A 113499-nucleotide genomic window follows, 5' to 3' on the forward strand; every position below is an offset into this window, starting at 1 on the left:
CCCAGCGAGGCGTAGTTGAGGGACAGTCCCGCGTGCAGGCGCTCGATGCGCCCGAGGACGGCGAGCTGCGACGGCGGGAACCTCAGCTCCGCGCCGTGCCGGTCGATCGGCTCCAGCAGGCCGAGGGCGACCAGCCGGCGCACGAGGTCGGGATGCAGGCCCCCGGCCCGCGCGAACGCCTCCAGGCCGATGCCCGGGACGGTGATCAGCGCCGTCGCGCGGCCTCTCTGGCTCCTTGGCGAGGTCACGGCGTTCCCTTTCTCGGGTCGAAGCGGGAGGTCGCCGCCAGGCGTTCGAACGCGGCGCGCTCCTCGTCGCTGAGCGTCCGCGGCACCATGACGCGCGCCTCGGCGTACAGGTCGCCCGGCGCGCCTGCGGGGTTCGGCAGGCCGCGTCCGCGCAGCCGGAGCCGGCGGCCCGACGAGGTGCCCGGCGGCACCTTGACCTTCGCCTCCCCGCCCGGGGTGTCGATCGGCACGGTCGCGCCGAGCGCCGCCTCCCACGGGGCCAGGGGTAGCGGCACGTGGATGTCGCGGCCGTCGACCCGGTAGCGAGGGTCGGAGATGCGGACGATCAGGTACAGGTCCCCCGCCCGGCCGCCGTCCTCGCCGTGACCGCCCTGACCCGCCAGCCGGATGCGCCGGCCCTCCGTCACGCCCGGGGGGATCGTCACCTGGAGCGTGCGCGGCCCGCCCTCGCCCTGGATCGTGATCGTGTGGCGTCCGCCGTGGTAGACGTCGTCGACGGTGAGGGTGATCTCGGCCTCCTGGTCGGCCCCGGGGACGGCGCCCCAGCCACGCCGTCCGCCACGAGCTTTTCCAGTTCCCTGGGATGCGCGAGGTCCGCGGCCTCCGCCGAAAATGCCGCCCAGCAGGTCCTCCAGGTCGACGTCCACGCCCATCTGGTCGGAGGTGAACCGGAAGCCTCCGCCGCCGCCCGAGGCGCCCGCGCCGGCGGGCGTCCCCCACGGCGCTCCGGCGGCCCGGCCCGCGCCGGCGCCCGCGCGGGCCCTGCGCCAGGCGTCCGGGTCGACGTCCTCGGGCACCGACCGCCAGTCGGCCCCGAACGCGTCGTAGCGCCGCCGCTTGCCCGGGTCGGACAGCACGTCGTACGCCTCGGACACGTCCTTGAACCTCTCCTCGGCGCCGGGGTCCTTGTTCACGTCGGGGTGGTAGGCGCGGGCGAGCTTGCGATAGGCGCGCTGGATCTCGTCCTGGGTGGCCGTCCTCGGCACCCCGAGCACCTCGTAGAAGTCCCGCGCCGCCATCGCTCACCCGGCCGGCTCGGCCGGCTCGGGCCGATCCGGCGCCATGGAGACGATCACCGCGGCGGGACGGAGCTGACGCTCCCCGTCGCCGTATCCGGGCCGCACGACGCCCGCGACCGTCCCCGCGGGCATCCCGGGGTCGGCCACCGTGCCGACGGCCTCGTGGTGGACCGGGTCGAACGGCACGCCGAGCTCCTCGTGGCGCGGGAACCCCAGCCGGGCCAGCGTGGCCACGGCCTGGTCGCGCACCGCGCGCACTCCTTCGACGACCGCGCCCGCCTCGGCGTCGGCGTGCCGCAGGGCCAGGTCCAGGTTGTCCACGATGGGCAGCAACTCACGCACGGTTCGCACCCGCTCTTCGACGCGGACGCGCTCGGTCTCCCTGGCCGCGCGCTTGCGTAGATTGTCCAGATCGGCGACGGACCTCAGCCAGCGGTCCTCCAGCTCGGCGAGCTTGGCTTCCATGTCCTCGGCGGCCTCGACGTCCTCGACGTCCTCGACGGAGGACTCGACGAGCGCTTCGTCGAACGGCTCGGCGGGCGGCGGACGCCCTGTGCCCTGCGGCGGCTCGCCGCGTTCTCCGGTCATATGCCTTCCTCGATCCGACGTCCCGAACTAGATCCGACCCCGTGAACCGGGTCCGACCCGTAAAGCCGGTCCGGCGCCGCGAACTCGGCCCGGCGCCGTGAACCCGGTCCGGCGCCGCGAGCTCAGTCCGACGTCGTGAACTCGGCGTCGATGACGTCGTCGTCTCCTCCCTTGGACCCGCTCTGCGAGGCCGCGCCCGCGGGCCGCCCCTGTCCTCCCGGGGCGGACGCGGCGGCGAGGCCGTGGTAGACCTGCTGCAGCTCCGAGCCCAGATCGCGCAGCCGCTCGATCGGCGCCTCCTCCTTGATGGCCTGCCGCGCGTCGGCGACGAGCTGCTCGGCCCGCGCCTTCTCGTGCACGGGGACCGCCTCGCCCAGCTCGGCGAGCCGGCGTTCGACCTGGTAGGCGACCGAGTCCAGCTCGTTCCTCGCGTCGATCGCCTGCCGGATCCTCGCGTCCTCGCCGCGGTGCCGCTCGGCGTCCTGGACCATCCGCTCGATCTCGCTCTTGTCGAGGTTGGAGCTCTCGCTGATCGTGATGTGCTGCTCGGCGTGGGTGTCCTTGTCCTTGGCGGTGACGTTCAGGATGCCGTTGGCGTCCACATCGAAGGTCACCTCGATCTGCGGCACTCCGCGCGGCGCCGGGCGGATGTTCTCCAGCCGGAACCGGCCGAGGGCCCGGTTGTCCGCCGCGCGCTCGCGCTCCCCTTGCAGGATCAACACGTCCACGGCGCTCTGGTCGTCCTCCGCGGTGCTGAAGGTCTCCGTCCGGCGGGCGGGGATGGTCGTGTTCCGCTCCAGGACCTTGGTCATCACGCCGCCGAGCGTCTCGATCCCCAGCGAGAGCGGGGTGACGTCGAGCAGCAGCACGTCTTTGACCTCGCCCTTGAGCACGCCGGCCTGGACCGCCGCGCCGTCGGCCACCACCTCGTCGGGGTTGACCGTCATGTTGGGTTCCTTGCCGCCGGTGAGGCGGCGAACGAGGTTCTGCACGGCCGGGATGCGCGTCGAGCCGCCGACCAGGATGACCTCGTCCAGGTCGTCCGCGGACAGCTTGGCGTCCTCCATGGCCCGCTCGACCGGGCCCATGGTCCGCTCGACGAGGTCCCTGGTGATCTCGTCGAACGTGGAGCGCATCAGGGTGGTGTTCAGGTGCTTCGGACCGTTGGCGTCGGCGGTGATGAACGGCAGGCTGACGGTGGTCTGGGTCACCGACGACAGCTCCACCTTGGCCTTCTCCGCGGCCTCGAACAGCCGCTGGAGGGCCTGCGGGTCGCGCCGCAGGTCGATGCCGGTCTGGTTCTGGAACTCGTCGGCCAGGTGGTCCACCACCCGGCGGTCGAAGTCGTCGCCGCCCAGGTGGGTGTCGCCGGAGGTGGAGCGCACCTCGATGACGCCCTCGCCGATGTCCAGGACGCTCACGTCGAAGGTGCCGCCGCCCAGGTCGAACACCATGACGGTCTCGCTGCCCTTCTTGTCCAGCCCGTAGGCGAGGGCGGCCGCGGTCGGCTCGTTGATGATCCGCATGACCTCAAGGCCGGCGATCTTCCCGGCGTCCCTGGTGGCGTGCCGCTGCGCGTCGTTGAAGTACGCGGGCACCGTGATCACCGCCTCGGTGATCTTCTCGCCGAGGAACTTGGCGGCGTCGGCGACCAGCTTGCGCAGCACCAGCGCGGAGATCTCCTCCGGCGCGTACAGCTTGCCCTTGACCGTGAAGCGCACCGCGTCGTCCGGTCCCGGCACGACGTCGAACGACACGGCGTTGATCTCGCTCTGCACCTCGTCGTACCGGCGCCCGATGAAGCGCTTGACGGAGTAGATGGTGCCCTTGGGGTTGAGGATGGCCTGCCGCCGCGCGAGCTGCCCGACGAGCCGTTCACCGGTGTCGGTGAAGGCGACCACCGACGGCGTCGTCCGCTGCCCCTCGGCGTTGGGAATGACCACCGGCTGCCCGTCCTCCGTCGTGGCGATCACGGAGTTCGTCGTGCCGAGATCGATGCCGACTGCCTTGGCCATCGCTACCTCCGAGAGGAGTCCGGACCTGGCGGCGTGCACGCTGACGGCGACGGCGCGCAGCGTGCACGCCCACACCTTCGACACTGGTCAGCGGGAGGCGGGCCCACATCCTCAATACGGGTAGTCGTTGGCCGCCCAGACCGCTGTGTACTGTTGAAAGAGCAGGTGAGGCCGGGTGCCACCCGCCACAGGGGCGTTGGGCGGCGCGGCCGCGGCGGCTCCTGCCCGGCAGATCACGCCTGGAGAACGCAGACCCTGCCGCGGGGGAGAAATGCGTGGACGCGAGCCCGAGTGGCACATCGTCGGCCGGCTGCTGAGCGCGGCCGAGCAGGGCGGCGGCGGAACCCTGCTCATCGAGGGGGAGCCGGGCACGGGCAAGACCCTGCTGATCGCCGAGGCGGCGGGGCAGGCGTCCCGGCGGGGTTTCGCGCTCGCCACCGGCGCCGCCGAGCGGCCCTGGGCCGAGTGGCCGGGGACGCGCGTGCTGGACCACCTGCGCATGCGGCTGACCCGCGGCGCGGCGGGCCGTCCGGTGCTGGTGGGCCTGGACGACCTCCAGCGGGCCGACGCCGCCACGCTGGCCGCGCTGCGCGCCCTGCACCGCGATCTCGGATCCCGCAGGGTCGTGTGGCTGCTGTCCCGGTCGGTCACGACGGCCGGGCGCAGTTGGCCGGCGGCGCGGGCCGAGGAGGGCGCCGCGCGGCTGTTCCGCGTCCTTGAGAACCACGGGGCGACCCGCATGGGGCTGCGCCCGCTGGCGGACGACGTGGTCGCCGCGGTGGCCGCCGACGTGCTGGGCGCGGTGCCCGACACCGATCTGCTGGCGATGGCCGCCGGCGCGGGCGGCAACCCGTTCCTGCTGGTGGAGCTGCTGAGCGGGCTCCGCGAGGAGAACGCCGTCGAGATCCGTGGCGGCCGGGCCCGGCTGCTGCCGCCGGCGCCGCACGGTTCGGCCGGCGCGGGCCCGGAGGGCGGTGGACGCCACGAGAGGCGGCCCCCGTCCCCGGAGTCGCCCGCGCCGCCCGAGCGGGTGCGCGCCGTCGTGCGGTCGCGTCTCGCCGCGCTCAGCCGCGAGACCCGGCAGCTCGTCGAGGTGGCCGCGGTTCTCGGCCGGCGTTTCTGCCCCGAGGACGCCGGAGAGCTGGTCGGGACGACTCCCGCGGCGCTGCTCCCCGCCGTGGAGGAGGCGCTGGAGGCCGGGCTGCTGCTCGCCGACGACGACGCGATGGAGTTCCGGCACGAGCTGGTCTGGCGGGCCGTCGTCGCCGACCTGCCCGCGCCGATGCGGCACGCGCTGCACCACCAGATCGGCCGCGTCCTGCTCGACCGGGGCGGTTCCGCGGTGCGGGCCGCCGGGCACCTGATCGAGGGCGCCAGGCCGGGTGACGCTCGTGCCCTCGCCGACCTGGACCACGCGGTCACCGACGTCCTGGCCACCTCGCCGGACGCCGCCGCCGACCTCGCCGTCCAGGTCGTCGAGCTGAGCGACCCGTTTGACCCGTGCAGGCTCGCCCGCCTGCTCACCGCCGTCGAGGCGACCACGGAGGCCGGGCGGCTCGCCGAGGCCGAACGGCTGGCGCGCTCGGCGTGGTCGGCGCGGTCGGCGCGGTCGGCGCGGTCGCCGCGCGGGCCGGCCTCCGCCGCCGGGGCGTTGCGCTGTGCGCTGTGCGGCATCCTGTTCCTCGCCGGACGCCCCGCCGAGGCGGTGGCGGAGGCCGAGGCGGCGCTCGCCGAGGTCGCGCTGCCCGCCCACCAGCGCGACCGCGCGACGCTCGGCCTGCTCTACGGCCTCGCCTGCCTGCCCGGCGGCCAGAGAGCCGAGCGTGAGGCCGAAAGGGTGCTGGCGGACGCCGACCGGCACGGGGACGACGTCGTGGCGGGAGCCACGGCCGTGCTGGCGGCGGCCCAATGGGAGTCCGGACGGCTCGCGACCGGGCTGCGGGCGGCCGAGGAGGCCGTCCGGCGGGCGGAGGCCGCGACCACGCCGGCGGGGCGCATCTACCCGCGCCTGCTGCTCGCCTCGATGCTGATCAGCGTCCGCCGGCTGGACGAGGCCCGCGCCGCGCTCGCGGCGGCCGCCGAGGAGACCGAGGCGCTCGGCCACGCCGCGTGGGCGTCCGGCCCGGCGGTGCTGACCGCGCGCGCCGAACTGGTCGCCGGGCACCTGGACGAGGCCGCGGCGCAGGCGCGGCGGGGAGCGCGGCTCAGCGAGACCACGGGCGCTCGCCTGTTCGGCCCGGCCGCCGACTCCGTGCTCGCCACCGTCGCGCTGCGCCAGGGAGACCTGCGCGCGGCGGAGCGCGACGCCGACGCCTGCCGCGCTCCCCGGTCCTGCACGTCCTGCAGGTCCGGGTCCTTCGCCGGATGGTGCGCGATCACGGCGGCCCAGGTCGCCGAGGCGCGGGACGGCCCGGCCGCCGCGATGGAGCGGCTCGCCCCGCCGCACGACCAGGGGCGCGCACCTCCGATCCCAGCAGAGGAACCGCACCGCTCCCCGATGTCAGCGGAGGAACCGCACCGCGTCCGCGTGCTCGCGGCCGAACCGGCGGCGTCGCCGTGGCTGGTCCGGGTCGCCCTCGCGGCGGGCGACCGCTCCGGCGCCCGGCTCGCCGTCGCCGCGGCCGAGGCCCTGGCGGACGACGCCCCCGGGTTCCCCGCCGTGCGCACCGCCGCCACGCACGCCCGCGGCCTGCTGGAAGGCGACCCGGAAGCGCTGGGTCTGGCCGCCAAGGAGGCCGCCGATCCCTGGGCCCGCGCCTCGGCCGCCGAGGACCTCGGGGTGGCACTCGCGGCCGCCGGCGACCGGCAGGGGTGCGTGCGGAGCCTGGACCAGGCGCTGGCCGGTTACGAGGAGAGCGGATCGGCCCGGGACGCGGCCCGGCTGCGGCGCCGGCTGCGCAGGGTGGGCGTGCGGCACCGGCACTGGGCCACGACCGAACGGCCCGTCACCGGCTGGGCCAGCCTGACCGACACAGAACGCACGGTGTCACTGCTGGTCGCCCAGGGATGGACGAACCGGCGGGTCGCCGAGCAGATGTTCATCAGCGTCCACACGGTGGCCTTCCACCTCCGCCAGATCTTCCGCAAGCTGGACATCAGGTCCCGCGTGGAGCTGACCCGGCTCATCCTCGAGCAACACCGCGAGGCCACCCCACCGGACCCACCGGAGCGCCGGGAGTAAGCCCGCCACGAAAGGGCTGGAGCGGCGCGGGAAAGACCGCGCACGTGCATGCGCGGGTGCAGACGCAGGAGCCGATCGCAGGTGCAACTGCGGGTGCAGGCGCAGGAGTCGGCCGCAGGTGCAAACGTCGGGTGCATGCGCCGGGTGCAGAAGCGGCTCAGCCGGACAGGCGGGATGCGCAGACGTGAGCCTGACGGACGCGGGACGCTTCTGGCGGATGGGCAGAGAGCTTCGGGCAGAGGCGCGGGTCGGTTCTGAGGGACGCGCGGGGCGGCTCAGACGGATGGGCGACCGCTCTGGGCGGAGGTGCCGGTCGAACCTGGTGGACGCGCGGGGCGGCTCAGGCGGAGGCGCGGTTGGGGTGGTAGGTGTGGATCTGGTCGTAGGCGAAGGAGGAGGCGACGGCCGGGGCCTTGAAGGCCGCCCACACCAGCTTGCCGTGGCCTTCGGTCACCCTCCAGCCCCACGAGCAGCTCAAACTTTCAATCAGGTGCAGCCCGCGGCCGCTCTCGGCGAAGTAGTCGGCGGGGGCGATGACGGGCGGCCGGTCGTGCGGGTCGGACACGGCGCACACCAGGTGGGAGGCCCGGTGCAGCAGGCGCAGCCGGGTGGGTTCACCGGCGTGCCGCATGGCGTTGGTCACGAGCTCGGAGACCACCAGCCGCGTGTCATAGGCCAGCTCCTGCAGCCCCCAGTTGTTCAGCGTCGCCACGGTGAAGTCTCTGGCCATCTTGATGGTGGCACCCGTGCGGCCGAGCGCGCACAGTTCGGCGGCGACGGGTTCCCACGAGTCGCCCTCCATCGCGGGCAGCAGCCACCAGGGAGCCTCACCCCGTATGACGGACTGGCGGCGTGCCTGGTGTGCGGTCATCAAGGTCCTCACTATGTTGGGGCCGATCACGCGGCCCGGACATGACGTGGGCCAGTCAATCTTTCTTCACGGTTCGTTCCGATGCAAGTACGGATGCACGTGCAAATCGCACTTTTTCCCAGAGAAATCGGACATAAAGCTATTTGGGGCATTTTCTAGATAAATGAAGCTTCAACAACCGTCGGCGTCCCCGCGTGGTGTACGAGCACCGCCCGAGGATGAGACACTGTCGGCTGCTCATTCATCCGTGGCTCCAGGAGCTGCCATGATCACGGCCCTCGGACAAGACGACGAAGTACCTGACGGACATATCCTCGCCTATTCGCGGGGCGGCCCCACCGCACTGCGCATCCTGCTCGGGGCCAACCTGCGCCGATTGCGCATCGCGCGCAGCATCACCCGCGAGGCGGCGGGCGATGCCATCCGCGCCTCGCACGCCAAGATCAGCCGTCTGGAGCTCGGCCGGGTCGGCTTCAAGACGCGTGACATCACCGACCTGCTCACCCTCTACGGCGTGACCGATCCCGACGAGCGTGCCACGTTCCTCAAGCTCGCCCAGCAGGCCAACGCCCCGGGCTGGTGGCAGAAGTACAGCGACCTGCTGCCGACGTGGTTCGAGCTCTACGTCGGCCTGGAAGAGGCCGCCTCGGTCATCCGCACCTACGAGATCCAGTTCGTCCCCGGCCTCACCCAGACCGAGGACTACGCCCGTGCGGTCATCATGCTCGGCCACTCGGACGCCTCCGCGGAGGAGATCGACCGGCGGGTGGCCCTGCGCATGGCCCGCCAGCGCCAGGTGATCTCCCCCGACGGCCCGCGGCTGTGGGCCCTGGTGGACGAGGCCGCCCTGCGGCGTCCCCTCGGCGGGCGGAACGTCATGCGCGCCCAGGTCGACCGCCTGCTGGAGCTCACCGAGTCGCCGACCATCACGGTGCAGGTCGTGCCGTTCGGGCAGGGCGGCCACGCGGCTGCCGGCGGCCCGTTCACGATCCTGCGCTTCACCGAGTGCGACCTGCCCGACGTGGTGTACATGGAGCAGCTCACCAGCGCCCTCTACCTGGACAAGCGCGAAGAGACCGACCCGTACATGAAGGTCATGGACCGCCTTTGCGTGGAGGCCGCGAACGTCGCCGAGTCCCGCCGGTTCCTTGACGCGCTCCGCAAGGAGATGTGAGACCACTCCGCAGCATTTGCGGGTATATGTGGCCGTTTGTCGGGCACGGGATAGCGAGAAAGGAAGTAAACGCAGCTCAGAGGAGGCAACATGCTCCAGGGCAAGACGATCGCTTTTCTCGTGGCTCCCGAGGGCATCGAGCAGATCGAGCTGACCGAACCGTGGAAGGCCGTGGAACAGGCCGGGGGCACCCCGCGCCTGGTCTCCACGCAGCGCGGCCAGGCCCAGGCGTTCAATCACCTGGACAAGGCCGACACCTTCGACATCGACGCGACCGTCGATGAGGTGAGCGTCGACGACTTCGACGGCCTGGTGCTGCCCGGCGGCGTCGCCAACCCCGACTATCTGCGGACGCAGGAGAACGCCGTCCGGTTCGCCCGCGGCTTCTTCGACGCCGGCAAGCCGGTCGCGGCGATCTGCCACGCGCCGTGGACGCTGATCGAGGCGGGCGTGGTCGGCGACCGCGCGACGACGTCCTGGCCGAGCCTGAAGACCGATCTGGAGAACGCGGGCGCGTCCTGGGTCGACCAGGAGGTCATGGTCTGCGCCAACGGGCCGAACAAGCTCATCACCAGCCGCAGGCCCGACGACCTCAAGGCCTTCTGCCAGGCCGCGGTCGACGCCTTCGGCGGGCACTGACCCGGTCCGGTGGCGCGGCCCGCGCGGCGGCCGCGCCACCGGCGCCCGGCGCGCGGCGCGGGAACGAGGCGAGCCGAAACCCGTCATCTCGTTGTGGGGGATATCGGCGTCTGCCATGCTTTCCGCAATCAGCGGCAGATGGGCATGTCGCGTGGCATGAAAGATCCTGACATGACCGAGATATTCACTCTCGGCGAGGCGCTGGGCATCGTCTCCGCCGATCGCCTCCGGCACGACACCGACGTGCGGCTCGACGTCGCGGGCGCCGAGTTCACCGCCGCCGTGGGCCTGGCCCGCCTGGGCCACTCCGTCACCTGGCTCGGCCGGGTCGGCGCCGACGAGCTCGGCGCCCGCGTCCTCACCGTGCTGCGGGGCGAGGGGGTGGACGTCTCGCACGCGCAGACCGACCCCGTCGCGCCCACCGGCCTGGCCATCAGGCAGCGGCGCATCGGCCGGGTCGGGCATGTCGTTCACTACCGGGGCGGTTCGGCCGGCTCGCGGCTCGGCCCCGGCGACATCCCGGCGCGCGCTCTGCAGTCGGCCAAGGTGCTCCACGTCACCGGCATCACCCCGGCCCTGAGCGGCACCGCCTGGAGCGCCGCCCACCACGCGATCAAGCTCGCCAGGGAGGCCGGCGTCGCCGTGTCGGTCGACGTCAACCACCGGCCGCAGCTCTGGGTCGACCGCCAGGAGGCCGTCGAGGCGCTCAGCGAGCTGGCGGCGGGCGCCGACGTGCTGTTCGCGAACCAGGACGAGCTGCAGCTCATCGAACCGGCCATTGGAACGGTCCGCGAGCTGGTGGTCACCCGGGGCGGCAAGGGCGCGAGCGCCACCATCAACGGCATGCGCTACGACGCCCAGGCCGCGCCGGTGACCGTCGTCGACCCCGTCGGCGCGGGAGGCGCGTTCGCCGCCGGCTACCTCAGCGGCATGCTGGAGGAGCTCCATCCCACCGATCGGCTGCGCCGCGGCTCCGCCCTCGCCGCCTTCACCATCGCCAGCCACAGCCCCTGGCAGGGCCTGCCGACCCGCTCGGAGCTGCCCCCGCTCACCTTCTGACACCGGCGCCGGCCGTGCGCCGCCGCTACCAGGCCAGGCCGACGCTGAGCCCGTTCGGCCACACCACCGGCATCCCGCCCTGCGGGCCGACGCCGCCGATGATCTTCCCCACGCACCCGGTGGCGGAGAACACGGCCGCCACCGCGGGGATGCCGGGCGAGCCGAAGGTGTTCTTGATCGAGGCCAGCGGGAACGGGGTGTCCACGCACCCGCCGCCCGGCGGCAGGTAGATCATCTTGCCGGAGTAGTTGTAGCCGCTGTACGCGCAGATGGACCCGGGCTTGCAGTCCTCGGCGGCGGCCTGCGCGGCCTGTGGCGCGAGCGACAGCACCGCGGCTCCCGCGACGACGGCGAGCGAGACCAGACGCGCGCCTCGGCGTACGGACATCGAGTACCCCCTTGTCGGACGATCATTGACGGCTCCGGCACATCACCGGACCCGGTCGGGCACCCCGGCGTGCCGGCGCCACCCGGTGAGACGGCCGGACGAGATGCGCCACGGCCGTGCGTTCCGCCGCGCCCGCCCGCGGCCTGCTCGACCGCGCACCCCTGGCCGGTTCGCTCCTGAATCAAGCCGCCCACCTGCGGGACGGTCAACCCCCGGCCGGGCGTCCGGCGTGTCGGCCATGGCCGGGGCCCGGACCGGCGCCGTGCAGCGTGAAAGTTGCATCGTCAAAGTTTCGGCGTGGCCCCGCCCGGCCATGCCGGGAATCCTCCTCGCCGCCTCACCCCCTTCCCCTTATATGCCTTGCGTGGCATATAAGGCGTACGGCATAGTGGCCGGGTGACCGATGCCGTCTGGTCTGTACTGGCGGATCCGCATCGCCGGGCGATGCTCGATCTGCTACGCGAACGTCCCCGCACCGTGGGCGAGCTGGTCGGCGCGCTGCGCCTGTCGCAGCCCACCACGTCCAAGCACCTGCGCGTGCTGCGCGACGCGGGCTTCGTGCGGGTCGAACGCGACGCCCAGCGCCGGGTGTACACCATCGACCCCGCGCCGCTGGCCGAGCTGGACGCGTGGCTCGCCCCCTACAAGCGGCTGTGGAACGAACGCCTCGACGCGCTGGAGCGCCATCTCGACACCACAGGCCGGACGGATCTCGACACCACGAAGGAGAGCTGATGGACCTCGGAACCTACATCGAGCACCAGGGCCGCCCGGCCGTCCGCTTCGAGCGCGTCTACGACCATCCGGTGGAACGCGTCTGGGAGGCCGTCGCCACGCCGGAGGGGCTGGCGCACTGGTTCCCGTCGGCGGTCGAGCTCGAACCGCACGCCGGCGGGAAGATCACCTTCTCCGGCGACCCGAACATGGAACCGATGACGGGCACCGTCGTGGCGTTCGAGCCGCCGCGCCGCCTGGCGTTCACCTGGGGCGGCGACGAACTGCGCTTCGAGCTCGAACCGGCCGGCGACCACGGCTGCCGGCTCACGCTCGTCAACGTCCTTGAGCAGGACGACACGGCCGCGCGGAACGCGGCCGGCTGGAGCGTCTGCCTGGCCGAGCTGGACAAGCACCTGGCGGGCGGCCGCGCCGACGGACCGCACAGCGCCACCACCCTGTCGTGGCAGCCGTTGTACGAGGCGTACGTCGCCTCCGGCATGCCTTCCGGCGCCCCGGTCCCCGGCATGCCCGCCGACGACGCCGGCGCCACGAGCTGACCGCGGTCACCGTGACGTGCGGCTCACGCTGGGACGATGGCGTCCCGGTGGCGGAATGCAGGGTCGGGGCGGGCGCGAATGTCGTCCTTTCATAGGACGTATGCTCGGATGCGTGAGCGAACGAAGCGTACGTGCGCGGCCGCTGGCGCTGATCCAGGACGACCTCGTCGACTACGAGCAGGCCATGGACCGCATGAACGACATGGTCGCGGCGCGGCAGCGCGACGAGATCCCGGACACCCTGTGGCTGCTCAGCCACCCGTCGGTGTTCACCGCCACCAAGCGCACCGCCGCCGAGCACCTGCCCGACCCCTCGCACGGCATCCCGGTCGTGCTCACGGGCCGAGGGGGCCAGCTGACCTACCACGGGCCCGGCCAGCTCGTCGGCTACCTCATCGTCCAGCTCCGGCGGGACGAGGGCGTCGTCGACTACGTCCGAGAGGTGGAGCTGCGCATGGTGGAGGCGCTGGAGAAGCTCGGCCTGGCGGCCGAGCGCCGCGAGACGCCGCCGGGGTCCGAGCTGCTCACCGGCGTCTGGACGCGGGAGACCGGCCGCAAGATCGTCTCGATCGGCATGCGCGCGAGCAAGGGGGTCACCAGTCACGGCTTCGCGCTGAACGTCGACGGCGACCTCGAACCGTGGCACTACGCCATCCCGTGCGGCATGCCCGAGGTGGACATGACCTCGCTGGCCCGCGAACTGCCCGAGCCGCCGTCCCCCGAGCACGTCCGCCGGGCGGTCGCCGAGGCGTACGAGGCGTCCGCCTCCTGAGCCGCCCGGCGGCGCCGGGCCCGCGCCTCGCCGTACGAGGCGCGGGCGGCGTGCCGGGGTGCGCGAAGGTCAGCCGACGGACTCGTCCGCCGGGAGCTCGTCGACGTTACGGCGGGGGCCGGTGAACCAGCGCCGCGCCGACAACGCCCACCACAGGGCGATGCCGAGCAGCACGGCGCCGACGGCGATCGGCGCGTAGTTGACCGACGTCCAGGTGAAGTCGGCCGAGCCCGGCACGCCCGCGGGGCTGACCGGCATGATGAAGTACACCGAGATGACGGCGATCTCGATCACCGCGATCCAGCAGAACAGCCTGTACTTGCCGCCCAGCGTCCACGGCCCCGGCCGGAACGCGGCGCCCATGCGCAGCCGCAGCCAGATCGGGATGAGGAAGGCCAGATAGAGCCCGATCACCGCGATCGAGACCACGGCCAGGAAGGCCACCGGGGTGGTGGTCCCGGGAGGGGCGTACAGGGCGGGCAGCGTGATCAGCAGCGCGACGGCGCAGCCGGCGAGGATCGCGTTCACCGGCGTCCTGTTGCGGTCGACGCGCGACCACAGCCGCCATCCGGGCACGGCGCCGTCCCGGGAGAACGCGTAGGTCATACGGGACATCGAGGTCACGCAGCTCATGCCGCAGAAGAACTGGCCGATCGTCGAGATCCCGAAGATCACCGTGGCCAGGCTCGGCGTCAGCGACGAGGTGAAGATCGCGCCGACGAAGCCGGCCTCCTCGTTGACGGCGTCCACGTCGGTGGCCGCGAACAGGAAGGCCAGCAGCAGCACCCATCCGCCGATGGCCGAGTAGAAGATCGACTTCCACAGGCCCTTCGCGGCGGACATGGCGGCGCCGTGCGTCTCCTCCGAGACGTGGGCGCAGGCGTCGAAGCCGGTGATCGTGTACTGGGTGAGCAGGAAGCCGAGCGGCAGCACGTACAGCCAGAACGTCGACCCCGAGGCGCCGGAGCCGAAGCCGGAGTTGTTGAACTGCTCGAACAGGAAGCCGACGCTCTGGTGCTCGGACGGCCCGAAGATCAGGATCAGCACGACCGCGGCGGCGCCGAACACGTGCCACCACACCGAGATGTTCTGCAGCACCGAGATCAGCCGGTGGCTGAAGATGTTGATGAGCGCGTGCAGCACCAGGACGACCGCGAACAGCAGGAACGTCTGGCGCAGCGGGTCGCCGTTCGCCCAGCTCTCGCTGAACCGGCCGATGGTGATGTTCAGGAACGTCGCGCAGCCGTAGTCCACCGAGGCGGTGACCGCGATGAGGCCGATCAGGTTGAGCCAGCCGGTGAACCAGCCGTGCACGGGCCTGCCGAGCTTGGCGGCCCACCAGTAGATGCCGCCGGCCGTCGGGTAGGCCGAGACCAGCTCGGACATGCAGAGGCCGATGATGAGGATGAACGCCGAGATCAGCGGCCAGCCGACGGAGATGGCGATCGGCCCGCCGTTGTTCCAGGCCTGGCTGAACGTCGTGAAGCATCCGGCCAGGATGGAGATGATCGAGAAGGAGATCGCGAAGTTGGAGAATCCGCTCCAGGTTCGCGAGAGCTCCTGCTTGTATCCGAGCTCGGCCAGGCGTTTGGCGTCGTCGTCGAGGATGGGCTGGGCCATTCAGGCCTCCTTGCGTGGTGCGGGTGGCGCCGTGGTGCGTGCGGGGCTGTGCGGGCGGTGACCGGTGGCCGTGCGGGCGGTCACCGCTGCGGGAAGTGCCGGGGGGTTGCCGTACTGCGAGGTGGGTGCCGTGCTGCGAGGGGGCTGCGAGGGGGCTGCGAGGGGGCTGCTAGAAGGCTGCCGGGAGGCTGGGCTCGGGTGGGGTGAGCCGGGTTGGGCGGGACGGGTCAGTCGGCCGGCGGGTCCTGCGCGGAGGCGGAGGTTCCCGCGGACCGGTCGGAGGAGGCGGAAGGGGTCGGTGCGGAGGGCGCGGGCGGCCGCGGGGCGGGCGGCGGCGCCGCGCCTCCCACCGGGCGGCGCCCGCCTCGGACGTCGTCGATGAGCCGGCCGAACCCCGGATCGTCGAGATCGCGGGCGGCCTGGGCGAACTTGTCGGCGGCCTCGGCCTCGTAGTCGAAGTCGGCCGCCGCGGCATGCTCGGCGAGCAGGCCGTGGTGGACGCTGAACCACAGCGTCCAGGTGAAGTTGGACATGATCAGATAGAGCCGGACTCTTGCCGCGGGATCTTCGTCCCCGTAGTAGGCCCGCGTCAACCGTCCGACCATCTCGGGGTCGTAATCGGCCTCGGCGGCGATGTCGCCCAGCTCGAACGCCGGGTCGTTGTTGCCCGACAGCTGGTAGTCCACGATGCGGACCGCCGAGCCGTCGAAGATGAAGTTCTCCGGCAGCAGGTCGTTGTGGCAGGGGACGGCCCGCGCCGGCCGCGCGGCCAGCGCGGCCTCGATCTCGGCGACCACGGGCAGCCGGTCCTCGTACCCGGCCGGAACGCGCAGCCCGTGGGCGCGGCACAGCGTCAGCAGCTCGTCGAGCTTCCGGAAGATCGAGAAGTCGGTCGCGAAGAGCGGCCCGGCGTGCAGGCGGCGGCAGGCCAGGGCGATGCCCTCGGCCATCTTCGGGTCGCGCACCGCCGCGGCGTCGAGCGTGACGCCGTCGATGTACTCCAGCAGCACCGCGCCGGGCAGCCGCAGCAGCACCCTCGCCCCCACCCCCGCCTCGGCGGCCCGGACCGTGTTGACGATCTCCAGGTCGAGCGGGATGCCGAGCCCGGCGGCGGAGACGCGCGGGTCCAGGACCCTCAGCAGCCAGCGGTCACCGGCCTCGGTGTCGACGCGCACGATGTGGTGGCTCAGGCCGCCCTTGATCTGGGTAGGGACGACCGGCCGGCCCGCCCAGGCCGCCACGAGTTCGAGTGCCGAGCCGAGCTCTGGCACGCGGGCCTCCTTTTGGTCTACCTTCAGACCATTGATCCGATTCTGCGGGCCGGTTGTTACACGGGGGTACCAATGGTGAGACTTCCCGCCGAAGCGCAGGCCGTGGTCATCGGCGGCGGCGTCGCCGGATGCAGTGTCGCCTACCACCTGGCCCGACTCGGCTGGACCGATGTCATCCTGCTCGAACAACACGAGCTGACGGAAGGCACCACCTGGCACTCGGCCGGATTCGTCGGCCAGCTCAGGTCGACCGTCACCCAGACCCGCATGATCATGTATTCGGCCGGACTGTACCCCGAACTGCGCGAGCTGACCGGGCTCGACCCCGGCTGGCACGGCGTGGGCGGCCTGCGGCTGGCCACCACGGCCGAGCGGCACGAGGAACTGCTGCGCCAGGCCGGCGCCGCCGAGACCTACGGCCTGGACATGGATCTGGTCTCGGCGCACGAGGCCCAGGCCATGCTGCCGCTGCTTGAGGTCGGCGACGTGCGGGCGGCCCTGTGGCTGCCGGGAGACGGCTGGCTGGACCCCGCGAGCCTCGCCCGCGCCCTCGCCGCCGGCGCCGAGAAGCTCGGCGTGCGCATCGTCACCGGCGTCCAGGTGACCGGCTTCGACGTCCGGGACGGGCGGCTGCGCGGCGTCCGGGCCGGTGAGCAGGTCATCGCCACCGAGACCGTCGTCAACGCGGCGGGGGCGGCGGCCGGGCGGCTCGGCCGGCCGGCCGGCGCCGACATCCCGATCGTGCCGATCAAGCACCAGTACGTCGTCACCCGGCCGTTCGGCGTCCCCGCCTCGACGCCCACGGTGCGCGACCCGGACAACATCGTGTACTTCCGCGAGGAGGACGGCGGCATCCTCGTCGGCGGGTACATCCGCACGCCGCAGGTCTGGGAGGCGGCGGCGCCGCTCGCCGAGCCGCGCACGCTCTTCGAGCCCGACATGGACAAGTTCGCCGAGTCGTGGGAGTCGGCGCGGCGCAGGCTCCCCGGGCTGCCCGTCGCCGGCGGGCAGGACGCGGCGGCGTTCGCCAAGGTGGTGCACGGGCCGGAGGCCTTCACCCCCGACGGGGAGTTCCTGCTCGGCGAGACCTCGGTGGCGGGCCTGTGGGTCGCGGCCGGGTTCTGCGTGCACGGCCTCGCGGCGGCGGGCGGCGTCGGCAAGGTCATGGCCGAGTGGATCGTCGACGGCACGCCCGAGTACGACGTCTTCGGCATGGACGTCCGCCGGTTCGGCGCGCACGCCCGCGGCTCCCGCTGGGCGCGCGCCAAGGCGCTGGACTCCTACAGCAAGTACTACGACGTGGTCTACCCCGGCGAGGAGCGGACGGCGGCGCGCCCGCTGCGCCGGTCTCCGGCCTATCCGCGCCACGCCGAGCTGGGGGCCGAGTTCGGCGAGAAGGCCGGCTGGGAGCGGGTGAACTGGTTCGCCGGCCCGCCGCCCTCCCCCGAGGACGAGGAGTTCCGCCCGGCCGGGTGGGCCGGGCGGATCTGGTCGCCGGCCATCCGGGCCGAGTGCCTGGCCGCCCGCGACGCCGCCGCCCTGTTCGACCAGACGTCCTTCGCGAAACTGGAGATCACCGGGCTGGCCGGGTTGCAACGCCTGTGCGCCAACGACCTCGACCGGCCCGTCGGGACGGTGGTGTACACCCAGCTGCTGAACGAGCGCGGGGGCATCGAAGCCGACGTGACCGTCACCCGGCTGGCCGCCGACCGCTTCCGCATGGTCACCGGGACGGCGTTCGGCGTCCACGACGCGGGGTGGCTGCGCAGGAACGGGGTGGACGTGCGGGACGTCACCTCGGCGTACGCCTGCTACTGCCTGTGGGGGCCGAAGGCGCTGGACATCCTCGGCGAGCTCAGCGACGACGACCTGACCTTCGGCTACATGCGGGCGCGCGAGATCAGCGTCGGACACGTGCCGGTGCTGGCCCAGCGGGTGACCTTCGCCGGCGAGTTCGGCTGGGAGCTCTACTGTCCCTCCGAGTACGGCCTGACCCTGTGGGACGTGCTGGCCGAGGCCGGCGCGCCGCACGGCATGCGCCCGGCCGGGTACCGCGCGCTGGACTGCCTGCGGCTGGAGAAGGGCTACCGCGTCTGGGGGCTGGACATCACGCCGGAGACCACTCCCCTGGAGGCCGGCCTGGGCTTCGCCGTCGCCGCGGGCAAGGACTTCGTCGGGCGCGACGCGCTCGCCGCGCCGCGCCGCTCGCTGCGCTGCCTGGTGCTCGCCGACCCGCGGCAGGTCTGCCTCGGCGGCGAACCGGTGCGGGTCGGCGGCGTCCCCGCCTCACGGGTCACCAGCGGAGGGTACGGCCACCGCGTCGACCGCTCGATCGCCTACGCCTACCTGCCGGCGGGGGAAGAGCCGACGGCCGCCGGAACGGTCGAGGTGGGGGTCAACGGCCGCTGGGTGCCGGCCGAGATCGCGGCCGAGCCGCTCTACGACCCGGGCCACAGGCGGGTACGCCGCCTGCCCGGCTCATGAAAGGCCGGCGCACAGGCGGGTCCGCCGCCCGCCCGGCTCAGGGGCGGTGCACAACCGTCTTACAGCAGTCGTGCGGCAGGGTTGAACGGCGCTCCGAGCGCGCATAGACCTACGTAATCCTTCTGACCCGCGCGGCGTCCCGACACGGGGGGTGGCCGCACGCGCGGAGAGGTCGACGAGAAGGAGTCCACCGAGCGCGACGGCACCCGACGTCCGAGGAGGCGGCATGGGCACTACGTCCGGCACGTCTGGCATGTCCGGCACGTCCGGCACCAGCGCCACGGTCACGGCGGATCCCGCCGTGACGGGCACGTCCGGCACGGGCGAGGTGGTGAACCTCATGGACGCCGAGCTCATGCGCGACCCGTTCCGGGGCTTCGCCCGGCTGCGCGAGCAGGCGCCCCTGGTGCAGGGCACCATCTTCGGGCAGGGCACGCGGATCTGGCTGGTCACCCGGTACGACGAGGTCAAGACCGTCCTCGGCGACCCGCGCTTCGTGAACGACCCCGCCAGCGTCGCCGGTCTGGACGCCGGGAGCGTCCGCGAGCGGGCGATAAAAGCGCGCGGCATCCCCGAGGAGTACGCCCGGTACATCCTGGACAGCGTGCTGAACGCCGACGGTGAGGACCACCTGCGGCTGCGCAGGCTGGTGTCGCGCACGTTCACCGCGCGCCGGGTCCTGGAGCTGCGGCCGCGCGTCGAGCAGATCACCCAGGGGCTTCTCGACCGGCTGCCCGGCCTCGCGCGGGACGGCGTCGTCGACCTGATCGAGCACGTGGCCTACCCGCTGCCGATCACGGTCATCTGCGAGCTGGTGGGCATCCCGGAGGAGGACCGCCGGCAGTGGCGCCGATGGGGCAAGGCGCTCGGCACCCTGGAGGCGGACGACACGGCCACCGCCGTGCGCGAGATGGTCGACCACATCCACGAGCTGATCCGGCGGCGTCGCGCGGCGCCCGGCGGTGACCTGCTGACCGGGCTCATCCGCACCCACGACGAGGACGGGGACCGGCTCAGCGACACCGAGATGGTCACCCTCGTGCTCACACTCGTGCTCGCCGGACACGAGACCACCGCCCACCTGATCGGGAACGGCGTCGCCGCCCTGCTCACCCATCCCGACCAGCTCGCCCTGCTGCGCGAGGACCCCTCGCTGATGCCCCGCGCGGTGCACGAGCTGATGCGCTGGTGCGGGCCCGTCCAGGGCACCCAGCTGCGGTACGCCGCCGAGGACGTGGAGCTCGGCGGCATGCCGGTGCGCAAGGGCGAGGCCCTGATGGCCGTGCTGGTCGGCGCCAACCACGACCCCCGCGTGTTCCGCGAGCCCGAACGGCTCGACATCACCCGCGCGCCGGACGGCCGCAAGGAGACGCACGTGGGGTTCGGCAGCGGCCTGCACTACTGCCTCGGGGCCGCGCTCGCGCGCCAGGAAGCCGAGGTGGTCCTCGGCGCGCTGCTGCGGCGCTTCGCCGGCCTGCGCCTGGCCGTCGCCCCGGAGAAGCTGGAACGCCGGCTCATGCCGGCCTCCTGGCGGCTCGCGCGACTTCCCGTCCACCTGTGATCCCTGGATGCTTGGATCTCTGGACACTCGATCCTTCGATCCTTGGATTCGCTGGATCCCGGACCGGCGACCGGCACCTGGCGGCCGTTCTGACTCGGCGGCCGGCGGGCCGCCGAGCCCTCGGCCGCGTCAGCGGCGGTAAGAGCTTTCGTAGGACAAGGGCGCCTTCGGTACCAAGACCCACATGATGAGGTAGACGATGACCTGCGTGCCGGGCAGGATGCACGACAGGATGAAGAGCAGGCGCACCGTGGTGGGCCGCCAGCCCCAGCTCTCGGCGATGCCGCCGCAGACACCCGCGATCACCTTGTGCCTTCTTGACCTGTGCATGAGACTCCTCCCCCGTTCCGTTGTCTTGACCAACGAGTGACACTCCTGCCCGGTTCCGGGACGGACATTCGTCACCGCCGGGCCACGCACGCTTCACGAGGCGGGGAAGCCTTAGGGTGGCAATCCCCTGACTATGGAGAACGACGTGGACCTCCCGACCCTGCAGGCGCAGCGCCGCCTGATCGTCCGACAGAAGATCACCATGATGGTGAACCGTTATGTGGTCCACATCGAGCAGCCCGACGGCTCCGAGGGGCCGATGGTCGCCTTCGCCGAGCAGAAGCGCCTGGCCTTCAAGGAACAGGTCACCCTGTACACCGACGAGTCGCGCCAGTACGTGCTCGCCGGCTTCAAGGCCCGCAAGGTGATCGACCTGGGCAGCGGGTACGACGTCTTGGACCACGCGGGCCAGCCCATCGGCTTCTTCCGCAAGGAGTTCGGCGCGTCGCTGCTGCGCTCCACGTGGCACTTCCAGCAGCCGGGCCTGCCGACGGTCACCGGCCAGGAGCGCAACGTGCTGGTCAGCATTCTGCGCCGGTTCGTCGACTCGCTGTCGTGGCTGCCCTACCACTTCGACTTCGGCGCCGGAGCGCAGATCGCCTTCTCGGTGGACCGCAAGTACGGCCTGCGCGACCGTTACCTCGTGGACATCCAGGACCCGCGGCTGGACCGGCGGGTGATCATCGCGATGGCCGTCGCCCTCGACGCGCTCCAGTCCCGCTGATGGGAGTCACCGGGTCCGCTGATCGGGCGGATCCGGTGCCTCACCGCCCGTGCTCCGCCGGTTGCGGCAAGCTCGGTACATGACCGTGGACGAGTCACGCGCCGGAGACCTGCCCGTCCGTCACGTGCTGCCGGAGCTGCGCGCGGCGCTCGAGAAGGCCGGCGGCGCCGTGCTGGCGGCGCCGCCGGGCACCGGCAAGACCACCCTGGTGCCGCTGGACCTGGCCGGCCTGCGCTCCGGCGGCCCGCCGCGCCGGGTGATCGTGGCCGAGCCCAGGCGCATCGCGACCCGGGCGGCGGCCGCGCGCATGGCATGGCTGCTCGGCTCGCGGGTCGGCGAGGACGTCGGGTTCACCGTGCGCGGCGAGCACCGGCCCGGCAGGCGGGTCCAGGTCATGACGACCGGCGTGCTCCTCCAGCGGCTCCAGCGCGATCCGGAGCTCGAAGGGGTCGACGCCGTGCTGGTGGACGAGTGCCACGAGCGCCATCTGGACGCCGACACCGCGCTGGCGTTCCTGCTCGACGTCCGCGAGACTCTGCGGCCCGACCTGTGGCTGCTCGCCGCCTCGGCGACCGCCGACACCGCGCCGTGGTCCCGGCTGCTCGCGGACGCGCCCGTGGTGCGCGCGTCGGGCACGACCCACGCCGTGCGGGTGGTGTGGGCCCCGCCTCCGCGCCCGGTCGCCCCGCCGCACGGCATGCGCGTCGACCCCGCGCTGCTGGCCCACGTGGCCGCGGTGGTCAGGCGGGCCCTCGGCGAGCGGGACGGCGACGTGCTGTGCTTCCTGCCCGGCGTCGGGGAGATCGGCCGGGTGGCGGCGGCGCTCGCCGGCCTGCCCGGCGAGGTCGACGTCCTCCAGGCCCACGGCCGGGCCGAAGGGCTCGACGCCGTGCTGTCGCCCGGCCCGCGCAGGCGGGTGATCCTCGCCACGTCGGTGGCCGAGTCGAGCCTGACCGTCCCCGGGGTGCGGGTGGTGGTGGACGCGGGGCTCGCCCGCGAGCCGCGCACCGACCACGGCCGCGGCCTCGGCTCGCTGACCACCGTGCGGGTCTCCCGGGCGTCCGCCGAGCAGCGGGCCGGCCGGGCGGGACGGGAAGCGCCCGGCACGGTCTACCGGTGCTGGACCGAGGCCGAGCACGGACGGCTCCCCGACCAGGCCCAGCCCGAGATCGCCCTGGCCGACCTGACGGCGTTCGCGCTCCAGGCGGCCTGCTGGGGCACGCCGGACGCCTCCGGGCTCGCGCTGCTCGACCCGCCGCCCGCCGCGTCCATGGCCGTGGCCCTGCGCACGCTGCACGCGCTCGGCGCGCTGGCCGACGGGCGCGTCACCGAGCGCGGCCGCCGGATGGCCGGGGTCGGCGTCCATCCCCGGCTCGCCCGCGCCCTCCTCGACGGGCCGCCGCGGGCCGCCGAGGTGGTGGCGCTGCTGTCGGAGGAGCTTCCCCGTTCGGCCTCCGACGACCTGGTCGCGCTGTGGCGGGAGGCACGGCGCGGCGGGTCGCCCGCCTGGCGCAGAGAGACCCGCCGCCTCACCCAGGCCGCCCAGGCGGCCGGAGCGCGCGCCCCGGCGTCGGACGGCGGCGGCGACGACGCGGTGGCCGGGCTCGTGGTGGCGCTGGCCTACCCCGAGCGGGTGGCGCGCCGCCGCGGCGGCGGCCACCTCATGGTGTCCGGCACGGCCGCGGAGCTGCCCCGCGACTCCCGGCTAGCGTCGGCGGAGTGGCTGGCCGTCGCGGTCGCCGACCGGCCGGCCGGCTCGGCGTCCGCCCGCGTGCGGCAGGCCGTGGTCATAGACGAGGACGTCGCGAGACAGGCCGCCATGCCGTTCCACCAGGTGGAGGAGGAGATCCGCTGGGACGGCGACGTGGTGGCCCGCCGGGTCGAGCGCCTGGGTGCGATCGAGCTGTCGTCGGCCCCGCTGCGGGACGCCGACGTCAGCGAGGCGATCATGTCAGGGCTGCGCGCAGAAGGGCTCTCACTGCTGCGCTGGACGCCCGAGGCGGTGACGCTGCGCGACCGCATGGCGTTCTGCCACCGGGTGCTGGGCGAGCCCTGGCCGGACGTCTCCGACGCCGCCCTCGTCGAGGGGGCGGCCGGCTGGCTCGACCTTCCGCGTGCGCGCCGCCGCTCCGACCTGGAACGGGTGGACGTGGCGGCGGCGCTCCGGCGGCTGCTGCCGTGGCAGGCCCGGCTGGACGACGTCGCCCCCGAACGCATCACCGTGCCGAGCGGGTCGCGGGTCCGCGTCGACTACTCGGGCGACCAGCCGGTGCTGGCGGCCAAGCTGCAGGAGCTGTTCGGCTGGGACGCGGCGCCGCGCGTCGCCGGAGTCCCCCTGGTGGTCCACCTGCTCTCGCCCGCGGGCCGGCCCGCGGCCGTCACCGCCGACCTGGCGTCCTTCTGGCAGGAGGGCTACCGCGCCGTCCGCGCGGAACTGCGCGGACGGTATCCCCGGCACCCCTGGCCGGAGGATCCCCGCACCGCGGCCCCCACCCGTGGCGTCAACCGCCGGAGGCCGGGCTGATCGGCGTCCCGGTCGCGCACCACCGAACCGCAAAGCGGTAAATCAACGGGAAGACACCGACAAAGCCCGCGAGTTTCTCTAGAAAGCCTTTTTCCTGACTTAGCCATACGAACGTTGTTCCACGTATCTCGGTTCCATCAAGAAACCGGGTTCGACTACTCTCCGTGTCAACCTCCGGCGCAGGTCGCGCGATTTCCATGTGTCAGGTACGCCGTGGCCGCACCCACTGAGCCGGAGAGGTTCGGACCGCTCGATGAAATGGTCGAATATCTGCTTTATCGCACTGGGAGCCGTCAGCGCGGCGTGCGGGTGGCTGGCCTTCCTGCCGCTTCCGGGGGACGCCCGCATGCTCACCGCCAGTCCCGGCCTCGTCGTACACCTGCGGCCGTGGATGCTCGCCGCCTGCCTCGCCGCCGCGGTCGCGCTCGTGATCCTGCGTGACGGCGGGTACCGCGAGCGGGCGAAGGAGCCCGAGACCTCCCCCTTGGACGGCGTCACGGTGGCCACCATGCAGAGGGTGCTGGCGCTCCGGGACGAGGCCACCCGCTCCGACAAGCTCGCCTCGGCGCCGATCTTCCTGGCGATGATCCTCCAGCCGGAGAAGTCGCGGACGCGGACCGTGGAGACCCTCTCCCTGCAGGGCCGCGTCGTCGTCCAGGACGTGCGCATCGAGATGTCCCTGTCGGCACTGGAGGGCCCGTGGAACGCGCCGGCGGCCCCCGCCCCGGGCCCGCGTACCCGGCGGCGCCGCGCCGAGGAGGCCCCGCCGGAGCCGGCCGGGGAGGTCTACGTGCCCATCCTCACCTGCCTCAAGCGGGAGATGGTGGACAACTTCGAGGTCAGGGACCGCGAGGGGAACTCGCTCGACATCCTGTGCCACGACGAGACGATCCAGCTCGTCTCGTCGTCACTGCACTTTCTGATCAAGCTCGCGCTGAGCGACGCCGGCGGCGCCGCGCCCGTCTCCCCCGACCTCATCCAGAAGGCGGCGGTGTCGTTCCTCATGCCGATCTGCGGCCGCATGTCGCCGAAGGCCGCCGCGGCGGCCATCGACCGAGGGCTGGGGTACATCGGCATCCGGGCCGACAGCCCCTGCGAGAGGGTGCAGTGGCTGCGGGAGTTCGTCAACACGCTCGGCGAGGCGAGCCCGATCGTGGCGGTCGTCCCCGAGGCGTCCGGCTCTGGACGCCTGCAGGTGTCCTACCGCCGCACGATGGTGCCGCCGAACACCTCGCGCCAGCCCCGCCACCGCCTGCGCCTGGCCCTCGGGCTGCGGCCGGTGACCATGCAGATGGCCCCCGGCATGGCGCACAACTCCAAGTCCTACCACCTGCAGATCAACGCCCCCGAGTCGCAGTACCTCATGGAGCAGACCTTGCGCTGCGCCGACTGCGGCGCCCCGCTCAGCACCTCGGAGGTCGAGACGGACGGGTCGCAGACCTGCTCCCACCTCAAGCTGTCCCAGGACACCGAGCCCTACTTCCAGCTCCTCGGCAAGCGCGGCCAGAACTACGCGCACCTGTACATGCGCGGCTTCACCGGCATGAACTGGAAGAAGATCAGGTTCACGTCGTCGTTCGGCGAGGTGCCACCCGGCACGCTGGCCAGCGCGGTCGTCACGGCGGCCACCTCGCTCATCCTGATCGCCGCCGTGGCCCTGGCCGAGGCGAGAGGGCTGCCGCGCACCAGCGACGTGCCCGCCCTGCTGCTCGCGCTGCCGGCCGTCGCGGCGTCCTGGTTCGGATTCTCCTCCGACAACGAGGCCGTGCTCAGGTCCTCGCTGGCCGCCCGATGTTCCCTGATTTTGGGTGGTTTAACGTCATTGGCGGCATGCGCCCTTTTTATCGTGACGCGAACCGTCGAGGATACGCAAAAAGCAGATTCACTGGCCCTGATGGACAACGGGATGCGATGGTGGGGATGGGTCGGGCTGGCCTACCTCGCCGGCGCGAACTTCGGTTACGTGTTGATCCAGCTGATAATCCGCTCGAGCGCCTACCGGCGCCTCTTGCGAAAGGAGTCCGCTGTAAATGACAATACGGTTAACTGACGAGGTGGTGACGCCCATGACCGCTGATCAGCCCGACGGGGTCTATGTCGTCGAGCCCATCGAGTACATCCGGTCCCGCGCGCTCCCCGACATCCCCACCCTCCGCGACCGCGAGCAGGTCCGGACGCTGCTGCGCGACACCCGCGACTCCATGCGGTCGTGTTCCGCCGAGAACGTCGCCGAGCTGATCAGCGAGGTCTTCCAGGACCAGGCGGGGCCGGGCACGTCCGCCCCTGCTCCCCCGCCGCGGCGTCCCACGCCGCAGCCCTCCACACCACCGAGCGCGCGCCGCCGAGCCCACGCCGGCGAGCCCGCGCCACTGAGCCGCCACTGAGCCCAACTCACTGAGCGCACTCACTGAGCGCACTCACTGAGCTACGACGTCGTCTCCACGCCTGGCGGCGGATCATGGGGCCGGGGTGTACCCGCGGGCGTGGGCGAGATCATGTGCGAGCCGCGCGAAGGCCCGGCCGGCGGCGCCGTGGTAGGCGCCGTCGCGTCGCAGGAGGGCGACGGTGCGGGCGGGCAGGGGCGGGTCGAGGGGGATGGGACTGAGGTGGGGGTGGTCGTGGGTGATCGCGTCGGGCAGGACGGTGGTCAAGGAGGTGCGCTGGACGATCTCGGTGATGGCCTGGATGGAGTTGGCCTCGACCGCTATGCGAGGGCTGACGCGGTGGCGGGTGAAGTAGGCGTCGATGTGGGCTCGCGTGGCGAAGTCACTGCTGAGCAGGACGAGCTGTCGTTCGTCCAGCGCCCGGACCGGCACGGGCCCCTCGCGGGCCGTCTCGGCATGGCGGGCGCGGGCGACGAGGCTGAGCGTCTCGGTGAACAGCGGCGCGGCGGTGATGCCCGCCAGGTGGGGGCCGTCGAAGGCGATGCCGAGGTCGAGGTCGTCGGCGAGCAGGGCCGACTCGATGCGGTCCTGGGTCGTCTCCGCCACCGTCACGGTGATGCCCGGATGGCGGGTGTGGAACCGAGCGGTGAGCGGGCCGATGAGGTAGGCGGTGAAGGTCGGGGTGACGCCAAGGCGCAGGTGCCCCCTGGAGAGGTCCTGGACGTCGTGGACGGCGCGTTCGGCGGCGGCCAGCTCGCGTAGCGCGCGCCGGGCATGACCGAGGTAGACCTCGCCGGCGTCGGTGAGCCGTACGGCGCGTCCGGTGCGGTCCAGCAACTGCAGGCCGAGCGTGCGTTCGAGCTGTTTGATCTGCTGGGACAAAGTCGGCTGGGAGATGTGCAGGTCTTCCGCCGCGCGGGTGAAGTTGCCGTGCTCGGACACGGCGAGCAGGTAGCGCAGGTGTCGCAGCTCCAGGGACATGGAAAGAACTATAGATGGCAACAATTGCGATCATGACTAGCAAGTCTTGGACACTATAAGACCAGGTTGCGCATAGTGGAGTGCATCAGCCAGGTTAAGGAGTGCCCCATGAACGATCTCGCAGACGGCGTCGCGCGGTTCCAGCGGGACGTCTTCCCCGCCAAGGCGGAGCTGTTCGCCCGCCTGGCCACGCACCACGCGCCGCACACGCTGTTCATCGGCTGCTCCGACGCCCGCGTCGTGCCCGAGCTGATCACCGGCTCCGAGCCGGGGGAACTGTTCGTCATCCGCACCGCCGGCAACCTGGTCCCCGCCTGCGCTTCCGGCGCTGACGGGGTGGCGGCCAGCATCGAGTACGCCGTCGCCGCGCTCGGCGTGTCCGAGATCATCGTCTGCGGGCACTCCGCGTGCGGCGCGATGACCGCCCTGGCCCAGGGCCACGACCTCAGCGGCACTCCGTTGGTCGCCGGCTGGCTGCGGCACGCGAACGCCTCGCAGGCCCGCGCCGCCATCGCCTCCGGCGGCGTGGCGGCACTGGTACGCCACAACGTGCTCGCCCAGTTGGCGAACCTCGCCACTCACCCGTCGATCGCCCGTGCTCTCTCCGAGAACACGCTCACCCTGCGCGGCTGGGTCTACGACATCGGCACCGGTGGCGTCGAGGAACTCGGCGCCACCGGCTCCGAGACCGCGTCCGTGGCCTGACCCGAGCCACCGCTTGCCTCGATCCCGGTTCACCGCCCGCACCCGGGATCACCACAGGACCGCCGCCGCCACGTCCCGCGAATCGGCGCACGACGAAGAAAGAGGGAAGTAACGATCATGGTGCACGCCCAGTTCGACCCTGCCGCCCGTCAGGCGCTCGCCACGGCCGCGGTCGAGGCCAAGACCCGCAGGAACCTCACCTGGCAGCAGATCGCCGACGCCTCCGGCCTGTCGGTGGCCTTCACCACCGCCGCCGTCCTAGGCCAGCACCCCCTGCCGGAGAGGTCCGCCACGGCCGTCGCCGAACTGCTGGGCCTGGACGAAGACGCGGCGACGCTGCTGCGGACCGTCCCGATGCGCGGCTCCATTCCCGGCGACGTGCCGACCGACCCCACGATCTACCGCTTCTACGAGATGCTCCAGGTCTACGGCACCACTCTCAAGGCCCTGGTCCACGAGCAGTTCGGCGACGGCATCATCAGCGCGATCAACTTCAAACTGGACGTGAAGAAGGTCGCCGACCCCGAAGGCGGCGAGCGCGCCGTCATCACCTTGGACGGCAAGTACCTGCCCTACCGGCCTTACTGACAGCGATGACGCGGTCGAACACCTCGCGCCGCGCGAGGAGGCCGGCGACCGGGTCCACCGGCCCGAAGGAGGGCGGGACGCACTGGCGTCCCGCCCTCCCGCACAGGTCTCGGTCGGCCGGCGCCCGCTCAGGACGCGTGCCGGCCTGAGCGTCTCTCAGGCGTGACGGCCCCGATGTGCCGGGGCCGTCGACACCCCGTCGCCTGTCACACCCCGATCGGGTGCCAGACCGTCTTGGTCTCCAGGAAGGCCGTCATGCGGCCGGTGCCCGGGTCGGCGAGCCAGTCGGTCCTGCCCTGCGGGCGCAGCACCCGCTTGAGGTTCTCGGCCGCGGCCTGCTCGCAGGACACCGCCAGCTCCTCCGGGCAGCCGGTCAGGTCGACCGCGTTGACGTCCATGTGGGACGCCAGCCACGGCGCCAGCTCGGCGAGCCTGCCGGTCAGCAGGTTCACCACCCCGCCCGGCAGGTCGGAGGTGGCCAGCACCTCGGCCAGCGTGATCGCCGGCAGGGGCGCGCGCTCGGAGGCCACGACCACACAGGTGTTGCCGGTGACGATGACCGGCGCGATGACCGAGATCAGGCCGAGCAGCGGCCCCTCCGGCGGCGCCATGACCGCCACCACGCCGGTCGGCTCGGCGGACGACAGGTTGAAGTACGGCCCGGCCACCGGGTTCGCCGCCCCCTGGATCGCGCCGATCTTGTCGGACCAGCCCGCGTACCAGACCAGCCGGTCGACGGCGGCGTCGACGAGTTCGCCGGCCTTGCGCGCCGACACGCCGTCGGCCGCGGTGACCTCGTCGACGAACTGGGCCCGGCGTCCCTCCATCATCTCGGCGACGCGGTAGAGGATCTGGCCGCGGTTGTAGGGCGTGGCGCCGGACCAGCCGGGGAACGCCTTGCGAGCGGAGATCACCGCGTCACGGGCGTCCTTGCGCGAGGCCAGCGCGGCGTTGGCGAGGAAGTCGCCCTTGGAGGAGGTCACCACGTAGGACCTTCCGCTCTCCGAACGCGGGAACGCCCCGCCGATGTACAGCTTGTACGTCTTGCGCACGGCGAGCCTGCCCGGCTCAGTCATCGCCTCTCCAGGTGATCTCTTCCGGCGAGAGCCGCACCAGCAGGGGCACCTGGCGGCAGCGGCTCACCCCGCAGCGGTGGGCGAACCAGCCCTGACGGGCGGTCGTGGTGGAACGGCCGGCGCGGGCGTGCGCGTGTCCGCGGGTGATCTGCGCGCGCCTGGCACGGCGGGGCCCCCGGCGGTGCTCACAGGAGTCAGACATCGAGGTACGCCTCCAATCCGTGCCGTCCGCCCTCGCGGCCGTATCCGGACTCCTTGTAGCCGCCGAACGGCGACGCCGGGTCGAAGCGGTTGAAGGTGTTGGCCCACACGACTCCGGCGCGGAGCTTGTCGGCCATCCACAGGATGCGCGAGCCCTTCTCGGTCCACACGCCCGCGGACAGCCCGAAGGGGGTGTTGTTGGCCTTCTCGACCGCCTCGGCGGGGGTGCGGAAGGTGAGGACCGACAGCACCGGGCCGAAGATCTCTTCTCGGGCGATGCGGTGCGACTGGGCGACGCCGGTGAACAGCGTCGGCGGGAACCAGAAGCCCTTGTCGGGGATCTCGCAGGGCGGGGACCAGCGCTCGGCGCCCTCCTGCTCCCCCGCCTCGCTCAGCGACCTGATCTTGTGGAGCTGCGCCGCCGAGTTGATCGCGCCGATGTCGGTGTTCTTGTCCAGCGGGTCGCCGAGCCGCAGCAGGCCGAGGCGCCGCTTGAGGGCGTCCAGCAGCTCTTCCTGGATCGACTCCTGCACCAGCAGCCGGGAGCCCGCGCAGCACACGTGCCCCTGGTTGAAGAAGATGCCGTTGACGATGCCCTCGACGGCCTGGTCGAGCGCGGCGTCGTCGAAGACGATGTTGGCGGCCTTGCCGCCCAGCTCCAGCGTGACCTTCTTGCCGGTGCCGGCGACCCGCCGGGCGATCTGGCGGCCGACCTCGGTGGACCCGGTGAAGGCGACCTTGTTCACATCGGGGTGGCCGACCAGCGCCTTCCCGGTCGCCCCTGCCCCGGTCACGATGTTGACCACGCCGGGCGGCAGGTCGGCCTGGCGGCAGATCTCGGCGAACGCGAGCGCGGTGAGCGGGGTCGTCTCGGCCGGCTTGAGCACCACGGTGTTCCCGCAGGCCAGCGCGGGCGCGATCTTCCAGGCGAGCATGAGCAGCGGGAAGTTCCACGGGATGACCTGCGCGGCCACCCCGAGCGGACGCGGGTCGTCCCAGCCGCTCCCGTCGGCCGCCCTGCGGGCGAAGCCGGCGTAGGACAGCTTGTCGGCCCATCCGGCGTAGTAGAAGAAGTGCGCCGCGACCAGGGGAAGGTCGACGTCGCGCGACTCGCGGATCGGCTTGCCGTTGTCCAGGGACTCCAGCACCGCCAGCTCGCGGGCGCGTTCCTGGATGATCCGGGCGATGCGGAAGAGGTACTTGGCGCGCTCGCGGCCGGGGAGCCGCCCCCAGACCGACTCGTAGGCCTTGCGCGCCGCGGAGACCGCCCGGTCGACGTCGGCGTCGGTCGCAAGGACGAACTCCGAGAGCACCTCTTCACTGGCGGGGTTGACGGTCTTGTCCCGCTCGTCGCCGAGGGAGTCGACCCACTCTCCGTTGATGAACAGGCCGTAGGACGGCTGGATGTCGACGATGTCGCGCGACTCGGGTGCCGGTGCGTATTCGAACATGAGGCCGCCTCAGTCGAGGGTGAAGTAGTCGGGGCCGGCGTAGCGACCGGTGGCCATCTTCTGGCGCTGCATCAGCAGGTCGTTGAGCAGGCTGGAGGCGCCGAGCCTGAACAGGTCGGGGTCCAGCCAGTCGTCCCCGGCCGTCTCGTTGACCAGCACCAGGTACTTGATCGCGTCCTTGGTGGTGCGGATGCCGCCGGCGGGCTTGACGCCCACCACGCGCCCGGTGCCGGCGCGGAAGTCGCGCACGGCCTCCAGCATCACCAGCGTGACCGGGAGGGTCGCGGCCGGGGAGACCTTGCCGGTCGAGGTCTTGATGAAGTCGGCGCCGGCCAGCATCGCCAGCCAAGAGGCCCGTCGCACGTTGTCGTAGGTCGCGAGCTCCCCGGTCTCCAGGATGACCTTCAGGTGGGCGTCACCCCTGCCGGGCGCGCCGTCAGGGACGCCGCCCTCGTCGCGGGCGCAGGCGGCCTTGATCGCGACGATCTCGTCGTAGACCTTGCGGTAGTCGCCGGACAGGAACGCGCCGCGGTCGATCACCATGTCGATCTCGTCGGCGCCGGCCTGGACGGCCTGCCTGGTCTCCTCCACCTTGACGCCGAGGGAAGATCTGCCGCTGGGGAACGCGGTGGCCACGCTCGCCACCTTCACTCCGGACCGGCCGAGCGCGTCCACCGCCTGGGGGACCAGGTCGGGGTACACGCAGACGGCGGCGACCTTGGGGACGGAGGGGTCGGCGGGGTCGGGCCGCACGGCCTTGGCGCACATCGCGCGCACCTTGCCAGGCGTGTCCGCCCCTTCCAGGGTGGTCAGGTCGACCATGGAGATGGCCAGGTCGATGGCTCGGGCCTTGGCCGTCGTCTTGATGGAACGGGTGCTCAGCATCGCGGCGCGCTGGTCGGCGCCCACGCGGTCGACGCCGGGCAGGCCGTGCAGGAATGCCCGCAGGGACGCGTTCGACGACGCGATCTCCGTGGGCGAGGTCGTCAGTGTTGACACCTCACCAGCATCGCCGACCGGCCTGATTGTTCCAAACCGGGCCGCCGGCCGGAAGCGCCCGCCGCAGCCCGTGAAGTGCCCCCCAGCGGGGCCGCGCCGCCCAGGGCGCCTGCGCGGACCTCAGACGGCGCCGGGAGGGTGCCTCAGCCGAATCTGAGGGGCCTTAGGCGGGCCTGCGGGCCTTAGGCGGTCCTAGGGCCGAAGACCGCGAGGAGATAAGGCATCCGCCCGATGTGAGGGGGGCCGCCTTAGCCGGATTCTAGAGATGTCAGAGAAGACGACATCGAAGGAGAAGCCGAAATGGCTCCCGAGCTCCACTACCAGCTCATCATCAGCCGCGTGGCCGAACTGCAGGCCGAGGCCGGCGAGCACCGCCGCGCCCGCCAGGCGGCGGCCGGTCGCAAGGCGCGGTCGCAGGCGCAGTCGCAGGGCTCACAGCACCGCCTGCGCGCCGCCTTCGGCAAGCTGCGCACCTCGTGACCCGCCACCGTCGCCTCTCCCCCGGCGGCCCGCGGCGGGAGAAACGCACAAGGACGAAGCCCGGCCGGGGCCTCCCTCCCGGCCGGGCTTCGCGGCCCCCCTGATCCTGGGGGCCGTCCATTCCCCGCGGATCCCTGCGGACCGAAAAGCAGTACAAAAGACGATGTAGGTCATGAAATGCTGGCAGACATGGTGGGCCGGATGGTGAGTCCCGTCTTCGTAGGACGGGAAGCCGAGTTGCGAACACTGTCCGAGGCCTTCGAGCAAGCGCGCAAGCAGGCGCCGTCCCCCGTCCTCCTCGGGGGCGAGGCCGGCGGCGGGAAGACACGCCTGGTCACGCGCTTCACCGAAGAGGCCGCCCACAGCGGCGCGCACGTCCTGACCGGCGGGTGCGTGGAACTGTCCACCGAGGGCCTGGCGTACGCGCCGTTCACGGCCGCGCTGCGCCACCTCGTCAAGGAGATGGGCTCCGCCGAGGTGGCCGCCCTGCTCCCCGACGGCGCCACCCGCGACCTCGCCCGGCTGCTGCCGGAGTTCGGCGAGCCCAGCGGCGTGCACGAGACCGACACCGGCCGGGCCAGGCTCTTCGAGCAGATCCTCACCCTGCTCGAACGGCTGGCCGAGCGCCGGCCGGTCATCTTCGTCGTCGAGGACATCCACTGGGCCGACCGGTCCAGCCGCGACCTGATCGCCTTCCTCAGCCGCAACCTCAGGACCGCGCCGGTCCTGATGATCATGACGTACCGGTCGGACGAGCTGCACCGCCAGCATCCCCTGCGGCCGGTGCTCGCCGAACTCGGCCGCGTCGAGGGCGTGGTGCGGCTCGACCTGCCCCGTCTGAGCGAGACGGAGGTCGCCGCGCAGATCGCCGGCATCCGGGGCGGCACGGCGGCGCCGGCCATCGTGCGCAAGGTCTACCAGCGCAGCGAGGGCATCCCGCTGTTCGTCGAGGCGCTGATGGAGCGCGGCGACGACTCCAGCGTCCCCGAATCCCTCCACGACCTGATCATCGGCTCGGTCGAACGGCTGCCGGAGGAGACCCAGCGGGTGCTGCGCGTCGCGGCGGCCGGCGGCAACCGCGTCGGCCACGAACTCCTGGCCGCCGTCTCCGGCCTGTCGGACGTGGACCTCGAGAACGCCCTGCGTCCCGCGATCGCCGGCAACGTCATGCAGGTGGACGGGCGGGCGTACGTCTTCCGGCACTCCCTCATCCGCGAGGCCGTGCACGAAGAGATGCTTCCCGGCGAGCACAACCGCGTCCACGCGCGCTTCGCCGAAGAGATCGACCGCGACCGCAGGCTCGTACCCCACGGGCGGGCCGCCATCGAGATCGCCCACCACTGGTACTCCGCGCGCGACCACCTCTGGGCGCTCATCTCCGCCTGGGAGGCCGCCGAGAAGGCCGCCAACGCCTTCGCCTACACCGAGCAGATGCAACTGCTGGAGCGGGTGCTCTCGCTCTGGGACCGCGTCCCCGACGCCGCCGAGCGCATCGGGGCCGACCACACCAAGGTGCTGGAGAAGGCGTCAGGGGCCGCCCTCGTCAGCGGCGACCCCGAGTGGGGCATGAAGTTCGTCAAGGGCGCCCTCGCCGAGCTGGACGAGACGACCGAACCCGAACGCGTCGCCCACCTGCTCGCCCGCCGGGCGCAGTTCAAGATCGACCGCGGCCGGCGCGGCGCCCTCCCCGACCTGCGCTACGCCGAGCGGCTCGTCCCCGCCCCCACCGCCGCCCGCGCCCACATCCTGTCGCGGCTCGGCTCGTTCCTGATGTTCACCAACGAGACGGCCGAGGGCGCCGCCCTCGTCCAAGAGGCCCTCAAGATCGCCCGTGACATGGAGGACGAGGGCATGGAGGCCGAGCTGCTCACCACCCTCGCCCTCGGGCAGTCGCTGGACGGCGAGCTGGAGACGACCCTGCTCACCAACGAGCGGGTCATGCAGGTCGGCAAGAAGCTCGGCTCCGGCCACGTGGTGCTGCGCGCCCTGGCCAACAACGTGGACGCCCTGAACAACCTCGGCCGCTCCGAGGAGGCCGTCGCCCTCGCCCTGGAGGGCGAGGCGATGTCCAGGAAGTACGGCCGCTACCGCGTGAACGGCACGTTCCTGGCCAACAACCGCGCCGAGGCGCTGGAGGCGCTCGGCCGCTGGGACGAGGCCGTCAAGGTGGTCGAGCACACCCTGTCCATGGACCCCGTGCCGAAGGTCCGCGGGCATCTGCGCAGGGTGCGAGGAGAGATCGCGGCCGCCCGCGGCGAGACGGACCTGCTCGAATGCATCCTCACCGAGGTCGGCGCCCTGCAGAACGAACGAGAAGAGTACGCCCAGGAGTGGGTGACCAACCTGCGGCTCCTCATCGAGCTCCACATGCTTCGCGGCAGGCCTTCGCAGGCCCTCGAAGGCGTCGAAGAGCTGCTCAAGAGCGGCGCCGACAAGCCGCATTCGAACAAGGCCTTGCTCGGCTGGCGGGCAATGGCACAGGCCCGGCTGGTCTGCGACGCGGCCGCGGCCGCCGCTCCCGAGCGGGCGGCGGCGGTGCGGGCGCAGGCCGATGCCCTGGTCGCGACCATGCGGCCGGACGGCCCGGTCGCCCTCGCCTACGGGCTGGCGCTCGCCGGCGACCATGACGCGGCGGCCGCCGCCTGGGAGTCCCTCAAGCGCCCCTACCAGCGGGCCAGGTCGCTCCACGAGGCGGGCGCGGCATGGGCGAGGGCCGGGGACCGCGAGCAGGCGTCGGCACGGCTGTGCGCGGCGCACGCCATCGCGCTCGAACTGGGCGCCCGCCCGCTGCTCGGCGAGATCGAGACGCTCGCCCGCCGCGTCCGGGTGGCGCTGACCCCCGGGCCCGGGACCGGGTCCGGCGATGAGCGGCCGGACGGCGTCGCCGGCGGAGCCGACCTGACGCCGCGCGAGCTGGAGGTGCTCCGGCTGGTCGCGCTCGGCCGCTCCAACCGCGACATCGCCGGCGAGCTGTACATCTCGGCCAAGACGGTCAGCGTGCACGTGTCCAACATCCTGGCCAAGCTGTGCGTCTCCACCCGGGGCGAGGCCGCCGCCGCGGCCCACCGCCTCTCCCTGCTCATCTGACGTCCTCCACCTGACGTGCCTGTTCACCCGCCGTCCCTCTCCACCGGACGCCCGTGCCCGACCGGCCACCGCGAGCCGTCGGGTAGGGTGGGGCCGGAACACCGAAGGGGAGTAGTCCCGAACCGCGTGGTCGACATGCTGGCGTGAGCCCGGTCGCGCGGGCCCCGGCCGGTCACGGCCGAGGCGGACGAGACCTTCGGCCCGTTGTCGTGCACGAGCGCGGCCGGGCCGAGGCCGACTCCCCGCACTTCCGGTGGCGCCGCTTCCGCCCGGTCGCGAGATAGAAGGGCGACCCCCGTTGGAAGCGTTCTGGATCAGTCTCGGCGTCATCTTCGTGGCCGAGCTGGGTGACAAGAGCCAGCTCATGGCCATGACGTTCGCCACCCGTTTCAAACCGTGGCCGGTGCTGGCCGGCATCACCCTGGCGACCGCCGTGGTGCACCTGCTGAGCGTGGGCCTGGGCGGCCTCATCGGCGACGCCCTGCCCACGACGGCCATCGCCGTCGTGGCGGGCCTGGCGTTCCTCGGCTTCGCGCTGTGGACGCTGCGCGGCGACGAGCTGAGCGAGGACGAGTCGCGCAAGGCCGAGCGCGCGACCCGCAGCGCGCTGGTCGCCGTCACCGTGGCGTTCTTCCTCAGCGAGCTCGGCGACAAGACCATGCTCGCCACCATCACGCTGGCCACCCAGCACGGATGGTTCGGCACCTGGATCGGCTCGACGGTCGGCATGGTGGCCGCCGACGCGCTGGCCATCGTCGTCGGCCGGATGCTCGGCAAGCACCTGCCCGACAAGGTCATCCGCTACGGCGCCGCCGCCGCCTTCGCCCTCTTCGGCATCCTCCTACTAACCGAAGCCTTGATTCACTGACCCCCCGGGCGCCGCCGTACGGCGGGGCGTCTTCAGCGGGTCCGGCGCTCGGGATCAGAGGGTGAGGCCCACCAGCACCGGCTCGTTCACGAGGGTGACGCCGAACTTCGCCTCGACGCCCTCTTTGACCTCGCGGGCGAGGGCCAGCAGGTCGGCCGCCGTCGCGGGGTCGGCCGCCGCTCGAGCCGGGCCGCCCAGGGCCATCTCCTCCGGGTCGGAGGGGAAGCCGGTCACCGCGTGCCCGCCGGGGTTGGTCAGCGCGAGCGTGTGCTTGGTGGAGATGCGCGCCGGGCCGCGGCGGTGGCCCTTGGCGAAGCCCGCGTGCTCGATGAGCCAGGCGGCCGGCACCTTCACCGCGCCGCCGGGCATGTCCCACCGGGGATGGCCGGGGGCCCTGAGCTCCAGCTCGGCCGCCTCCCGCGCCGAAAGGACGGGGTTGGTGAAGAACGAACCGGCGCTGCAGGTGTCGGGGTCGGCGGCGTCGAGCACCATGCCCTTGCCCCGGCGCAGCTCCAGCACGGCGTGGCGGGCCTCGTGCAGAGTGACCCGGTCGCCGATCGCGACGCCGAGCTTCGCCGCGAGCTCCTTGTACGCGATCGGCCCGGACTTGTCCGACCTGTCCAGGGCGTACGTCACAGAGAGCACGACATAGCGCGACAGGTCGGCTTTGAAGGCGCTGTGCCGGTAGGCGAACCCGCACTGGGCGGCGTCGAGGTCGAGCAACTCGCCCGACCGCCGGTCGTACACCCGCACGCCGGTGACGGTCTGCGAGACGTCCTGCCCGTACGCGCCCACGTTCTGGATGGGGGTGGAGCCGACCAGCCCCGGGACGCCGGACAGGCACTCGACGCCCGACCAGTCCTCGGCGACGGCGCGGGTCACCAGCGCGTCCCAGTCTTCGCCGGCCTGCGCGGTCACCACGACACGGCCGCCCTCGTCGCGGACCTCGACCCCGCGCGAGCAGACCCGCACCACCAGCCCGTCGAAGCCCTCGTCGGAGACGACCAGGTTGCTGCCGCCGCCGAGGACCAGCACAGGCTCGCCGGCGCGGTCGGCCGAGGCCACCAGCTCGACGAGCTCCTCGGCGCTGGACGCCTCCGCGAAGGCGCGGGCGGGCCCGCCCACTCTCAACGTGGTGAACGGCGCGAGCCGCACCCCCGCCAAACGGTCAGCCATGCGTCTTCCCCAGGACATGCGAAGCGGCACGCGGGACGCGCACCGGGCATCAGCCTAGTGCCCGTCCAACTCCCTGGGCCCGGCTCAGGCGCCCGGCGGCCGGCCCGCGCCGGAGCGGAGACGGGCCAGCACCCGGTCATAGGTGCGGCGCGACTCGCGGTCGCGGTAGCCAGGGTCCACATCGTGGTAGCCGCGGTGCCGCTCCTGGTGGACCGGCAGCCGCTCGTCCGGCACGACCAGCGTGCCCGGCAGCGCCAGCGAGAACTCCAGGTCGGCGTTGCGGTAGTAGCGCGACTTCTCCGGGAAGCCGCCCGCCGCCACGGCCGTCTCGCGCCGGACGGCGAACAGGTAGCCGAGGAGACCGCGGACCTCGCCCGGACCCGCCTCGTGCCAGTCGAGGCCGCTCTCGTCGGGGTCGACGCCCTTCCACCCGGCGGCCACGACGTCGCCTTCCAGGGCCGCGGCCAGCGGGGTGATCGCGTCACCGTCGAGGACCGTGGAGGTCTCCATGACGACGTGCACGTCCCCGGAGTCGAGCGCGAGGAGCTTGTTACGGCTCGCGCCCCACCCGGCCTGGCCGTCGCGCCAGTGCGGGGTCTCGGCGACGTGCCACGCCTCGATGCGCTCGGGATGCCGCTCGGCCAGCTCATGCAACGCGACCCCGGCCCCCTCGACGTTCCCGAGGTCCAGGGCGAGGATCTTGGCCTCGGTGTGCTCGATGAGCGCGTCAACGCATTCACGCAGGTCGGAGGGGCTGCCGTCCACCAGCAGAGCCACGGTGACCGTACTCGGCGTGGCCTTCGCACGGTCCTGCGCGGCAGCATGCCCTTGTGTGGCGGCGTGGCCCTGCGCGCCCGGTGCGGCCTTGGCATGGCCCTGAGCGGCGGCGTGGTCCTGCGGGTCCGGCACGGCCTTGATCGCCTTGTCGAGCCGGGACGTCGCCAGTGTCGCGTCCCACAGCATCTGCGATTCGAGAATGTTCTCGGCGGGGGTCCCCGCCTCGTCATCGACGCGGGTCTCGGCCCCGTCCTCGCCGCCGTCGTCCACGCCGAGGGTCTTGGCGGCGTCGCCCGCCTCGCCCTCGCGCGTACCCACCTGCTTGGCCTCCGAGACCGTCCGCGCCGCGGGCTCCCCGCCGGCGATGGGAGGCTCGCCCTCGCGGGCACCGACAGGCTCATCGCCGCGGGCGGCGGCGTCCTCGCTCTGGCGGAGGTCGGCGCCCTCGCCCTGGCGGGCGGCGGCGTCCTCGCGCGGGCGGGTACCGGCGCCCTCGCCCTGGCCGGTGGCGGGGCTTTCGCTTCGGTGAGTGGCGGGGCTCGCGCCCTGGCCGGTGGCGGCGGCGGTGGGACCGCGCCGGCGCGTGTCGGCGGACTCGGCCTCCCGCGCGCCGGGCACGGGGACCGACGCGACCGTGGGCCATACCTTGAACGGCGGCCTGGGCGTCAGCTCGAAACCGTCGGCCGCGTCACGGACCAGCCAGCCCGCGTCCTCGATCTCCTGGCGCAGTGCGTCGGCCGTCGCGAAGTCGCGTTCCGCGCGGGCCTTCGCCCGCTGCTCGGCGAGTCCATACACGTGGTTCGGTGGCTCTGTCACGTTCGCCCCAGTACCCAGCTCGCACCGAAGCATTCAGCCCCGCCCCAGCTCGGCCGCCGCTTACGGACACGGCTTACGGACGCGGCACCCGCCGGACCGCCTTGGCGACGGGCGGCGGCGCGCTCAGGCGAGCCGCACCGTCGCGCGAGCCCTGGACAGGACGCGGGAGTCCCCTGACCTGGCCGTGAGCGCCACCACCACGAGGTTGTCGTCGAGCTTCTCCTCGACGACGCCGCTGACCGTGATCACGGCGCCCTCGTCGTTGTCGGGGACGACCACCATGGACGAGAAGCGGACGCCGTAGTCGACGACCGCGCCGGGGTCGCCGGCCCAGTCGGTGACGTAGCGGCCGGCCTGCGCCATCGTGTACATGCCGTGCGCGATGACGTCCGGCAGGCCGACGGCCTTGGCGTGACGCTCGTTCCAGTGGATGGGGTTGAAGTCGCCGGAGGCCCCGGCGTACATAACCAGGTTGACCCGGTGGACGGGGTAGTCGACGGCCGGGATCTCCTGGCCGGCCTCGATCTCGTCGTACTTCACGGTCGCCGTCATCGGTTACGCCGCCCCTCCGCGCTCGACCAGGATGTTGTAGGTCTTGCAGACCGGCTCGCCCTGGACGGTCGTCACCTCGCTGGTCACCGTGAGCAACTCGTTGCGGCCGACGCTGCGGATCTCGGAGATGGTGGAGGTGCACAGCAACTCGTCGCCCGCGTAGATCGGGCGGGTGTACTCGAAGCGCTGCTCGCCGTGGACCACCATGGCGAAGTTGAGGCCGAGCTCGGGGTCGGCGAGGGCCTCTCCGGCGCCCGAGAGGCTGAACACGATGGGGAAGGTCGGCGGCGCGACGACGTCGGGGTGGCCCGCGGCCTTCGCGGCCTCGGGGTCGCGGTAGATCGGGTTGTGGTCGCCGATGGCGGCCGCGAACTCTCTGATCTTGACGCGACCGACCTCGTAGGAGCTGGACGCCGGATATGTCCGTCCGACGAAATCTCGGTTCAAAGCCATCGTGCCGGTGCCCTTTCGACAAGCGCGCGGAGCGGACGAAGGCGGGGCCCACGGAGGTTCGCCGGACCGCCCGCCGGAGGATGTGGACACCACGCTAGCCCGACCGTAACAGAACAACCTTCGGCCGTCGCGAACCTGGGTGCCCGGCTCGGCGAGGGCGGCTCAGAGAGCCCCGCCACCCGGTCGCGGAGTGTTTCCGGACGCGAGAAACCGGCGTCCTCACCGAGGACGCCGGTCGCACGCGTGATGATGCCCGGGTGTCGCAGAAGGCGTCCCGCCTTCGCGCTCACCATGCCCTGCCGCCGGCCGCTTGACGGACGGCGCCACCCACCGCGGCCCAGAGGCGCGGCGGGCGGTCGCACCTAGCGGGTCTCGCGGTGCGGGCGGTGGGTCTTGCAGTTGGGGCAGTACTTCTTCAGCTCAAGCCGGTCCGGGTCGTTGCGCCGGTTCTTCCGCGTGATGTAGTTGCGGTGCTTGCACTCCTGGCAGGCCAGCGTGATCTTCGGCCTAACGTCGGTGGCAGCCACGTGGGAGTGCCTTTCTACGTTTGGGACACATGGACAACCCGAACCCGGTCACCCATGACAGGGACCCGGCAGGGTAGTAGCGGAGGCCGGACTTGAACCGGCGACACAGCGATTATGAGCCGCTTGCTCTGCCTGACTGAGCTACTCCGCCTCAGGACCGGCGAACTGGACCGGCCACGAAAGGATACCCGACCCGTATGACGATCGCGCACGCCCATCGCCTGCCCGATCTGGACCAAGTGCTCTCAGTATGCCTGATCACGGGACCCCCGCACTTCCCCATATTTCAGGCGACCGGCGAACACTGGTATCCACAAGCGAAAAGCCCCGCCCGGATATCCGGGAGAGGGCGTTTACGCTGTCGAGCCCCTTTACGGAATCGAACCGTAGACCTTCTCCTTACCATGGAGACGCTCTGCCGACTGAGCTAAAGGGGCCGGCCTCGCCGCGTTTCGCGTTACCGCTCCGCGCTGCGGACAGGTGTAACCATACACGGCCCCAGCGGCCGACGCGAATCAGAACGCCCGCCGGGAGGACCCGTACGGGGACCCTGTACGGGGACCCCAGGGAGCTATCGCAGGGCTTCGGTGCGGGTGCGCGCGGAGGCCGCTCCGACCGGCAAGGTGATCACTTCGCACAGATCGGCAAGGTCGAGGTATCGGCGCAGCTCATCGACGGCGAAGCAGTCGGCGACGAACTCACCGTGCCGCCGCAGGCGAAGCACCTGGCGCCCGCCGCGCGCCGCGGCGGTGATCTCGTACCCGTCCGGTCCGACCCAGCGCGTCTCCATAGCCGCACAGAGTATGCCTGATCACCATTGGTCGCGCGCAGTATCGGGAACCGCTCTGCCACCACCGTCACCGCCGGAAGCGCGGGCACCGGCGGATCGCTGCTCCACCAGGCACGACGCGGCCGGACGTCCGCTCAGGAACAGCCGGCCACGGAGGCCGACCGCCGGTCCCGTCCGACGGACCGCACCGAGCCTGGATCCACAAACAAGACTATAAGAGGCTTGTGGAGTTGTTCAACAATACTTACATTTAAGAGTACTCCGTACGAGCGCCACCCCCATTCGCAGCGACTCAACCTTGGAGGCCCTCATGTCCGTGCGTGCCGTACTGGCGTCCGTGGCGGCGGTGGTGGCCGTCGTCTTCGCCATCGTCAGCGTGATCGGCCTGTTCAGCGGCTACGAGAGCACCAACGGCGGCGAGGTCGCGGTCGTGCGCGACGGCGGTCCCTTCGACGACAACCGGGTGCGCGAGGTGATCGACCCGGCGTCGAGCCTCACCTGGACCGGCTGGTGGTCGGAGGTGCACAGATATCCGGCCCAGCAGCGCTTCTACACCATCACCGCCGACGCCAAGCGCAGCACCATGCTGGGCGTCGACGTCGTGACCGTGCCCAGCAGCGACGGCGTCAACATGGGCATCGAAGGCACGCTGTACTTCACCCTCAACATCGACCACCAGACGCTGAAGGTGTTCGACGACAAGTTCGGCACCCGCAAGTTCCGCGGTCAGGACAACGAGATGCGCTATGCCTACGACGGCGAGGAAGGCTGGTCCGGCTTCTTCGGCCAGGCCATCAGGCCCGTCGTTGACAACGCGCTGCGCAGCCAGATCGGGGTGTTCCGCTGCGCCGAGCTCGTCTCCTCCTGCGCCTTCGTGGAGAGCGGCGCGGCCCAGAAGACCGTCCAGCTCACCCCCCGCGACAACAACGCCGCGCTGGTCAAGGTGCAGAACGCCGTCAACAGCACCCTCGCCGACGACCTCCACCGGATGCTGGGGGCCGACTTCCTGGTCGACCTGCGGTTCAACCTGGTCAGGATCACCCTGCCGGCCCAGGTGCAGGCTTCGGTGGACCGCGCCCAGGCGGCCTTCGCCGGGGTGGCCGAGGCGCAGGCCGCCGTCGCCCAGGCACGCGCCCAGGCCGACGCGAACAAGGCCCGCCAGGACGGCTACAACCGCTGCCAGACGTGCGCCGAGATCGAGAAGCTCAAGGCCCTCCCCCAAGGCATAACCGTCTACGCCCCCGGCAAGGACACCGCCCTGACCCTCCCCTCCAAGTAAGGCCACCGCGACGCCGAGGAAGCCCTTCATCCATCACGGGCGACGCAGACCCTCCACCGCGCCCCGCCACACCACCGCCCCTTGGGGTTGTGTTCGGCGCCGCGGCGGCGGGGAGTGGCGCGGCGGGATCGGCGCCGTTGGGCGGTGGGGAACCGGGGGTGGTCGGCTGTCAGACGTGGCCGGCGTCGGTGGCGGTGAGGTCGTTGAAGCGGGTGAGCATGTCGGCCAGTTGCCGCACGTCCTCCTGCGGCCAGGCGCCGAGCAGGGCGTAGAACCGCCGCTGGCGGGCCACCCGCGCCCGGTGGAGCCTGGCCTGGCCCTCGTCGGTGAGAGCGAGCAGCTGGGCGCGGCCGTCCAGCGGGTCGGGCTGGCGTCCGACCAGGCCCAGCTCCTCCAGCACCTTGAGCTGGCGGCTGATGGTCGCCTTGCCGACGCCGAAGTAGGCGGCGAGGTCGCTCGGCCGGGCCGGAGCGGCCTCGTCGATGCGCACGAGGAGGCTGTAGGCGCCGGGCTCCAGCTCGGGGTGCACCTCGCGGCCCACCTCGGCGGACAGCGCCCTGGACCGCCGGAACAGGAGGCCGAGCTGGCGCTCCAGCGCGCAGTACGCCTCGTACTGTTCGACGGGCACCGCGGTCTGCGCGTCCATCGTGGTCACCTCGACCCGCCTCCTCTCGTCGTCCGCCGCTCGCCACCGGACGTAGCGTCCCTGCGCCCGTCCCACACGCCTGCCTGGACGTCGCGGCCGTGCCGCGCTCGCCCGGCATCCGTCCGTCTCACGCGCCCGCTCGGACGTTCGTCCGGCGTGCCGTCCGGATGTTCAGAGCGTCGTGCCGTCCGGGGTTTCATTGTCCCGTACCGCCTGGATGTCGAGCTCCACTTTCAGTGTCGCTCCTATCAGCGCGATGCCGGCCTGCACCACCTGGTTGTAGTTCATCGCGAAGTCCTCCCGGCGCAGTTCGGTGACCGCGTGGAAGGCGGCCCGCAGGCCGCCCCACAGGTCGGGGCTCGTGCCGAGGTAGGAGAGCGCGAGATCGACGTGACGGGTGACGCCCGCGAGCGTGAGCGCTCCGCGCAGCCTCCAGCGGTCCTGGCCGGCGGCCGACAGTCCGGTGCTGTGGAAGGAGATGGCCGGGTGGGCCGCCACGTACAGAAAGTCGGCCGAGCGCAGGTGGTCGTCGCGCGTCCGGTTGCCGGTGTCGATCGACGCCGCGTCGATCTCGGCGACGACCGAGGACTCCTCGGGCGTCGCGCCGATCTGGATGCGCCCGGCGAACTCCGAGAACCTGCCCTGAACGCTGGACAGTCCGAGGTGCTGCGCGGTCGCGGCGACCTTGGAGTGCGCCGGGTCGATCGTCCACATCCCGGGCGGCGGCAGTTCCACGCCTCCCTGGCGCGTGAGCACGATGAGGCCCAGGTCGGCCGTGCCGGACGCGGTCGCGATGGCCGTCACGGCGGCCGGGGTGTACCCGACCGCGGTGACCACGACGGTGTGCACGCCCGGGGGCAGCGGCGCCGTCGCCACCGCGCCGTCCTGGTCCACCTCAGAACGCACCACCTGATGACCCGACATGTCGGTCACGGTGACCACGGCGTGCCGTACCGCCCAGCCGTCCTTGCCCCGGACCACGGCGCGCAGGCCGTGCGCTCCCGCCGTCCCGGCGACGGCACCGGACCGGACGCCGTTCCGCTCGCCGCTCATTCGGGGTGACCGAGCCAGACGTCGTTCGCGTCCTCCCCCTGCCCGGTGAGGTTCACCGTGGCGGCCACGGGCGGGTACCCGGTGGCGATCACCGTGTACTGGCCGCCGGTCAGGTCGGCGAACGCGTACTCGCCGTCCTCCCCGGTGGTGGCCGTACCGACCACGTTGCCCGCCGCGTCGAGCAGGGTCACCCTGGCGTCGGCCAGCGGCCGCCCGTCGTTCTTGACGCGGACCGTTCCCCTGACCCGGGCGCCGTGCAGCAGCACGACGTCCTGCCTGGTCTGACCGGTACCGACCGCGACCGGTACCGCCGCCGGACGGTACCCCTCGGCGCTGACCGCGAGGGTGTAGTCGCCCGCGACGATCCCGGCGAAGCCGAAGTCGCCGTCCTGCCCGGTCATGCCGGTGGTGACGACCTCGCCGCGCACGTCGGCCACGACGACCATGGCCCGCGGGACGGGGACGCCCTCCAGGTCGCGGACCGTCCCGGTGAGACGTCCTGACCCGGCGAGCGCCAGGTCGAAGTCCAGCGGCCGGTCTCCGACGACCAGCGTCGCGACCTGCGGGTCGTGCTCGCCCGCGGAGGCGATCAGGACGTAGGTGCCGGGGCCGGGCGTCCACAGGTTGTACGCGCCGTCGGCCTGGGTGACCGCCCGGCCGAGCTGGTGGCCGCGCAGGTCGATCAGGGTGAGCGTCGCCTGGCCGGCCGGGGAGCCGTCGCCGCCGCGGATCACCCCGCGGATCCCGCTGCCCTCCCGCTCCCCGCCGCCGAGTCCCTCGCCCGGGAAGTCGGTGGCCGCCAGGGTGGTCGCCATGGGCGCCGCCATCGCGGCGGTCGCGGCGGTCGCCGGAGTCGCGGCGGTCCCCGCGGTCATGGGACTCGATGCGGCCGGCGCCTCGGCGGCCCGCTGGGCGTGGCGGCCGGGACCCGTACCCGCGGCCGGCGTACCGGCGGCGACCCGCGCGCCGGCGGCGGCCAGCAGTTCCTCGCCCCCGGCGCTGCGCAGCGGAATCTCCTTGATGAACAGGATGGCGATGAGCGCCAGCAGCGCGAACGGCGCGGCGTACAGGAACAGGTCGCCGACGCCGTGCCCGTACGCGTCCTCGACCACCGCCCGCACCGGGGCCTGCAGCTCCGACAGCCGGGGGACGGTGCCCTCGCCGACCGCGCCGCCGTGAATGCCCAGCTTGCCGAAGCCCTCGGCCATGTAGTCGAGGACGCGGTGGCCGAGCACCGCCCCGAGCGCACCGACGCCGATCGCGCCGCCGAGCGTGCGGAAGAAGGCGACGACCGAGCTGGCCGCGCCCAGTTCCTGCGGCCGGACCTGGTTCTGCACCGACAGCACGAGGTTCTGCATGGTCATGCCGAGGCCCACGCCGATGAGGAACATGTACAAGGCCATCAGGCGGTAGTCGGTGTCGAAGCGCAGCATGCCCATCAGCGCGAAACCGGCGGTGAGGAAGAGCCCGCCGGTGACCAGGAAGACCTTCCACCGGCCGGTGCGGGTGATGATCTGGCCGACGATGGTGGAGGCCACCGCCAAGCCGAGGATCATGGGCAGGGTCATGACGCCCGCCATCGTCGGCGTCTCGCCGCGCGCGAGCTGGAAGTACTGGCTGAGGAAGGTCGTCGCGCCGAACATGGCGACGCCGACCAGCAGGCTGGCGATCACGGCGAGGCTGATGGCGGCGTTGCGGAACAGCCGCAGCGGGACGACCGGCTCGGCGGCCCTGGACTCCACGAGCAGGAAGAGCAGGGCCAGCACCAGCGCGCCGCCCACCATCGCGCCGCTCTGCCAGGACACCCAGTCGTACTGGTGCCCGGCGAAGGAGATCCACACCAGCAGCAGCGAGACCGCGGCCGTGATCAGCACCGCGCCCGGCCAGTCGATCTTGACGGAGCGCCTGTGCACCGGGATGTGCAGTGTCTTCTGCAGCACGATCAGGGCGATGAGGGCGAAGGGCACGCCGACGTAGAAGCACCAGCGCCAGCCGAGCCAGGAGGTGTCCACGATCACGCCGCCGATGAGCGGGCCGCCGATGGTGGCCAGGGCGAAGACGGCGCCCAGGTAGCCGGAGTAGCGGCCGCGCTCGCGCGGCGCGATGATCGCGGCCATGATGACCTGCACCAGGGCGGTGAGGCCGCCGGCGCCGAGCCCCTGGATCACGCGGGCGCCGATCAGCATCCCCGGGTTCTGCGAGACGCCCGCGATCGCCGAGCCGATGATGTAGATCAGCAGGGAGACCTGGACCAGGACCTTCTTGCTCGTCAAGTCGGCGAGCTTGCCCCAGATGGGCGTGGAGACCGTGGTGGCGAGCAGCGTCGCGGTGATCACCCAGGTGTAGGTGTTCTCGTCGGCGTGCAGGTCGGCGATGATCGTGGGCAGCGCGTTCGACACAACAGTCGACGACAGGATCGCCACGAACAGGCCGAGCAGCAGTCCCGACAGCGCTTCCAAGATCTCTCTGTGGGACATGGGAGCGGCCGGATCTGCCGCCGCCTCCCGTGTCTCCGCCGGTACCGCGGTGGTCATCGATGTCCCTTCACTTGCTGAGCCGCCTGAAGCGTGCGATGCGGGTGGCCGGCCCGGACGCCGCCGACCGGGCCGGACGGGTATCCGAGCTGGACGCGGGGGTGTCCGAGCCGGACGGGGGTGTCCGAGCCGGACGGGGGTGTCCGAGCCGGACGGGGGGACCGGCCCTACGCGGGTGAGCAGGCCGGACGTCATGAACCGCCCGCATCTAGTTGCCTGAGGCAAATATATGTGATTGCCCTAGGCAACCTTCCGGCGGTGCCATGTATTCCACCAGCGCTTCTTCGTCCGCATACGTGACACCGTGGAACCCGGGAAGTCCGGCGGCCTCCTCGCCCGGACGCGAAACGGCGCCGCCCCCGCCCCAAGGGACGGAGACGGCGCCGTGTCAGCGCCCCGGCCGGACCGGTCGTCCTAGCCGGTCGACCAGCCGGTGATGGCGGCGATCAGGCGATCAGGCGGTCAGTGGTGGCCGCCGCCGTTGGAGGGACGACGCCAGGGGCCGGTGATGGCCAGCACGTAGCCCGGCGACTGGATGTTGGCGAACAGGATCTTCCCGTCCTGGCTGAAGGTCGGGCCGGTGAACTCGCTGTCGTTCAGCTCGTTGCGCGCCATCGGGTACGGCGTGCCCTGCTTGGTGACGCCCACCAAGTGGGAGACGCCCTCGCCGTCCTCGGCCAGGATGACGCCGCCGTACGGCGAGACGGTGATGTTGTCCGGCCCGTCGTAGTTCGTGTCCTTCTCGGGGTCGGGGTTCACGCCGAAGATGGTCTTCAGCGTGACCGTCTCGGTCTTGGGGTCGTAGAACCAGACCTGGCCGTCGTGCTCGTGGACGCTGCCGTCGTCGATGCGCGCGTAGCTGGCGACGAAGTAGGCGCCGCCGTCGCCCCACCAGGCGCCCTCAAGTTTGCGGCTGCGGGTGACCTGGTCGTTGGTGAACTGCTTGCGCACCGAGGTGGTGGCGGCGTCGCGATCGGGCACCTTGACCCACTTGACCTTGTACCGGGTGCCGGGCTGGGTCGCCTCGGACAGGTCGGCGATGTGCTTGCCGCCCTTGAAGCAGCTCATGGCCTCCAGCGTGCCGGCCTTGTCGCCGTTCGGGCCGAGGGCGAGCCTGCGCAGCGCGCCCTTGCCCGCGCGGAAGCCGCGCGGCGGGGTCCAGCGGAAGTACAGGCCGTTCGGGCCGCTCGCGTCCTCGGTCTCGTAGATGGCGGCCGTCTCGGGGTCGACGGCGACGGCCTCGTGCGAGAACCGGCCGAGGAACTTCAGCGCCACCGGGTCACGGTTGGCGGCGCGGTCGAACGGGTCGACCTCGAAGACGTACCCGTGGTCCTTCTGGAAGGCGCCGCCCTTGCGCTGCTCGGTCTCTTCGCAGGTGAGCCAGGTGCCCCACGGCGTGATGCCGCCGGCGCAGTTGTTGTGGGTGCCGGCCACGCTGACGTACTCGCGGACGCGGTCGCCGCTCTTGTCGACCTCGATGTTGGTCGTGCCGCCCCTGGCGCCCGGGTCGTAGGTCAGGCCGGGCAGGGCCGGAACCCCGTAGGGCTCGTCGCTGCCGATCTCGTGGTTGTTGACCAGCACGAACCCGTTGGGCGCGCGGAAGCAACCGGTGCCGTCGGCGTCGCTCGGGGTCGGCTCGCCGGTCTCCAGCAGCGTCTTGCCGGCCTGCGCGACGACCTTGTACGAGAAGCCGCGCGGGAGCGCGAGCAGGCCGGCGGGGTCGGCGACGACCGGGCCGTAACCGGCCGCACCCTGCGCGCCGGTCTGCGCCAGAGCGGCGGGGCCGGCGATCGTCTCGAGGCTGCCGGCGATGGCGATGCCCAGCCCGCCCACCGCTCCGGCACGGAACAGGTCACGGCGGGAGAGACCGCGGATCGACACGTCACCGTCGGACATGTCACCGCCGGGTACCTCGTGGCGAGACATCGAGGAGGTCATGAGAGCACCTTTTCCATTCGCACGGTGTGTAGACATAGTGGACCCAAGCCTCTAGATATGAACCCTTCCTCCACTGACGCGGACATCGCGGTTAAGACACCGCTAACGTCCTCTACGTCCTCTACGTCCTCTACATCCCGATGACCATGGCGGCGAGGACGCGCGGGCTCGGGACACCGCTTCGGTCCCTCACCGCCAATCAACCAGCAAGCCGGCCCGATCTTCAACCACCTCTCGGCGAGGCCGTCCGCCGAGTCGTACACGACCGCCGCCTCACAGGACTCGCGCTCGGACTCGGCGGAATGAGGGCGTCTGAGCTACTTGAGACAGGTGTAGGCGCCGTAGACCCGCGCACGGAAGGCGCTGCCCACGACCCGCAGCCCGGCCGCGGCGATCATGGGCTCCAGCAGCCAGCGGAAAGTGCTGAACTCCGTGCGCACGTGCTCGGCGTACTCCTCCGAGGTGTACCCCTCCGCGGGGTCCGCGGTCGCGCCCGCGAACCAGCGGCCGAAGACCTGCTCCGCCTCGGCCGGACGGAAGTCGTAGATCAGATCGTGCAGGCGCAGCACTCCGCCCGGCCGCAGCAGATTCGAGATGCGGTCCAGCGCGATCGCCTTGAAGAAGTCGGGCAGCTGGTGGAGGGCGTTCCTGGTGTAGACCGCGTCGACCGGCGGTCCGGCGTGCTCGTAGGTCAGGAAGCCGGCCCGGACGAACTCGATGTTGGTCAGCCCCGCGCCGGCCGCACGCGCGCGCAGGGCGTCCTGCATCGCGGGAGAGACGTCCACCGCCACCACGCGGCGGAACCGCCGCGCGGCGGCCAGCGTGAACTGGCCGGTGCCCGCCGCGAGATCGAGGACGGTGGCGTCCTCCCCCACGCCGTGCTCCTCCAGGAGGGCCAGGTCCTCGGCCGGGTCGGGATGGCCCTGCTTGCGGTCGTAACCGGCGATGAACTCCGGATCGAGGTGCTCGGGACCCGCGTAGGCCAGCTCGTCGATCATCCATGATTCAGGCATGAGCCGATCCTCCTGAGCGCGGCCCCGGTCCGGCACCTCATTTTCCCGAGGCCACGTGGCAGGTACAGCTCCGGAGTCCGCCGCTCAACGGCGTCTTCCACGTCTTCCACGTCAATCGCAGGCCCCCGGAGCCAACTGAACGGCGCGCGGGCGCGTCGAACACAGCACAGACGAGATGAGGACTCCATGAACCGTCATATGCCGCTCGGCGCCATCCTCGGCACCGCCCTGCTCACCCCCCTGACCCCCACCACCGCCAGCGCGCTGACCCCGTCCCACCACCCCGCCTCCGCCAGTGCGCTCACCTCGGCCCACCAACCCGCCTCCGCCGGTGTGCTCACGCCCGCCCAAACCTCCTCCGCCGCCTCGGCGGTGACCACCGCCGCCGTGCCCAAGCCCCTCACCGGTGTCGCGGTCTACTCCCGGTACGACCGCGGGTACGCCGTGACCCGGTATGAACCGGGCAAGGGGTTCACCCGGCTCGGAGTCGCGCCGGAACTCGGCCAGTTCTCCGCCTCCCCCGACGGCCGGAAGGTCACCTGGATCACCGCGCGCGGCGCGGTCCAGGTGAGCGCGGCGGGCAAGGTCACCACCATCGCCAAGCGGGCAAGGACCGGCGCCCCGTGCCTGACCCCGGTCTGGTCGCCCGATTCCGCCAAGGTGGCGTTCCTGTCCGGCGGTGAGGCCGAGGCTCTGCCGGTCGTCATCGCGAACGCCCGTGGCACCGGCACGCGGAAGGCCGGGACCACCACCGGCGTCTGCCACCTGGCCTGGTCGGGCGACGGACGCTACTTGGCCGGATACACCGGCACCACCGAGGGCGTCTTCCGCCTCGACCTGCGCACCCGCAGGTCCGTCAAGGTAAAGGGCGTCAACCTCGCCAACCATGTACAGAGCCTCTCCCCGCACGGCGAGAAAGTCGTGGTGCGCACGCTCTCCCCCGCCGACCCGGGCGGCGACGGCGCCTGGCCGGCCTGGTTCCGTCCGACGATCGTCGACACGGCCACCGGCGCGAAGGTCCCGATCCCGGTGCGCGGCCGTCTCATCGGCGCTCTCTACCTGCCCGACGGCCGCCTGGTGGTCCGAGTGGCCGGCTCGCGGCACAACACCCTGGTCGTCCTGGACGCCTCCGGCCGGCGACTCCAGCGCCTGTCCGAACCCCCCGCCGCCCGAACCCAGGCCCTCCTCCAGGTGGTGACCGGGAGTGCTTCCTCCCCGTCCCTCCGATGAGGTTTCCCTACGGCGAGGACCTGGCGAACCACTCCGGCCCTCGCGCTGACTGCCATCCCCCGGCGGACTGACTCGACCGCACGCGAGCGGAGGGGGCCGACCATGTTCGAGCCCCTTCGCCGCGCGGGTTCAGAAGATCCAGTCCAGCAGGCCGCCGTTCCCGTTCTTCGTCGGGCTCGGCGCCGGCGGCGGGGGCGCCTGCGTGGTAGGCGGAGGCGTCGGAGAGGGCTCGGGATCGTCCTGGACGCGAGGGTTCTCCGGCTGCTGCGGGTTACCGCTCGACCTCGGCGACGGCTTCGGCGACTGGACGCGGGTGCGTGTCGGTGTCGGCCGGGCCGTGGGCTGGCGAGGCTGCCGTCCCTGGGACGCCGTCGGCGTGGGCGTCTCGCTGGGAGGCGCCGTCTCGTCAGGCCCGGCGGAGGAGTCCGCGGCCGGGTCGGTGAGACTGGGACCGGGGGACGGGGTATCGATCAGCGCCGGGTCCTGCTCATCGGCCGAGGCGCACTTGGCGGGGGCCGAGCACGCCGCCTCCGACGTGGAGCCGACGGAGGTGGACACGATCCAGCCACCCGCGACCGCGAGCACGACGATCGCGGCCAAGGCGACGATGAACCCCTTGTTCTTGCTGCTCTTCTCCTCCTGCAGGTCCTTGTCGCCGGTCCACCCCGACCCGAGGAAGCCGCGCTCTCCCTCGTCGCCGGGTTCCCAGTTCTCGCCATCGGGCCGCTCGTTCTCGCGCGACCCCTCGATGTCCTCGGGGCGATAGAGATGCTCGAACCCTTCGAGGCTCTCTGGGCTGTCGTGATCCTCGGCCCATTCCTGGTCCGCCCAGACGAGGTCCGAGGAGCCATCCCTGTGAGCTTGAGCAGGTTCCTGCTGGGCGTGAGCGGATTCCTGTCCAGGCGTCCAGCCATCGGACAGCACGTCACCGCCCGGGCGCTCCGGTTCGTCGTCCCGATCGACGTCCAACGGATCGATGTGCTGGAGAGGGTCCTCTTCGTTGGATCTCGGGTGGCCGTCGCGGTCCATGCCGAACCTCTCTGCTGCGAATCCTTGCCCGACAACACTTAGCAGTTTCGACAGCGCTTTGTCGGGAAACTCCACATACTTCCTACAAGCCGCAATGTTCCCACCGGCCACACAGGTCACAGGCCACCGCTTGATGGCGAACCGGCAACGATCAAGCCACCACGGAGCCGAACGACAACGCCCCCGCCGACCGCCGGGCACTCCCCGCCATGAGCGGCACCACCGCACGCACCGGCCAGTACGTCCAAAGGCCACGGACGGCGCCACCGCACGGACGACCAGGACGCCCAAGGGCTAGTGTGATCGTCGTGAGCCCGCCCGAGATGGACGCCGGCCCGTTATCGCGCCTGGCCGCCCGTGCCCGGTCAGCCGTACTGGTCGGAAGAGTCGGCGGTCGTCCCGCCCCGCTCGTCGAAGTGGCCGGTCTGCTGCTCGTGATCCTGACCTTCTCGCGGCTGCACACCGCCGCCGGGAAAGGCGTGGCGGCGGCCGCCACCGCCCACGCGCATGCGCTGCAGTCCGTCGAGCGCACCCTGCACCTGGACATCGAGCTGGGGGCGAACCGGTGGCTGGCCGACCACCCGGCCCTGATCATGCCGGCGGTGTACTACTACCGCCTGTACTACATCGTGATCATCGGCGTGCTGGTGTGGGTCTTCGTCCGGCATCCAGAGTCCTACGCCAAGATCCGCTGGACCCTCGTCGTGATGCTCCTCCTCGTCCTTCCCGCGTTCTGGACACTTCCCATGGCGCCCCCACGGTTGGCCCTACCGGGCATCGTGGACATCATCGCCCAGTACGACCTCCTGGGCGACGGCCAGGCCACGCGAGACCTCAACAGCGGCCGGAACCTGTTCTCCGCGATGCCCAGCATGCACGTGGGATGGTCGTTGTGGTGCGGGTACAGCGGGTGGTCGGCTCTGCGGCGCTCACACCCGCGCCTGGCATTGCTGCCGTGGACCTTCCCGCTGGGCATGGCGGCGGTCGTACTCATCACGGGGAATCACTACGTACTCGACATCGCCGGAAGCGTCGCGCTGCTCGTCGTCTCCATCGCGGTCGTCTCAACCTTGAGCCACCTCGCCAAGCGCCGGCGCGCAACCGCGGGAAGGTCACACGACCCCACACCCACGCATCCCGCCGGCGACCAGGCCTTTCCCCCTGAATACGCGAACGAACACAGCGCCGCCCTACGCCGGGGACCCGGCGACCCTTCCATTCATCGCACTAAAGACGCGCGATGAGCGCATAGCGTTCATCGCTCACCGGGCCGCCCCACAGGTCAGGTTCATCGCTGAGTGGTTCGACGCGCACATCCGTCACGAGCGGCCGCACCGCGGAGGCCAGGTCGGCCGCGCTCACACCGCCGCTCCAGGGCAGCGCGTCCGCTCCCGCCACATAGTGCCCGCTCTCACCCCAGCGTCCCTCGACCAGCACCAGCCGGCCGTCCGGGCGAAGCCGGGCGACCCACTCGCGCAGCGCCGCATGGGGATCAGGCAGGGTCCACACCAGGTGCCGGCACAGCAGCATGTCGAACCGTTGGTCGCCGGTGGGCGGGACGGCGGCGTCGCCGACCAGGAAACGCCCGGCGAGCCCGGCGTCCGCCAGTTTGGACCGGGCCCGCTCGATCATCTGCGCTGCCAGGTCCACGCCGGTCACCCGATGTCCGCCCGCGGCTAGCAACAAGGACAGCGAGCCTGTGCCGCAACCGACGTCCAGAACGTCCGCCGGACCGGGAGGCGCCCACGCGCGCAACAGGCGGTCCCAGGCATTACGCGTGTGACCGGCCCGCAAGCCGTGGTCGGGCTCGTCATCGAACGCACCGGCGGCGGCATCCCAGTACTGGGTGATCTCGGACGTGAGGTTGGCCATGACAACGATCCTCACAGCCCCCACCGACAATACGTCGGCGTCCCCGCCGGCGAACGTCGACTGGACGACCGAGTTGGGTAAGCATCGCCCCCGGCGCCGCACGCTGATCGGGCTCACCGTTGTCGCATGCGCAACAAGCACGCCTCGGGGAACCACCGACGAACAATCGATCGGGATGCGCGTATCGGCCGGGCGGCCGAATCCCGACCAACGATGCCGCCGACGCGGTGAACACTCGGAACATGATCGAGCAGCGGACCGAAGCCTCGGAGGCTTCCAGCCTCCCCCGATACCCGTCCGACGCCTTGCCCAAATCGAGACCGCCAATTCGGCCTCCCCGCCGGTTATCGTCGATCATCCGGACGATGAGCCCGTCTGGGACTTGAGGAGGTTGTGTGCGCAATCCGGTACCGCCCCTGCATATGCGACGAGACGGATTCCATCCCGATCCAGAGCTGCTCGCCCTGCGTGACGACGAAGGGGTCGCCAAGATCCGAACGTCGTTCGGAACCGAGGCGTGGCTGGTCACCCGGTTCGAGGACGTCCGCACAGTGCTGAGCCACCCCGAGCTGTACAGCAACGCGCTGGTGCCCCCGCTCCGGCCGCCCGGCGCGCCGCCGCCGAGCGAGAAGGAGACCGCCGAGATGCGCGCCGGCAACCTGATCGGCTCCGACCCGCCCGAGCACACCCGCCTGCGCCGGATGCTCACGCCGGAGTTCACCGTCCGCCGGATGCGCCGGCTGGAGCCCAGGATCAGCCAGATCATCGACGACCACCTGGACGCCATGGAGCGCTCCGGGCCGCCCGCCGACCTGGTGACCGACTTCGCCCTGCCTGTGCCTTCCCTGGTGATCTGTGAGCTGCTGGGCGTGCCGTACGCCGATCGGACCGCCTTCCAGCGGACGTCCAATCAGATCTTGGACGCCTCTCTGCCCCCGGACCAGCGCGCGGCCGCGGCGTCGGAGGCCCGCGCCTACCTCACCGGCCTGATCACCGCGATGAGGGACAACCCCGGCGAGGACCTACTCGGGATGCTCGTGCGCGAGCATGGCGACGAGCTCAGCACCGCCGAGCTCGCCGGCATCGGCAGCCTGCTGCTGATCGCCGGGCATGAGACCACGGCCAACATGCTGACCCTGGGCACGCTGGCCCTGCTGCGACACCCCGATCAGCTCAAGCTGCTGCGCGACGAACCCGGCCACGTGGACGCCGCCGTCGAGGAGCTGCTGCGCTGGCTCAGCGTCGTGCACAGCGGAACGACGAAGATGACGACGACCGAGGTGCGGCTCGGCGACCGGACCATCGGCCCCGGCGAGATGGTGATCTGCTCGCTTCCCGCCGCCAACCGCGATCCGGCCTTCATCGACGACCCCGACGACCTGGACATCCGCCGCGACGCCCTGGGACATGTCGCCTTCGGCCACGGCATCCACCACTGCCTCGGCGCTCCCCTGGCCAGGATGGAACTCCGGCTCGCGCTCCCGGCCCTGCTGCGGCGCTTCCCCGAGCTGCGACCGGCGGGCGAACCCGTATACCGCTCCTTCACCGTCGTCCACGGCCTGACCACAATGCCGATCACCTGGTAGAACCACGTCAACGCCGTACCCGGCGCTGAAACACGCCGACCCTGGATGGGCGGGACCACCCCCCGGCCCCGCCCACCTTCCCCGAACGGTGTGAACGCGCACACCGACGAGCGAAAGCGCGAAAGCCCCCTCCCCCGCGCCCCACACACCCTCAGGGCAGCCTCATCGAGAACCCACGCGCCACCCAACGCCGCTGAACAGAATTTCGACCATGCGGTGAGATCCACGCCATTGTGTTGGGCGGTATTGGCGCATAACGCGAGCACCTCCACTTCGACACGGCCATTGCCGGGAAATGTTACGGACGTAACATGAGCGCGTGACGGACAATACGGGAGATCTGGGTTGGCTATTGGTCAGCGTGTCCACTGCGGGCGCCGCTCCGACGCTGCGTGTGCACGTGTGGCGCAAGCTGCGCTCGCTGGGCGCGTTGTACCTGCAACAGTCGGTGTGCCTGCTGCCGGAGCGTGAGCAGACCCTGCGGCAGGTGCGCCGTCTGCTGGACCGGGTGCACCAGCAGGGCGGTACAGCCCGGATGCTGCGTATGACGCTGACCGACTCGGCCGAACAGCGGCAGATCATCGGCGAGTTCAACACTGCCCGCGATGCCGAGTACGCCGAGGTGATGGAGCGCCTGCCCGCCTTCCGCGAGGAGCTGACGCGCGAGCGCGAGCGGAGCCGGGCCACCTACGCCGAGGTAGAGGAGTCCGAGGCCGACCTGGAGCGCTTCCGCTCCTGGCTGGCCAAGATCGCCGCCCGCGACTACTTCGCCGCCCCCGCCGGCGCGCTCGTACGCGTCGCGATCGCCGATGCCGAAGCCGACCTGGCCGACTTCGAGCAAGCCGCGCTGGCGGCTGAGGCACCCGCCACCGACATCGGCATCGCAGCACTCCGCGCGGGAGAAGGCGAGCGGGCATGACCGGGTCATGGGTGTGGGACCTGCTCATCGGCATCGCGATCGCCATGCTGGTCGCCTGGCTGATCCTGATCGGCACGCTGGCCCTCGCCCGGCCACGCGGCGGCCTGCTGCGCGAGGCGCTGCGGCTGCTACCTGACGTGCTGCGCTTGGTGCGCCGCCTGGCCGCCGATCCCGACCTGCCCCGTGGCGTACGCGTCCGGCTCGCGCTGCTGCTGGCCTACCTGGCCTTCCCCATAGACATCGTGCCCGACTTCATCCCCGTCCTCGGGTACGCCGACGACGCCATCATCGTCACCGCCGTACTGCGCTCGGTGGTGCGCCGCTCCGGACTGGAGGCCGTGCGCCGGCACTGGCCCGGCACCGACGACGGCTTCGCCGCCCTGGCCCGGCTGACCGGACTCGGCAAGCCGCCCGCCTCCCCTTGATGTCGCGTCAATAGGAGAACGGCGATGGCCCTGGATGACACGCCGGCTGGTTGGCGAAGCAAATCGAGTCGCAAAGCAAAAGAGGCCCCGGAGGGCCTCTGAGCTGGGAAAATCCCTGGTGGCAGGTCCAGGGTTCGAACCTGGGTAGGCTGAGCCGACGGTTTTACAGACCGCTCCCTTTGGCCACTCGGGCAACCTGCCGTGTCTTCGCTCTCGCGGCGACAGGTAGAAGAATAGCGGACTTCAGGGGTGTCCGTGACACCGGTTGCGCGCGCCCTGATCCACACGCGATCCGTCCAGGGTCGCTAGGGTCGGAGGGACGAGAGAGGACACCTATACCGATGGCCGACAGCAGTTTCGACGTGGTGAGCAAGATCGACCGGCAGGAGGTCGACAACGCGCTGAACCAGACGGTCAAGGAAGTCGGGCACCGCTTCGACTTCAAGGGCACGGGCGCGGGCATCGCCTGGTCGGGTCAGAACAACATCGAGATCAAGGCCAACAGCGAGGAACGCGCGAACGCCGTCCTTGACGTGTTCAAGGAGAAGATCATCAAGCGGGGCCTGTCCCTGAAGGTGCTGGACGCGGGCGAGCCGAAGCTGTCCGGCAAGGAGTACCACCTGGTGGTCGGCCTCAAAGAGGGCATCGACCAGGAGCACGCCAAGAAGATCTCGAAGATCATCCGGGACGAGGGCCCCAAGGGGGTCAAGGCGCAGATCCAGGGTGAAGAGCTGCGGGTCAGTTCGAAGAAGAAGGACGAGCTGCAAGATGTCATCGCCCTGCTGAAGGGCAAAGATCTGGACATCGCGCTGCAGTTCACGAACTACCGCTAGCCGGCAGGTTCCCGCGGCTCCGACCTGGTGGTCCATCAGGGCGGAATCTTCCGAGGGCACATCCGGGGCACACGGCCGAGGACGCCGTCCACCAGGGCACGCGTCTTCTCCTGTGCCTCGGGCCGCCCTCCCACGCACGTGTCGAGCCCACGACCATGGGGCATGGCGGCCGACAGGCTGAACGATGTCCAGGCCGCCCCACACTTTCATGGTTCGACGGTGGATCGTGGGCGGGCGGGAGACACTGGCTTCTGCGGGCCGAGGAGCGCGGCCGAGTTATTTGTTTGTGCGCTATCTCCGATGAGGGGCTGTCGTCAAAGCCGCTTTGCCGGTGTTCGGGGAGGTTCTGGGCGACGCCCAATCGTGACTCAACTTTCTGCCGGTCATCGGCATCTACTGGAGGGTGACGAAAGGAACGCGCATGAAGCGGACGCGCACACTGGCTCTTCTGGCGATGGCCGCCATGGCCACGGCCACCGCCCTCACGGGCCCGGCGGAGGCGTTCACGGGAGCCGCCTCCACCACGACCACGACGGCCGGCGCCGCCGCGAGCGGCAAGGCGGTCAGATACGCCTGGGTGCCGAGCTGCCCTCACGGCGACGACGCCGTCCCGTGCGGCGCATGGGCGCTCACCCTGCGGAACGGGAAGACCGTCAAGGTGCCCGAGGCCGCCGTCCACCCGCGCGGCGCCGACGGCAAGGTGGACAAGGAGTCCGCCGCGCCGTTCACGGTCAGCGGCGACGGCTCGCGGGTGGTGTACTTCCGCGAGTCCGACCGCAGGCTGGTGTGGCGGGACGCGGCCGGCGGACGCGGCCACAGCCTGCCCGGCTCCGCGGCCAAGCTCCCCAAGGGGTTCGGCATGAGCGACGTGGACACCACGCTGTCGCCCGACGGCGACACCGTGGTGGTCGACTACGGGGACGCCGGTGGCAGGCGGCCGACGCTCGTCGTCCACCTGGGGTCCGGGGAGATCGCCAAGCTGCCGGGGGTGGGCGCCGTCCAGGGCTTCAGCCCGGACGGCAGGCGCATCCTGGTGTCCCGCACCACCGAGGACAACACCACCGAGTTCACGGTGTACGACTCCGACGGCGGTGCGGGCGAGAGCCGGGAGGTGCCGCAGGTCGTGTCGAACAACTCGCCCGTCGCGCTCGCCGACGACGGGGTCACCGTGGCCGTCGTGATCGTCCCGACCTCCGGCAAGCCGCGCCTGCGGCAGTACGACCTGTCCACCGACGCGGTCTCTCCGGCCGTCGACCTCGACATTCCCGCCGCGGACACCCCTTACCGGCTCGACTGGGACGGGTCCGGGAAGCTGACGCTCTGGCGGCTGCGGTCCAATGACGAGGGGGCGCTCACGCGGGTGACGGCGAGCCGGGTCGACCCGTCCGACGGCGAACTGAAGAAGATCGACTCCTTCGCGGTGCGCGGTGACATTTACACCTGGTGGCTGCCCGGAGAATGACGGATTTGCCCTCCGGTAAAGTCGGATATATCGGCCTAAGGAGGGCAAATGGCGAAGGTTTATGAAAGCCTGGACGACCGGCTGCGCGAGTTCATCTCTCGGCAGCCGGTCTATTTCGTCGCGACGGCGCCCGAGCGCGGCGGTCACGTCAACGTCTCGCCCAAGGGGTACGCCGACACCTTCGCCGTGCTGGACGACACCACGGTGGCCTACCTGGACCTCGACGGCAGCGGGGTGGAGACCATCGCCCACCTCCGCGACAACGGCCGGATCACCGTCATGTTCGCCGCGTTCTCCGGCCCGCCGAACATCGTGCGCCTGTCCGGCCGGGGCCGCGTCGTCACCGCGGGCGACCCGGAGTTCGCCGGGCTCCTCGGCAATTTCGGCCCGCACCCGGGCGTGCGGTCGGTCATCGTCGTGGCCTGCGACCGCATCTCCGACTCCTGCGGCTTCGCCGTGCCGCGGATGACATACCAGGAGGACCGCACGCTGCTCGACGAATGGGGCGAGCGCAAGGACATCCAGCAGAAGCGCGCCTACCGCGCCAAGCACAACCGGGAGAGCGTCGACGGCCTGCCCGCGCTTCGGGCGGAGGAGACCGACCCCGCCCACGATCGCTCATGAGCGGCCCCGGGCCTACGTAGGGCTGTGCCTCGGGCCTACCTAGGGCTGCCGGGCACTACCTGGCCAGGGTTCACGCTCACGCCTCTATAGGGCTTGGCTCATGCCTTCGGAGGGTTCACGGCGGGGCGTCGGCTGACAAGCCGGTAGGCCGGTGTGTCGCGGTCAGCGGCGGTAGCCGGCCATGCGTTCCAGGCGGGCGACGCGGGCGGGTGTGGAGGGGTGGGTGGAGAAGAGCCTGCCCACCCCGGCCCCCCGGAACGGGTTGGCGATCATGAGGTGGGACGCGGAGGTCAGCCGGCTCTCCTCGGGGAGGGGCAGTTCGCGCGCGCCCATCTCGATCTTGCGCAGCGCCGAGGCCAGCCCGAGCGGGTCTCCGGTGAGCCGGGCGCCCGACTCGTCGGCCTGGAACTCCCTGGACCGGGAGATCGCCATCTGGATCATCCCGGCGGCGACCGGGCCGAGGATCATCATCAGCAGCGCGCCCAAGAAGCCCGGCCCGTCGTCGTCGTCCGCCGAGCCGCCGAAGAACACGGCGATGTAGCTGCAGTACGTGATGATCGTGGCCAGCGCCGCGGCCACGGAGGAGATGAGGATGTCGCGGTTGTACACGTGGGACAGCTCGTGCGCGATCACCCCTTTGAGCTCGCGCTCGTCCAGCAGCCGCATGATGCCGTAGGTGAGGCAGATGGAGGCGTTCCGGGGGTTCCTGCCGGTGGCGAAGGCGTTCGGGTGCGCGGTCGGCGACAGGTACAGGCGCGGCATGGGCTGGCGGGCGTCGGTCGACAGCTCGCGGACGATGCGGTAGAGGCCTGGCTGCTCCACCTCGCCGACGGGGCGGGCCCGCATGGCCGACAGGGCGATGCGGTCGGAGAAGAAGTACGCGACCGCGTTGGCCACCAGGGCGACGAGGACGGCGACCTGCACGCCCCGGCCGCCTCCCAGCCATGATCCGGCGATCAGGATCAGAGCGGACAGGGCGCCCATGAGGACCGCGGTACGCAGGCCGTTGTTGTGCACGCTTCCCCCTCTCGGAACGCTGCGCTCTTCAATGGCAACGTTCTCGACCTGCCCCATCGTTCCCATTCATGCTCGCGAGCGGGCCGCCGCCGCGCGTCGCGCGAGGCTCGGCACGCTGCGAGAAACCGGCGGCCCGCCACCGCCGTGAGCGCCGGGGGCCGGCGACGTTCCGTAGATCTCAGCCCGCTATGGAGAGCACCAACTGGGGGGCCACCGAGAACGCCACGGAGGCCGCCAGGCCGAGCGCGATCGCGACCGCGACCGCCGGGGACGGGGCGCGGCGGGCGGGCGGGCCGGCCGCCGCCGGGCCGGTGACCGCCGCGGGCAGGAACAGCCGGACCGTCCAGGTGATGTAGTAGTAGAGCCCGATCACCGTGTTGACCGCCATGACGACGGCCAGCCAGCCCGCGCCGCCCTGGACGATCTCACGGAACACCACGATCTTGGCGAACATCCCGGCGAGGCCCGGCGGCAGGCCGGCCAGGCAGATCAGGAAGAACCCGAGCGCGAGCGCCGGCACCGGGGCGCGGAAGGCCAGGCCGCGGTAGTCCTCCAGCTCGTTGCGCCCGGCCGTCCGGCTGACCGTCATCACCACCGCGAACGCGCCGATGTTCATGGCCGCGTAGATGGCCAGGTACGCGACGGACGCCGACACGGCGGACTTTCCCGCCACGCCCAGCGGGGCCAGGATGTACCCCGACTGGGCGACCGAGGACCACGCCAGCAGCCGCACGGCGTGGCGCTGCCGCAGGGCCAGCAGATTCCCGGCCGTCATGGTGAGCGCGGCGAGGATCGCCACGATCGGCGCCCACAGCCCCGCCTGCCCCGCCAGCGCGGTGGTGAGCACGAGGATCAGCCCGGCGAACCCGGCGGCCTTGGAGATCACCGAGAGCAGCGCGGCCACGGGCACCGGGGCGCCCTGGTACACGTCACCGGCCCAGAAGTGGAACGGCACCGCCGCGACCTTGAACGCGAACCCGGCGAGCACCATGACGATCGCCACGGTGAGCACCCCGGCCGGCGCCTGGCCCGGCATGCCCGCGATCGTGCCCGTCTGCGCGGCGGCGGCGTCGAACAGGTGGGGGAAGCCCGAGGGCGCGACGGGGAGCCGCGCGGCGATGCGGTCGAGGTGGACCGACCCGGTCAGGCCGTACAGCAGCGAAACGCCGAAGAGCATCACGGCCGTGGAGATCACCGAGACGAGGAACAGCTTCAGCGCGGCCTCCGAGCCGCGCGCGTCGTACCGCTTGAGCGCGGCCAGCGCGAAGACCGGCAGCGACACCAGTTCCAGCGCGACGACCAGCATGATGAGGTCGCGGGACGCCGGCAGCGTGACCGCTCCGGTGAAGGCGCACAGCAGCAGGAAGTACCACTCGCCCGGCGGGATCGCCCGGTCGGTGAGCTGGGCCATGGACAGCAGCACGACCACGACCGCGGCGGCGAGCACGACGCCGCCGAAGACGAGGGTGATGTCGTCGACCACGAACGAGCACAGGGCCTGGCCCGGCCCGCCCGCGCCGCCGATCCCACCTGCGCCACCCACCCCGCCCGCGCCGCTCGCGCCTCCGACTCCGCCGACTCCGGCGGCACCACCGCCACCGGCTCCGGCCGCGAGGTCCGCCGGTACGCAGAAGGTGCCGAGGCGCGTCCCCCGCACGGCCTGGGCGACGACCGTCCCGAGCGCGCCGAGCACGCCCGCCAGTGTGACGAAGCCGAGCGTCGCGCGCGTACGGCCGGTGCGGGGCAGGAACGCGTCGAGCAGCAGCACCGCTCCGGCGACCAGCGCCAGGATCAGCGGCGGCGCGATGGCCGCGTAGTCGATGGACTGGATCATCGTGCCCCCAGGAAGGCCTGGACCGCCGGGTCGGTGACGGCCAGCAACGCCTTGGGCCACAGCCCCAGCGCCACGGTGAGGACGACCAGCGGCGTCCAGGCGGCCAGCTCGTACGGGCTGACGTCCCGGAGCGGCGCCGGCATGCCGCCGCGGACGGTCGCGGGCGTGGACGGGCCGGGCGGCGCCTCCGGCGACGGCTCGGCGAGTGCGGGCGATGCGGGTACGAGTGCGGGTTCGGGTACGAGTGCGGGTTCTGCCGCGGCTGCGGGCGATATGGGTTCGGACGCGGGTGATACGGCTTCGGGTTCGGGTGGCACGGGTGCGGACGCCGATGCGGGTGCGGCGTCCGGTGGGCGGCCGTGGGTGACGCGGGAGAGCATGCGCAGGAAGTAGGCGGCCGTGAGCACGGTGCCGAGGCCGCCGACGGCCATGAAGGTCAGGAACAGCGGGCGCGACAGCCCCGGCGCCGGCTGGAAGGCGCCGAGCAGCGCGAGCATCTCCCCCCAGAACCCGGCCAGCCCCGGCAGCCCGAGCGAGGCCACGCAGGCGAAGGTCAGCAGCGAGCCCACATACGGCAGGCGTGCCAGCATGCCGCCGCCGAGCCGGGAGATCTCGGCCGTCCCGTACCGCTCCTTGATCCCTCCGGCGACGAAGAACAGCAGGCCGGTGATCAGGCCGTGCGCGACGTTGCCGAACAGGGCCGCGTTCATGCCGACGGGGGTCAGCGTGGCCAGGCCGAGCAGTACGAACCCCATGTGGCCGACGGACGAGTAGGCGATCATGCGTTTGAGGTCGCGCTGGGCGAGGCAGGCCAGCGAGCCGTACACGATGCCCACGACGGCGAACGCGCCGAGCCACGGGGCGAGGGCGGCGGCCCCCTCGGGCACGATGGGGATGGCGATGCGGGCGAAGCCGTACGTGCCCATCTTGAGCAGCACGCCCGCGAGCAGCACCGACCCGACGGTCGGCGCCTCGGTGTGCGCGGCGGGCAGCCAGGTGTGCAGCGGCCACATCGGCGCCTTGACCGCCAGGCCGAGGCCGATGGCGAGGAACGCCACGATCTGCACGGCCCGCGGCATGCCCGCGCCGTGCGCCGCGGCGAGCCTGACCATGTCGAGCGTGCCGGTGTGCGCCCAGACCAGCAGCAGGCCGAGGAGCAGCACGGCCGAGCCGAGCAGCGTGTACAGGATGAACTTCAGCGCCGCCGCCCTGCGTCCCGCGCCGCCCCACACGGCGATGACGAAGTACATGGGGACGAGCACGACCTCGAAGAACACGAAGAACAGCAGCAGGTCGAGCGCGAGGAACGTCCCGATCATCCCGACTTCGAGCACCAGCAGGGTGATGGTGAGCGCACGGAGACGGCCCTGTTCCGGCCGGTGGCGCACCAGGTACACGGAGCAGAGGAAGCTCAGCAGCGCGGTGAGCACGACGAGCGGCAGCGAGATGCCGTCGATCCCGAGGTGGAAGCGCAGGTCCAGGCCGGGGATCCAGGCGATGTCGATCTCGAACTGCGGCCGCGCCGCCCGCGCGTAGTCGAACCGGACCGCCGGCGCCAGAGCGAGCGCCAGCGTCGCGCCGGAGACCGCCGCGCCGTACCAGGGCCACCGCGCGGGGCCGGGGAACAGCACGAGGACCAGCGCCCCCAGCAGGGGGACGGCGAGGACTCCGATCAGGGCCGCGCTCATCCCGGCACCACCGCCGACGTCGCGTACGGGCGTCCGCCGCGGGCCGCCGCGGCGCCCGGCCGGTCCTGGTACGTCCGATTCGCGCTCATCCCAGCACCACCGCTCCGATGACGATGATCAGGACGCCGGCGAGGACGCCCGTCAGGTACAGCTGCGCGTTCCCGGTCTGCCCGCGCCGTAGCAGGCCGGCGAGCCCGACCGCGAGCCTTCCCGAGCCGCGGACCGCCCCGTCCACGACCGTGTCGTCCGCGCGCGCGACGGCCCCGGCCAGCCACAGGACGGGGGCGACGAACAGCCGGTGGTACACCGCGTCCACCGAGAACGCGCGCTCGCACGGGCCCCGCAGCGGCCCGAGCACGCGGGCCGGGTCGGCCGCCGGGTCGGCGCGCCAGGACGCGTACACGACGCCCGCGCCCAGCAGGGCCACGAGCGTGCTGACCACCGCGGAGGACCACTCGACCAGCGCCACCCCGGTGAGTCCGAGCAGCAGGGCGGGTACGGCGAGCAGGCCGATCGGCCACAGCATCGACGCCGGCGCCTCGCGGCCGTCCCAGACGTGCGCGACCCCCGGATCCGGCTCGGGCAGCGGGACGTGGCGCACGCGGCTCGCGCCGAAGAAGGTGCGAAGCCACGCGCGGGTCGCGTAGGCGCCGGTCACGCCGACGGTCAGCAACGCGCAGGCGTACAGCAGCCAGGCGGCGGCGTCGGTCAGCGGCGCGGCCTGGCCCGCCGCGTGCTCGACGGCGGCGAGCACGGCGTCCTTGCTGAAGAACCCGCTGGCGGGAGGCAGACCCATCAGGGCGGCGAAGCCGATGGTCATGGCGGGGAAAGTGACCGTCATGGACCGGCGGAGGCCGCCCATGTCGCTCATCAGGTTGGAGCCGACGGCGTGGATGACCGCGCCCGCCCCGAGGAACAGCAGCGCCTTGAACGCGCCGTGGGTGACCAGGTGGAAGATCGCGGCCTGGTCGGACCCGGCGGCGAGGGCGCCGGCCATGTACGCGAGCTGGCTGATCGTCGAGTAGGCGAGCACCCGTTTGAGGTCGTCCTGGGCCAGGGCGGCGAGCGCGGCGCCGAGCATGCCGAGGGCGGCCATCACGGCGAGCAGGTCGAGCGACGGCCGGGCGCCGAGGAACGCCGGGTACAGCCGGGCGACGACGAAGATGCCGGCCGCGACCATCGTGGCGGCGTGGATGAGCGCGCTTATCGGCGTGGGGCCCGCCATCGCGTCCGGCAGCCAGGTGTGCAGCGGCACCTGCGCGCTCTTGCCCGCGACGCCGAGCAGCAGGAGCAGCGTCGCGGCGACCAGTGTGCCGGTGGACAGCTGCGGCACGCGCTCCAGGACCGTGGAGACGCGGAAGCTTCCCGCGGCCAGGCCGAGGGTGAACAGGCCGAACAGGAAGCCGACGTCGCCGAGCCGGGTGACCAGGAACGCCTTCACGGCCGCCCGCGAGTTGGCGCGGTTCTCCCACCAGTGGCCGATGAGCAGGTAGGAGCACAGGCCCATGATCTCCCAGCCCACGTAGAGAACCAGCAGGTCCCCGGCGTAGACGACGAGCAGCATGGCGCTGGTGAACAGGCTGATGAACGCGCTGTAGGAGGGGTAGCGCGGCTCGTCGCGCATGTACCCGGCCGAGTAGACCTGCACGGCGAGCGCCACGCACCCGACCAGCACCGCGATGAGCGCGGCGAGCTCGTCGACGCGCACGCCGACGGTGATCGGGACGGCGCCGGTGTCGATCACCGACAGGGTGCTCTCGACGGCGCCGGGCGGCCGGACACCGGGCTCGGACGGCACGTAGCTCGTGAAGCCGCCCGGCAGGCCGCCGTGGTACGCCACCAGCACCCAGACCGCGAGCGCGGCGGCGACCGCCGTCGGGGTGACGGCGAACCACGCCGCCCTCCGGTACGCGGCCCGGTCCACCGTGCCCGGCGGCGCGGCGCGGCGCGTGAGGCGGGTGCCCAGCAGGCCGGCGACCGCCCCGAGGAAGGGCAGCAGCACGGCCAGGGCCGCGAGCGCGGGCAGGGTGTTCATGCCGCACCGCCTCGGGCTCGGACGACCTCGGCGCCGTGCGGGCGGTCGTGCTCCGGGACCGGTGGCAGGTCCCCATCCCGGCCGGCCGCGGGTCCGTCGCCCGGGTCGTCGCCGGGTCCGTCACCCGGACCGCCCGGCCCGGTCGCCGGGCCACCGCCCGGGCCGGCCGCCGGACCGGTTCCAGGGCCGGGTCCAGGGCCGGTACCTGGGCCGGTTTCAGGACCGGGGTCCGGTTCGGGGTCCGGTTCGGGGTCGGCGAGGTCGCTGACGCGGTCGATCTCGACCGTCCGACGGTTGCGGAACACCGCGAGGACGATCGCCAGCCCGACGCCCAGCTCGGCCGCGGCGATCACGATGACGAACAGGGTGAGCACCTGCCCGCCGTGCAGGGCGTCCCTGAGCCAGACGTCGAAGGCGACGAGGTTCAGGTTGACGGCGTTGAGCATGAGCTCCACCGACATGAGAACGAGGATCGTGTTGCGCCGGGCCAGCACGCCGTACACGCCGATGGAGAACAGAAGCGCGGCGAGCACGACGGGATAGACGACGTGCACGTCAGTCCTTTCCGCCGATGTCGGTACGGGAGAGAACGATCGCGCCGATCAGCGCGGCGAGCAGCAGCACCGACAGCGCCTCGAAGGGAAGCACCCACGTGCGGAAGATGCTCGCCCCGAGCGGTTCTGCCCCGCCAGCCCCCGGCGCCAGCGGAGCGTAGGCGGTGGCGAAACCGTCGATCACGGTGGTGACCAGGACGGCCGCCGTCGCCACGGCGACCACCGCGGCCACCGTCTTGTTCCCCGAGTCCAGGTCGGCGGACGGGCCGATCGGGGCGCGGGTGAGCATGATGCCGAACAGGAGCAGCACGACGACCGCTCCGACGTAGATCAGCACCTGCACCCAGGCCACGAACTCGGCGGTGAGCAGCAGGTAGCACCCGGCGAGCGCGCCGAACGAGACGACGAGCCACAGCGCGGCGTGCACGATCTGGCGCGTGGTGACGACGAGCAGCGCCGCCCCGGCGGCCACCACGCCCAGCAACAGGAAGACGATCTCCTGCCCGGTGGGCGGCCACAGCCCGGGCGACGCGAACGTCACGACTCCTCCACCGTCCCCGAATCCGGCCGCGTCCGTCCCTCCGGCGGCGGCTCCGACCCACCTGCACCGCTCGGCGGGTTCGCCTGCCCCTCCGGCGGCGGCTCCGACCCACCTGGACCACTCGGCGGGTTCGCCTGCCCCTCCGGCGGCGGCTCCGACCCACCTGGACCACTCGGCGGGTTCGCCTGCCCCTCCGGTGACGGATCCGGGCCACCTGGACCGGCTGGTGGAGACGCCTGTCCTGGGGCGGCGGGGGGCGGGGCGGGCTTCTTGGGCAGCGCGCCCGGGGGCCGGATGGCGCGGACGGCGGCGTGCGCGGTGCCGGGCTGGACGGCGCCAGGCTGGGCCGTCCCGGGTTGGGCCGTCTTGGGCTGGTCCGTCTCGGATTGAGGCGGCCCGGACTGGGCCGTACCAGGTTGGACCGCCCCCGATTGGGCCGCCCCGGATTGCGCCGCCTCAGGTTGGGTGGCCCCGGCGGCGGTCGCGGGGCGTGCGGCCGGGCGTTCGCGGACGGGACGGGTGGCGCCGCGCGAGGCGGCGGCGATCTCCTTGGGCGGCTCGGCGTTCGGGTCGTGCGCCGGGGGGATCGGGACCGTCTCCACCCACTCGCCGAGCCTGTCCTTCTCATGGAGGAGGTTGCGGATGTCGTACTCCGCGTACTCGAACTCGGGCGACCAGAACAGCGCGTCGAACGGGCAGACCTCGATGCAGATGCCGCAGTACATGCACAGCGAGAAGTCGATGGCGAAGCGGTCGAGAACGTTGTGGGCTCGCGGGCGTCCGCCCTCGGGGGCGGGCGCGGTCTCCTTGTGGGAGTCGATGTAGATGCACCAGTCGGGGCACTCCCTGGCGCACAGCATGCAGACCGTGCAGTTCTCCTCGACCAGGGCGATGACCCCGCGGCTGCGTGCGGGCAGATCAGGTTGCACCTCGGGGTACTGCCGCGTGTCCGCCCTGTTCAGCATGTGGCGGAAGGTGACGGCCAGACCCTTCGCCAGCCCTTCTCCTGGTATACGTGCCACGGTTCAACATCATGGCGCACATAGGGCCCGCCGTGAATGCACGGGCACCACCCATCTCCCGGTTTTCCACAATCATCACGATTTCGGGGGACTAATCGGCCGGGACACGTGGTCCTTGTGGCCGATGCGTGAGCCTGGGGAAGGCCGTATTGTTCGCGTTATGCACCCCACCAACGGCCACGGGGGCCCAGGATCGGGGCCACCGGGAGGCTCTTCCCCCCAGCCTGGTGATCAGAGTGGGCCGGCGGTGCCACGGCCGGACCAGATCGACCCGAACGGCCCCACGGCCCCCCGGCCGCGCATGGCGGGCAGGCCGTTGCCGCACCACGAACAGGGACAACCCCGCCCAGAGCAGGGCCGCCCGCAGCAACCTCGCCCAGAGCAGGGCCGTCCTTACCAGGAGCCACGCCGGCCCGGCCCCGAGCAGAGCCGGCCGCGGCACGCGCAGGGGCATCCCCGCCCCGATCAGGGACGCCCTCCGTACGCCCCGCCGAACCCTTTCCCGGGCGGCGCCCCGTACCTTCCGCCCCACCCTGACCAGCACGGTCTCGCGCCCTTCGCCCATCCGGCGCCTCCGGGCCCCTACGGCCCGCCCGGCCACCTCCCCCAGCCGCCCTTCCCTCCCCGCGTCCCACCGCCGCCGGCGCCGAACAACAGCGCGGCGAGCGTCCTGTGGGCCCTGGCGCCGCTGCTGACGTGCGGTTTCGCCACGCCGTTCACCATGGGATACGCGGCGGCCAAACTGCGCAGCGCGATGCTGGCGCTGTCGGCGGCGATCTACGCCCTCGGCATGTGCGTCTTCATGCTGGGCGCCACCAGCGACGCCAGCGACGACTTCGTCGTACTTCTGTCCATCCTCGGAGCGGGCGGAAGCTGGCTCGGCGGCACGATCCACTCGTTGATCATCCGCAGGAGGGTCTTCGAGCGCGCCGACAGCCCGAACGACCACGCCGTGGCCTTCGTCCAGCACCGGCGCGAGCTGCGGCAGCAGGCCCGCGAGCTGGTGGAGCGCGACCCGGCGCTGGCCCGCGAGCTGCGCATCGGGCGGCCCGACCTGCCCCGGCAGTACGACGACGGCGGGCTGGTCGACGTCAACCACGTGCCCGCGGCCGTGATCGCCGGCCTGCCGGGCATGACGCCGGCGCTGGCCGAACGGGTCGTCGAAGTGCGGACGAACGTCGGCGGCTTCGTCTCGGCCGAGGACATGTCCATCGCCGTCGACCTGCCGCCCCGCCTCACCGGCGAGCTGGTGGAAATGACGATCTACCTGCCGTGAGCCGTCCCTGACCGGGCGATCGGCGCCATGGCCGTGCCGCCAAAAGCATGCGTAAGCCCGCCTATCCCCGTAATCTTCGCGATATGCAACCAGCCAGGCCCTCTTCGTCCACCACCGCGATCAGCGTCGTGTGGGCACTGGCTCCGCTGTTCACCTGCGGTTTCGCGACGCCCTTCACCATCGGATACGCGGCCTACCGCAGGCGCGCCCCCATGATCGCCGCGGCGGCGCTGTTATACCTGATCAGCCTGTTCGTGATGTTCGTCCTCATCGTCGCCTTCGACGGCACCGACACCTACCCCGACTGGGCGGGGCTCCTCATCGTCGTGGGGCTGTTCAGCAACTGGATCGGCGGGCTCATCCACTCTCTGGCCATCCGTTCCGCGGTGTTCGCCCCGGGAGGCCCGAGGGGCGCCGGCGCCGCGCCGTACCCGCCGCGGGACTTCCGCCCGCCGTACCCGCCGGGTCCCTACCCGCAGCCCCCCGTTCCCGTGCCGTACGGGGCCCCGAACCTCTCGCGGAACCGGCCGCAAGGTCAGCACCGGCCCGAAGGTCCCTACCAGCCCGGCGCGGCCCCGCAGCGGCGCCCGCCGCACGACCCCCGGCAGCAGTGGCCGCAGGGTGGGCCGCCGCGGCAACAGCGGCCGCAGCCCGGAACACCGCCGCAGGCCCCGCACGCGCCGAGGCCGCAGCCGCACCCGTCCCAGGCCCGGCCCCAGGCGCCGTCCCAGACTCAGGGCAGGCCCCGGTACCCCGAGCAGGACCAGCCGCGGATCGCGCAGGACCAGGGGCGGCAGGCCCCACAGGACGGCCGCCCGGCCGCCCCGCCGTTGACCACGAACCCGCCCGCGCGCGCCCGCACCACCGACCCCGGCGCCGGCTCGCCCGCCACGCCCAGGACGCCGGCCGGCCCGACGACCCCGGCCACTCCCGCCGCCCCGGCGTCCTCGGTCCCGGGCGGCCGGCGCGACGCCTCGACGCTGCCCACGCAGTCGCCGGGACCGCTGCCCGCCGGAGAGCCCGACCACATCGGCCCGTACCGGCTGATCGGCAGCCTCGGGCAGGGCGGCCAGGGCGCGGTGTACCTCGGCGAGACGCCCGACGGCACCCGCGTCGCGATCAAGGTGCTGCACGCCCGGCTGGCGACGGAGACCGGCGCCCAGCAGCGCTTCCTCCGCGAGGTCGAGGCCGCCCGGCGCGTCGCGCCGTTCTCCACCGCCCGCGTGATCGACGCCGACATCGACGGCGACCGGCTGTTCATCGTGAGCGAGTACGTCGAGGGCGCGTCGCTGGAGCAGCTCGTACGCGAGCGGGGCCCGCGCGGCCACGACGGCCTGGTGCGGCTCGCGCTGGGCACGGCCGGCGCGCTCGCCGCGATCCACCGGGCCGGCATCGTGCACCGCGACTTCAAGCCGAGCAACGTCCTGATCGGCTCGGACGGGCCCCGTGTGGTCGACTTCGGCATCGCGCGGGTGCTGGACAACGCCACCGCCACCTCCAGCGGCGTGCTCGGCACCCCGGCGTACATGTCCCCTGAGCAGGTGTCGGGCGAGCGCGTCGGGCCGGAGTCCGACGTGTTCAGCTGGGCCGCGACGATGGTGTTCGCCGCGACCGGCCGCCCGGCCTTCGGGGAGGACAACATCGCGGCGGTGTTCAACCGCATCTTCACCAAGCAGCCCGACCTTTCCGCGCTGCCCGGTTCGCTGGCCCAGGTCGTCGGCAAGTGCCTGGAGAAGCGCCCGGAGAACCGGCCCTCCGCCTCCGACGTGATGCTCGCCATCGTGCACTGACCTGTGCTGGACGGGCGCCGGGAGGCGCCGCGGGCGGAGGCGGTAGATTCGCGTCCGCGCTGTTCGCCCTGTTCATCGCGTTCATCGTGTTCCGTTCGCCCCGCCGGAACGCGTTCCGCCCGCCTACCGGAAGAGGTGTGAGGGTCATCTCTCAGCAGCCCGCCGACGCCGCGCCCGACACCACGTCCGACGCCGCGCCCGACGCCGCGCCCGCCGCCGTGCCCGCCGTCATGCCCGGCACCACGCCCGACGCGGCCGCCCTGCACGAGATCGTCCCCGGCGTCCTGGCCTGGGTCCAGCCGGACAGCACCTGGTGGGTCAACAACGCCGGGGCAGTGACGGGGGACGACGGCGTCGTCCTGATCGACACCTGCGCCACCGAGTCGCGCACCCGGCGCTTCCTGGACGCCGTGCGCGCGGCCACCGGCGACGCCCCGGTGCGCGTCGCGGTCAACACCCACCAGCACGGCGACCACTCCTACGGCAACAGCCTGCTGCCCGCCTCCACCGTCATCGTCGGGCACGAGGCGATGCGCGAAGGGCTGCTGACCGACCCCATCATCGACGGGTGCCCGCCGATCTGGGCGCCGGTGCCCGACTGGGGCGGGGTGACCCGCCGGGTGCCGTCCATCACGCTGCGGTCGGAGCTGACGGTGTTCACCGGCGGGCGCCGGGTGGAGCTGCGCCATCCCGGACACCCCGCGCACACCACCGGCGACGTGGTCGCCTGGCTGCCGGAAGAGCGGGTGCTGTTCTCCGGCGACCTGGTCTTCCACGGGCTCACCCCGCTGGTCTTCATGGGCTCGGTGGAGGGGGCGCTGCGCTCGCTCGACTGGATGGCGGCCTTCCAGCCCGACCACCTCGTCCCCGGGCACGGCCCCGTGGTGGACGCGCGGGCGCTACCCGGCGTGCTGGCGGCGCACGAGCGGTACTACCGGCTGGTCCTCGCGACCGCCGAGAGCGGGCGCAGGGACGGGCTGACGCCGCTGGAGGCGGCCCGGCGGTGCGACCTCGGCGAGTTCGCCGGCTGGGCGGACGCCGAACGCCTCGTGCTCAACCTGCACCGCGCCTACCTGGACGCGGCGGGCGGCGGCGAGCTCGACCTGCTCCAGGCGTTCGGCGACGCCGTCGCCTACCACGGCGGCCCGCTGCCCACCTCGGTCTGACCCTGAGGTCATGCGTGGGCCGGCCGGTCAGCCGGCGGTCTCCGAGGGCGGGCGCAGGCCGGAGGTGAGCAGGGTCAGGACCTCGACCAGGTCAGGGCCGGACGGGATCGATCGCGGGTCCACCAGCCATTGCGCGGCCAGGCCGCTGAGCAGCACCTGGTAGAAGGCGCCGATCTTCTCGGCGGTCTTGTCGTCCGCGCCGGCGCCGAGGTCGCCGATCAGCTCGACCAAACCGAGGCGGGCCTGCCGCCCGGCCTCGGCGAAGGCCTCGCGCAGCTCCGGCGTCCTTTCGATGTGGGCGACCAGCTCGAACTGGACGGCCCACAGCGGGCGGTTCTCCTCGAAGGACCGGATCGCCGCCGACCAGGCCGCCTCGAACCGCTGCTTCGGGTCGGCCGCCGGGTCGACCCGCGCGGCCAGCGCGCGGCCGAGATCGGCCCCCCATTCTTCGAGGGCCTGGAGCAGGGCCGCGTTCAGCAGCGCCTCCTTCGACCCGTAGTGGTAGCCGATCGCCGCGAGGCTCACCACGCCGGACGCCGCGGCGATGTCGCGCGCCGTCGTGCGGGCGTACCCCTTTTCGTACAGGCAGCGCTTGGCGCCGGCCAGCAGGTCTTCACGATTACCCATGCCCAGAGTCTACACACGTCTGAGACATACGTATCGTACAGATGTATTGCACAGTCGACTGATACATATGTATCGTTCGGTGCGGACGACGCGCCGGACCGCCGACAAGGGGTCCGGCGGCCGACACCGCCGGGAGCCTCCGGCGGGCACGACCGAACGAGGAGCCCCCCATGAGAAACCGCACGATCCTGATCTCCGGCGCCGGCATCGCGGGCACCGCGCTCGCCTACTGGCTGCGCCGCCACGGCTTCACGCCCACGGTCGTGGAGCACGCCTCCGCCATCAGGGCCGGCGGCTACAAGGTCGACATCCGCGGCGCCGCGCTGGAGGTCGTGCGGCGGATGGGTGTCCTCGACGAGATCCGCCGCGAGCGCACCGACGTCCGGCGCGGGTCGGTCGTGAACGCCGCCGGCCGGCGGGTGGCGAGCATGGACGGCGACGCCTTCGGCGGCCGGTCGGACGAGGACGCCGAGATCCTCCGCGGCGACCTCCACCGCATCCTGTACGACCTGACCAAGGACGACACCGAGTACCTCTTCGGCACCTCCATCGCCGCCGTCGCCGAGACCGCCGACGGGGTGTCGGTCACCTTCGACACCGGCGAGACCCGCGTCTTCGACCTGGTCGTGGGCGCCGACGGCCTGCACTCCGTCACCCGCCGCCTCGCCTTCGGGCCCGAGGAGGACTACGTCCGCGACCTCGGCTACCACGTGTCGATCTTCAGCGTGCCGAACCACCTCGACCTCGACCGCGAGGAGATGACCTACGTCTCCCCCGGCCGCACCACGCTGATGTACAGCACCGCCAAGGACTCCGGCGCCAAGGCCATGTTCCTGTTCGCCGGGGCGCCGCGGAAGCACGACCACCGCGACCGCGCCGCGCAGCAGAGCATCCTGGCCGACGCCTACGCCGAGGACGCCTGGGAGGTCCCCCGGCTGCTCTCCGAGATGCGGTCCGCGCCCGACTTCTACTTCGACACGCTGAGCCAGGTCCACATGGACCGCTGGTCCAAGGGCCGCGTGGCGCTGCTCGGCGACGCCGGCTACTGCGCCTCCCCCGCCTCCGGCCAGGGCACGAGCCTCGCCCTCGTCGGCGCGTACGTCCTGGCGGGCGAGCTGGCCGCCGCGGACGGCGGCCACGAGGCCGGGTTCGACCGCTACGAGAAGGAGATGCGGCACTTCGCCGAGGAGAACCAGAAGCTCGGGCCGCAGAACGTCAAGCACATGGTGCTCGGCAGCAGGTGGCTGATCGGGTTCCAGATGACGATGCTGCGCGTCATGCCGTACATGCCGGGCAAGGACCGCGTCATCACGAAGATCCTTGAGCCGATCCACCAGGCCGCGAACGCCATCACGCTCAAGGACTACTGAGACCGGGGGCACGGACATGCCGCGAAAGGTGATCTAATAACGCGACGAAGGGGGTGCGACATGGAACAACGACGCGTGGTGGTCTCCGGGGGAGGCACCGGCATAGGCCTGGCCACGGCGGACGCCTTCGCCGCCGAGGGCGCCCAGGTCGTCATTCTGGGACGCCGGGAAGAGGTGCTGAAGGAGGCGGCCGCCAGGCTGAACACCGCCTACGACGCCCACCTGGTGACCTGGAAGGCCGCCGACCTGTCCGACCCCCGGCAGACGCAGGAGGCCGTCGAGGCCATCGCCGTGCAGGGCCCGGTGGACGTGGTCGTCACCAACGCGGGCGGGAACGTCGCCTCCGCCGACGACGGCACGCTGGCTGGCATCGCCGAGGGCTACCGGGCCAACTTCGACGCCAACGTGCTCACGGCGGTCCTGCTCACCGAGGGCCTGCTGCCCTACCTCCGGCGGCCGGGCGCGCGCGTCGTCCACCTGTCCTCGATCGCCGCGGTGCGCGGGCCGGGGTCCTACGGGGGCGCCAAGGCGGCCCTGCACGCCTACACCTTCGAACTGGCGCAGCGCCTCGGGCCCGACGGGGTCACGGTGAACGCGGTCGCCCCCGGGTACGTCGCCGACACCGAGTTCTTCGGCGGCCGGGCGACGCCCGAGTTCGTGCGGTCGCGCGTCGGGCAGACCCTGGTCGGCAAGGCCGGCACGCCGGCCGAGGTGGCGGCGGCCATCAGGTACCTCGCCTCCCCGGAGGCCGGGTACGTCACCGGTCAGGTGCTGCACATCAACGGCGGCGCGATGCTCGGGCGGTAGGCCGCCGAGCCTCCGTATGCCCTTCCCGCCGATCCCGGGTGCCTCATCCGGCGATGCTTCCCGCCCGGGGTGGTTCAGCCGGCGATGAGGACCTTGACGACCCCGGTGAGCGCGAGCTGTACCAGGGCCAGGGGCACCAGGCCGATCCAGGCGAGCTTCTGCAACTGGTCGGCACGGAACCGCGGGAAGCTGACGCGCACCCAGATCACCACGAACGCCAGCGCGAAGATCTTGATCAGCGTCCAGACGGGGCCGGGCAGCAGCGGCCCCTGCCAGCCGCCGAGGAACAGCACGGCGGTCAGCGCCGACAGCACCACGATGCCGACGTACTCCGACAGCAGGAACAGCGCGAACCGGATGCCGGTGTACTCGGTCATCGGGCCCATGATGATCTCGGAGTCGGCGATCGGCATGTCGAACGGCGGCCTGCGCAGCTCGGCGAGGCCCGCGACGAAGAACACCACCGCGCCGATGGCCTGCCACGGCAGCCACCACCACTGCCAGGCCTCCACGATGCCGGGCAGCGACAGCGTGCCCGCCGCCATGGCGACCGAGGACGCCGCGAGCACCAGCGGCAGCTCGTACGACATGAGCTGGGCCGCCGCCCGCATGCCGCCGAGCGCGGAGTACTTGTTGGCCGACGACCAGCCCGCCATGATCGAGCCCAGCACGCCGACGCCCATCACGGCCAGCACGAAGAACAGCCCGACGTCGAGGTCGACGCCGAACATGCCCGGCGCGATCGGGATGACGGCCATCACCACCAGGTAGGGCACCAGCGCCACCGCGGGGGCGATGGAGAAGACCCGCCGGTCGGCCGCCGCGGGGATGATGTCCTCTTTCTGGACGAACTTCACCCCATCGGCGATGAGCTGCGCCCAGCCGTGGAAGCCTCCGGCGTACATGGGGCCGAGGCGCGACTGCATGTGGGCCATGGCCTTGTGCTCGGTCTGCCCCACGATCAGCGGCAGGGTCAGGAACGCGATGACGATCACCGCGAGGCGCAGCACGACGTCGAGCACCTCAGCCATCGCCGTCCTCCCCTCGTTCGGCGCCCGCCGCCGGCGGCCCGGGCGGCGCGGATGCCTCCCCGAGCGGCGCGGAAGCTTCCCGGGATGACGCGGATGCCTCCCCGGACGGTGCGGGGGCCTCGCGGGCCGGGGCCGGGCGGACGGCGCGGGGGCCCCGCACCGGGGGCGGCGCGGCCGCGTTCGGACCCCAGTCGGCGGGGACGCCGGGCGGCGCCATCTTGCGGCGGCTGGGCGAGCCGGAGCCCGACTCGCCGGGCTCCTTGGCGCCCGGCCACGACTTGGCGACCCGGGCGGCCAGCACGAAGTCCTTGCGGAGCGGGTGTCCCTCGAAGCCGTCCGGCAGCAGGAGGGGGACCAGGTAAGGGTGGCCCTCGAAGACCACCCCGAACATCTCGAAGGTCTCACGCTCGTGCCACTCGGCGCCGCGGAAGACGCCCGTGGCGGTGGGCAGCCGCGGGTCTTCGCGGGGCACCCGCGTCCTGGCCAGCAGGTGGGCGTGCTCGACGGGGTCGAAGAGGTGGGCGACCACCGAGAAGCCGTCCGGCGGGTCGTCCACACCGGTCAGCCAGTCGAAATACGCGCAGCCGAGGACGTCGCGGGCGAAGGTCAGCAGATCGACCCAGTCGCCTGGGGCGACGTCCACGGTGACCTGGCCGAAGGAGTCGGAGACCTCGGCGCGCGCGCCGTACCGCTCGGCGAGCGCGGCCTTCACGCCGTGCCCCCGGCACCCGGGCCGAGGGCGCCCGTACCGCCGGTGCCCGAGCGGACCGCGTCCGCACCGCCGGCACCGCTCGCGCCCGAGCGGGCCGGGGCGTAGCGGTCGCCCAGCGACTCGGCGGCGATCTTCTCCTGGAGCTTCATGATGCCGTGCAGCAGGGCCTCCGGGCGCGGCGGGCAGCCGGGGACGTAGACGTCGACCGGAATGATCTGGTCGACGCCCTTGGTCACGCAGTAGGAGTCCCAGTAGGGGCCGCCGGAGTTGGAGCAGGCTCCGAAGGAGATGACGTACTTGGGGTCGGGCATCTGCTCGTAGAGCCGCTTGACCGCCGGGGCCATCTTGTCGGTGACGGTGCCCGAGACGATCATGAGGTCCGCCTGCCTGGGCCCGTTGGCGAACGGGATCACGCCGAACCGGATGAAGTCGTGGCGGCTCATCGAGGTGGCGATGAACTCGATCGCGCAGCACGCCAGCCCGAAATTGAACACCCACAGGGAATAGCGCCTGCCCCAGTTGAGGATGAAGCGCATCGGTTTGGGAGCGAGCCGGGACACCGGCCCGACGGTCGGCATCGGAAGATCGCTGGCGGCCATAAGGGCATTGTCTCCTTTCCGTCACCAACAGGCGAGTGCCGCCCCCTCCACCTCCGGCCGAACGCCCGCCGTCACGTCCCGGCGCGGCCCGCCGCTCCCGTCACGTCCAGGCGAGCACGCGCTTGCGCCAGGCGTACAGGATGCCGATGCCGATGAAGGCGAGGAAGACGAACATCTCGACCAGCGTGGTCATGCCGAAGCCGGGTGCGGCGAAGACGGTCGCCCAGGGGAACAGGAAGACGGCGTCCACGGCGAACACGACGTACAGGTAGGTGAAGACGTAGTACCTGACCTGCGACTGCGCCCAGCCCTCGCCGACGGGGTCGACGCCGCATTCGTAGGTGGTCAGCTTCTCGGGCGTGGGGCGGTCGGGCCGCAGCAGCCGGTTGACGAACAGCCCGCCGGCGAACACGGCGACGCCGATCGCCATCAGCAGGGCCACGACGGCGTAGGAACCGAAATATCCGCTCACACAGCCTCCCCCTTGCCCGCCCGCTGGAGCGCGGACCCACGGCGCGAGCTCACGGGACCTCCAGCACGGGATGGAAAGTCGCTTTCCGTTACCCGTCCACTACCCATAGCGGGCAAAACCCAGTCTTTCATCACTTAAATATCTAGTAAATGGGTACGTAGGGGTGCTTAGTGTGGCAGTCATGTCCCGTCCGCTCCGGTCCGGAGGCGTCGCGGCGCTCATCGCGATCACCACCGGATGCGGGATCACGATTCCCCTCCCCTCACAAGATCCGCCGGGAACCCTGCCCGCGCAACCCACGACGATCAACTTCGTCGACCCCGCCTCGATCCCCGGCCTCGCCGTGCGCACGACCTCCGACGACTCCTCCGGCCTGCGCGTCTTCGCCGGCTACCCGGCGCCGCCGTCCGCCCCCGCCCTCGGCCGGCGGCTGGAGCAGGTGACCTCGGCGGCCGTCCGGCGGTTCACCGAGGACTCGCGCCGCCGCAAGGGCGGCCAGGCGGGCCCCGCGGCCTCCGAGCTGAACATCGGCTGGCAGGTGGCGGCGGCCTCCGGCGGGGTGTTCGGCGTGCGGCTGCGCACCGGGACGCTCACCGGCTCGGCCTGGCGCAACTCGCTGGCCACCTACTGGTACGACGAGACCGACCGGCGCGTCCACGACTCGGCCGACCTGGTCAAGGACGCCAAGGCGCTGGACACGCTGGCCGCGGTCGTACGCGCCCGCCTCGGCGGGCTCGGCCCGGAGATCACCCCGGGCGCGGTCAGGCCCGACCGGACGCTGTTCGACTCGCTGAACTTCAACCCGCACGGCGACCTGGTGATCGAGTTCGACGACGGCCTGGTGGCTCCCGCGCGGATGGGGCGCATCGCCGTCGCCGTGCCGAAGCGGGAGGCCGCGTCCCTGCTGTCCGACCTCGGCCGCCGGGTCATGAACGCCGTGGACTCCGCCACCCCGCCGACCCTGGAGGCCTCGCCGCCTCCGGAGTTCAGCCCGGCCCCCGAGGACGCCGACGCCGGCGGCGTCAGCGGAGGCGGCGTCAGCGGAGGCGGCGGCTCGGCGGAGGGCGGGCCGGACTGCTCGGTCACCAAGTGCGTGGCGCTGACCTTCGACGACGGCCCAGGACCGCAGACCGCCCGGCTGCTGTCCATCCTGGCCAAGTATGGCGCGCGCGCCACGTTCTTCACCCTGGGCTCCAGCGCCGAGGCACGGCCCGACCTGCTGCGCGGCATCGCCGCCGCCGGGGACCTGGTCGCCAACCACACCTGGACGCACCGCGACCTGACCGCCATGGACGTCAACCGGATCAGCGCCGAGCTCGACCGCACGCAGATCGCGGCCGGCGTCGCGACCGGCCGGGCGCCGACGCTGATGCGGGCGCCGTACGGCGACACCGACGCCAAGGTGGTCGTCGCGGCCCGCGCGCTGAACCTTTCAATCGTCGGATGGAACGTGGACGCGGGGGACGCCAGGGACGCCGGATCGGACGCCGTCGCCCGCCGCACGGTCAGGCGGACCAGGCCGGGCTCGATCGTCCTCATGCACGAGACGGGCACGGCGACCGCGGCGGCGTTGCGGAAGGTGCTGGCGCGACTGGCGATGAAGGGGTACGCCTTCGTGACGGTCCCCGAGCTGTACGGCTCGCGCCGCATGGCGCCGGGCGAGGTGTACGACGGGGCCGGCCCGACGCCGCGGCGCACGCGGGCGCGGCGCCACGACGGCGCCATGACCGCCCCCGCCGCCGCGGCCCGGCCGGGCCCGCGGAGCGGGTACTGAGGCGAGGCGCTCGGAGTCATCGGGTGAAGGGACATATAGTTGGTCAGCGTGACCGCATACGTGCTCTACTCCCGCTTGCACGTTGATCTATGCAGGCTTGCCGCGGGGCTGTGTACCAGGAGCCGTCTCCGGTCGTGACCGCGCTTCCCGCAGTGGTCACCACCCCCGAATCGATCTGAGCCATCCGGCCGCACAGCGTGCGGGCGCCTGGACATCGCCCCCGGTGTCAGGCGTGTCCCGCACCACGAAGAGATCGACGCCGTCGCCAGGGAACCACGGTCACACCCTGATCGACGCGCATGCGTAAAGAAGCCCGCGCAGCCCCAAGGGATCTAGCATGGAAATGAATACGTGCCACGAGCGACGGCGCCCAGGCGCGTCGAGGAGGACCGAGCTGTGACCAAGCAGGTTCAGCAACTCGACCGCGTGATCATTCGCTTCGCGGGCGACTCCGGCGACGGCATGCAGCTGACCGGTGATCGTTTCACGGCGGAGACCGCGCAGTTCGGAAACGACCTTTCGACCCTGCCCAACTTCCCCGCCGAGATCCGCGCACCCGCAGGCACGCTCCCCGGCGTGTCGAGCTTCCAGCTCCACTTCGCCGACCACGACATCCTCACCCCCGGTGACGCCCCCAACGTCCTGGTCGCCATGAACCCCGCCGCGCTGAAGGCCAACATCGGCGACCTGCCGCGCGGCGCCGACGTCATCGTCAACACCGACGAGTTCACCAAGCGCAACCTGCAGAAGGTCGGCTACGCCGAGAGCCCGGTGGACAACGGCTCGCTCGGCGAGTGGCGCGTGCACGCCGTCCCGCTGACCTCGCTGACCGTCAAGGCGCTCGAAGGCTTCGAGATCTCCAAGAAGGACGCCGAGCGGGCCAAGAACATGTTCGCCCTCGGGCTGCTGTCCTGGCTGTACAACCGGCCCACCGAGGGAACGGTCAAGTTCCTGCAGACCAAGTTCGCCAAGAAGCCCGACATCGCCAAGGCCAACGTCGCGGCCTTCCAGGCGGGGTGGAACTACGGCGAGACCACCGAGTCGTTCTCGGTGTCCTACGAGATCAAGCCGGCCACGCTGACTCCGGGCCTCTATCGCAACATCTCGGGCAACCAGGCGCTGGCCTACGGCCTGATCGCGGCCTCGGTGCAGTCCAAGCTGCCGCTGTTCCTCGGCTCCTACCCGATCACCCCGGCCTCCGACATCCTGCACGAGCTGTCCAAGCACAAGCGGTTCGGCATCCGCACCTTCCAGGCGGAGGACGAGATCGCGGGCGTCGGCGCGGCGCTCGGCGCGGCCTTCGGCGGCGCGCTCGGCGTCACGACGACCTCCGGCCCCGGCGTGGCGCTCAAGGCCGAGACCGTGGGCCTGGCCGTCGCCACCGAGCTGCCGCTGATCGTGGTGGACGTCCAGCGGGCCGGCCCCTCGACCGGCATGCCGACCAAGACCGAGCAGACCGACCTGCTCATGGCGATGTACGGCCGCAACGGCGAGTCGCCGTTGCCCATCGTGGCGCCCGCGACCCCGTCCGACTGCTTCGACGCGGCTCTGGAGGCCGCGCGCCTCGCCGTGAAGTACCGCACGCCGGTCATGCTGCTGTCCGACGGCTACCTGGCCAACGGCTCCGAGCCGTGGCGGCTGCCCGAGGTGGACGAGCTGCCCGACCTGTCGGTCTCGTTCACGGTGGAGCCGAACGGCGAGGACGGCGAGACGTATCTGCCGTTCAAGCGCGACCCGCAGACCCTGGCGCGGCCCTGGGCCGTGCCCGGCACCCCGGGGCTGGAGCACCGCATCGGCGGCATCGAGAAGGCCGACGGCACCGGCAACATCTCCTACGACCCGCACAACCACGACCTGATGGTCCGGGTCCGCCAGGCCAAGATCGACGGCATCGCGCAGGACATCCCGCCGCTTGAGGTCGACGACCCCGACGGCGACGCCCGGGTGCTGGTCATCGGCTGGGGCTCGACGTACGGGCCCATCGCGGCGGCCGTGCGGCGGGCGCGCAAGTCCGGCGCGAAGATCGCCCAGGCGCACTTCCGTCACCTGAACCCGCTGCCCGCCAACACCGGCGAGGTGCTGCGCTCCTACGACAAGGTGCTGCTGCCCGAGATCAACCTCGGCCAGCTCGCCCTGCTGCTGCGGGCGCGGTTCCTGGTCGACATCATCAGTTACAACCGCGTGCGCGGTCTTCCCTTCAAGGCCGAGGAGCTGGCCGGAGTGATCCAGGACGTGATCGACAGTGAGTGACATCGCGACGAACGGGCACACCGCCGAGCCGATCGGCCGTGGCAGCGGGCTCACGCTGATCCCCCGGGCCACCGAGAAGCAGACCCTGAAGGACTTCAAGAGCGACCAGGAGGTGCGCTGGTGCCCCGGGTGCGGTGACTACGCCATCCTGGCCGCGGTCCAGAGCTTCCTGCCCGAGCTCGGGCTCAAGCGCGAGAACATCGTCTTCGTCTCGGGCATCGGCTGCTCGTCCCGCTTCCCGTACTACCTGAACACCTACGGGTTCCACTCGATCCACGGCCGGGCGCCGGCGATCGCGACCGGCCTGGCCGCCTCCCGCCCCGACCTGTCGGTGTGGGTGATCACCGGTGACGGCGACGCGCTGTCGATCGGCGGCAACCACCTGATCCACGCGCTGCGCCGCAACGTCAACCTGAACATCCTGCTGTTCAACAACCGCATCTACGGGTTGACCAAGGGGCAGTACTCCCCGACCTCCGAGGTCGGCAAGATCACCAAGTCGACGCCGATGGGCTCGCTGGACAAGCCGTTCAACCCGATCTCGCTCGCGCTCGGCGCGGAGGCCGGGTTCGTCGCCCGCACCCTCGACTCCGACCGCAAGCACCTGCAGTCGGTGCTGCGCGAAGCGGCGGCGCACCGGGGCACGAGCCTGGTCGAGATCTACCAGAACTGCAACATCTTCAACGACGGCGCGTTCGACGCGCTCAAGGACCCGGCGCTGCGCGACGACGTCACGCTGCGCCTGGAGCACGGGCAGCCGATCGTGTCGGCCTCGAAGGCCGTGCGCCGCGGCCCGGACGGGCGCGTCCAGGTCGTCGACCGCGCGGGCGTCCCCGAGTCCGAGATCATGGTGCACGACGCCCACGACCCCGACCCCTCGACCGCCTTCGCGCTGTCGCGGCTGGACGAGCCGGCGTTCGAGCACGTGCCGATCGGCATCTTCCGGTCGGTCGACCGCCCGGCGTACGACACGCTGATGAGCAGGCAGCTGCACGAGGCGGTCTCCGACCAGGGCGCCGGCGACCTCGGCCAGTTGCTGCGCGGCGGCGACACCTGGCGCGTCGGCTGACCCGGGGTCTTCGCCCGAAGGCCCGGTGAGCGAGGAAGCCCTCCACGGACTCCGTGGGGGGCTTCTTGGCCGAAGTCGGCCGTCCGCGCAATCCAGATGCGCTGCTCACCCGTCCTATTGCCGGCGGTGTCGACGTCTGCGGCGTCGACACCGCGCCGCACGGCGGTGCGCCGGGGCGGAAACGTGCCGATCTTCGCGAAGGGGCCAGCCTTGCATCTGTACCGCGACGGTTCCACGACCGCCCTGCGCTATCTGGGCCACGCCGGTTTCATCGCCGAGCACCAGGGTGTGCGGCTGCTCATGGATCCCTGGTTCTATCCCGCGTTCCTGCGATCGTGGTTCCCCTATCCCGACAACCGCGATCTTCTCGACACCGTCCGCGGCGAGCGTTTCGACTACTTGTACGTCTCGCACGCCCACGAGGACCACTTCGACGAACGCCTGCTCCGCACGCTGGACAGGTCCATCACCGTGATCGTGCCCAGATACCGGTCCAAGATCATGGTGAGGCGCTTCAAGGCGCTCGGATACGAGAAGGTCGTGGCGCTCGGCCACAAGGAGTCCCACGAGCCGGCGCCGGGCTTCACCGTGACCATGTATCTCGACACCAGCCACAAGGAGGACAGTGGTCTGCTGGTCGAACTCGACGGCTTCCGCTTCCTCGACCTCAACGACTGCAACACCCCGATGTCGGAGCTGCCCGGCCAGGTGGACCTGCTCGCCGCGCAGTTCTCCGGGGCGATGTGGTACCCGAACTGCTACGACTATCCGCCCGACGTCATGCGCAAGAAGGTCGACGCCGTCCGCGGGGACCTGCTGGACACGCTGTACCGCAAGGTGCGCATCACCGAGGCGTCGGCCTATCTGCCCTCCGCGGGCCCCGCGTGTTTCCTGGACCCGGTGCTGGAGCCGTACAACGACCGCGACGCGACCATATTCCCGCACTGGGAGGACGTCGCCGACCAGTTCGCGCAGGCCTGCCCCGGGGTGGAGGTGCTACGGCTGTTCCCCGGCGACGCCGTCCGCGTCGGCGACCGTCCGGTGGTGGAGCGCGATCCCCGCGCGAGGAGGTCGGAGGACCTCGCCGCCTACCGGGAGCGGCGGCGCGAGGAGTGGAGCGCCTTCTACGACGAGCCCGCCGAGCCGGTGACCACCGAGGAGATCGAGGCGTACTTCGCCAAGCTGCAGAGCTGGAACAAACGCTTCCTCAGCGACTTCTCCAAGGACATCCGCCTGGTGGCCGACGGCCGCATGTGGGACGTGCGGCTCGGCCGCCTGGCCGAACGGTTCGTCATCGAAGGGGAGGAACCGTACGACCCGGACTACACCCTGCTGCTCTGCCCCCGCACGATGAGAGCCGTCATCGAGGAGCGCACCGGCTGGGAGGAGGCCCTGCTGTCGATGCGGGTGGGGCTGCACCGCGAACCCGACGTCTTCGACCTGACGTTCATGAGCCTGCTGCGGTACGGCAACCAGCCGGTGCAGACGATGCAGATGCTCAGGGAGCGGCAGAACACCGAGACGATCGAGCGCGACGGGCTGCGCATGCAGCGGTTCTGCCCGCACGCGGGCGAGGACCTCACGCACGCGACCGTCTGCGAGGGCGTCATCGAATGCCCCCGGCACCACTGGAAGTGGAAGGCGGCCACCGGCGAGTGCATCGACGGCGGAACCCTGCCGCTGCGGGTCGAGCCGCTCGGCTGACCACGCGGCCGCGCGGTCACCGTCACCGGTCCCGCCGGGCCACAACGGGTACGAGCCCCCGGCCGCGAGGCGCGGGGGCTCGTCACCGGGCCGTCAGGGGGTGACGGGCTTGCCGGTGTCCTGCCAGACGTTGTTCTGCCACACGTTCCCCGAGGCCTTCTCGTCATAGTGGGCGACGGCTCCGAACTCACCGCACTTGGCGTTGACGGAGCGGCTGAACACGTTGTCGCGGACCACCACGTTGCTCGTCGGGTACTGCCGTCCCGATCCGCCGTACAGGCAGTAGCCTCCGCCGCTGAGCAGGTTCTCCTCGACGGTCACGTTGTTGATCGGACCGAGGTCTGCGTCGATCATGATGGCGCTGGTCTGCTCCTCGGGGTTGCTCACCGTGTTGTGCCGGATGATGAGCTTCCCTGTCGTCTGGTCGGTCTGGATGCCGTCCACGTGGTCGCCGGGGAACGACTTCAGGTCGTGGACCCAGTTGTCCTCCAGCAGGCCCTCACCGGTGACGATGCCGTCGGTGACGTCGTGGATGTCGTTGCCCCGCACCGTCATCGTGCCGTTGCCGATGTTCTTGACGCCGACGTGTAGCTGGCTCGACCCCTTGCCGGCGATCTCGCAGTTCTCGACCGTCAGGTTCGTGTAGCCGTTGCGGAGCTGGATGCCCCAGTAGCCCCCGGTGATGACCTTGCAGTTGCGGATGGTCACGTTGCTGGCGTACACGTCCACGCCGTCGGTGAACTCCACCCCGTCGAGGACCAGGCCGCTCTCCCGGATCTCGCCGCCCTTGCGACTCTTGAGAGTGCCGCTCGGGCCGGTGTTGGCGGCTCCGGGCCAGGCGCCGCTCGGCGTCGTCGGCTTGGACGTGGGCACCACGGTCGGCTGGCTGGTCGGGTCCGCGGTCAGCGACGGCCTGGGCGTCGCCGGCCTCTCGGTCGGCGTCGGCGTGGGCGTCGGCCTCGTCGTGCGCGTGGGGGTCGGCGTCGGGGTGCGCGTCGGCGTGAGGGTCGGCGTCGGGGTGCGGGTGGGCGTCCGGCTCGCCGTCGGGGTGACGCTCGGCCGCGGGCTCGACGTCGGCGTCGCCGTGGCGGAGGTGGGCGGCGTCGGCGACACCTCGACACCGCCGGACGGGCCGGAGACGGTCGGGGTGGGCACGGGAGTGGTCGTCCGCGGCGTTCCCGGCTCGGAAGTGGCAGGACCCGCCGTGGGCGCGCCGTTCGTCGGCCTGCCCTGCGGGGGGCGGACGACGCGGCGTTCGCGGTGGCGGAAGATGACGTCGACCCAGTAGTTCACCTTCGCCGGATGCCGGCGGGACGGGAAGGCGGCCTTCGCGGAGGAGGTGAACACCCCCGCCTGAGCGGTCAGCGGGCCCACGGTGACGGGGGCGCGGAAGCCTCCTGGCTGGGCGACGTACCCGCCGTTTCTCGTGTGGTACGACACCGTGTAGACACGGCCGGCGACGATCGGCACCGGCTCGGAGAACAGCGCCTGCTGCCAGCCGCTGCGCGTCTCATCGGTGAAGGTCACCTTGGCGAGCAGCTTCCTGTCGGAGTCCCAGAGGCTGCCGCGGTGCGGGCCGACCTCGCCGCCGGGCTTGTAGAACCGCACACCGGCCACCTCGCCGTCACGGCTGGCCTTGAAGCGGGTGCCCAGCTCCAGAGGAGTGCGCTCGGACTGCGTCCTGCCCTTGACGGCCGGCTTGGACTTCCAGAGGCTGGACTCCAGCGTCACCTCGGCCGAGACCGGCGCGGCGTTCGCGGCCGGCGGCCGCGCCACCTCGTCGCGGTCGAGCACCACCACCGTGACCGTCGCTCCCAGCACCACGGCGCCGGCGACCACCATCACCCGCCCCATGGCCGGCATTCCGGACGACCGCGTGGACGGAGACCTGCGGGGGGATGACCGACGGCGTGCTCGTCGCCCGTTCGCCTGCTGGGAATCGCTCACCGTACGAGCCTCCACCTCCGGCACCCACGGATGCCGGGCTCTCCGAACTTGTTCAGCGCGAGGCCATTGTTGCGGTTGGGAAACGGTGAGACAACCAGAATGCCGGTTTTTATCGGTTAATCAGCTGTATTAGGCATAGAAACGCGAAGTGCAGCGACGAAATCCCGCATTAGACGACATCCCTAATTGCCGGTTCGCGGCATCGCCCCCCGCGCGCCCTCGCGCAGCCGGCGGTAGTAGGCGCGGCAATCATCGTATCGAGGGAGCAGCCCCTTCCTTTCGGCGTCCGCCAGAGCGGGGGCCGCGGCGTCCTTGGGCGACAGCAACGGCTCTATGTCCGCCGGCCAGGCGATGCCGAGTTCGGGATCGAGCGGATCGATGCCGTGCTCCCGTCCCGGGGCGTAGGTCTCAGAGCACAGGTACACCACCGTGGCCTGGTCGCTCAGGGCCATGAACGCGTGCCCGAGCCCTTCCGCCACGTAGACGCCCCTGCGCGTGTGCTCGTCGAGGACGACCGGCTCCCACCGGCCGAAACCCGGTGACCCGGTCCTGATGTCCACCACCACGTCAAGGACGGCGCCGCTCACACACGTCACGTACTTCGCCTGCCCGGGCGGCACGTCCGCGAAGTGCACTCCCCGCAGGGTGCCCTTGCGGGAGACCGAGCAGTTGGCCTGCGCGAGCCGCAGCGGATGCCCCACCGCCGCGGCCAGGACGTCCTCCCGGTACCACTCCAGGAACGTTCCGCGGTCGTCACCGTGCACTGCGGGGGTGAAGACGTACGCGCCTTCGATGCCTACGGATTCCATCGTCACCGGCCGCCACCGGAACGGTCGGTGAGCGCGCCGTCACGTTCAGGGAACAAGACCCACTCTGCCCTTCGTCACCCGCTCGAAAGCGGCGTCTCTGATCGCGATCACGTGCCGGGCGAAAGAAGGCCGTGCCCCGAGGAAACCCGCCTCGTCGAAGCCGCTCACCTCGTGCAACATGTTCGTCCGCGGCTCGTGGAAGAAGAAGCGGTAGCCCATCTCGCGCAGCTTGGCGTACCACCGGAGCGAGGCGAGCCCGACCAGCAGGACCATGACGTCCACCCGGCCCTCCGCCAGGTACGGCTCGGCCCCGGCGAGCACCTCGGGCTCGTGACCGGCGACGTTCACCTTGAGCACGTCCACGTGGTCCAGGCCGAGCTCACGGCACATGCCGGGCAGCGTCTCCACCCGCACCCGCTCGCCCGCCGGGGCGTCCGCCACCGGCGCGGCGAGTCCGCTGACGTAGGTGACGTCGGCCGTCGCGAAGACGGCCTCGCCGGCCTCGTCGGACAGCGCCACGGCGTGCACGCCGACCCGGTCGGCGACCCCGTTGAGCTCGGCGTTCGCGGTGAGCGCGGCGACATTGCCCGCACTGGGCTCCAAGGCGTGCACGCGCACGTCGGCCGTCCGCGCGCAGAAGATCGAGAACTGCCCGATGGCCGCCCCGACGTCGACGACCGTCCAGCCGGGCCTCAGCACCCTGTTGAGAAAGTCGTACTCGGGGTCGATGACGTCGCCGAACACCACCAGCAGCGGGACGGTCTGACCGGGATGCCGGTAGCGGAGGCGGACCCCGGAACGGCGCAGCGTCACCTCCGCCAGGTGCGGCCCCCGCGCGCGCAGCCGGCCGTAGCGGACGAGCCCGCGCAGCGCCCGCGGCACCCCGACGACTCTGGCGCCCGATCGGAGCTTGACGATCGCGTTGCGCAGCCGATCAGCGGCCATCACGCCTCTCCTCTTCGCGGGCCGGCCGGCCGGTCGTGCCGGTTCCCCGTGCTCCGGGGCCGATCTCCCTGCGCGCCGGCCGCGTCCGCCCCGGGGGCCGGCCCGCGCGAGCTCTCGTCGCGCAGCCACGTCGAGTAGTCGCCTCGCCGTACGGCACGGCGCGCGCCCGCCTTGGCCAGCACGGCCACGCCCGCGAACAGGGCGATCTTGTGCGCCGCGGAGGGACGGGAACGCGCCAGCCGCAGCAGGTCACGCAGGCCGGTGCGCGGCGGGGACGGCATGTCGGGCCGCCTTTCCACCTCGGTGACGCTGGTCGCCGCGCGCACCCGCCGCCGCAGCAGGTCGCCCAGGGTGCGGGGCGGGCGGATCACCACCCGGGCCTCCGGCGCGACGACCCGCTCGGCGGCGGAGAACGCGATGGAGGCGGCCAGGTCGTCGGCCATCACCGAGGGCAGCGCGGCGATCCGCCGATGCCCCTCGGCGTCCACCGCGATGACGCCCCGGCCGTACAGCTCGTCACGCACCGACGGGAGGCGGGTCCAGATGTCGTAGTACCAGCGGATCGCACGTGAGACGCCCGTCATGTCCAGAACGCGTTCGGGCGCGGCGGCGTGCGTGCCGGAGCGTTCCAACACGGCCGCGAGAGCTCTCACGCTCGACGCCGTCATCTCGACGTCGGCGTCGACGTAGAGGCGGGGGAAGCCCGGCGCGGCGCCGTCACCGAGGCGCAGCGCGGCGGCCTTGGACGGCACGGGCGTCTCGAGCACCGTGACGTCGGGGCCGAACTCCGAGGCGGCCGAGGCGGTGGCGTCGGAGCATCCGTTGGCGACGACGACGATGGAGAACTCGCCGGGAGCGGCGCCGTCGAGAAGCCCGCGCAGAAGGCGGCCGATGACCGCGGCCTCATTGTGGGCGGGCACGACGAGCGTCGCCTTCGGGACTGGCATGTGGCCGATTATGAGGCCTCGGACCGCTCATCACCACCAGAAGGCACAAGGTGTGGATTTCCGTGGTGCAGGTTGACAAATGGTGGCGATTAACAGTCATCATAGAACGCAGCGCTTAATCGGTTGTTCGCACTTTAAAGGCAGCTGTCCCGATCGATGGCCGACCAGGTGGATGAACGCGTTGGCAACCCCCCTTTCCTCCGGCACGGCGGCGCCGGTCACCCCGCTCCAATCGCCGAGCGGTACGCGACGGACGGAGGCCCTCGCCGGCCGTGCCGCCCCCGCCGGCCCGGCGGCGTCCTCTGACATCGCGAACCCGATTCCCCCACGATCCGCGGTCACGTAAACCGCAGCGGACACAGCGGCGTCTTTTGCATGGTTCCACGCTTCAGCGTGCAGCTCACCGGGGGTCAAAATTCGTACCATCCACGTTGGAGCGTCATGATTTGGCACAAAGCCGCGCGCTCATCCAAGCTTCTCGTCGCGGTCACCGCGGTGACTCTCGCCGCACTGTTGCCCACGTCCGCCGCCCCCGCTGCCGCCGCCGGGCCGTGCGACGCGGGGGGAAACGCCATCACCTGTGAGAACAGCCTGCCCGGCAACCCCTCCAGCGAATGGGAGACCGACTCCAGGGGCACGGTCGAGGGTTACGCCGACCAGATGAGCGTCAACCTCGGCCAGACGGTCGGCTTCAAGGTCCGTTCGTCGGCCCTGAGCCTGACCGTCGACATCTACCGGATGGGCTACTACCAGGGGAACGGCGCCCGCAAGATCACCTCGGTCCCCGCGAACGCCTCGGCCGCCCGGACGCAGCCGAGCTGCCCGGTGAACGCGACGACCGGCATGGTCGAGTGCGGCTGGGCCACGGTCGCGACATGGACCGTTCCTACCAATATGGTGTCCGGGCTGTACTTCGCGCATGTCGTGCGCCCGGACACCAATGACGACACCCATGTCGTCTTCGTGGTCCGCGACGACGCGCGCCACTCGGACCTGCTGTTCAGGACCTCCGACTCGACCTGGCAGGCGTACAACACCTGGGGCGACGTGCCCGCCACCGAGGACAACCCCACCAAGTCCCTGAACAGCTTCTACCGGGGAGACAGCGTGGCCGCCCCCGGGCGCGCGGTGAAGCTCAGCTACAACCGGCCGTTCAACACCCGGGACTCCACTCCATGGGGACGCGACTTCGTGTGGGCGAACGAGTACCCGATGGTGCGCTTCCTGGAGGCGAACGGGTACGACGTCGGGTACATGGCGAGCCTCGACGCGGCGAGGACGCCCAGCTCGCTGCTCGACCACAAGGCCGTGCTGTCGGTCGGGCACGACGAATACTGGTCGGGCGAAGAGCGCGCCGCCTTCGAGAACGCCCGTGACCACGGGGTCGGTCTCGCGTTCTTCAGCGGCAACGAGGTCTACTGGAAGACCCGCTGGGAGAACGGCTACCGCACGCTGGTGACCTACAAGGAGACCCACGCCAACGCCAAGACCGACCCGGCGACCAACGTGTGGACGGGCACCTGGCGTGACCCGAGGTTCAGCCCGCCCGCCGACGGCGGCCGCCCCGAGAACGCCCTGACCGGCACGCTCTTCACGGTGAACTGCACCAGCTCCGACAACGGCTGCGAGGCGATCCCGCTCACCGTTCCCGCCGCGGACGGCAAGATGCGCTTCTGGCGCGGCACCTCGGTCGCCGGCCAGTCCTCCGGGTCGATCAGCTTCCCAGGCCTGGTCGGCTACGAGTGGGACGAGGACATCGACAACGGCTTCCGCCCCAAGGGCCTGGTGCCGCTGTCCACGACCACGGCGACCGCCGAGCAGGTGCTCATGGACTACGGCACCAACGTCGCCGAGCGGAGCGGCACCCATCGGCTGACGATGTACCGCGCGGCGAGCGGCGCCCTGGTGTTCGGCGCCGGCACGGTGCAGTGGACGTGGGGGCTCGACGACGAGCACGACAGCTACGACGACAACGACTACAGCGACGACCGGATCAAGCAGGCGACCGTGAACCTGTTCGCCGACATGGGGGTGCAGCCGAAGTCCCTCAAGAGCGGGCTGAGCGCGGCCGCCAAGTCGACCGACGTCACCGCCCCCACGGCCGCGTTCAGCGCTCCGGCGGCGAACGCCCACGTGAACAACGGCTCCACCGCCACCATCAGCGGCACGGCCGCGGACCTCGGCGGTCAGGTCGGCGCGGTGGAGGTCTCCACCGACGGCGGCACGACCTGGCACCCGGCGACCGGGCGGACGAGCTGGACGTACTCGTGGAAGGTCACCGGAGTCGGGGCGACGTCCCTGAAGGTCCGCGCCACCGACGACAGCGGCAACGTGGGCGCCGAGGCGACCCGCAGCGTCACCGTCGACTGCCCGTGCAGCATCTTCGGCTCGTCCGTCGTTCCCGCCAACCCCTCGGAGAACGACAGCAGTGCGGTCGAACTCGGCGTGCGGTTCCGCTCGTCGGTCAACGGCTACGTCACCGGCGTCAAGTTCTACAAGGGGACCGGGAACACCGGCACGCACACCGGCACCCTGTGGTCGTCGTCCGGCCAGCAGCTCGCCACCGGCACCTTCTCCGGCGAGTCCTCCACCGGCTGGCAGAAGCTGGACTTCGCCTCACCGGTGCGCGTCACCGCGAACACCGACTACATCGCCTCGTACTACGCGCCGAACGGCCACTACGCCGGCGACGGGAACTACTTCCGCTACCAGGGGCTGACCAACGCGCCGCTGACCGCGCCGCAGGCCACCGACACGGCGGGCAACGGCGTCTACCGGCTGGGCCAGGGCTTCCCCGACCAGACCTACAACGGCGGCAACTACTACGTCGACGTCACCTTCACGGTCAACGACATCTACCCGCCGGCCGTGACCTCGGCGGCGCCGCTGCCCGGTTCGTCCAGCGTGCCGACCACGGTGCAGCCCGCGGTGACCTTCGGCGAGCCCGTGCAGGCCGGCACCGCGACGTTCACCGTCAAGGACGCCACGCAGGCGAACGTCGCCGGCACGGTGTCGCTCGACGCGTCGCGCACATCGCTCGTCTTCGCTCCCGCCGCGCCGCTGGCGCCGGGTGAGCGGTTCACGGTGTCGGTGTCGGCGGTCAAGGACGACGCCGGCAACACCATGTCGACCCCGTACACCTTCTCGTTCACGACGGCCAAGACGTGGACGCCCGGCGTGTGCCCGTGCACCCTGTGGTCCGACAGCACCGTGCCCGCGCTGCCCAGCGTCGCGGACAGCGGCAACCTGGAGGTGGGCGTCAAGTTCCAGGCCGACGCGGACGGCTTCGTCGAGGGCATCCGCTTCTACAAGGGGACCGGCAACACCGGCACGCACACCGGCACCCTGTGGGCGTCCACGGGCCAGGAGCTCGCCACGGCGACCTTCACCGACGAGTCCACCCTCGGCTGGCAGGAGGTCTACTTCAGCACGCCGGTGCCGGTGACGAAGAACACCACCTACATCGCCTCCTACCACGCCCCGAACGGCCACTACTCCTCGACGCCCAACGGGCTGGACTCCGCCGTGACCGTGTCGCCGCTCCGCACCCTGGCCAGCGGCGCGAGCGGCGGCAACGGCGTCTACAAGTACGGCGCGCGGGCGTTCCCCACCGACACGTGGGGGGCGACGAACTACTGGGTGGACGTGGTGTTCAGCCGGCTCGCCGACACCGCGGCGCCGTTCATCACGCTCAAGTCGCCCGACCACGGCGGCACGGGAGTCGCGACCGGCACCGCGGTCACGGCAACCTTCAGCGAGCCGATCGCCGAAGGCACCGCGGTCATCACGCTGAAGAACGCCGGCGGCCAGACGGTGGCGGGCACCCGTACGCTCAACGAGGCGCGCACGCTGCTCACCTTCACCCCCGCCGACCCGCTGCCGCAGAGCACCACGTACACGGTGACGGTCTCGGGGGCGAAGGACGACGCCGGCAACACCATGACGACGACGTCGTGGTCGTTCACCACCGGCGGCCCGGCGAGCTGCCCGTGCTCCATATTCGCCAGCAACGCCACTCCGGCGAACCCGTCCAACAACGACCCGAGCTCGGTCGAGGTCGGCGTGAAGTTCACGGCCGAGATGGACGGCACCGTCACCGGCGTCCGGTTCTACAAGGGCGCCGGCAACACCGGCACCCACACGGGCAACCTGTGGAGCGGCACCGGCACCCTGCTCGCGACCGGCACGTTCATCAACGAGACGGCCTCCGGGTGGCAGACGCTGATCTTCGCCTCGCCGGTCACGATCACCGCCGGCCAGGTGTACGTCGCGTCCTACCACGCCCCGCAGGGGCACTACGCGGGGGACACCGGCTACTTCAACTCCGGGCCCTACGACAACTCCCCGCTGCGCGCCCTGGTCAACAACGGATCCGCGGGCGGCAACGGCGTCTACGGCTACGGGTCCACGGGCTTCCCGACCTACAGCTACAACGGCGACAACTACTGGGTGGACGTGCTGTTCACCCCAGCCGGCTGACCCGTCCGCGTCCGAAGGACGGGTCAGCCCCGAACGAAAGGAGTCCCGGTGACATCGATCGGCCTCGCCGTGATCGGCGCAGGCTACTGGGGACCGAACCTGGTGCGGAACGCGATGGCCACACCAGAGCTCGATCTCAGGTGGTTGTGCGACCTCGACGAGCAACGCGCGAAGGCGGTGCTCGGCCGCTACACGACGGTGAGGCCGACCGGTTCGGTAGAGGACGTGCTCGCCGACCCGGCTGTGCAGGCGGTGGCGATCGCCACCCCGGCGCGGACCCATTTCGACCTGGTCCGCGCCGCCCTGGACGCCGGCAAGCACGTCCTGGTCGAAAAGCCCCTCACTCCGACCTACGAGGAGGGCGCCAAGCTGGTCGCCCTCGCGGAGGAGAAGGGCCGGGTGCTCATGCTCGACCACACCTTCTGCTACACACCGGTGGTGCGCCGGATCAGAGACCTGATCCGGTGCGGCGACCTGGGCGAGATCCAGTTCGTCGACTCGGTGCGCATCAACCTCGGCCTGGTGCAGCCGGACGTGAACGTGCTGTGGGACCTCGCGCCGCACGACCTGTCGATCCTCGACTTCGTGCTGCCCAAGGGCGTCGAGCCCGTCGCCGTGGCCGCCCACGCCTCCGACCCCATCGGGGCGGGGCGGCCGTGCCTTGCGTACCTGACGCTCTGGTTGTCGTCGGGGGCCATGGCGCACGTCCACGTCAACTGGCTCAGCCCGACCAAGATCCGCACGACGGTGATCGGCGGTTCCCAGCGCACCGTCGTGTGGGACGACGTCAACCCCGCCCAGCGGCTCGCGGTGTACGACCGGGGGGTCGATCTGGCCACCGCCGGCGCGGACGAGCGCCGCGAGGCGCTCATCTCCTACCGGACGGGCGACCTCGTCGTACCGGCGCTCCCGGAGCGCGAGGCGCTGCGCGGCGTGATGGAGGAGTTCGCGGCCGCGATCGACGAAGGCCGGGCTCCGCTCACCGACGGCCACTCCGGCCTGCGCGTGCTGGCTCTACTGGAAGCCGCCGGGCGCAGCATCGACAATGACGGCAAGAGAATCGACCTGGGGAGTTCGACCACATGATCCAGAACAGTCGCTGCCTGATCACGGGCGGCGCCGGCACGATCGGCTCCACCATCGCCGACCAGCTTCTGGACGCGGGAGCGGCCGAGGTCGTGGTGCTGGACAACTTCGTGCGCGGGCGCAGGGCCAACCTCGCCGCCGCGGCCGCCGCGCACGGCGACCGGTTGAAGATCGTGGAAGGCGACATCCGCGACCGCGGCCTGGTCCGGTCCACCGTCGAGGGCATCGATCTGGTCTTCCACCAGGCGGCCATCCGCATCACCCAGTGCGCCGAAGAGCCTCGCCTCGCCCTGGAGGTGCTGGTGGACGGCACCTACGAGGTCGTGGAGGCCGCGGCCGACGCGGGCGTGCGCAAGGTGGTGGCCGCGTCCTCGGCGTCGGTGTACGGGCTCGCGACGCGGTTCCCCACCAGGGAGGACCACCACCCCTACGACAACGACACCCTGTACGGTGCGGCGAAGACGTTCAACGAGGGCCTGCTGCGCAGCTTCCACGCCATGCGGGGGCTCGACTACGTCGCTCTGCGGTACTTCAACGTCTACGGGCCTCGCATGGACATCCACGGCCTCTACACCGAGGTGCTGATCCGGTGGATGGAGCGCATCGAGGCCGGTCAGCCCCCGCTGATCCTCGGCGACGGGCTGCAGACCATGGACTTCGTCTACACCGAGGACATCGCGCGCGCCAACCTGCTCGCGGCCGGAAGCGACGCGACCGACGCGGTCTTCAACATCGCGAGCGCGCGGGAGACCAGCCTCAAGGAACTGGCCGAGACGCTCATGGCGGTCATGGGGGCCGACGGCCTCGGCGTGGAGCACGGCCCGGCCCGCGCGGTCAAGAGCGTGACACGCCGCCTGGCCGACGTCGGCGCCGCGGCGGAACGGCTCGGGTGGAAGGCGGAGGTCGGGCTCGAAGAGGGCCTGCGCCGTCTGGTGGCCTGGTGGCGGGCCGAGCGCGAGGCGTCGAGCGCCACGTGAACGCGCTGCTCGTCTACGCGGGCGGCACGGCCTACGACGGGGTCAAAGGGACCGACCAGCAGATGGCGGACCGCCTCAGCGGGCTGGTCGACGTGCTCTACGTCGACCCGCCCGTCTCCGTGCTCCGGCGTCCGCGCGGCGGTCACCGGCAGGGCGAGCCCGCGCGGGTGCGGCCCGGACTGTGGCGGCTCACCCCCGTCGCCCCGCCTGCCGCGCACCGTCCGGGCGTCGACCGGGTGACGGCGGCGCTGGCCCGCAGGGCCGTCCGCCGCTCGGCCCGCAGGCTCGGACGCCGGATCACCGCCGTGGTCGCGTCGGGCACCACTGACCTCCTCGGCGCGGCCCCCGGCGCGCGGACGCTGCGCTACATCACCGACGACCTGGTGGCGGGCGCGTCACTGCTCGGCATGGCCACAGAGCAGCTCTCCCGCATCGAGACGCGGATGGCCCGGAGGGCCGACCGCGTCGCGGTGGTCTCCCCCGGCCTGCTGGAACGCGCCACATCCCTGGGCCGCGACGCCGTGCTCGTGCCGAACGGCTGCGACAGCGAGGCGTGCGCCGACGTGGACGCCGCCCCGTGGCCGGACGACCTGCCCGCCGAGCTGGCCGGGACGCCGGTCGCGGGATTCGTCGGGCACATCAACGGGCGCATCGACATCTCGCTGCTGGAGTCCGTCGCCGACGCCGGCCACCCTCTGGTGCTGGTGGGGCCGCGCTCCCCCGGGTACGAGCCCGAGCGTTTCCCGGCGCTGGTGGACCGTCCCGGCGTGCACTGGGTCGGCCGCAAGCCGTACGAGAGCCTGCGGTCGTACCTGCGGGCGATCGACGTGGGGCTCACCCCGTACGCCGACAGCCCGTTCAACCGGGCGAGCTTCCCGCTGAAGACGCTGGAGTACCTCGCCGCCGGACGCGGCGTGGTGTCCACGGACCTGCCGGCGACCCGCTGGCTGGCCGCCGGCGACCTGATCCGGACGACACGGCCGGACGCGGGACGGGAAGCGCCCGCCGCGTTCGCCAAGGCGGTCGCCACCGAGCTGGCCGTGACCCGCACCACCGCGCTGGCGGACCGCCGCCAGGCGTTCGCGGCACTGCACGACTGGAATGAGCGGGTCCGCGTGCTCGCGGAGCTGCTCGACATCGATGCGACGTCACAGGCGTCAAGGAAGGTGACCGAACGATGATCCCGGTGATGCGCCCGTGGTTCGGGCCCGAAGAGGCGACGGCGGTGGCCGAGGTGATCGCCTCGGGCTGGGTCGCGCAGGGCCCGCGCGTGACGGAGTTCGAGCGCGGCTTCGCCGAGTCGGTCCAGGCGGGGCACGGCGTGGCCGTCACCTCCTGCACGACGGCGCTGCACCTGTCCCTCGTCCTGGCCGGCATCGGCGCGGGCGACGAGGTGGTCGTGCCCTCGCTGTCGTTCATCGCGACCGCCAACGTCGTGCGGCACGCGGGCGCGGAGCCGGTGTTCGCCGACATCGACCCGGTGACCGCCAACCTGACCGCCAAGACCATCGAGGCGGTCCGCACCCCGCGCACCCGGGCCGTCATCCTGGTCCACCAGGCGGGGATGCCCGCCGACGTGGACGAGGTGCGCGCCGCGTTCCCCGACCTGGTCATCATCGAGGACGCCGCGTGCGCCGCGGGAGCCACGTACAAGGACCGGCCCGTGGGCGCCGGCGCGCCGCTGGCCGCCTGGTCGTTCCACCCGCGCAAGCTCCTCACCGCCGGCGAGGGCGGGATGATCACGCTGATGGACGGCGAGCAGGCGGCACGGGCGCGGCGGCTGCGCGAGCACGGCATGAGCGTCAGCGCGGCCGATCGGCACGCCCAGGGCATCACCGCGCCCGAGCAGTACCTCGAAGTCGGCTACAACTACCGGATGACCGACCTGCAGGCGGCGGTCGGGCTGGTCCAGCTCGGCAGGCTCGGCCGGATGGTCGAACGGCGCCGCGCCCTCGCCGCCCGCTACCACGAACTGCTCGCCGGCATCCCCGGGCTGCGCATGGTGACCGACCCCGCGTACGGCACGACCAACTACCAGTCGTTCTGGGTCGCGCTGCCGGGCGACTTCCCGATGGGCCGCGACGCGCTGATGGCCTTCCTGTCCACCAAGGGGATCTCCGCGCGGCGAGGCATCATGGCCGCCCACCTGGAGCCCGCCTATGCCGGCATGTCCAACGCCGACCTGACGGCCACCGAATGGCTGACGGCCAACTCGCTCATCCTCCCGCTGTTCCACACGATGACCGAGAACGAGCAGGACCAGGTGGCGGAGGCGATGCACGCGGCGGCGGCCGGCCAGGGCAGGCCGGCATGACCCGTCGCATCCTCGTCTACCCGCACTCCATGGAGGTGGGCGGCAGCCAGCTCAACGCCGTGGAACTGGCCGCCGCCGTGCAGCGGCTCGGCCACGAGGTGACCGTCATCAGCGAGCCGGGCCCGCTGGTGCGCAACGTGACCGACGCGGGTCTCGAGCACATCGAGCTCGACCTGTACCGGCGCCGCCCGTCGCGGACGACCATCCGCCGGCTGCGGTCTCTGGTGGACTCCCGGGGCATCGACGTCGTCCACGGGTACGAGTGGCCGCCCGGCGTGGAGGCCTACTACACGGCGGTGGGCGGGATGGGGTCCGGCGCGAAAGGGCCGGGGCGCGCCACGGCCGTCTGCACGGTCATGTCACTGGTGGTCGCTCCTTTCCTGCCGTCGTCGCTTCCGCTGGTGGTCGGCACGCGGGAGATCCAGGAACGCGCCGCGCCGCACTACCGCCGGGTACACCTCATCGAGCCGCCCGTGGACGTCACCGCCAACGCCCCCGGCCACCCCGCGGACGACTTCCGGGAGAAGTACGGCCTGACCCCGGGGCCGATGGACATCGTGGTGGTCTGCCGGCTGGTGCCCGAGCTGAAGCTCGAAGGCATACTCACCGCCGTCGACACGGTGGGCCGCCTGGCCGCCGAGCTCGACCTGCGGCTGATCGTGGTCGGGGACGGCACGTCCCGCGCGGAGGTCGAGGAGCACGCCGCGGCCGCCAACGCGGCGGCGGGCCGCCGGGTGGTGGTGCTGACCGGCGAGCTCACCGACCCGCGCCCCGCCTACGCCGCCGCCTCGGTCTGCCTGGGCATGGGCGGCTCCGCGCTGCGCTCGCTGGCCTTCGCCAAACCGCTCATCGTCCAGGGCGAACGCGGCTTCTTCGAGTTGCTCACCCCTGAAAGCGAGCCGCTGTTCCTCAGCCGGGGCTGGTACGACCTGGGCGCCGGGCGCGAGGAGGGCCCCGCCCGGTTCGAGGCGGCGGTGCGGAAGCTCTACGGCGACCCCGCGCTCCGCGACCGGCTCGGCGAGTACGGCAGGCGGCTGGTGACCGGCCGGTTCAGCCTGGAGAGCGCCGCCCGGGTGCAGCTGGACATCTACGAGCAGGCCATCGCCGAACGCCCCTCCACGCGCGAGGCCATCAGCACCGCGCACGGCGTGGCGGCGCACAAGCTGCGCCGCCGCTACCAGCGGCTGCGGGGCACGCAGGCGCGCGACGACTTCAACGCGGTCGCCAAGGAGCCCGGGTGACGGGCACTCCGCCCGCCTCCCCCGGCGCGGCGGCGGAGGAGGCAGGAGAGTCGGTGGCCTCGCTCACGGCGAGGGCGCGGCGCGCCCTCGGCTGGAGCCTGGTCAGCACCATGGGCGCCAGATTCGGCACACTGGCCATCGGCATCGTGCTGGCCCGCGTGCTCGGCCCTCTGGAGTTCGGCACGTTCGCCGTGGCCCTGGTGGCGTTGCTCGCCATGCTCAGCGTCAACGAACTGGGGGTCAGCCTCGCGATCGTCCGCTGGCCGGACGACCCCCGGCGGATCGCCCCGACGGTCACGACCCTGGCCACGGCCTCCAGCGCGGTCATCTGCCTGGCGGTGCTGGCCGTGGCGCCCGCGTTCACCGAGGCCATGGGCAACCCCGCCGCCACCGGCCCGGTGCGCGTGCTCGCGCTGAGCGTCCTGATCAACGGGGTCGTCTCCACCTCGGCCGCCCTCATGCAACGGGAGTTCATGCAGGGCCGCAAGGCGATCGTCGACCAGGTGGACAGCTGGCTCGGCGCCGCGGTGTCGCTGGTGCTGGCCCTGCTCGGCTGGGGGGCGATGAGCCTGGCGGTGGGCCGGGTCTGCGGCTCGCTGGCGGGCGGCACGTTGTGCGTGGTGTTCGCCCCGCATCGCCTGCGGTTCGGCTTCGACCGGGACGTCGTCCGGCGGCTCCTGCGGTTCGGGCTGCCGCTCGCGGGCTCGTCCCTGGTGGTCTTCGCCGCGGGGTACGTCGACCAGATCCTCGTCGGGCATCTGCTCGGCCCGGTCGCCCTCGGCTTCTACGTGCTGGCCTTCAACCTGTCCGGCTGGCCGATCACGGTCTTCTCGCAGCCCGTGCGCGCCGTGGCGCCCGCGGCCTTCGCGCGGCTCCAGCACGACCGGCCGACGCTGAACCGGGCGTTCCTCACCACCGCGGGCCTGCTCGTGGGACTCACCGCGCCGGTGTGCCTGCTGCTCAGCGGCAGCGCGCCCGCGCTGATCCGGTTCGTGTACGGCGAGGCGTGGCAGCCCGCGGCGGACGTGCTGGCCTGGCTCGGCGTGTTCGCCGCGCTGCGCATCCTGTCCGAGCTGATGTACGACTATCTCGTCGTGCTGGAGCGTTCGCGCGCGGTCATGGCCATCCAGGTGCTGTGGCTGTGCGCCCTGGCCCCGGCCGTCTACGTCGGCATCCAGGCGGGCGGGCTGCGGGGGGCGCCCATCGCGCTGGTCGCGGTGTCCACGGCGGTCGTGCTCCCCGCGTACCTGGTGCAGCTGGGCCGCACCGGCGTGAACGCGGGGCGGTTGCTCGGCGGGTTCCTCCCCGGGATGCTCACCGCCGCCGCGGTGTACGCCGTGACGGTGACGGCCGTGCGCCTGATCCCCGTCGACCTGCTCGCCCTGGCCGTCGCCGGTCTGGCGGGCGCCGGAGCGGCGGCGCTGTACGCCTACCGCAACCGGCGGGTCCTGCGCGACATCAGAGAGGCGACGTGACCTGGACCGGCAGGCCCATCGACGGCGAAAGGCCCATGGCATGACCCCTCTGCTCATCGTGGGCGCGGGCGGCTTCGCCCGGGAGACCGCCCAGCTCGTCCTCGACCTCAACGAGGCGGCCCCGGCCTGGGAGCTGCTCGGGCATCTGGACGACGACCCGGCGCGGCACGGCGCGACGGTCGACGGGGTGCCCGTGCTCGGCGGGACCGAGGAGATCGCCCGTCATCCCGGCGCGAAGCTCGTCGTGTGCACCGGAAGCCCGCGCGACTACGGCAGCCGCGCCCGCATCGTCCGCCGCCTCGGGCTGCCCGGCGACCGGTACGCCACGCTGATCCACCCGAGCGTCTGCGTGTCCCGGTCCTCGACGGTCGGCCCCGGGACGGTGATCATGGCGCATACCGTGCTCACGGCGGCCGTGAGCGTCGGCGCGCACGTCACCGTCATGCCGCACGTGACGCTCACGCACGACGACGTGCTCGGCGACTTCACCACGCTCGCCGCCGGCGTGCGGCTGGCCGGGGCCGTCCGCGTCGGCGCCGGGGCCTACCTCGGCTCCGGGGCGCTGGTCCGCGAGAACCGTACGATCGGCTCCTACGCCCTGGTCGGCATGGGATCGGTCGTCACCCGCGACATCCCCGACCGCGAGGTCTGGGCCGGCGTGCCCGCCCGTTTCCTGCGTCCCGCCACCGTCACCGTCCCCTCCCCCATGGAGCACTGACATGATCCCGTTCGTCGATCTGCGCGCCGCGCACGCCGAGGTGGCGGAGGAGGTGGCCGAGGGCTTCGACCGGGTGCTCCGCGACACCGCGTTCGTGCAGGGCCCGGACGTCGCGGCCTTCGAGGAGGAGTACGCCGCCTTCTCCGGCGTGCCGCACTGCGTGGGCGTGGGCAACGGCACCGACGCCATCGAGCTGGCGCTGCGCGCGCTGGACCTGCCCGCAGGGAGCGGCGCGGTGCTGCCCGCCAACACCTTCGTCGCCACCGCCGAGGCCGTCGTCCGCGCCGGGCTGCGCCCCGTACTGGCCGACTGCGACGACGACCACCTGCTGCTCGACCCGGAGTCCGCGGCCGCCGCCGCCGGGCCGGACGTCTCGGCGATCATCCCGGTGCACCTGTACGGGCAGCTCGCGCCCATGGCGGCCGTCCACGAGGTCGCCCGGGCGCGCGGCCTGGCCATCGTGGAGGACGCCGCGCAGTCGCAGGGCGCCGAGCAGGCAGGGCGTCCCCCGGCCGGCCTGGCCGCCACCAGCTTCTACCCCGGCAAGAACCTCGGCGCGTACGGCGAGGCGGGGGCGGTGCTGGCCTCCTCGGCCGGGGTGGCGCGGGCCGTCCGGCTGCTCACCAGCCACGGCAGCGAGGTGAAGTACCGGCACGAGACGCTCGGGTTCAACTCCCGTCTGGACACTTTGCAGGCGGTCGTGCTGCGGGCGAAGCTGCGGCGGCTGGCCCGGTGGAACGAGCTGCGCCGCGCGGCGGCCGACCGGTACGACGCCCTGCTGTCGGGCATCGAGGGCGTGCGTCCGCCGCGCGTCGCGCCGGGCAACACCCACGTGTGGCACCTGTACGTGATCAGGGTGCCCGAGCGCGACCGGGTGCTGACCGGGCTCCAGGAGGCCGGGGTACAGGCGCAGATCCACTACCCGGTGCCGGTGCACCTGCAGCCGGCGTTCCGCGGCCTCGGCCACGGCCCCGGCGACTTCCCGGTGGCCGAGAGGGCCGCGGGCGAGATCCTCTCGCTGCCCATGCACCCCCACCTCACCGCGGACCAGCAGGAGCGGGTGGCCGAAGCCCTGGACAAGGTCCTGCGCCAGCTGTAGCGGCCGTCGCGCCTCGCCCGCGCGCGCTCCAACGCTCCTCCCGTTTGAGGAGTGATCACAAAAGCCCCTCCGCATGCACCCCCTTGTGGTGGGATATGCCGATATGGAGCGCGCGCGGCAGCTGGTGGGCGAGATACTGCTCTACTGTTTCGTGGCCGTCCTGCTCACCGGCGCCTGGCTCGCCTACTACTTCGAGCCGAGCGGCCAGTTGGTGGCCTACGACGGCTCCTACGCCCCGCTGCGCGGCACCCCCCTGAGCAGCGCCTACCAGTCCACCCTGAAGCTCAGCTGGGACGTGCCCGGCGGCCTGGGCGTACGTCAGCTGCACCACGGCTCCTTGGCCGTACTGCTCGCGGGGACCGTGCTGTGGACCCTGCTCGGCCGCTGGCGGTACGGGCTCGCCGCGCTGGGCCTGTGCGTACTCAGCGCGCTCGCCGGCTATGGGTCCGCCGACGACCTGCTGAGCGGCACCTTCCTGGCGAACGTCCCCATCCCCGTGTGGTTCGGGCTGCACCTGTCGGCGGCGGCGGCCCTCGGCGCCGTCCTGGTCGTCTCCTCCCGGAAGGAGGCCGCGGAGCACCCGAGAGGCGTCCGGTTCGTCGTGCTGAGCATCTGCCTCGCCGCACTGGCCATCTACGTCCTCTGACCCGCGGCGCCCCTCGGACGCGGGCGGGTTCCGCCGCCTCGCGGCGGCGTGCGAGGCCGGGAGGCGCGGCGGCGGGGTCAGGAGGCCCTGGTGGACTCCATGATCCAGTTGGTCTCCCAGGTCCGCCCGCCGTCGTAGGAGAACGCCTGCTCCCACCGGCACGACTCCCGGGTGATGTCCGACCAGGTGTAGCGCACCTTGATCGGCACGCCGTCATCGAGGTCGTCGGCGTAGAACCGGCCCACTCCGTCGACGAACCGGCCGACGACCGGAACCGGATCCAGGCCGCGCGTGCTGTTGGCCCAGTGAAGCGACCACTCGCCGCTTTCCGGGTTGTACACGCGGACCGTCGCGCCGTCGAACCCCCTGTCCGGGAAGGTGATCTCGTCGAAGTTGCCGGCCCCGTCCCAGAAGCGGTGCGCCACCGAGCGGCCGGGGAACTCCTCCCACTCCGTGCATCCGGCGTTCCGCTTCACGAGCCGGCGGTTGGCGACGTCCCACGTGCCGACGTAGAAGTCGAAGTCGTTCACAGTCCCACCATTCCTTCCGGACGCACGTCGGCGAGGTAGCCGTCGAGGTCGGGGGTCTCCTTGACGAACATGTGCCGCACCCACGACGACCGCTCGTGCTCCAGGACGGGCAGCTCCCACACGCACCCGGCCCAGCGCCGCGTCTCGGGCACGAAGTGCGCCGGGTCCTCGTCGGGACAGTCCACGGCCGGCTGGCCGGCCGCGGCGGTGCGCACCTCGACCACGTTGTCCCAGGCCCAGGTGTAGGCGAGCAGGTAGGCGCCGGTGTCCCCGCCCCTGTGGAGGACCACCCAGCCGGCCGGGGAGTCGGCGGCGGGCGCGGGTACGAGCCGTGGCAGGAACTCGTAGGCCGCCTTCTCGACCTCCGGCTCGATCGGGCGCTCGGGCCGGTCGACGTGGTAACGCTTGTACGGACGGCCGCCCACGACGATGGGGGCGAGCGGCCGCATGTTCTTCTCGATGAACGCCATGAACGGACCGTACGGCCCGTCCACTGACACGTAATGTCAGTGGATATGCGCGCTTCTCGGCTTCTGTCCATCCTGCTGATGCTCCAGTCGCGCGGGCGGATGACCGCCGGGGAACTGGCCGGCGAACTGGAGGTCAGCGTCCGCACCATCTACCGCGACGTGGAGTCGCTCCATGCCGCCGGCATCCCGCTGTACGGCGAGGCCGGCCACCAGGGCGGGTACCGGCTGCTGGACGGCTTCCGCACGCGGCTGACCGGGCTGACCGGCCAGGAGGCGCAGGCGCTGTTCCTGGCCGGGATGCCGGGACCGGCCGCCGAGCTGGGCCTCGGCGCGCTGGCCGCCGCGGCCGAACGCAAGATCGAGGCCGCGCTGCCGCCCGACCTGCGGGCGGGCGCCCGGCGGATCCGCGAGCACTTCCACCTGGACGCGCCCGGCTGGTACCACGACGGCGACGAGGTGCCCCACCTGCCGGAGGTGGCGGGCGCCGTCTGGGACAGGCGGGTCATCACCGTGCTCTACCGCCGCTGGGCCGAGCCGTCGGAGGTGGAACGGACGCTGGAGCCGTACGGGCTCGTGCTCAAGGCCGGGAAGTGGTACCTCGTGGCCCGAAGCGGCGGCGCGATGCGGACCTACCGCGTCAACCAGATCCTCCGCCTCCAGGTGACGGACGAGACGTTCGCCCGCCCGGAGACCTTCGACCTCGCCGGCCACTGGCGCGCGCACCTCACGGACTTCCGGTCGCGGCTGTTCCAGGGCCACGCCGTCATCCGGCTGTCACCGGCGGGGCGCGAGCGGCTCAGGGACGTGATGAGCTCCGCCGTGATCGGCGCCGTGGACGAGACGGCCGGCCCGCCCGACGACCGGGGCTGGATCACCGCCACCGTGCCGATCGAGTCGCTCACCCACGCCCACGGCGAGTTCCTCAAGCTCGGCGCCGAGGTCGCCGTCCTGGAACCCGCCGAACTCCGCCGGCGGATGACCGACACCGCTCACGCCCTCGCCGCCCTCTATCCGCGCGGCCACGACGCGACACGACCGACGACGGGGCCGACGACACGGCCGACGAAGGAGCCGGCGACGTGACCGCCGCGGGCGCCGCCGGCCGCGCCGGGGCCGGCGAGCGGTCTAGAACGCCGGTTCGCGCGGCGGCTGGGTCTTGAGACGCCAGAGGGCGCCGCAGAAGCCGAGGATGAGGAACATCACGTAGGTGATCATCGGGAAGCCGAACGCGTCGAAGGTGCCGAAGCCGAAGATGGCGACCGCGGACGAGGCGGCGAGACACTGCGCGAGGTGCCGGGTCTCCTCGTCGGCGGCGGCCCGCCGGGCGCGCCGGGCGAGCGACCATCCGGCCAGCAGGAAGACGACGAGCGCGGCCACGCCGAACAGTCCCATGTCGAGCGCGGACATCAGGTACTGGTTGTCGATGACGCGGTACATGCGCGGCAGATAGGTGTTGAACCCCTGCCCGAAGATCGGCCGTTCCGAGACCGCCTGGATCACGGCCTGGTAGTCACCGGTGCGGGTGGTGGAACTCTCGTCCGACCCGATGACCGAGACCAGGTTCAGCACGGTGCCGATCAGACCGGGGATCATGAGCCGCATCACGATCGCCCCGGCGCCGAAGATCAGCACCGCCCTCAGCCGCCACTCCGCCGGCCAGGTCGGGAGCAGCACCAGCATGACGATGAACAGACCGAGGATGGCCGAGCGCGAGACGCTCATCGGCAGCACGCCCGCGATCAGCGCGACCATCAGCCAGCGGTTCCTGCGGCGTTCCGGCTCGCGGCAGTAGAGCGCTCCATGCAGCGCGAGCGGCAGGACGGCGGCGAGCGTCACGCCCAGCTCGATGGGGTGGGTGGCGGTGCCGGACGGCCGGAAGAAGCCGTCCCGCTCGAACAGCACCGACGAGCTGTTCTCCACGAAACCGGGCAGGGCCAGGTACTGGGTGATCTCGATGCCGCTGAAGAACTGGATCATGGCGACCAGCGCGGCGAACGACGCCCCCATCACCAGACGGTGCCGCAGGGTCTCCAGCCGGTCCATGCTGTTGATCCCGTCGGCCGTGACCAGGGCGACCCCGGCCCACCCCGCGACGAGCACGAGGCCGAGATCGGCCACGTTCAGCTCCTCCGGTGACAACGGCCTTGTCATGCCCGCCACGTAGCTCGCGAGAACGGCCATGCAGAACAGGCCGATGACCAGCCGCACGGGCTGCTTGCCGCGGACCGGGGTCCACCTGGGGGACAGGGTGGACATCAGATACCAGACGAGCAGGAGCACGGCCACCAGCGAGGCCGGCATCCCCGCCGCGCCCAACGGGCCGATGACGTACCGCGCCGGCATGACGAACAGGACGATCAGGAAGAACGTCATGATCGTCACGGGATCCACGCGCGCCTTGGGCGGCCTGACCGCGAGACCATGCCCACGGGGATGGGAGGCCGACGAGTGGACCCGTTGGAAGGTGCTGGTCACCGACTCGGCCTGGTGGGGTCGAACACGACGTACGGCTCGTCGTCGGAGTCGCCGTCGGGCTGGGGACGCCTCCCGGCGCGCCCGGCGCCGGAGACCGGGCCGCCCTGCCCCGGCCTGGCGGTGTCCGCGGGGGCGGACCTCGCGCCGGAGGAGGAGCCCTGAGAGGCGGCGTTGTCGTCCGGGCGGCCGTAGCGATCGTCGTTCGCCCGCACGACGGACATCGGGGCCGTGTAACCGTCCTCGACGGAGTCGGCCCAGGGGTCACGCGGCTCGGCGGCCGGCGTGTGCTTCGCCGGCGACGGCGGGGCGGCCACCCTGCGGTCGTACAGCCGGGGCTCGGGCGGCTCGACCGACCTCGGGGCCCGCGCGGGCGGCCGGCTGCGCGGCACGGCGCCGGACACGGGACGGGAGACGGCGCCACCGGCGGAACGCGGGACGCGCGACGCGGGACGGGCGGGGCCGGCCGGGGGCTGCCCCACCCGCGACATGACCGACGGATCGGGCTCGGTGAGCCTCCTGCGCTTCTGCGCCAGCGACTCCAGGAACAGCGGCACGCCAAGGGTGAGCAACATGCCGGCGGCGAAGATGATGACCAGAAGCCTGATCTTCTTCTCGGGGGTCAGCTCGGCCTTGTCGGAGGAGGTGACCAGCTCGGCCCGGATGGTGGCGTCGGGCAGGATCGCGGACTTCTGCTGCATCTCGGTCAGCCGCTGCTGGCTGAGCGTCGCGAGCGTCTCCATCGTGGCCTGGGCGATCTTCGGGTCGGGACCGGTGGCCGTGATGTCGAGCAGCGGGCCGCGCGAATCCTGCGCCAGGCCCACCGTGAAGTCGGCCGTCTTGCCCTTGTCCTTGAGCATCTGCAGCGTGCGCTCGTCGCTCATCCCGCGGGAGATCACCTCGGCCGTGATGGTCAGCGAGCCGTCGAACGCCAGCCAGGGGTTGCCGCCCACCGGCTGGGAGCCCTTCCTGGACGACAGGAAGACCACCGTGGCCTTCGACTCGTACTGCCAGGGGATCGCCACCACCGCCCCCACCGTTGCCGCGAGCGTTACGACGAGCAACGTCACCGTGACCGGCCACCGCCGAAGCAGCGCACGCAGCGAATCAAGCAGGTCCATAGTGTCCTTTCACCCCCGCCCGGCGTGCCACCTGTCTGCCATCCCACCCCGCCGAGCCGCCGAGATAGGACGCGCGAACGCCTCGGCACGTTGCCATCCCCGTCAAGTGTTTCCTCTTGGCGCTTTCTTTACCAGGCCTGTCCCGAAACTCCGTACCTCTGTGCCACGATGTGTCGGTGCGAAGGCGAGTTGTGGTGAGGTACTTCTGCCTGACGCTGGTATTTCTCGCCGCCGGGTCCGCGGTGTTGTGGGTGAGATACAGGTCGCCGCTTTACCAGAGTTCGGTGACGGTGGCGTTCGTGACCAAGACGACCCACTTCCGGGGGCAGGTCTACGACCACTTCACCGACAACCACATCTACATGACGCTGGCCACCGGAAAGTTCTTCGACAATCCCTCCACCCGGGAGCAACTGCGCAGCATGGGGGGCACCGCCCAGTTCTCCTACGAGGTGGCGCATTGGGGTAACGAGGAAGTCCCGGTGTACGGCCAGCCGTACGCCACGATGCGGGCGCTCTCGCGCGACCCCAAGGCGTCGATCGACACGCTCAATCTGGCGCTCCGGATGCTCACCCAGAAGGTGCAGCGGTTGCAGACCTCGGCGGGCGCCAACGGCAAAGTGATGATCAAGTGGGAGGCCATCGATGCCGTCAAGGGGCCGGAGCTGCAGTCCCTCCAGAAAAGCCGCGCGACCGTCGGCATCGGACTGATGACCATTCTCGGAGTGGTCGGGGTCGTGTCCTTCAGCCGGCCGCGGGAAAGGCCGTCCTCGCCCCGTCGTGACCACCAGCGCCTCCACCCGGGGCCGCCGGCCGCCCGCCACTGAGCCTCCTCCGCACCGCCGCCCCCGCCGCACCGCCACCGCCGCCCGCCCGCCGCACCACCGAGCCCCGCACCGAGCTTCGGGCGAATCCGCCTGGAGCGTTCCGACGATCATGATCTGGAGCTCCCGTGCCCGCTTCCCGCCCCCCCGCGTCATCGCGCCGTCTCAGCCGGCTCGTCACGACCATGGCACTCGGCGGCGCGCTCCTCACGGCCTGCGGGGCGAGCGAGGCCGAGGAGAGCCCCGGCGCGATCCCGACGAAGCCCACCGTCCTGTCCGACGGCCGGCCGGACGTCTCTCGCCACCCCTCCGCCCGCACCACGGGCCCGCGAGCGGGCACCGACTTCCGCGTGCTGGGCGAGACGACGGTCAAGAAGGACGGCGAGGTCGTCGAGAACGCCGAGATCCACGGCAAGCTCAACATCGAGGCCGACAACGTCGTGGTGCGCAACGTCCGCGTCATCGGGGAGGGCGACTGGGCGATCATCCAGCGCAACGGCTTCTCCGGCGCCGTCATCTCCGACGTGGAGATCAAGGGCGACGGCGCCACGAAGGTCGACACGGCCGTGCTCAACCAGGGCGGGCAGATCACCGTCCGCCGGGCGAACATCCACACCGTCTCGAACGGCATCGTCACCGACCACGGACTGATCGAGGGGTGCTACCTGCACGACTTCAAGGAGTACCCCGGCGACCACGTCGACGCGATCCAGGTCGGCGGGTCGCCGATGAAGGGCCTGTCGCTCACCGTGCGGTACAACGTCATCCTGAACCAGCTGGGAGAGACCTCCGCGATCATCCTCGGCCAGGACTTCAGCCGCACCCACAGCGTCCTGATCCAGAACAACCTGCTCGCCGGCGGCGGATACACCGTCTACGGCGGCGAGGGGAAGTTCGGCGTGCCCACCGACATCAAGATCGTCGACAACGTCTTCAGCCGCCGGTTCTTCCCCAAGGGCGGCCTGTACGGCCCCGTGGCCTACTTCACGGACAAGGGGAAGGGCAACGCCTTCACCGGCAACATGTGGGAGGACGGCAAGCCACTGGCCTCCTGAGCGCGCACCGACCCTCGACGGCGCTCACCCCGCGCCCAGGGGCGCATCCGGCACTCACCCGGCGCCCCCCTGCGCCCTTCCGCTGCTCCTCCGGCGCCCACCCTGCGTCCCTCCGGTGCTCGCCCGGCGCTCACCCCGCGCTGATCCTGCGCTCATCCGGTGCTCGCCCGGCGCTCATCGGCGCGGACGTGCCGCGCGGGCGAGAAGGCGTCCGCGGCGAGAAGGGCGGGCGCCCCCGAGCCGTCGGCGGGCACCCGCCACACGTCGGTGGTGTCGCCGCGAAGCCGGTCGTACATCACCGAGCCGTCGTCGTACCACGCGGCCTGGTCGTCCACGTTCGCCGGCTCCGCCAGAGCCGTCTCGCGGCCGCTGCGCAGGTCGAGCACGTGCAGCCGCCATGGGCTCGACTGGTCGCCGGTGCGCTTCTTGTACGCGAGCCGCGTGCCGTCCGGGGAGAGCGACGGGCATTCGGGCCCCTCGCGCAGGAGGGTCATGCGGCCGGCGGCGAAGTCGCCCTTCACCAAATACACCCTGCCCTTGGTGGAGACGGTGGCGTAGAAGGTGTTGTCGTCGGATGCGAACGTGACGCCCCAGTAGTTGAGGTCGATCGCCCGCTCGGGTTCGCCGTCGCGGTAGAGGGTGAACTTCTCCAGGCTGTCCACGACCTTGCCGGTGCGGGTGTCCAGCACCCCGGTCCGGGTGGCGAACCCCACGCTGAGGTAGGAGTCGCCCGTCGTGAACACCGTCCAGGAGATCATGCGGCCGCTGGCCGAGACGCGGGCCCGGCTGGGCACGCCGGGCAGCGCCACACGGCGCACCTCGTGCAGATCGGCGTCCAGGACGACCGCGTCGGACTTGGTCACCACACCGGGGACCAGCCGAAGGCACACGGCGGTGCGCGCGGCGGCGTAGAACCGCCGGCAGCTCACTCCGGTCGAGCGGACGCCGCCCCCGCCGCCCGCGTACACGATGCCGCTGTCCGCTCCGGGACCGGCGCGGACGACGTACAGGTCGTCGCGGTCGCCGAGCCGCACCGCGACAGGACTGGGGACGCCCTGGCCTCCGGATACCCGGGCGGCGGCCGCGGTCTGGCCGGCGCCGCGGGCCCGCAGCACCACGACCACGACGACGGCGACCAGGACGACGACGGCCACGGCGGCGACGGCCGCACGGGCCTTGACGGACGGTCTCATCGGCTCAACGACGATCGTCCGCCGTGACCGGCCCGGAGAGCAGGCCGTCCCGCTCCTGGTACACCTCGTCGGTGGCCGGGCAGCGCCAGCGGCCGTCGCCCATCGCCACGAGCGTCACCCCCGCACGCCCCACCCACCCGACCCTGCGGGCGGGCACCCCGGCGACCAGCGCGAAGTCCGGCACGTCCCGGGACACCACGGCCCCGGCGGCGACCAGCGCGTGACGCCCGATCGTCTTCCCCGCCACGACGACCGCGCGAGCGCCGATCGAAGCGCCCTCGCGCACGGACACCCCCTGCGCGGGCCAGTCGCCGTCACGCTTGAGCGTGCCGTCGACGGCGGTCGACCGCGGGTACACGTCGTTGGTCAGCACCGCGGCGGGCCCGATGAAGACGCCGTCGCCGAGCACGGCCGGCTCGTACACCAGCGCGTAGTTCTGCAGCTTGACGTTGTCCCCGATCACCACGCCAGGCCCGACGTACGCGCCGCGGCCCAGGATGCAGTCGCGGCCGAGCACGGCCTTCTCGCGCACCTGGGCGAGGTGCCAGATCGTGGTGCCCTCGCCGATGCCCGCCGTGGGATCGACGTCCGCGGTCGGTGCGATCTTCACTTCACTCGCCATTCCGGCCTTCTACTCCATTTCCCGCGCGAATGCGGCGGACGCGCGTTCGGCTGCCGCGGACGCGCGGCCCGTGCCCGGTGACGTCACCGGTGGGACCACCCTTTGGTCCACTGGCCGCGCGCATGCCACAGCCCTCGCCAGTCGTCGGCCTTGGTGGTGGGCCTGCCCTGCCGGTCCATGCCGGGGGAGCCGATCCACCGCCCGGCCATGGCGCGCAGCAGCACGCCCGCCTTGAGCGACAGCACGCCGAGTTCGCGCAGCACGAGCGGGAAGTGCCGCCGTACCAGCGTGACCTTCCCGGTGAACAGCAGGATCTGCTTGCGCAGCGAACTGGACGACAGCCCCACGGCGTGCACGAACGTCGCCGCCGCCGTGACGGTCGGCCGGTAGCCGGCCGCGGCGGCCCGCAGGCACAGGTCGGCGTCCTCGGCGTACATGAAGAAGCCCTTGTCGAACCCGCCGAGTTCGTCCCACACCCGCCGCTCGACGAGCATCATGCCTCCGGTGACGATGGGCACCTGGCGCGTCTGGCCGGGCGCGCCGCTCCAGGGCAGGGGCGTTTCCGGGTCGAACAGCCGGCTTCCGGGGAAGATCGTACTGAGACCGGTGGCGAAGCACAGCAGCGACCACGGCGTGGGCCTGCCCCACCACGAGCGCGGATCGGTCTCCCCCGTCTCGGTCAGGCACCGGCCTCCGACGATGCCGGCCTTCGGGTCGGCCCTGGCGCAGTCGAGCAGCGCGCGCAACGTCTCAGGGAAGACCTCGGCGTCGGGGTTGTGGAACAGCAGGTGGTCGCCGGAGGCGACGTCCGCGCCCGCGTGGCATCCCGTGGCGAACCCGTCGTTGGTGTCCCGGGCGACGACCCGCGCCCAGGGCGCCAGCGCCCGTACCGTCTCGACCGTGCCGTCGCCGGAGGCGTTGTCCACGACGATCACCTCGGCGTCGAGCCCGGCCACCGCCTTCTCCAGCGCGGTGAGGCACTTTCCGACGTAGGCGCCGGAGCGGTAGGTCAGGACGATGACGGAGAGCTCGGTCATCCGTCCGCCCTGTCCAGGTGGCATAGCCAGGCGTAGAGCAGCCAGCCCAGCTCGTAGG

Annotated in this window: 100 protein-coding genes, 3 tRNA genes and 1 pseudogene (2 of these 104 running past the window's edge); 50 read left to right on the forward strand and 54 right to left on the reverse strand. The window is 71.8% G+C overall.

Annotated elements, in window-relative coordinates:
* From ACZ6QO_RS23590 to dnaK, 4 genes are all read right to left on the reverse strand, one after another.
* Positions 1–248, reverse strand: the 5' portion of a protein-coding gene (locus tag ACZ6QO_RS23590) for a chaperone modulator CbpM (protein ID WP_465853749.1). It extends 100 nt beyond the left edge of the window; only the first 248 of its 348 coding nucleotides appear in the window; the start codon lies at positions 246–248; its stop codon lies beyond the left edge, outside the window.
* On the reverse strand, positions 245–1267 hold the full coding sequence (locus tag ACZ6QO_RS23595; RefSeq protein ID WP_465853750.1) for a DnaJ C-terminal domain-containing protein: 1023 nt from the start codon (positions 1265–1267) through the stop codon (positions 245–247). The genes ACZ6QO_RS23590 and ACZ6QO_RS23595 overlap by 4 nt, the downstream gene beginning before the upstream one ends.
* A 3-nt stretch (positions 1268–1270) precedes the next feature.
* On the reverse strand, positions 1271–1855 hold the full coding sequence (locus ACZ6QO_RS23600; RefSeq protein WP_465853751.1) for a nucleotide exchange factor GrpE: 585 nt from the start codon (positions 1853–1855) through the stop codon (positions 1271–1273).
* Between the two features lie 122 nt (positions 1856–1977).
* On the reverse strand, positions 1978–3870 hold the full coding sequence (dnaK, locus tag ACZ6QO_RS23605; protein WP_465853752.1) for a molecular chaperone DnaK: 1893 nt from the start codon (positions 3868–3870) through the stop codon (positions 1978–1980).
* A gap of 271 nt (positions 3871–4141) precedes the next feature.
* Here dnaK and ACZ6QO_RS23610 point away from each other — a divergent pair, with 271 nt between their 5' ends.
* A complete protein-coding gene (locus ACZ6QO_RS23610; RefSeq protein WP_465853753.1) occupies positions 4142–7051 on the forward strand; it encodes a helix-turn-helix transcriptional regulator in 2910 nt (969 codons plus the stop codon).
* Between the two features lie 340 nt (positions 7052–7391).
* Here ACZ6QO_RS23610 and ACZ6QO_RS23615 read toward each other — a convergent pair whose 3' ends face one another.
* Positions 7392–7922: an ATP-binding protein gene (locus ACZ6QO_RS23615; protein ID WP_465853754.1), complete on the reverse strand. Its 531-nt coding sequence runs from the start codon at positions 7920–7922 to the stop codon at positions 7392–7394.
* Between the two features lie 265 nt (positions 7923–8187).
* Here ACZ6QO_RS23615 and ACZ6QO_RS23620 point away from each other — a divergent pair, with 265 nt between their 5' ends.
* The 3 genes from ACZ6QO_RS23620 (at position 8188) to ACZ6QO_RS23630 (ending at position 10794) form a co-directional block, all read left to right on the forward strand.
* Positions 8188–9096: a helix-turn-helix domain-containing protein gene (locus ACZ6QO_RS23620; protein WP_465853755.1), complete on the forward strand. Its 909-nt coding sequence runs from the start codon at positions 8188–8190 to the stop codon at positions 9094–9096.
* A gap of 90 nt (positions 9097–9186) precedes the next feature.
* Positions 9187–9735 (forward strand): type 1 glutamine amidotransferase domain-containing protein, encoded by a 549-nt coding sequence (locus ACZ6QO_RS23625; protein WP_465853756.1) that lies wholly within the window; start codon positions 9187–9189, stop codon positions 9733–9735.
* Positions 9736–9906: 171 nt separating this feature from the next.
* The gene (locus ACZ6QO_RS23630; RefSeq protein ID WP_465853757.1) at positions 9907–10794 is read left to right on the forward strand and encodes a sugar kinase; all 888 of its coding nucleotides are present in this window, start codon (positions 9907–9909) and stop codon (positions 10792–10794) included.
* 25 nt (positions 10795–10819) lie between these two features.
* On the opposite strand, the gene ACZ6QO_RS23635 is transcribed toward ACZ6QO_RS23630, so the two are convergent.
* Entirely contained in the window at positions 10820–11182 is a 363-nt protein-coding gene (locus ACZ6QO_RS23635; RefSeq protein ID WP_465853758.1) for a peptidase inhibitor family I36 protein, read from the reverse strand.
* A gap of 396 nt (positions 11183–11578) precedes the next feature.
* Here ACZ6QO_RS23635 and ACZ6QO_RS23640 point away from each other — a divergent pair, with 396 nt between their 5' ends.
* The 3 genes from ACZ6QO_RS23640 (at position 11579) to lipB (ending at position 13228) form a co-directional block, all read left to right on the forward strand.
* Positions 11579–11917, forward strand: a complete 339-nt coding sequence (locus ACZ6QO_RS23640) for an ArsR/SmtB family transcription factor (protein ID WP_465853759.1) — start codon at positions 11579–11581, stop codon at positions 11915–11917.
* Positions 11917–12456, forward strand: coding sequence for an SRPBCC family protein (locus ACZ6QO_RS23645; protein ID WP_465853760.1), 540 nt, complete (start codon positions 11917–11919; stop codon positions 12454–12456). Before ACZ6QO_RS23640 ends, ACZ6QO_RS23645 begins: the two co-directional genes overlap by 1 nt.
* A 112-nt stretch (positions 12457–12568) precedes the next feature.
* The gene (gene lipB / locus ACZ6QO_RS23650) at positions 12569–13228 is read left to right on the forward strand and encodes a lipoyl(octanoyl) transferase LipB (protein WP_465853761.1); all 660 of its coding nucleotides are present in this window, start codon (positions 12569–12571) and stop codon (positions 13226–13228) included.
* A gap of 69 nt (positions 13229–13297) precedes the next feature.
* Here the strand turns inward: lipB and ACZ6QO_RS23655 are convergent, their stop codons facing one another.
* Both ACZ6QO_RS23655 and ACZ6QO_RS23660 read right to left on the reverse strand, forming a co-directional pair.
* A complete protein-coding gene (locus tag ACZ6QO_RS23655) occupies positions 13298–14848 on the reverse strand; it encodes an amino acid permease (protein ID WP_465853762.1) in 1551 nt (516 codons plus the stop codon).
* Positions 14849–15075: 227 nt separating this feature from the next.
* On the reverse strand, positions 15076–16119 hold the full coding sequence (locus ACZ6QO_RS23660) for a phosphotransferase (RefSeq protein ID WP_465853763.1): 1044 nt from the start codon (positions 16117–16119) through the stop codon (positions 15076–15078).
* A gap of 72 nt (positions 16120–16191) precedes the next feature.
* Between ACZ6QO_RS23660 and ACZ6QO_RS23665 the strand changes: the two genes are divergently transcribed.
* The gene (locus ACZ6QO_RS23665) at positions 16192–18603 is read left to right on the forward strand and encodes a GcvT family protein (RefSeq protein ID WP_465853764.1); all 2412 of its coding nucleotides are present in this window, start codon (positions 16192–16194) and stop codon (positions 18601–18603) included.
* 226 nt (positions 18604–18829) lie between these two features.
* Positions 18830–20164: a cytochrome P450 family protein gene (locus tag ACZ6QO_RS23670; RefSeq protein ID WP_465853765.1), complete on the forward strand. Its 1335-nt coding sequence runs from the start codon at positions 18830–18832 to the stop codon at positions 20162–20164.
* 129 nt (positions 20165–20293) lie between these two features.
* Here the strand turns inward: ACZ6QO_RS23670 and ACZ6QO_RS23675 are convergent, their stop codons facing one another.
* A complete protein-coding gene (locus tag ACZ6QO_RS23675) occupies positions 20294–20494 on the reverse strand; it encodes a PspC domain-containing protein (RefSeq protein WP_465853766.1) in 201 nt (66 codons plus the stop codon).
* Between the two features lie 145 nt (positions 20495–20639).
* On the opposite strand from ACZ6QO_RS23675, the gene ACZ6QO_RS23680 reads away from it, so the two are divergent.
* The 4 genes from ACZ6QO_RS23680 (at position 20640) to ACZ6QO_RS23695 (ending at position 26126) form a co-directional block, all read left to right on the forward strand.
* Positions 20640–21218, forward strand: a complete 579-nt coding sequence (locus ACZ6QO_RS23680; RefSeq protein ID WP_465853767.1) for an LURP-one-related family protein — start codon at positions 20640–20642, stop codon at positions 21216–21218.
* Between the two features lie 79 nt (positions 21219–21297).
* Complete coding sequence (gene hrpB, locus ACZ6QO_RS23685) at positions 21298–23742, forward strand: ATP-dependent helicase HrpB (protein WP_465853768.1); 2445 nt, start codon at positions 21298–21300, stop codon at positions 23740–23742.
* A gap of 253 nt (positions 23743–23995) precedes the next feature.
* On the forward strand, positions 23996–25792 hold the full coding sequence (locus ACZ6QO_RS23690; protein ID WP_465853769.1) for a hypothetical protein: 1797 nt from the start codon (positions 23996–23998) through the stop codon (positions 25790–25792).
* A gap of 16 nt (positions 25793–25808) precedes the next feature.
* Positions 25809–26126, forward strand: coding sequence for a hypothetical protein (locus tag ACZ6QO_RS23695; protein ID WP_465853770.1), 318 nt, complete (start codon positions 25809–25811; stop codon positions 26124–26126).
* 72 nt (positions 26127–26198) lie between these two features.
* Here the strand turns inward: ACZ6QO_RS23695 and cynR are convergent, their stop codons facing one another.
* Positions 26199–27107: a transcriptional regulator CynR gene (cynR, locus tag ACZ6QO_RS23700; RefSeq protein ID WP_465853771.1), complete on the reverse strand. Its 909-nt coding sequence runs from the start codon at positions 27105–27107 to the stop codon at positions 26199–26201.
* A 108-nt stretch (positions 27108–27215) separates the two neighbouring features.
* Here cynR and ACZ6QO_RS23705 point away from each other — a divergent pair, with 108 nt between their 5' ends.
* Complete coding sequence (locus ACZ6QO_RS23705) at positions 27216–27812, forward strand: carbonic anhydrase (RefSeq protein ID WP_465853772.1); 597 nt, start codon at positions 27216–27218, stop codon at positions 27810–27812.
* A gap of 117 nt (positions 27813–27929) precedes the next feature.
* Positions 27930–28400, forward strand: coding sequence for a cyanase (gene cynS / locus ACZ6QO_RS23710; RefSeq protein ID WP_465853773.1), 471 nt, complete (start codon positions 27930–27932; stop codon positions 28398–28400).
* A gap of 206 nt (positions 28401–28606) precedes the next feature.
* On the opposite strand, the gene ACZ6QO_RS23715 is transcribed toward cynS, so the two are convergent.
* The 4 genes from ACZ6QO_RS23715 to deoC are packed head-to-tail and all read right to left on the reverse strand — an operon-like array spanning position 28607 to position 32118.
* Positions 28607–29476, reverse strand: coding sequence for an aldehyde dehydrogenase family protein (locus ACZ6QO_RS23715; RefSeq protein WP_465853774.1), 870 nt, complete (start codon positions 29474–29476; stop codon positions 28607–28609).
* On the reverse strand, positions 29469–29678 hold the full coding sequence (locus ACZ6QO_RS23720) for a hypothetical protein (protein WP_465853775.1): 210 nt from the start codon (positions 29676–29678) through the stop codon (positions 29469–29471). Before ACZ6QO_RS23720 ends, ACZ6QO_RS23715 begins: the two co-directional genes overlap by 8 nt.
* Entirely contained in the window at positions 29671–31128 is a 1458-nt protein-coding gene (locus tag ACZ6QO_RS23725) for an aldehyde dehydrogenase family protein (RefSeq protein WP_465853776.1), read from the reverse strand. Before ACZ6QO_RS23725 ends, ACZ6QO_RS23720 begins: the two co-directional genes overlap by 8 nt.
* 9 nt (positions 31129–31137) lie before the next feature.
* Positions 31138–32118, reverse strand: a complete 981-nt coding sequence (gene deoC / locus ACZ6QO_RS23730; RefSeq protein ID WP_465853892.1) for a deoxyribose-phosphate aldolase — start codon at positions 32116–32118, stop codon at positions 31138–31140.
* A 309-nt stretch (positions 32119–32427) separates the two neighbouring features.
* Here deoC and ACZ6QO_RS23735 point away from each other — a divergent pair, with 309 nt between their 5' ends.
* The 3 genes from ACZ6QO_RS23735 to ACZ6QO_RS23745 all read left to right on the forward strand — a co-directional run bounded on the left by ACZ6QO_RS23735 (position 32428) and on the right by ACZ6QO_RS23745 (position 36562).
* A complete protein-coding gene (locus ACZ6QO_RS23735) occupies positions 32428–32607 on the forward strand; it encodes a hypothetical protein (RefSeq protein ID WP_465853777.1) in 180 nt (59 codons plus the stop codon).
* Between the two features lie 201 nt (positions 32608–32808).
* On the forward strand, positions 32809–35694 hold the full coding sequence (locus tag ACZ6QO_RS23740) for an ATP-binding protein (protein WP_465853778.1): 2886 nt from the start codon (positions 32809–32811) through the stop codon (positions 35692–35694).
* A gap of 298 nt (positions 35695–35992) precedes the next feature.
* A complete protein-coding gene (locus ACZ6QO_RS23745; RefSeq protein ID WP_465853779.1) occupies positions 35993–36562 on the forward strand; it encodes a TMEM165/GDT1 family protein in 570 nt (189 codons plus the stop codon).
* A gap of 54 nt (positions 36563–36616) precedes the next feature.
* On the opposite strand, the gene ACZ6QO_RS23750 is transcribed toward ACZ6QO_RS23745, so the two are convergent.
* From ACZ6QO_RS23750 to ACZ6QO_RS23785, 8 genes are all read right to left on the reverse strand, one after another.
* A complete protein-coding gene (locus ACZ6QO_RS23750) occupies positions 36617–37738 on the reverse strand; it encodes a UDP-N-acetylmuramate dehydrogenase (protein ID WP_465853780.1) in 1122 nt (373 codons plus the stop codon).
* A gap of 84 nt (positions 37739–37822) precedes the next feature.
* Positions 37823–39331, reverse strand: a complete 1509-nt coding sequence (locus ACZ6QO_RS23755; protein WP_465853781.1) for a glycosyltransferase family A protein — start codon at positions 39329–39331, stop codon at positions 37823–37825.
* 123 nt (positions 39332–39454) lie between these two features.
* Positions 39455–39883, reverse strand: coding sequence for a MaoC family dehydratase (locus ACZ6QO_RS23760; protein WP_465853782.1), 429 nt, complete (start codon positions 39881–39883; stop codon positions 39455–39457).
* A gap of 3 nt (positions 39884–39886) precedes the next feature.
* Complete coding sequence (locus ACZ6QO_RS23765; protein WP_465853783.1) at positions 39887–40336, reverse strand: MaoC family dehydratase N-terminal domain-containing protein; 450 nt, start codon at positions 40334–40336, stop codon at positions 39887–39889.
* 362 nt (positions 40337–40698) lie between these two features.
* Positions 40699–40863 carry a 50S ribosomal protein L33 gene (rpmG, locus tag ACZ6QO_RS23770; protein WP_189162865.1) on the reverse strand — a complete coding sequence of 55 codons (165 nt, stop codon included), beginning with the start codon at positions 40861–40863 and terminating at the stop codon, positions 40699–40701.
* Positions 40864–40940: 77 nt separating this feature from the next.
* A tRNA-Met gene (locus ACZ6QO_RS23775) sits at positions 40941–41014 on the reverse strand.
* A gap of 213 nt (positions 41015–41227) precedes the next feature.
* Positions 41228–41300: transfer RNA gene (locus ACZ6QO_RS23780), tRNA-Thr, on the reverse strand.
* Between the two features lie 134 nt (positions 41301–41434).
* Positions 41435–41653 (reverse strand): transposase, encoded by a 219-nt coding sequence (locus ACZ6QO_RS23785; RefSeq protein ID WP_465853784.1) that lies wholly within the window; start codon positions 41651–41653, stop codon positions 41435–41437.
* Positions 41654–41963: 310 nt separating this feature from the next.
* On the opposite strand from ACZ6QO_RS23785, the gene ACZ6QO_RS23790 reads away from it, so the two are divergent.
* The gene (locus tag ACZ6QO_RS23790; protein WP_465853785.1) at positions 41964–42932 is read left to right on the forward strand and encodes an SPFH domain-containing protein; all 969 of its coding nucleotides are present in this window, start codon (positions 41964–41966) and stop codon (positions 42930–42932) included.
* 169 nt (positions 42933–43101) lie between these two features.
* Here ACZ6QO_RS23790 and ACZ6QO_RS23795 read toward each other — a convergent pair whose 3' ends face one another.
* The 5 genes from ACZ6QO_RS23795 to ACZ6QO_RS23815 all read right to left on the reverse strand — a co-directional run bounded on the left by ACZ6QO_RS23795 (position 43102) and on the right by ACZ6QO_RS23815 (position 50116).
* A complete protein-coding gene (locus ACZ6QO_RS23795) occupies positions 43102–43578 on the reverse strand; it encodes a MarR family winged helix-turn-helix transcriptional regulator (protein ID WP_465853893.1) in 477 nt (158 codons plus the stop codon).
* 171 nt (positions 43579–43749) lie between these two features.
* Positions 43750–44631, reverse strand: coding sequence for a YceI family protein (locus ACZ6QO_RS23800; RefSeq protein WP_465853786.1), 882 nt, complete (start codon positions 44629–44631; stop codon positions 43750–43752).
* Positions 44628–47165 carry an MFS transporter gene (locus ACZ6QO_RS23805; RefSeq protein ID WP_465853787.1) on the reverse strand — a complete coding sequence of 846 codons (2538 nt, stop codon included), beginning with the start codon at positions 47163–47165 and terminating at the stop codon, positions 44628–44630. The genes ACZ6QO_RS23800 and ACZ6QO_RS23805 overlap by 4 nt, the downstream gene beginning before the upstream one ends.
* 462 nt (positions 47166–47627) lie before the next feature.
* Positions 47628–49103 carry an alkaline phosphatase PhoX gene (locus tag ACZ6QO_RS23810; protein ID WP_465853788.1) on the reverse strand — a complete coding sequence of 492 codons (1476 nt, stop codon included), beginning with the start codon at positions 49101–49103 and terminating at the stop codon, positions 47628–47630.
* Between the two features lie 317 nt (positions 49104–49420).
* A complete protein-coding gene (locus ACZ6QO_RS23815) occupies positions 49421–50116 on the reverse strand; it encodes a class I SAM-dependent methyltransferase (RefSeq protein WP_465853789.1) in 696 nt (231 codons plus the stop codon).
* A gap of 186 nt (positions 50117–50302) precedes the next feature.
* On the opposite strand from ACZ6QO_RS23815, the gene ACZ6QO_RS23820 reads away from it, so the two are divergent.
* Complete coding sequence (locus ACZ6QO_RS23820) at positions 50303–51346, forward strand: hypothetical protein (protein WP_465853790.1); 1044 nt, start codon at positions 50303–50305, stop codon at positions 51344–51346.
* Between the two features lie 129 nt (positions 51347–51475).
* Here the strand turns inward: ACZ6QO_RS23820 and ACZ6QO_RS23825 are convergent, their stop codons facing one another.
* Entirely contained in the window at positions 51476–52375 is a 900-nt protein-coding gene (locus tag ACZ6QO_RS23825; RefSeq protein ID WP_465853791.1) for a hypothetical protein, read from the reverse strand.
* Positions 52376–52683: 308 nt separating this feature from the next.
* Here ACZ6QO_RS23825 and ACZ6QO_RS23830 point away from each other — a divergent pair, with 308 nt between their 5' ends.
* A complete protein-coding gene (locus tag ACZ6QO_RS23830) occupies positions 52684–53619 on the forward strand; it encodes a phosphatase PAP2 family protein (RefSeq protein ID WP_465853792.1) in 936 nt (311 codons plus the stop codon).
* Here ACZ6QO_RS23830 and ACZ6QO_RS23835 read toward each other — a convergent pair.
* Positions 53603–54247, reverse strand: coding sequence for a class I SAM-dependent methyltransferase (locus ACZ6QO_RS23835; RefSeq protein ID WP_465853793.1), 645 nt, complete (start codon positions 54245–54247; stop codon positions 53603–53605). The genes ACZ6QO_RS23830 and ACZ6QO_RS23835 overlap by 17 nt on opposite strands.
* 422 nt (positions 54248–54669) lie before the next feature.
* Here ACZ6QO_RS23835 and ACZ6QO_RS23840 point away from each other — a divergent pair, with 422 nt between their 5' ends.
* The 3 genes from ACZ6QO_RS23840 (at position 54670) to ACZ6QO_RS23850 (ending at position 57177) form a co-directional block, all read left to right on the forward strand.
* Positions 54670–55833 (forward strand): cytochrome P450, encoded by a 1164-nt coding sequence (locus tag ACZ6QO_RS23840; protein ID WP_465853794.1) that lies wholly within the window; start codon positions 54670–54672, stop codon positions 55831–55833.
* A gap of 319 nt (positions 55834–56152) precedes the next feature.
* Positions 56153–56752, forward strand: coding sequence for a Chromate resistance protein ChrB (locus tag ACZ6QO_RS23845; protein WP_465853795.1), 600 nt, complete (start codon positions 56153–56155; stop codon positions 56750–56752).
* A complete protein-coding gene (locus ACZ6QO_RS23850) occupies positions 56749–57177 on the forward strand; it encodes a YkvA family protein (protein ID WP_465853796.1) in 429 nt (142 codons plus the stop codon). The genes ACZ6QO_RS23845 and ACZ6QO_RS23850 overlap by 4 nt, the downstream gene beginning before the upstream one ends.
* A 116-nt stretch (positions 57178–57293) precedes the next feature.
* Here ACZ6QO_RS23850 and ACZ6QO_RS23855 read toward each other — a convergent pair.
* Positions 57294–57378, reverse strand: a tRNA-Tyr gene (locus ACZ6QO_RS23855).
* A gap of 140 nt (positions 57379–57518) precedes the next feature.
* On the opposite strand from ACZ6QO_RS23855, the gene ACZ6QO_RS23860 reads away from it, so the two are divergent.
* The 3 genes from ACZ6QO_RS23860 to ACZ6QO_RS23870 all read left to right on the forward strand — a co-directional run bounded on the left by ACZ6QO_RS23860 (position 57519) and on the right by ACZ6QO_RS23870 (position 60096).
* Positions 57519–58010: a YajQ family cyclic di-GMP-binding protein gene (locus tag ACZ6QO_RS23860; protein ID WP_465853797.1), complete on the forward strand. Its 492-nt coding sequence runs from the start codon at positions 57519–57521 to the stop codon at positions 58008–58010.
* Between the two features lie 421 nt (positions 58011–58431).
* Positions 58432–59472, forward strand: coding sequence for a TolB-like translocation protein (locus ACZ6QO_RS23865; RefSeq protein ID WP_465853798.1), 1041 nt, complete (start codon positions 58432–58434; stop codon positions 59470–59472).
* Between the two features lie 48 nt (positions 59473–59520).
* Complete coding sequence (locus ACZ6QO_RS23870) at positions 59521–60096, forward strand: pyridoxamine 5'-phosphate oxidase family protein (protein ID WP_465853799.1); 576 nt, start codon at positions 59521–59523, stop codon at positions 60094–60096.
* 162 nt (positions 60097–60258) lie between these two features.
* Here ACZ6QO_RS23870 and htpX read toward each other — a convergent pair whose 3' ends face one another.
* The 7 genes and pseudogenes from htpX to ACZ6QO_RS23905 all read right to left on the reverse strand — a co-directional run bounded on the left by htpX (position 60259) and on the right by ACZ6QO_RS23905 (position 68787).
* Entirely contained in the window at positions 60259–61113 is an 855-nt protein-coding gene (htpX, locus tag ACZ6QO_RS23875; protein ID WP_465853800.1) for a zinc metalloprotease HtpX, read from the reverse strand.
* Positions 61114–61291: 178 nt separating this feature from the next.
* Positions 61292–62947 (reverse strand): NADH-quinone oxidoreductase subunit N, encoded by a 1656-nt coding sequence (locus ACZ6QO_RS23880; RefSeq protein WP_465853801.1) that lies wholly within the window; start codon positions 62945–62947, stop codon positions 61292–61294.
* Positions 62944–64635, reverse strand: coding sequence for a complex I subunit 4 family protein (locus ACZ6QO_RS23885; RefSeq protein ID WP_465853802.1), 1692 nt, complete (start codon positions 64633–64635; stop codon positions 62944–62946). Before ACZ6QO_RS23885 ends, ACZ6QO_RS23880 begins: the two co-directional genes overlap by 4 nt.
* Positions 64636–64720: 85 nt before the next feature.
* Complete coding sequence (locus ACZ6QO_RS23890; protein WP_465853803.1) at positions 64721–66670, reverse strand: NADH-quinone oxidoreductase subunit 5 family protein; 1950 nt, start codon at positions 66668–66670, stop codon at positions 64721–64723.
* 272 nt (positions 66671–66942) lie between these two features.
* Positions 66943–67224 (reverse strand): annotated as a pseudogene (gene nuoK, locus ACZ6QO_RS23895) (NADH-quinone oxidoreductase subunit NuoK); the annotation flags it as partial.
* Between the two features lies 1 nt (position 67225).
* On the reverse strand, positions 67226–67765 hold the full coding sequence (locus tag ACZ6QO_RS23900; RefSeq protein ID WP_465853804.1) for an NADH-quinone oxidoreductase subunit J family protein: 540 nt from the start codon (positions 67763–67765) through the stop codon (positions 67226–67228).
* Complete coding sequence (locus tag ACZ6QO_RS23905) at positions 67762–68787, reverse strand: NuoI/complex I 23 kDa subunit family protein (protein WP_465853805.1); 1026 nt, start codon at positions 68785–68787, stop codon at positions 67762–67764. Before ACZ6QO_RS23905 ends, ACZ6QO_RS23900 begins: the two co-directional genes overlap by 4 nt.
* 247 nt (positions 68788–69034) lie before the next feature.
* Between ACZ6QO_RS23905 and ACZ6QO_RS23910 the strand changes: the two genes are divergently transcribed.
* The 3 genes from ACZ6QO_RS23910 (at position 69035) to ACZ6QO_RS23920 (ending at position 73019) form a co-directional block, all read left to right on the forward strand.
* A complete protein-coding gene (locus tag ACZ6QO_RS23910; protein ID WP_465853806.1) occupies positions 69035–70063 on the forward strand; it encodes a ComEA family DNA-binding protein in 1029 nt (342 codons plus the stop codon).
* A gap of 83 nt (positions 70064–70146) precedes the next feature.
* Positions 70147–71853 carry a serine/threonine-protein kinase gene (locus ACZ6QO_RS23915; protein WP_465853807.1) on the forward strand — a complete coding sequence of 569 codons (1707 nt, stop codon included), beginning with the start codon at positions 70147–70149 and terminating at the stop codon, positions 71851–71853.
* A gap of 230 nt (positions 71854–72083) precedes the next feature.
* Positions 72084–73019 carry an MBL fold metallo-hydrolase gene (locus ACZ6QO_RS23920; RefSeq protein WP_465853894.1) on the forward strand — a complete coding sequence of 312 codons (936 nt, stop codon included), beginning with the start codon at positions 72084–72086 and terminating at the stop codon, positions 73017–73019.
* 27 nt (positions 73020–73046) lie between these two features.
* Here the strand turns inward: ACZ6QO_RS23920 and ACZ6QO_RS23925 are convergent, their stop codons facing one another.
* A complete protein-coding gene (locus ACZ6QO_RS23925) occupies positions 73047–73646 on the reverse strand; it encodes a TetR/AcrR family transcriptional regulator (RefSeq protein WP_465853808.1) in 600 nt (199 codons plus the stop codon).
* Positions 73647–73816: 170 nt separating this feature from the next.
* Here ACZ6QO_RS23925 and ACZ6QO_RS23930 point away from each other — a divergent pair, with 170 nt between their 5' ends.
* Together ACZ6QO_RS23930 and ACZ6QO_RS23935 are read left to right on the forward strand one after the other, a co-directional pair.
* Positions 73817–75016 carry an FAD-dependent monooxygenase gene (locus ACZ6QO_RS23930; RefSeq protein ID WP_465853809.1) on the forward strand — a complete coding sequence of 400 codons (1200 nt, stop codon included), beginning with the start codon at positions 73817–73819 and terminating at the stop codon, positions 75014–75016.
* Between the two features lie 60 nt (positions 75017–75076).
* Positions 75077–75823 (forward strand): SDR family NAD(P)-dependent oxidoreductase, encoded by a 747-nt coding sequence (locus ACZ6QO_RS23935; protein ID WP_465853810.1) that lies wholly within the window; start codon positions 75077–75079, stop codon positions 75821–75823.
* Between the two features lie 74 nt (positions 75824–75897).
* Here ACZ6QO_RS23935 and ACZ6QO_RS23940 read toward each other — a convergent pair whose 3' ends face one another.
* The 4 genes from ACZ6QO_RS23940 to ACZ6QO_RS23955 form a co-directional block, all read right to left on the reverse strand.
* Positions 75898–76854 (reverse strand): complex I subunit 1/NuoH family protein, encoded by a 957-nt coding sequence (locus tag ACZ6QO_RS23940; RefSeq protein WP_465853811.1) that lies wholly within the window; start codon positions 76852–76854, stop codon positions 75898–75900.
* On the reverse strand, positions 76847–77566 hold the full coding sequence (locus ACZ6QO_RS23945) for an NADH-quinone oxidoreductase subunit C (protein ID WP_465853812.1): 720 nt from the start codon (positions 77564–77566) through the stop codon (positions 76847–76849). Before ACZ6QO_RS23945 ends, ACZ6QO_RS23940 begins: the two co-directional genes overlap by 8 nt.
* Positions 77563–78165: an NADH-quinone oxidoreductase subunit B gene (locus ACZ6QO_RS23950; protein WP_465853813.1), complete on the reverse strand. Its 603-nt coding sequence runs from the start codon at positions 78163–78165 to the stop codon at positions 77563–77565. Before ACZ6QO_RS23950 ends, ACZ6QO_RS23945 begins: the two co-directional genes overlap by 4 nt.
* Positions 78166–78265: 100 nt before the next feature.
* The gene (locus ACZ6QO_RS23955) at positions 78266–78637 is read right to left on the reverse strand and encodes an NADH-quinone oxidoreductase subunit A (RefSeq protein ID WP_465853814.1); all 372 of its coding nucleotides are present in this window, start codon (positions 78635–78637) and stop codon (positions 78266–78268) included.
* Positions 78638–78818: 181 nt separating this feature from the next.
* Here ACZ6QO_RS23955 and ACZ6QO_RS23960 point away from each other — a divergent pair, with 181 nt between their 5' ends.
* The 5 genes from ACZ6QO_RS23960 (at position 78819) to ACZ6QO_RS23980 (ending at position 85434) form a co-directional block, all read left to right on the forward strand.
* Positions 78819–80411, forward strand: a complete 1593-nt coding sequence (locus tag ACZ6QO_RS23960; RefSeq protein WP_465853815.1) for a polysaccharide deacetylase family protein — start codon at positions 78819–78821, stop codon at positions 80409–80411.
* Between the two features lie 60 nt (positions 80412–80471).
* Positions 80472–80549, forward strand: coding sequence for a putative leader peptide (locus ACZ6QO_RS23965; RefSeq protein WP_358547751.1), 78 nt, complete (start codon positions 80472–80474; stop codon positions 80547–80549).
* A gap of 258 nt (positions 80550–80807) precedes the next feature.
* The gene (locus tag ACZ6QO_RS23970; RefSeq protein ID WP_465853816.1) at positions 80808–82661 is read left to right on the forward strand and encodes a 2-oxoacid:acceptor oxidoreductase subunit alpha; all 1854 of its coding nucleotides are present in this window, start codon (positions 80808–80810) and stop codon (positions 82659–82661) included.
* Positions 82654–83730 carry a 2-oxoacid:ferredoxin oxidoreductase subunit beta gene (locus ACZ6QO_RS23975; RefSeq protein ID WP_465853817.1) on the forward strand — a complete coding sequence of 359 codons (1077 nt, stop codon included), beginning with the start codon at positions 82654–82656 and terminating at the stop codon, positions 83728–83730. The genes ACZ6QO_RS23970 and ACZ6QO_RS23975 overlap by 8 nt, the downstream gene beginning before the upstream one ends.
* Before the next feature lie 210 nt (positions 83731–83940).
* Positions 83941–85434: an MBL fold metallo-hydrolase gene (locus ACZ6QO_RS23980; RefSeq protein ID WP_465853818.1), complete on the forward strand. Its 1494-nt coding sequence runs from the start codon at positions 83941–83943 to the stop codon at positions 85432–85434.
* A 93-nt stretch (positions 85435–85527) separates the two neighbouring features.
* Here ACZ6QO_RS23980 and ACZ6QO_RS23985 read toward each other — a convergent pair whose 3' ends face one another.
* From ACZ6QO_RS23985 to ACZ6QO_RS24000, 4 genes are all read right to left on the reverse strand, one after another.
* Positions 85528–87288, reverse strand: a complete 1761-nt coding sequence (locus tag ACZ6QO_RS23985) for a DUF4082 domain-containing protein (RefSeq protein WP_465853819.1) — start codon at positions 87286–87288, stop codon at positions 85528–85530.
* A gap of 275 nt (positions 87289–87563) precedes the next feature.
* Positions 87564–88190: a dTDP-4-dehydrorhamnose 3,5-epimerase gene (gene rfbC / locus ACZ6QO_RS23990; RefSeq protein ID WP_465853895.1), complete on the reverse strand. Its 627-nt coding sequence runs from the start codon at positions 88188–88190 to the stop codon at positions 87564–87566.
* Between the two features lie 45 nt (positions 88191–88235).
* Positions 88236–89135 (reverse strand): FkbM family methyltransferase, encoded by a 900-nt coding sequence (locus ACZ6QO_RS23995; RefSeq protein WP_465853820.1) that lies wholly within the window; start codon positions 89133–89135, stop codon positions 88236–88238.
* The gene (locus ACZ6QO_RS24000) at positions 89135–90082 is read right to left on the reverse strand and encodes a glycosyltransferase family 2 protein (RefSeq protein WP_465853821.1); all 948 of its coding nucleotides are present in this window, start codon (positions 90080–90082) and stop codon (positions 89135–89137) included. Before ACZ6QO_RS24000 ends, ACZ6QO_RS23995 begins: the two co-directional genes overlap by 1 nt.
* Positions 90083–90523: 441 nt before the next feature.
* Between ACZ6QO_RS24000 and ACZ6QO_RS24005 the strand changes: the two genes are divergently transcribed.
* The 10 genes from ACZ6QO_RS24005 (at position 90524) to ACZ6QO_RS24050 (ending at position 104117) form a co-directional block, all read left to right on the forward strand.
* On the forward strand, positions 90524–94561 hold the full coding sequence (locus tag ACZ6QO_RS24005) for a DUF4082 domain-containing protein (RefSeq protein ID WP_465853822.1): 4038 nt from the start codon (positions 90524–90526) through the stop codon (positions 94559–94561).
* Positions 94562–94609: 48 nt separating this feature from the next.
* On the forward strand, positions 94610–95647 hold the full coding sequence (locus ACZ6QO_RS24010) for a Gfo/Idh/MocA family protein (protein ID WP_465853823.1): 1038 nt from the start codon (positions 94610–94612) through the stop codon (positions 95645–95647).
* Positions 95644–96624 (forward strand): SDR family NAD(P)-dependent oxidoreductase, encoded by a 981-nt coding sequence (locus ACZ6QO_RS24015; RefSeq protein WP_465853824.1) that lies wholly within the window; start codon positions 95644–95646, stop codon positions 96622–96624. The genes ACZ6QO_RS24010 and ACZ6QO_RS24015 overlap by 4 nt, the downstream gene beginning before the upstream one ends.
* Positions 96588–97805 carry a glycosyltransferase gene (locus tag ACZ6QO_RS24020; RefSeq protein ID WP_465853825.1) on the forward strand — a complete coding sequence of 406 codons (1218 nt, stop codon included), beginning with the start codon at positions 96588–96590 and terminating at the stop codon, positions 97803–97805. The genes ACZ6QO_RS24015 and ACZ6QO_RS24020 overlap by 37 nt, the downstream gene beginning before the upstream one ends.
* Positions 97802–98938 (forward strand): DegT/DnrJ/EryC1/StrS family aminotransferase, encoded by a 1137-nt coding sequence (locus ACZ6QO_RS24025; RefSeq protein WP_465853826.1) that lies wholly within the window; start codon positions 97802–97804, stop codon positions 98936–98938. The genes ACZ6QO_RS24020 and ACZ6QO_RS24025 overlap by 4 nt, the downstream gene beginning before the upstream one ends.
* Entirely contained in the window at positions 98935–100179 is a 1245-nt protein-coding gene (locus ACZ6QO_RS24030; RefSeq protein WP_465853827.1) for a glycosyltransferase family 4 protein, read from the forward strand. The genes ACZ6QO_RS24025 and ACZ6QO_RS24030 overlap by 4 nt, the downstream gene beginning before the upstream one ends.
* Complete coding sequence (locus tag ACZ6QO_RS24035) at positions 100176–101654, forward strand: lipopolysaccharide biosynthesis protein (protein ID WP_465853828.1); 1479 nt, start codon at positions 100176–100178, stop codon at positions 101652–101654. The genes ACZ6QO_RS24030 and ACZ6QO_RS24035 overlap by 4 nt, the downstream gene beginning before the upstream one ends.
* A 40-nt stretch (positions 101655–101694) precedes the next feature.
* Positions 101695–102372 carry an acetyltransferase gene (locus tag ACZ6QO_RS24040; RefSeq protein WP_465853829.1) on the forward strand — a complete coding sequence of 226 codons (678 nt, stop codon included), beginning with the start codon at positions 101695–101697 and terminating at the stop codon, positions 102370–102372.
* Position 102373: 1 nt separating this feature from the next.
* The gene (locus ACZ6QO_RS24045; protein WP_465853830.1) at positions 102374–103471 is read left to right on the forward strand and encodes a DegT/DnrJ/EryC1/StrS family aminotransferase; all 1098 of its coding nucleotides are present in this window, start codon (positions 102374–102376) and stop codon (positions 103469–103471) included.
* Between the two features lie 103 nt (positions 103472–103574).
* Positions 103575–104117, forward strand: a complete 543-nt coding sequence (locus ACZ6QO_RS24050) for a hypothetical protein (protein WP_465853831.1) — start codon at positions 103575–103577, stop codon at positions 104115–104117.
* A 77-nt stretch (positions 104118–104194) separates the two neighbouring features.
* On the opposite strand, the gene ACZ6QO_RS24055 is transcribed toward ACZ6QO_RS24050, so the two are convergent.
* Together ACZ6QO_RS24055 and ACZ6QO_RS24060 are read right to left on the reverse strand one after the other, a co-directional pair.
* Positions 104195–104647: a hypothetical protein gene (locus ACZ6QO_RS24055; RefSeq protein WP_465853832.1), complete on the reverse strand. Its 453-nt coding sequence runs from the start codon at positions 104645–104647 to the stop codon at positions 104195–104197.
* A complete protein-coding gene (locus tag ACZ6QO_RS24060) occupies positions 104644–105117 on the reverse strand; it encodes a hypothetical protein (protein WP_465853833.1) in 474 nt (157 codons plus the stop codon). Before ACZ6QO_RS24060 ends, ACZ6QO_RS24055 begins: the two co-directional genes overlap by 4 nt.
* A 45-nt stretch (positions 105118–105162) precedes the next feature.
* Here ACZ6QO_RS24060 and ACZ6QO_RS24065 point away from each other — a divergent pair, with 45 nt between their 5' ends.
* Complete coding sequence (locus ACZ6QO_RS24065; RefSeq protein ID WP_465853834.1) at positions 105163–106200, forward strand: helix-turn-helix transcriptional regulator; 1038 nt, start codon at positions 105163–105165, stop codon at positions 106198–106200.
* A gap of 42 nt (positions 106201–106242) precedes the next feature.
* On the opposite strand, the gene ACZ6QO_RS24070 is transcribed toward ACZ6QO_RS24065, so the two are convergent.
* The gene (locus ACZ6QO_RS24070) at positions 106243–107508 is read right to left on the reverse strand and encodes an O-antigen ligase family protein (RefSeq protein WP_465853835.1); all 1266 of its coding nucleotides are present in this window, start codon (positions 107506–107508) and stop codon (positions 106243–106245) included.
* 80 nt (positions 107509–107588) lie between these two features.
* The gene (locus ACZ6QO_RS24075) at positions 107589–108710 is read right to left on the reverse strand and encodes a YveK family protein (protein ID WP_465853836.1); all 1122 of its coding nucleotides are present in this window, start codon (positions 108708–108710) and stop codon (positions 107589–107591) included.
* A 176-nt stretch (positions 108711–108886) separates the two neighbouring features.
* Here ACZ6QO_RS24075 and ACZ6QO_RS24080 point away from each other — a divergent pair, with 176 nt between their 5' ends.
* Positions 108887–109537 carry a hypothetical protein gene (locus ACZ6QO_RS24080; RefSeq protein ID WP_465853837.1) on the forward strand — a complete coding sequence of 217 codons (651 nt, stop codon included), beginning with the start codon at positions 108887–108889 and terminating at the stop codon, positions 109535–109537.
* A 182-nt stretch (positions 109538–109719) separates the two neighbouring features.
* Positions 109720–110589 carry a hypothetical protein gene (locus tag ACZ6QO_RS24085; protein ID WP_465853838.1) on the forward strand — a complete coding sequence of 290 codons (870 nt, stop codon included), beginning with the start codon at positions 109720–109722 and terminating at the stop codon, positions 110587–110589.
* A gap of 152 nt (positions 110590–110741) precedes the next feature.
* On the opposite strand, the gene ACZ6QO_RS24090 is transcribed toward ACZ6QO_RS24085, so the two are convergent.
* From ACZ6QO_RS24090 to ACZ6QO_RS24105, 4 genes are all read right to left on the reverse strand, one after another.
* Positions 110742–111782: a TolB family protein gene (locus ACZ6QO_RS24090; protein ID WP_465853839.1), complete on the reverse strand. Its 1041-nt coding sequence runs from the start codon at positions 111780–111782 to the stop codon at positions 110742–110744.
* A gap of 4 nt (positions 111783–111786) precedes the next feature.
* Positions 111787–112404, reverse strand: a complete 618-nt coding sequence (locus ACZ6QO_RS24095; protein WP_465853840.1) for an acyltransferase — start codon at positions 112402–112404, stop codon at positions 111787–111789.
* 83 nt (positions 112405–112487) lie between these two features.
* Positions 112488–113441 carry a glycosyltransferase family 2 protein gene (locus ACZ6QO_RS24100; protein ID WP_465853841.1) on the reverse strand — a complete coding sequence of 318 codons (954 nt, stop codon included), beginning with the start codon at positions 113439–113441 and terminating at the stop codon, positions 112488–112490.
* Positions 113438–113499, reverse strand: the 3' portion of a protein-coding gene (locus ACZ6QO_RS24105) for a hypothetical protein (RefSeq protein WP_465853842.1). The gene runs 1141 nt beyond the window's last position; the window shows 62 of its 1203 coding nt (coding positions 1142–1203); its start codon lies beyond the right edge, outside the window; it ends in the stop codon at positions 113438–113440. Before ACZ6QO_RS24105 ends, ACZ6QO_RS24100 begins: the two co-directional genes overlap by 4 nt.

Source organism: Sphaerisporangium sp. NPDC049457, from assembly GCF_055586705.1.

Excerpts from the sequence above, each read along its gene's own strand:
- ACZ6QO_RS23595 (WP_465853750.1), bottom strand. The coding sequence starts at position 1,267 with ATGGCGGCGCGGGACTTCTACGAGGTGCTCGGGGTGCCGAGGACGGCC.
- ACZ6QO_RS23600 (WP_465853751.1), bottom strand. The coding sequence starts at position 1,855 with ATGACCGGAGAACGCGGCGAGCCGCCGCAGGGCACAGGGCGTCCGCCG.
- dnaK (WP_465853752.1), bottom strand. The coding sequence starts at position 3,870 with ATGGCCAAGGCAGTCGGCATCGATCTCGGCACGACGAACTCCGTGATC.
- ACZ6QO_RS23610 (WP_465853753.1), top strand. The coding sequence starts at position 4,142 with ATGCGTGGACGCGAGCCCGAGTGGCACATCGTCGGCCGGCTGCTGAGC.
- ACZ6QO_RS23615 (WP_465853754.1), bottom strand. The coding sequence starts at position 7,922 with ATGACCGCACACCAGGCACGCCGCCAGTCCGTCATACGGGGTGAGGCT.
- ACZ6QO_RS23620 (WP_465853755.1), top strand. The coding sequence starts at position 8,188 with ATGATCACGGCCCTCGGACAAGACGACGAAGTACCTGACGGACATATC.
- ACZ6QO_RS23625 (WP_465853756.1), top strand. The coding sequence starts at position 9,187 with ATGCTCCAGGGCAAGACGATCGCTTTTCTCGTGGCTCCCGAGGGCATC.
- ACZ6QO_RS23630 (WP_465853757.1), top strand. The coding sequence starts at position 9,907 with ATGACCGAGATATTCACTCTCGGCGAGGCGCTGGGCATCGTCTCCGCC.
- ACZ6QO_RS23635 (WP_465853758.1), bottom strand. The coding sequence starts at position 11,182 with ATGTCCGTACGCCGAGGCGCGCGTCTGGTCTCGCTCGCCGTCGTCGCG.
- ACZ6QO_RS23645 (WP_465853760.1), top strand. The coding sequence starts at position 11,917 with ATGGACCTCGGAACCTACATCGAGCACCAGGGCCGCCCGGCCGTCCGC.
- ACZ6QO_RS23655 (WP_465853762.1), bottom strand. The coding sequence starts at position 14,848 with ATGGCCCAGCCCATCCTCGACGACGACGCCAAACGCCTGGCCGAGCTC.
- ACZ6QO_RS23665 (WP_465853764.1), top strand. The coding sequence starts at position 16,192 with ATGGTGAGACTTCCCGCCGAAGCGCAGGCCGTGGTCATCGGCGGCGGC.
- ACZ6QO_RS23670 (WP_465853765.1), top strand. The coding sequence starts at position 18,830 with ATGGGCACTACGTCCGGCACGTCTGGCATGTCCGGCACGTCCGGCACC.
- ACZ6QO_RS23675 (WP_465853766.1), bottom strand. The coding sequence starts at position 20,494 with ATGCACAGGTCAAGAAGGCACAAGGTGATCGCGGGTGTCTGCGGCGGC.
- hrpB (WP_465853768.1), top strand. The coding sequence starts at position 21,298 with ATGACCGTGGACGAGTCACGCGCCGGAGACCTGCCCGTCCGTCACGTG.
- ACZ6QO_RS23690 (WP_465853769.1), top strand. The coding sequence starts at position 23,996 with ATGAAATGGTCGAATATCTGCTTTATCGCACTGGGAGCCGTCAGCGCG.
- ACZ6QO_RS23695 (WP_465853770.1), top strand. The coding sequence starts at position 25,809 with ATGACCGCTGATCAGCCCGACGGGGTCTATGTCGTCGAGCCCATCGAG.
- cynR (WP_465853771.1), bottom strand. The coding sequence starts at position 27,107 with ATGTCCCTGGAGCTGCGACACCTGCGCTACCTGCTCGCCGTGTCCGAG.
- ACZ6QO_RS23705 (WP_465853772.1), top strand. The coding sequence starts at position 27,216 with ATGAACGATCTCGCAGACGGCGTCGCGCGGTTCCAGCGGGACGTCTTC.
- cynS (WP_465853773.1), top strand. The coding sequence starts at position 27,930 with ATGGTGCACGCCCAGTTCGACCCTGCCGCCCGTCAGGCGCTCGCCACG.
- ACZ6QO_RS23715 (WP_465853774.1), bottom strand. The coding sequence starts at position 29,476 with ATGACTGAGCCGGGCAGGCTCGCCGTGCGCAAGACGTACAAGCTGTAC.
- ACZ6QO_RS23720 (WP_465853775.1), bottom strand. The coding sequence starts at position 29,678 with ATGTCTGACTCCTGTGAGCACCGCCGGGGGCCCCGCCGTGCCAGGCGC.
- ACZ6QO_RS23725 (WP_465853776.1), bottom strand. The coding sequence starts at position 31,128 with ATGTTCGAATACGCACCGGCACCCGAGTCGCGCGACATCGTCGACATC.
- ACZ6QO_RS23735 (WP_465853777.1), top strand. The coding sequence starts at position 32,428 with ATGGCTCCCGAGCTCCACTACCAGCTCATCATCAGCCGCGTGGCCGAA.
- ACZ6QO_RS23740 (WP_465853778.1), top strand. The coding sequence starts at position 32,809 with ATGGTGAGTCCCGTCTTCGTAGGACGGGAAGCCGAGTTGCGAACACTG.
- ACZ6QO_RS23750 (WP_465853780.1), bottom strand. The coding sequence starts at position 37,738 with ATGGCTGACCGTTTGGCGGGGGTGCGGCTCGCGCCGTTCACCACGTTG.
- ACZ6QO_RS23760 (WP_465853782.1), bottom strand. The coding sequence starts at position 39,883 with ATGACGGCGACCGTGAAGTACGACGAGATCGAGGCCGGCCAGGAGATC.
- ACZ6QO_RS23765 (WP_465853783.1), bottom strand. The coding sequence starts at position 40,336 with ATGGCTTTGAACCGAGATTTCGTCGGACGGACATATCCGGCGTCCAGC.
- ACZ6QO_RS23785 (WP_465853784.1), bottom strand. The coding sequence starts at position 41,653 with ATGGAGACGCGCTGGGTCGGACCGGACGGGTACGAGATCACCGCCGCG.
- ACZ6QO_RS23790 (WP_465853785.1), top strand. The coding sequence starts at position 41,964 with ATGTCCGTGCGTGCCGTACTGGCGTCCGTGGCGGCGGTGGTGGCCGTC.
- ACZ6QO_RS23795 (WP_465853893.1), bottom strand. The coding sequence starts at position 43,578 with ATGGACGCGCAGACCGCGGTGCCCGTCGAACAGTACGAGGCGTACTGC.
- ACZ6QO_RS23800 (WP_465853786.1), bottom strand. The coding sequence starts at position 44,631 with ATGAGCGGCGAGCGGAACGGCGTCCGGTCCGGTGCCGTCGCCGGGACG.
- ACZ6QO_RS23805 (WP_465853787.1), bottom strand. The coding sequence starts at position 47,165 with ATGACCACCGCGGTACCGGCGGAGACACGGGAGGCGGCGGCAGATCCG.
- ACZ6QO_RS23810 (WP_465853788.1), bottom strand. The coding sequence starts at position 49,103 with ATGACCTCCTCGATGTCTCGCCACGAGGTACCCGGCGGTGACATGTCC.
- ACZ6QO_RS23815 (WP_465853789.1), bottom strand. The coding sequence starts at position 50,116 with ATGCCTGAATCATGGATGATCGACGAGCTGGCCTACGCGGGTCCCGAG.
- ACZ6QO_RS23820 (WP_465853790.1), top strand. The coding sequence starts at position 50,303 with ATGAACCGTCATATGCCGCTCGGCGCCATCCTCGGCACCGCCCTGCTC.
- ACZ6QO_RS23825 (WP_465853791.1), bottom strand. The coding sequence starts at position 52,375 with ATGGACCGCGACGGCCACCCGAGATCCAACGAAGAGGACCCTCTCCAG.
- ACZ6QO_RS23835 (WP_465853793.1), bottom strand. The coding sequence starts at position 54,247 with ATGGCCAACCTCACGTCCGAGATCACCCAGTACTGGGATGCCGCCGCC.
- ACZ6QO_RS23840 (WP_465853794.1), top strand. The coding sequence starts at position 54,670 with ATGCGACGAGACGGATTCCATCCCGATCCAGAGCTGCTCGCCCTGCGT.
- ACZ6QO_RS23850 (WP_465853796.1), top strand. The coding sequence starts at position 56,749 with ATGACCGGGTCATGGGTGTGGGACCTGCTCATCGGCATCGCGATCGCC.
- ACZ6QO_RS23860 (WP_465853797.1), top strand. The coding sequence starts at position 57,519 with ATGGCCGACAGCAGTTTCGACGTGGTGAGCAAGATCGACCGGCAGGAG.
- ACZ6QO_RS23865 (WP_465853798.1), top strand. The coding sequence starts at position 58,432 with ATGAAGCGGACGCGCACACTGGCTCTTCTGGCGATGGCCGCCATGGCC.
- ACZ6QO_RS23870 (WP_465853799.1), top strand. The coding sequence starts at position 59,521 with ATGGCGAAGGTTTATGAAAGCCTGGACGACCGGCTGCGCGAGTTCATC.
- ACZ6QO_RS23880 (WP_465853801.1), bottom strand. The coding sequence starts at position 62,947 with ATGATCCAGTCCATCGACTACGCGGCCATCGCGCCGCCGCTGATCCTG.
- ACZ6QO_RS23885 (WP_465853802.1), bottom strand. The coding sequence starts at position 64,635 with ATGAGCGCGGCCCTGATCGGAGTCCTCGCCGTCCCCCTGCTGGGGGCG.
- ACZ6QO_RS23890 (WP_465853803.1), bottom strand. The coding sequence starts at position 66,670 with ATGAACACCCTGCCCGCGCTCGCGGCCCTGGCCGTGCTGCTGCCCTTC.
- ACZ6QO_RS23915 (WP_465853807.1), top strand. The coding sequence starts at position 70,147 with ATGCAACCAGCCAGGCCCTCTTCGTCCACCACCGCGATCAGCGTCGTG.
- ACZ6QO_RS23920 (WP_465853894.1), top strand. The coding sequence starts at position 72,084 with ATGCCCGGCACCACGCCCGACGCGGCCGCCCTGCACGAGATCGTCCCC.
- ACZ6QO_RS23925 (WP_465853808.1), bottom strand. The coding sequence starts at position 73,646 with ATGGGTAATCGTGAAGACCTGCTGGCCGGCGCCAAGCGCTGCCTGTAC.
- ACZ6QO_RS23930 (WP_465853809.1), top strand. The coding sequence starts at position 73,817 with ATGAGAAACCGCACGATCCTGATCTCCGGCGCCGGCATCGCGGGCACC.
- ACZ6QO_RS23935 (WP_465853810.1), top strand. The coding sequence starts at position 75,077 with ATGGAACAACGACGCGTGGTGGTCTCCGGGGGAGGCACCGGCATAGGC.
- ACZ6QO_RS23940 (WP_465853811.1), bottom strand. The coding sequence starts at position 76,854 with ATGGCTGAGGTGCTCGACGTCGTGCTGCGCCTCGCGGTGATCGTCATC.
- ACZ6QO_RS23950 (WP_465853813.1), bottom strand. The coding sequence starts at position 78,165 with ATGGCCGCCAGCGATCTTCCGATGCCGACCGTCGGGCCGGTGTCCCGG.
- ACZ6QO_RS23960 (WP_465853815.1), top strand. The coding sequence starts at position 78,819 with ATGTCCCGTCCGCTCCGGTCCGGAGGCGTCGCGGCGCTCATCGCGATC.
- ACZ6QO_RS23985 (WP_465853819.1), bottom strand. The coding sequence starts at position 87,288 with ATGGGGCGGGTGATGGTGGTCGCCGGCGCCGTGGTGCTGGGAGCGACG.
- rfbC (WP_465853895.1), bottom strand. The coding sequence starts at position 88,190 with ATGGAATCCGTAGGCATCGAAGGCGCGTACGTCTTCACCCCCGCAGTG.
- ACZ6QO_RS23995 (WP_465853820.1), bottom strand. The coding sequence starts at position 89,135 with ATGGCCGCTGATCGGCTGCGCAACGCGATCGTCAAGCTCCGATCGGGC.
- ACZ6QO_RS24000 (WP_465853821.1), bottom strand. The coding sequence starts at position 90,082 with ATGCCAGTCCCGAAGGCGACGCTCGTCGTGCCCGCCCACAATGAGGCC.
- ACZ6QO_RS24005 (WP_465853822.1), top strand. The coding sequence starts at position 90,524 with ATGATTTGGCACAAAGCCGCGCGCTCATCCAAGCTTCTCGTCGCGGTC.
- ACZ6QO_RS24015 (WP_465853824.1), top strand. The coding sequence starts at position 95,644 with ATGATCCAGAACAGTCGCTGCCTGATCACGGGCGGCGCCGGCACGATC.
- ACZ6QO_RS24025 (WP_465853826.1), top strand. The coding sequence starts at position 97,802 with ATGATCCCGGTGATGCGCCCGTGGTTCGGGCCCGAAGAGGCGACGGCG.
- ACZ6QO_RS24030 (WP_465853827.1), top strand. The coding sequence starts at position 98,935 with ATGACCCGTCGCATCCTCGTCTACCCGCACTCCATGGAGGTGGGCGGC.
- ACZ6QO_RS24040 (WP_465853829.1), top strand. The coding sequence starts at position 101,695 with ATGACCCCTCTGCTCATCGTGGGCGCGGGCGGCTTCGCCCGGGAGACC.
- ACZ6QO_RS24045 (WP_465853830.1), top strand. The coding sequence starts at position 102,374 with ATGATCCCGTTCGTCGATCTGCGCGCCGCGCACGCCGAGGTGGCGGAG.
- ACZ6QO_RS24050 (WP_465853831.1), top strand. The coding sequence starts at position 103,575 with ATGGAGCGCGCGCGGCAGCTGGTGGGCGAGATACTGCTCTACTGTTTC.
- ACZ6QO_RS24060 (WP_465853833.1), bottom strand. The coding sequence starts at position 105,117 with ATGGCGTTCATCGAGAAGAACATGCGGCCGCTCGCCCCCATCGTCGTG.
- ACZ6QO_RS24065 (WP_465853834.1), top strand. The coding sequence starts at position 105,163 with ATGCGCGCTTCTCGGCTTCTGTCCATCCTGCTGATGCTCCAGTCGCGC.
- ACZ6QO_RS24075 (WP_465853836.1), bottom strand. The coding sequence starts at position 108,710 with ATGGACCTGCTTGATTCGCTGCGTGCGCTGCTTCGGCGGTGGCCGGTC.
- ACZ6QO_RS24085 (WP_465853838.1), top strand. The coding sequence starts at position 109,720 with ATGGCACTCGGCGGCGCGCTCCTCACGGCCTGCGGGGCGAGCGAGGCC.
- ACZ6QO_RS24090 (WP_465853839.1), bottom strand. The coding sequence starts at position 111,782 with ATGAGACCGTCCGTCAAGGCCCGTGCGGCCGTCGCCGCCGTGGCCGTC.
- ACZ6QO_RS24095 (WP_465853840.1), bottom strand. The coding sequence starts at position 112,404 with ATGGCGAGTGAAGTGAAGATCGCACCGACCGCGGACGTCGATCCCACG.
- ACZ6QO_RS24100 (WP_465853841.1), bottom strand. The coding sequence starts at position 113,441 with ATGACCGAGCTCTCCGTCATCGTCCTGACCTACCGCTCCGGCGCCTAC.